Origin of the sequence: Bradyrhizobium sp. LHD-71 (assembly GCF_031157255.1) — a bacterium.
Lineage (GTDB): Bacteria > Pseudomonadota > Alphaproteobacteria > Rhizobiales > Xanthobacteraceae > P52-10.
The window spans coordinates 1-115,343 of sequence record NZ_JAVIFX010000025.1 but is presented as its reverse complement, the minus strand read 5'-3'; the positions used below and the strand labels follow the sequence as shown (position 1 = coordinate 115,343).

At 62.8% G+C, this 115,343-nt stretch carries 91 protein-coding genes and 1 pseudogene (1 of these 92 running past the window's edge); 56 read left to right on the top strand and 36 right to left on the bottom strand.

Going from position 1 to position 115,343, the window contains the following annotated elements; all coding sequences use genetic code 11:
• A protein-coding gene (locus RCO31_RS25120; RefSeq protein ID WP_308971314.1) for an ABC transporter permease crosses the window boundary here: on the top strand, positions 1–252 show its final stretch. 588 nt of this gene lie to the left of the window's left edge; the window shows 252 of its 840 coding nt (coding positions 589–840); its start codon lies off the left edge, out of view; it ends in the stop codon at positions 250–252.
• 36 nt (positions 253–288) lie between these two features.
• On the opposite strand, the gene RCO31_RS25115 is transcribed toward RCO31_RS25120, so the two are convergent.
• Positions 289–633, bottom strand: a complete 345-nt coding sequence (locus RCO31_RS25115; protein WP_308971313.1) for a DUF6665 family protein — start codon at positions 631–633, stop codon at positions 289–291.
• A gap of 217 nt (positions 634–850) precedes the next feature.
• On the opposite strand from RCO31_RS25115, the gene RCO31_RS25110 reads away from it, so the two are divergent.
• From RCO31_RS25110 to RCO31_RS25100, 3 genes are all read left to right on the top strand, one after another.
• Positions 851–1,612, top strand: coding sequence for a hypothetical protein (locus RCO31_RS25110; RefSeq protein WP_308971312.1), 762 nt, complete (start codon positions 851–853; stop codon positions 1,610–1,612).
• A gap of 105 nt (positions 1,613–1,717) precedes the next feature.
• On the top strand, positions 1,718–2,518 hold the full coding sequence (locus RCO31_RS25105; protein WP_308971311.1) for a hypothetical protein: 801 nt from the start codon (positions 1,718–1,720) through the stop codon (positions 2,516–2,518).
• A 364-nt stretch (positions 2,519–2,882) separates the two neighbouring features.
• A complete protein-coding gene (locus tag RCO31_RS25100; protein ID WP_308971310.1) occupies positions 2,883–4,601 on the top strand; it encodes an AIPR family protein in 1,719 nt (572 codons plus the stop codon).
• A gap of 161 nt (positions 4,602–4,762) precedes the next feature.
• Here RCO31_RS25100 and RCO31_RS25095 read toward each other — a convergent pair whose 3' ends face one another.
• The 10 genes from RCO31_RS25095 to RCO31_RS25050 all read right to left on the bottom strand — a co-directional run bounded on the left by RCO31_RS25095 (position 4,763) and on the right by RCO31_RS25050 (position 16,485).
• A complete protein-coding gene (locus RCO31_RS25095) occupies positions 4,763–5,935 on the bottom strand; it encodes an acetyl-CoA C-acyltransferase (protein WP_308971309.1) in 1,173 nt (390 codons plus the stop codon).
• 408 nt (positions 5,936–6,343) lie between these two features.
• Positions 6,344–7,609 (bottom strand): acyl-CoA dehydrogenase family protein, encoded by a 1,266-nt coding sequence (locus RCO31_RS25090; protein WP_308971308.1) that lies wholly within the window; start codon positions 7,607–7,609, stop codon positions 6,344–6,346.
• A gap of 195 nt (positions 7,610–7,804) precedes the next feature.
• Positions 7,805–8,926 (bottom strand): acyl-CoA dehydrogenase family protein, encoded by a 1,122-nt coding sequence (locus RCO31_RS25085; RefSeq protein WP_308971307.1) that lies wholly within the window; start codon positions 8,924–8,926, stop codon positions 7,805–7,807.
• A 236-nt stretch (positions 8,927–9,162) separates the two neighbouring features.
• Positions 9,163–10,473 carry an alkyl sulfatase dimerization domain-containing protein gene (locus RCO31_RS25080; protein ID WP_308971306.1) on the bottom strand — a complete coding sequence of 437 codons (1,311 nt, stop codon included), beginning with the start codon at positions 10,471–10,473 and terminating at the stop codon, positions 9,163–9,165.
• Positions 10,474–10,532: 59 nt separating this feature from the next.
• Complete coding sequence (locus tag RCO31_RS25075) at positions 10,533–11,147, bottom strand: hypothetical protein (RefSeq protein WP_308971305.1); 615 nt, start codon at positions 11,145–11,147, stop codon at positions 10,533–10,535.
• Between the two features lie 30 nt (positions 11,148–11,177).
• Positions 11,178–12,164 carry an ABC transporter ATP-binding protein gene (locus RCO31_RS25070; protein ID WP_308971304.1) on the bottom strand — a complete coding sequence of 329 codons (987 nt, stop codon included), beginning with the start codon at positions 12,162–12,164 and terminating at the stop codon, positions 11,178–11,180.
• Complete coding sequence (locus RCO31_RS25065; RefSeq protein ID WP_308971303.1) at positions 12,161–13,138, bottom strand: ABC transporter ATP-binding protein; 978 nt, start codon at positions 13,136–13,138, stop codon at positions 12,161–12,163. Before RCO31_RS25065 ends, RCO31_RS25070 begins: the two co-directional genes overlap by 4 nt.
• Positions 13,135–13,992 (bottom strand): ABC transporter permease, encoded by an 858-nt coding sequence (locus tag RCO31_RS25060; protein ID WP_308971302.1) that lies wholly within the window; start codon positions 13,990–13,992, stop codon positions 13,135–13,137. The genes RCO31_RS25065 and RCO31_RS25060 overlap by 4 nt, the downstream gene beginning before the upstream one ends.
• Entirely contained in the window at positions 13,976–14,944 is a 969-nt protein-coding gene (locus RCO31_RS25055; RefSeq protein WP_308971301.1) for an ABC transporter permease, read from the bottom strand. Before RCO31_RS25055 ends, RCO31_RS25060 begins: the two co-directional genes overlap by 17 nt.
• Positions 14,941–16,485, bottom strand: a complete 1,545-nt coding sequence (locus RCO31_RS25050; RefSeq protein ID WP_308971300.1) for an ABC transporter substrate-binding protein — start codon at positions 16,483–16,485, stop codon at positions 14,941–14,943. Before RCO31_RS25050 ends, RCO31_RS25055 begins: the two co-directional genes overlap by 4 nt.
• Before the next feature lie 241 nt (positions 16,486–16,726).
• Between RCO31_RS25050 and RCO31_RS25045 the strand changes: the two genes are divergently transcribed.
• The gene (locus RCO31_RS25045) at positions 16,727–16,945 is read left to right on the top strand and encodes a hypothetical protein (RefSeq protein ID WP_308971299.1); all 219 of its coding nucleotides are present in this window, start codon (positions 16,727–16,729) and stop codon (positions 16,943–16,945) included.
• 20 nt (positions 16,946–16,965) lie between these two features.
• Here RCO31_RS25045 and RCO31_RS25040 read toward each other — a convergent pair whose 3' ends face one another.
• The 3 genes from RCO31_RS25040 to RCO31_RS25030 all read right to left on the bottom strand — a co-directional run bounded on the left by RCO31_RS25040 (position 16,966) and on the right by RCO31_RS25030 (position 20,287).
• Positions 16,966–18,057: a hypothetical protein gene (locus RCO31_RS25040; RefSeq protein ID WP_308971298.1), complete on the bottom strand. Its 1,092-nt coding sequence runs from the start codon at positions 18,055–18,057 to the stop codon at positions 16,966–16,968.
• A 320-nt stretch (positions 18,058–18,377) separates the two neighbouring features.
• On the bottom strand, positions 18,378–19,409 hold the full coding sequence (locus RCO31_RS25035; RefSeq protein ID WP_308971297.1) for a hypothetical protein: 1,032 nt from the start codon (positions 19,407–19,409) through the stop codon (positions 18,378–18,380).
• A 236-nt stretch (positions 19,410–19,645) separates the two neighbouring features.
• A complete protein-coding gene (locus RCO31_RS25030) occupies positions 19,646–20,287 on the bottom strand; it encodes a TetR/AcrR family transcriptional regulator (RefSeq protein WP_308971296.1) in 642 nt (213 codons plus the stop codon).
• Positions 20,288–20,406: 119 nt separating this feature from the next.
• Between RCO31_RS25030 and RCO31_RS25025 the strand changes: the two genes are divergently transcribed.
• The 12 genes from RCO31_RS25025 (at position 20,407) to RCO31_RS24970 (ending at position 34,899) form a co-directional block, all read left to right on the top strand.
• Positions 20,407–21,468, top strand: coding sequence for a glutathione S-transferase family protein (locus tag RCO31_RS25025; RefSeq protein ID WP_308971295.1), 1,062 nt, complete (start codon positions 20,407–20,409; stop codon positions 21,466–21,468).
• Positions 21,469–21,582: 114 nt separating this feature from the next.
• Positions 21,583–22,827, top strand: coding sequence for an acyl-CoA dehydrogenase family protein (locus RCO31_RS25020; RefSeq protein WP_308971294.1), 1,245 nt, complete (start codon positions 21,583–21,585; stop codon positions 22,825–22,827).
• 9 nt (positions 22,828–22,836) lie between these two features.
• Positions 22,837–24,921 carry an acetate--CoA ligase family protein gene (locus tag RCO31_RS25015; protein WP_308971293.1) on the top strand — a complete coding sequence of 695 codons (2,085 nt, stop codon included), beginning with the start codon at positions 22,837–22,839 and terminating at the stop codon, positions 24,919–24,921.
• A gap of 38 nt (positions 24,922–24,959) precedes the next feature.
• Complete coding sequence (locus tag RCO31_RS25010) at positions 24,960–27,224, top strand: arylsulfatase (protein ID WP_308971292.1); 2,265 nt, start codon at positions 24,960–24,962, stop codon at positions 27,222–27,224.
• On the top strand, positions 27,221–28,192 hold the full coding sequence (locus tag RCO31_RS25005; protein ID WP_308971291.1) for a formylglycine-generating enzyme family protein: 972 nt from the start codon (positions 27,221–27,223) through the stop codon (positions 28,190–28,192). Before RCO31_RS25010 ends, RCO31_RS25005 begins: the two co-directional genes overlap by 4 nt.
• A gap of 184 nt (positions 28,193–28,376) precedes the next feature.
• Positions 28,377–29,543: a thiolase domain-containing protein gene (locus tag RCO31_RS25000; RefSeq protein WP_308971290.1), complete on the top strand. Its 1,167-nt coding sequence runs from the start codon at positions 28,377–28,379 to the stop codon at positions 29,541–29,543.
• 4 nt (positions 29,544–29,547) lie between these two features.
• Complete coding sequence (locus RCO31_RS24995) at positions 29,548–29,931, top strand: OB-fold domain-containing protein (protein ID WP_308971289.1); 384 nt, start codon at positions 29,548–29,550, stop codon at positions 29,929–29,931.
• A 218-nt stretch (positions 29,932–30,149) separates the two neighbouring features.
• Positions 30,150–31,358 carry an ABC transporter substrate-binding protein gene (locus tag RCO31_RS24990; protein WP_308971288.1) on the top strand — a complete coding sequence of 403 codons (1,209 nt, stop codon included), beginning with the start codon at positions 30,150–30,152 and terminating at the stop codon, positions 31,356–31,358.
• Between the two features lie 182 nt (positions 31,359–31,540).
• Positions 31,541–32,413 (top strand): branched-chain amino acid ABC transporter permease, encoded by an 873-nt coding sequence (locus tag RCO31_RS24985; protein ID WP_308971287.1) that lies wholly within the window; start codon positions 31,541–31,543, stop codon positions 32,411–32,413.
• Between the two features lie 2 nt (positions 32,414–32,415).
• Positions 32,416–33,411, top strand: coding sequence for a branched-chain amino acid ABC transporter permease (locus tag RCO31_RS24980; RefSeq protein WP_308971286.1), 996 nt, complete (start codon positions 32,416–32,418; stop codon positions 33,409–33,411).
• Positions 33,404–34,192 (top strand): ABC transporter ATP-binding protein, encoded by a 789-nt coding sequence (locus RCO31_RS24975; RefSeq protein ID WP_308971285.1) that lies wholly within the window; start codon positions 33,404–33,406, stop codon positions 34,190–34,192. The genes RCO31_RS24980 and RCO31_RS24975 overlap by 8 nt, the downstream gene beginning before the upstream one ends.
• Positions 34,189–34,899 carry an ABC transporter ATP-binding protein gene (locus RCO31_RS24970; RefSeq protein WP_308971284.1) on the top strand — a complete coding sequence of 237 codons (711 nt, stop codon included), beginning with the start codon at positions 34,189–34,191 and terminating at the stop codon, positions 34,897–34,899. The genes RCO31_RS24975 and RCO31_RS24970 overlap by 4 nt, the downstream gene beginning before the upstream one ends.
• Before the next feature lie 138 nt (positions 34,900–35,037).
• On the opposite strand, the gene RCO31_RS24965 is transcribed toward RCO31_RS24970, so the two are convergent.
• On the bottom strand, positions 35,038–35,940 hold the full coding sequence (locus tag RCO31_RS24965) for a helix-turn-helix transcriptional regulator (RefSeq protein WP_308971283.1): 903 nt from the start codon (positions 35,938–35,940) through the stop codon (positions 35,038–35,040).
• Between the two features lie 121 nt (positions 35,941–36,061).
• Here RCO31_RS24965 and RCO31_RS24960 point away from each other — a divergent pair, with 121 nt between their 5' ends.
• The 5 genes from RCO31_RS24960 to RCO31_RS24940 all read left to right on the top strand — a co-directional run bounded on the left by RCO31_RS24960 (position 36,062) and on the right by RCO31_RS24940 (position 43,599).
• Complete coding sequence (locus tag RCO31_RS24960; RefSeq protein WP_308971282.1) at positions 36,062–37,609, top strand: benzoate-CoA ligase family protein; 1,548 nt, start codon at positions 36,062–36,064, stop codon at positions 37,607–37,609.
• A 16-nt stretch (positions 37,610–37,625) separates the two neighbouring features.
• Complete coding sequence (locus RCO31_RS24955; RefSeq protein WP_308971281.1) at positions 37,626–38,447, top strand: alpha/beta hydrolase; 822 nt, start codon at positions 37,626–37,628, stop codon at positions 38,445–38,447.
• A gap of 100 nt (positions 38,448–38,547) precedes the next feature.
• Complete coding sequence (boxC, locus tag RCO31_RS24950) at positions 38,548–40,236, top strand: 2,3-epoxybenzoyl-CoA dihydrolase (protein ID WP_308971280.1); 1,689 nt, start codon at positions 38,548–38,550, stop codon at positions 40,234–40,236.
• Between the two features lie 7 nt (positions 40,237–40,243).
• Positions 40,244–41,689, top strand: a complete 1,446-nt coding sequence (boxB, locus tag RCO31_RS24945; protein ID WP_308971279.1) for a benzoyl-CoA 2,3-epoxidase subunit BoxB — start codon at positions 40,244–40,246, stop codon at positions 41,687–41,689.
• Between the two features lie 44 nt (positions 41,690–41,733).
• Positions 41,734–43,599, top strand: a complete 1,866-nt coding sequence (locus RCO31_RS24940) for a feruloyl-CoA synthase (RefSeq protein ID WP_308971278.1) — start codon at positions 41,734–41,736, stop codon at positions 43,597–43,599.
• A 95-nt stretch (positions 43,600–43,694) separates the two neighbouring features.
• Here the strand turns inward: RCO31_RS24940 and RCO31_RS24935 are convergent, their stop codons facing one another.
• On the bottom strand, positions 43,695–44,177 hold the full coding sequence (locus RCO31_RS24935) for a flavin reductase family protein (RefSeq protein WP_308971277.1): 483 nt from the start codon (positions 44,175–44,177) through the stop codon (positions 43,695–43,697).
• A 177-nt stretch (positions 44,178–44,354) separates the two neighbouring features.
• Here RCO31_RS24935 and RCO31_RS24930 point away from each other — a divergent pair, with 177 nt between their 5' ends.
• Both RCO31_RS24930 and RCO31_RS24925 read left to right on the top strand, forming a co-directional pair.
• Entirely contained in the window at positions 44,355–46,865 is a 2,511-nt protein-coding gene (locus RCO31_RS24930; RefSeq protein WP_308971276.1) for a circularly permuted type 2 ATP-grasp protein, read from the top strand.
• Positions 46,862–47,749, top strand: coding sequence for a transglutaminase family protein (locus RCO31_RS24925; protein ID WP_308971275.1), 888 nt, complete (start codon positions 46,862–46,864; stop codon positions 47,747–47,749). Before RCO31_RS24930 ends, RCO31_RS24925 begins: the two co-directional genes overlap by 4 nt.
• A gap of 9 nt (positions 47,750–47,758) precedes the next feature.
• Here RCO31_RS24925 and RCO31_RS24920 read toward each other — a convergent pair whose 3' ends face one another.
• Complete coding sequence (locus RCO31_RS24920; RefSeq protein ID WP_308971274.1) at positions 47,759–48,904, bottom strand: mandelate racemase/muconate lactonizing enzyme family protein; 1,146 nt, start codon at positions 48,902–48,904, stop codon at positions 47,759–47,761.
• 326 nt (positions 48,905–49,230) lie between these two features.
• On the opposite strand from RCO31_RS24920, the gene alr reads away from it, so the two are divergent.
• Entirely contained in the window at positions 49,231–50,583 is a 1,353-nt protein-coding gene (gene alr / locus RCO31_RS24915) for an alanine racemase (protein WP_308971273.1), read from the top strand.
• Between the two features lie 47 nt (positions 50,584–50,630).
• Positions 50,631–51,191, top strand: coding sequence for a polymer-forming cytoskeletal protein (locus RCO31_RS24910; protein ID WP_308971272.1), 561 nt, complete (start codon positions 50,631–50,633; stop codon positions 51,189–51,191).
• A gap of 183 nt (positions 51,192–51,374) precedes the next feature.
• Here the strand turns inward: RCO31_RS24910 and RCO31_RS24905 are convergent, their stop codons facing one another.
• Positions 51,375–52,355, bottom strand: coding sequence for a tripartite tricarboxylate transporter substrate binding protein (locus RCO31_RS24905; protein WP_308971271.1), 981 nt, complete (start codon positions 52,353–52,355; stop codon positions 51,375–51,377).
• A gap of 218 nt (positions 52,356–52,573) precedes the next feature.
• Here RCO31_RS24905 and RCO31_RS24900 point away from each other — a divergent pair, with 218 nt between their 5' ends.
• The 8 genes from RCO31_RS24900 to RCO31_RS24865 all read left to right on the top strand — a co-directional run bounded on the left by RCO31_RS24900 (position 52,574) and on the right by RCO31_RS24865 (position 64,763).
• Positions 52,574–54,280, top strand: a complete 1,707-nt coding sequence (locus RCO31_RS24900) for an NADH-ubiquinone oxidoreductase-F iron-sulfur binding region domain-containing protein (RefSeq protein WP_308971270.1) — start codon at positions 52,574–52,576, stop codon at positions 54,278–54,280.
• Positions 54,277–57,024, top strand: a complete 2,748-nt coding sequence (fdhF, locus tag RCO31_RS24895; protein WP_308971269.1) for a formate dehydrogenase subunit alpha — start codon at positions 54,277–54,279, stop codon at positions 57,022–57,024. Before RCO31_RS24900 ends, fdhF begins: the two co-directional genes overlap by 4 nt.
• Positions 57,025–57,178: 154 nt before the next feature.
• Positions 57,179–58,774 carry an ABC transporter substrate-binding protein gene (locus RCO31_RS24890; RefSeq protein ID WP_308971268.1) on the top strand — a complete coding sequence of 532 codons (1,596 nt, stop codon included), beginning with the start codon at positions 57,179–57,181 and terminating at the stop codon, positions 58,772–58,774.
• Positions 58,775–58,825: 51 nt separating this feature from the next.
• Positions 58,826–59,788 carry an ABC transporter permease gene (locus tag RCO31_RS24885; protein WP_308971267.1) on the top strand — a complete coding sequence of 321 codons (963 nt, stop codon included), beginning with the start codon at positions 58,826–58,828 and terminating at the stop codon, positions 59,786–59,788.
• Positions 59,789–59,800: 12 nt separating this feature from the next.
• Positions 59,801–60,754 carry an ABC transporter permease gene (locus RCO31_RS24880; RefSeq protein ID WP_308971266.1) on the top strand — a complete coding sequence of 318 codons (954 nt, stop codon included), beginning with the start codon at positions 59,801–59,803 and terminating at the stop codon, positions 60,752–60,754.
• Complete coding sequence (locus RCO31_RS24875) at positions 60,751–61,734, top strand: ABC transporter ATP-binding protein (RefSeq protein ID WP_308971265.1); 984 nt, start codon at positions 60,751–60,753, stop codon at positions 61,732–61,734. Before RCO31_RS24880 ends, RCO31_RS24875 begins: the two co-directional genes overlap by 4 nt.
• Complete coding sequence (locus tag RCO31_RS24870) at positions 61,731–62,771, top strand: oligopeptide/dipeptide ABC transporter ATP-binding protein (RefSeq protein WP_308971264.1); 1,041 nt, start codon at positions 61,731–61,733, stop codon at positions 62,769–62,771. Before RCO31_RS24875 ends, RCO31_RS24870 begins: the two co-directional genes overlap by 4 nt.
• Before the next feature lie 435 nt (positions 62,772–63,206).
• On the top strand, positions 63,207–64,763 hold the full coding sequence (locus RCO31_RS24865) for a sensor domain-containing diguanylate cyclase (protein ID WP_308971263.1): 1,557 nt from the start codon (positions 63,207–63,209) through the stop codon (positions 64,761–64,763).
• 56 nt (positions 64,764–64,819) lie between these two features.
• On the opposite strand, the gene RCO31_RS24860 is transcribed toward RCO31_RS24865, so the two are convergent.
• Positions 64,820–66,052 carry an acyl-CoA dehydrogenase family protein gene (locus RCO31_RS24860; RefSeq protein WP_308971262.1) on the bottom strand — a complete coding sequence of 411 codons (1,233 nt, stop codon included), beginning with the start codon at positions 66,050–66,052 and terminating at the stop codon, positions 64,820–64,822.
• Between the two features lie 217 nt (positions 66,053–66,269).
• On the opposite strand from RCO31_RS24860, the gene RCO31_RS24855 reads away from it, so the two are divergent.
• The 4 genes from RCO31_RS24855 to RCO31_RS24840 all read left to right on the top strand — a co-directional run bounded on the left by RCO31_RS24855 (position 66,270) and on the right by RCO31_RS24840 (position 69,850).
• Positions 66,270–67,037 (top strand): SDR family oxidoreductase, encoded by a 768-nt coding sequence (locus RCO31_RS24855; protein ID WP_308971261.1) that lies wholly within the window; start codon positions 66,270–66,272, stop codon positions 67,035–67,037.
• 41 nt (positions 67,038–67,078) lie between these two features.
• Positions 67,079–67,543 carry a MaoC family dehydratase N-terminal domain-containing protein gene (locus tag RCO31_RS24850; RefSeq protein ID WP_308971260.1) on the top strand — a complete coding sequence of 155 codons (465 nt, stop codon included), beginning with the start codon at positions 67,079–67,081 and terminating at the stop codon, positions 67,541–67,543.
• A 46-nt stretch (positions 67,544–67,589) separates the two neighbouring features.
• Positions 67,590–68,372, top strand: coding sequence for an enoyl-CoA hydratase/isomerase family protein (locus tag RCO31_RS24845; RefSeq protein ID WP_308971259.1), 783 nt, complete (start codon positions 67,590–67,592; stop codon positions 68,370–68,372).
• A 236-nt stretch (positions 68,373–68,608) separates the two neighbouring features.
• A complete protein-coding gene (locus tag RCO31_RS24840) occupies positions 68,609–69,850 on the top strand; it encodes a CaiB/BaiF CoA-transferase family protein (protein WP_308971258.1) in 1,242 nt (413 codons plus the stop codon).
• Positions 69,851–69,897: 47 nt separating this feature from the next.
• Here RCO31_RS24840 and RCO31_RS24835 read toward each other — a convergent pair whose 3' ends face one another.
• From RCO31_RS24835 to RCO31_RS24825, 3 genes are read right to left on the bottom strand one after another with little or no spacing between them, the layout of a single operon-like run.
• Entirely contained in the window at positions 69,898–70,707 is an 810-nt protein-coding gene (locus RCO31_RS24835; protein WP_308971257.1) for an enoyl-CoA hydratase/isomerase family protein, read from the bottom strand.
• A gap of 14 nt (positions 70,708–70,721) precedes the next feature.
• Positions 70,722–71,762, bottom strand: coding sequence for an amino acid ABC transporter substrate-binding protein (locus RCO31_RS24830; RefSeq protein ID WP_308971256.1), 1,041 nt, complete (start codon positions 71,760–71,762; stop codon positions 70,722–70,724).
• A gap of 53 nt (positions 71,763–71,815) precedes the next feature.
• Positions 71,816–72,421: a L,D-transpeptidase gene (locus RCO31_RS24825; protein ID WP_308971255.1), complete on the bottom strand. Its 606-nt coding sequence runs from the start codon at positions 72,419–72,421 to the stop codon at positions 71,816–71,818.
• A gap of 365 nt (positions 72,422–72,786) precedes the next feature.
• Here RCO31_RS24825 and RCO31_RS24820 point away from each other — a divergent pair, with 365 nt between their 5' ends.
• Entirely contained in the window at positions 72,787–74,370 is a 1,584-nt protein-coding gene (locus RCO31_RS24820; protein ID WP_308971254.1) for a porin, read from the top strand.
• A 66-nt stretch (positions 74,371–74,436) separates the two neighbouring features.
• Here RCO31_RS24820 and RCO31_RS24815 read toward each other — a convergent pair whose 3' ends face one another.
• From RCO31_RS24815 to RCO31_RS24805, 3 genes are all read right to left on the bottom strand, one after another.
• The gene (locus tag RCO31_RS24815; protein ID WP_308971253.1) at positions 74,437–75,207 is read right to left on the bottom strand and encodes a Crp/Fnr family transcriptional regulator; all 771 of its coding nucleotides are present in this window, start codon (positions 75,205–75,207) and stop codon (positions 74,437–74,439) included.
• 410 nt (positions 75,208–75,617) lie between these two features.
• Positions 75,618–76,580, bottom strand: a complete 963-nt coding sequence (locus tag RCO31_RS24810) for a tripartite tricarboxylate transporter substrate-binding protein (protein WP_308971252.1) — start codon at positions 76,578–76,580, stop codon at positions 75,618–75,620.
• 3 nt (positions 76,581–76,583) lie between these two features.
• Positions 76,584–77,153: a carboxymuconolactone decarboxylase family protein gene (locus tag RCO31_RS24805; protein WP_308971251.1), complete on the bottom strand. Its 570-nt coding sequence runs from the start codon at positions 77,151–77,153 to the stop codon at positions 76,584–76,586.
• 297 nt (positions 77,154–77,450) lie between these two features.
• On the opposite strand from RCO31_RS24805, the gene RCO31_RS24800 reads away from it, so the two are divergent.
• From RCO31_RS24800 to RCO31_RS24780, 5 genes and pseudogenes are all read left to right on the top strand, one after another.
• Positions 77,451–78,500, top strand: coding sequence for an amidohydrolase family protein (locus RCO31_RS24800; RefSeq protein ID WP_308971250.1), 1,050 nt, complete (start codon positions 77,451–77,453; stop codon positions 78,498–78,500).
• Positions 78,501–78,539: 39 nt separating this feature from the next.
• Complete coding sequence (locus RCO31_RS24795; RefSeq protein ID WP_308971249.1) at positions 78,540–78,941, top strand: ankyrin repeat domain-containing protein; 402 nt, start codon at positions 78,540–78,542, stop codon at positions 78,939–78,941.
• Between the two features lie 15 nt (positions 78,942–78,956).
• Positions 78,957–81,266 carry a xanthine dehydrogenase family protein molybdopterin-binding subunit gene (locus RCO31_RS24790; RefSeq protein ID WP_308971248.1) on the top strand — a complete coding sequence of 770 codons (2,310 nt, stop codon included), beginning with the start codon at positions 78,957–78,959 and terminating at the stop codon, positions 81,264–81,266.
• 170 nt (positions 81,267–81,436) lie between these two features.
• A pseudogene (locus RCO31_RS24785) lies at positions 81,437–83,233 on the top strand (PAS domain S-box protein); the annotation flags it as partial.
• A 298-nt stretch (positions 83,234–83,531) separates the two neighbouring features.
• Positions 83,532–84,305, top strand: coding sequence for a ferredoxin--NADP reductase (locus RCO31_RS24780; RefSeq protein WP_308971247.1), 774 nt, complete (start codon positions 83,532–83,534; stop codon positions 84,303–84,305).
• A 185-nt stretch (positions 84,306–84,490) separates the two neighbouring features.
• Here RCO31_RS24780 and RCO31_RS24775 read toward each other — a convergent pair whose 3' ends face one another.
• Positions 84,491–85,636: an ABC transporter substrate-binding protein gene (locus RCO31_RS24775; RefSeq protein ID WP_308971246.1), complete on the bottom strand. Its 1,146-nt coding sequence runs from the start codon at positions 85,634–85,636 to the stop codon at positions 84,491–84,493.
• A 375-nt stretch (positions 85,637–86,011) separates the two neighbouring features.
• A complete protein-coding gene (locus RCO31_RS24770) occupies positions 86,012–87,499 on the bottom strand; it encodes an amidase (protein WP_308971245.1) in 1,488 nt (495 codons plus the stop codon).
• Between the two features lie 152 nt (positions 87,500–87,651).
• Here RCO31_RS24770 and RCO31_RS24765 point away from each other — a divergent pair, with 152 nt between their 5' ends.
• Positions 87,652–88,410 carry a VOC family protein gene (locus RCO31_RS24765; protein ID WP_308971244.1) on the top strand — a complete coding sequence of 253 codons (759 nt, stop codon included), beginning with the start codon at positions 87,652–87,654 and terminating at the stop codon, positions 88,408–88,410.
• 223 nt (positions 88,411–88,633) lie between these two features.
• On the top strand, positions 88,634–90,205 hold the full coding sequence (locus RCO31_RS24760) for a radical SAM protein (RefSeq protein WP_308971243.1): 1,572 nt from the start codon (positions 88,634–88,636) through the stop codon (positions 90,203–90,205).
• Positions 90,206–90,223: 18 nt separating this feature from the next.
• On the opposite strand, the gene RCO31_RS24755 is transcribed toward RCO31_RS24760, so the two are convergent.
• From RCO31_RS24755 to RCO31_RS24740, 4 genes are all read right to left on the bottom strand, one after another.
• Positions 90,224–91,216, bottom strand: coding sequence for a right-handed parallel beta-helix repeat-containing protein (locus RCO31_RS24755; protein WP_308971242.1), 993 nt, complete (start codon positions 91,214–91,216; stop codon positions 90,224–90,226).
• A gap of 191 nt (positions 91,217–91,407) precedes the next feature.
• Positions 91,408–92,595: an iron-containing alcohol dehydrogenase gene (locus RCO31_RS24750; protein ID WP_308971241.1), complete on the bottom strand. Its 1,188-nt coding sequence runs from the start codon at positions 92,593–92,595 to the stop codon at positions 91,408–91,410.
• Between the two features lie 191 nt (positions 92,596–92,786).
• Entirely contained in the window at positions 92,787–94,499 is a 1,713-nt protein-coding gene (locus tag RCO31_RS24745; protein WP_308971240.1) for an ABC transporter substrate-binding protein, read from the bottom strand.
• A 109-nt stretch (positions 94,500–94,608) separates the two neighbouring features.
• Entirely contained in the window at positions 94,609–96,318 is a 1,710-nt protein-coding gene (locus RCO31_RS24740; RefSeq protein ID WP_308971239.1) for an ABC transporter substrate-binding protein, read from the bottom strand.
• Positions 96,319–96,556: 238 nt separating this feature from the next.
• Here RCO31_RS24740 and RCO31_RS24735 point away from each other — a divergent pair, with 238 nt between their 5' ends.
• Both RCO31_RS24735 and RCO31_RS24730 read left to right on the top strand, forming a co-directional pair.
• Entirely contained in the window at positions 96,557–97,909 is a 1,353-nt protein-coding gene (locus RCO31_RS24735; RefSeq protein WP_308971238.1) for an aminotransferase class III-fold pyridoxal phosphate-dependent enzyme, read from the top strand.
• A 51-nt stretch (positions 97,910–97,960) separates the two neighbouring features.
• Complete coding sequence (locus RCO31_RS24730) at positions 97,961–98,968, top strand: tripartite tricarboxylate transporter substrate binding protein (protein WP_308971237.1); 1,008 nt, start codon at positions 97,961–97,963, stop codon at positions 98,966–98,968.
• 106 nt (positions 98,969–99,074) lie between these two features.
• On the opposite strand, the gene RCO31_RS24725 is transcribed toward RCO31_RS24730, so the two are convergent.
• Complete coding sequence (locus RCO31_RS24725) at positions 99,075–100,547, bottom strand: M81 family metallopeptidase (protein WP_308971236.1); 1,473 nt, start codon at positions 100,545–100,547, stop codon at positions 99,075–99,077.
• Positions 100,548–100,679: 132 nt separating this feature from the next.
• On the opposite strand from RCO31_RS24725, the gene RCO31_RS24720 reads away from it, so the two are divergent.
• From RCO31_RS24720 to RCO31_RS24700, 5 genes are all read left to right on the top strand, one after another.
• Positions 100,680–102,026, top strand: coding sequence for an aspartate aminotransferase family protein (locus RCO31_RS24720; RefSeq protein WP_308971235.1), 1,347 nt, complete (start codon positions 100,680–100,682; stop codon positions 102,024–102,026).
• A 105-nt stretch (positions 102,027–102,131) separates the two neighbouring features.
• Positions 102,132–103,115 (top strand): TAXI family TRAP transporter solute-binding subunit, encoded by a 984-nt coding sequence (locus tag RCO31_RS24715; protein WP_308971234.1) that lies wholly within the window; start codon positions 102,132–102,134, stop codon positions 103,113–103,115.
• 217 nt (positions 103,116–103,332) lie between these two features.
• Positions 103,333–105,924 carry a TRAP transporter permease gene (locus RCO31_RS24710; RefSeq protein WP_308971233.1) on the top strand — a complete coding sequence of 864 codons (2,592 nt, stop codon included), beginning with the start codon at positions 103,333–103,335 and terminating at the stop codon, positions 105,922–105,924.
• 105 nt (positions 105,925–106,029) lie between these two features.
• Positions 106,030–108,111, top strand: coding sequence for a 3-hydroxyacyl-CoA dehydrogenase NAD-binding domain-containing protein (locus RCO31_RS24705; protein WP_374991532.1), 2,082 nt, complete (start codon positions 106,030–106,032; stop codon positions 108,109–108,111).
• Positions 108,112–108,157: 46 nt separating this feature from the next.
• On the top strand, positions 108,158–108,490 hold the full coding sequence (locus tag RCO31_RS24700; protein ID WP_308971231.1) for a hypothetical protein: 333 nt from the start codon (positions 108,158–108,160) through the stop codon (positions 108,488–108,490).
• Between the two features lie 7 nt (positions 108,491–108,497).
• On the opposite strand, the gene RCO31_RS24695 is transcribed toward RCO31_RS24700, so the two are convergent.
• From RCO31_RS24695 to RCO31_RS24680, 4 genes are all read right to left on the bottom strand, one after another.
• A complete protein-coding gene (locus RCO31_RS24695) occupies positions 108,498–109,289 on the bottom strand; it encodes a heme ABC transporter ATP-binding protein (protein WP_308971230.1) in 792 nt (263 codons plus the stop codon).
• Positions 109,286–110,383, bottom strand: a complete 1,098-nt coding sequence (locus tag RCO31_RS24690; protein WP_308971229.1) for an iron chelate uptake ABC transporter family permease subunit — start codon at positions 110,381–110,383, stop codon at positions 109,286–109,288. Before RCO31_RS24690 ends, RCO31_RS24695 begins: the two co-directional genes overlap by 4 nt.
• Complete coding sequence (locus RCO31_RS24685; RefSeq protein ID WP_308971324.1) at positions 110,380–111,258, bottom strand: ABC transporter substrate-binding protein; 879 nt, start codon at positions 111,256–111,258, stop codon at positions 110,380–110,382. The genes RCO31_RS24690 and RCO31_RS24685 overlap by 4 nt, the downstream gene beginning before the upstream one ends.
• Positions 111,259–111,320: 62 nt before the next feature.
• On the bottom strand, positions 111,321–111,539 hold the full coding sequence (locus RCO31_RS24680) for a hemin uptake protein HemP (protein WP_308971228.1): 219 nt from the start codon (positions 111,537–111,539) through the stop codon (positions 111,321–111,323).
• 252 nt (positions 111,540–111,791) lie between these two features.
• On the opposite strand from RCO31_RS24680, the gene RCO31_RS24675 reads away from it, so the two are divergent.
• The 3 genes from RCO31_RS24675 (at position 111,792) to hutX (ending at position 115,150) form a co-directional block, all read left to right on the top strand.
• Positions 111,792–114,155, top strand: a complete 2,364-nt coding sequence (locus RCO31_RS24675) for a TonB-dependent hemoglobin/transferrin/lactoferrin family receptor (protein WP_308971227.1) — start codon at positions 111,792–111,794, stop codon at positions 114,153–114,155.
• 130 nt (positions 114,156–114,285) lie between these two features.
• A complete protein-coding gene (locus tag RCO31_RS24670; RefSeq protein WP_308971226.1) occupies positions 114,286–114,621 on the top strand; it encodes an antibiotic biosynthesis monooxygenase in 336 nt (111 codons plus the stop codon).
• 28 nt (positions 114,622–114,649) lie between these two features.
• Positions 114,650–115,150, top strand: coding sequence for a heme utilization cystosolic carrier protein HutX (hutX, locus tag RCO31_RS24665; RefSeq protein ID WP_308971225.1), 501 nt, complete (start codon positions 114,650–114,652; stop codon positions 115,148–115,150).
• Positions 115,151–115,343: the final 193 nt, after the last annotated feature.

Below are 115,343 nucleotides of genomic sequence, written 5' to 3'. Positions count from 1 at the left end.
GTGCTGAGCCACATCCTGACGGGATTGCGGCTTGCCATCGGCGTCATCTGGATCGTTCTGGTGCCTTGCGAGATGCTCGGCGTTTCGGCGGGCCTCGGCTACTTCATCCTGGATACCCGCGACCGGCTGGCCTATTCCGAATTGATGGCAGTCGTGCTGCTGATCGGATTTCTCGGCTTCCTGCTCGATATGTCTGCGCGTGCGCTGTACCAGCTTGCCGCACCCGGCTCACGCCAACCGCGCGTGTCGTAGGGGGATCGGAGCAGTATCGGTCAGCAGGGCTAGATTCTATGCGCCATCCGTTGCGGCCTCTGCCGGCCGGGCGCCCGCCAAGACCGGTGGATTCATGCAGGCATAGACTTCGCGTGGCACCTTGTAGACCTGCAGGACATGGCCGATGTTGTTGAGACCGCAAGCCTCGCGTTGCACGGCGAAGTGCCAGAGCGCATGTCCCGCCTGCTCGACGAGATGCCTGCGGGTCTTCTGATCGGAATCGGCAGTTCGCGGATGCGCAGCAAGCGCGGTCAGCGCGCTCTCCAATTGCTGGCCCAGCCGCGCGAGCGCCGACGCCTTCTCCTGGGCGATCTCGTATTCGAGCGTTGCGTATCCGGACTGCAGTAGACTCGACGCCATAGGGAGCTGCTCCTGCCAGGCTCCCTTATTCTATTGGCGGGCAGGAGGTTCTTCAACGGCAACGGCTGTCGTGGGGAGGAGCCCGGGCCGGATCAGGTCCCGAGATGGCATCGGTTTTTGGAAAATCTGCGCCCGCACCGCAAGGCTCGTTCTTTCGACGGCTTGCGTTCCCGCCCTGATTGCGGAATCATCCTTGCGGGCTAGGGGAGTTTACGTCGTGTTTAAATGGGGGATGGTGGCTATCGCCGCCTTGCCGCTTGTCGGCTGCGTCACACAAGAAACAGTTTCATTCCGGGCGTCGAACGCCAATCAACAAGCGATCATTCGGGACGGTCGAAACGCCCTTGTTTCGCGCCAGAAGAACTCGCTGGTTCTCGTCAGTCCGGCTTCGCGCCAGGTTCAAACGGGTGGGCGGCCGGTCTTCGTTGTCGGCATCAACAACATGTCGCCGAAGCCGGTGAATTTCCTGACGTCGCAAGTCGAAGCCAACCAGATGGTCGGCGAGCAAGCCTATCCGATGCAGGTCATCACCTATGATGCGCTTGTGCAGGAAGAGCGCAATCGCCAGGTTGGCCGCGCCATATTGGCCGGCCTCGTCGTCGGCGCGAATGCGTACAACGCGTCGCGCGCCGGTTATGGATCATACGAGTCCACAACAATCGGCCCGCGCGGCCGCACGTACACCACCAGCGGCACGTTCTACAGCCCAACCGCCGCCGCGATAGCTCAGAACACAGCCGCCGCGCAGAACGAAGCCGTGATCTCCGCGACCATCGAACGCGGCCAAGCGAACATGGCGATGCTCGAACAGTCGGTCATCAAGGACAACACACTGATGCCCGGCGAGTGGTATGGCGGCCAGTTGCACTTGGCTCCGCCCGTTGATGGGGCTGGTGATGCGTCGAAGAACTATGTTCTGACGCTTCAGGTTGGCAACGACCGGCATGTGATTGACGTTTCGCAGGGGCCGGCGAGGTAGCCATGATTTGGTTGCGATTGCGTCAATCAAAGTTTGATCTCCAAGGGGTGAGGGGGCAAGTGCACTGTGCCTGATAGCGTCGACAAGCCTACTTGTGGTCTGATAATGCCGATCTCGGCGCTCGACGGGTTGAGTGAGGCTCATTGGGCCGAGGTGCTCGCAATCCTTTCGGACGCGATCGAAGCCGCAGGCTTTACACCAAATCTCGTCAGCAACGCCGACGATGTTGGGATAATTCAGAAGAGGATCATTCAGAATATCTACGACAATCCCATTGTTGTCTGTGACGTTAGCGGCAAGAATCCGAATGTTATGTTCGAACTAGGCATGCGTCTCGCGTTCGATAAGCCAACGCTCATCGTCAAGGACGATAAGACGACCTACTCGTTCGATACTTCTCCGATTGAGCATATCCCCTATCCGCGCGACTTGCGATTTGCTCAGATCGCGGATTTCAAGCTGAAACTTATCGAGAAAATCAAGGGAACTCACAAAGCCGCTGCGGATCCGAGATACACGACGTTCTTGAAGCACTTTGGCGAATTTACAGTCGCGAAGCTCGAGCAGAAGGAAGTCTCCGGCGAAACATATCTTCTCGAAGAGATGCGAGCTCTAAGAGCAGAAGTGAAGCAAATTGCAATTCAACAGCGGAAGCAAGTAGTGCATCCGGGGCCGGCCGCTAGGGCGTCCACATTCACATTTCCTCTTACCTCTCCAGCAACGGCAGACCAGCAAAAGCGAATACTCGAACAAGTAAGACGGTTACCGGGAGTCGCAAACACAGATTTTACCGATGATGCGATTCTAGAGGCTGCGTTCCGTAGCGGACTCAGCGACGAACAGAGAGATTTACTGGCTCATCAGATTGGAAGGCTCGTTTCTCAAGTCGAGCGATCCTCTGCTTAGTTCGGTATTGATCAAGGAGATCGGAGGTCGGTCCCACTGAAGGGAGATATCGATGGATAAGCTGACGGCAGAGCGTCCGTGCTTCGACACCATCCTCAGAGCGTATGGAACGGTAGGGCGATGCGCGAACGTATGCGGGCACTTGGTGCGGAGGACACACGTTCCGTCAAGTACCCGTCTCGCTACTTCCATTCCGAGTCAAAGCTTATCCGCCGGCCGCCACGATGATTAGCACGTCGCGAGCGGCTTTTTCGTCCGACAACTCAAGGCAATGATGAGGCCGGTGATCGGGTTTTCACTCAGGCCAACTTTGACCGAATGAACGAATTGGCGCATTTTCCCTAACAATCGAGTGGAGACTCGCATGGACCGAGTTACTGAGTCCTTCTTGGCAGATTTCGCATCCGAGCATGAACTGACGGGGTTATCTCCGGATAAGAAGTTTGAACACTTTGCGTCTTTTGTGACGGTGCGTCGCCACTACAACGGGGAGGCCTTCGTGACCGACGAAGTTCACACCGGCGGTTCAGGCGATACCGGTATCGACGCTATTGCAATTCTCGTAAACGGCTCCCTGATAGTCGATGTGGAAAGCCTCGCGGAACATGCGGACCTAAGCGGTCATTTTGACGTCTCATTTATTTTTGTGCAGGCAGATCGGGGGGCCAGCTTTGATGGCAAGAAGCTGAGTGATTTTGGTTTCGGTGTTAAGGATTTTTTTGAACCGACACCAAAGCTCACGCGCAACGAGGCCATCAAGAATGCAGCTGAAATCATGGACGCTTTGTATCGAAGCGGAACGAAGTTTCGGCCAGGCAACCCGATCTGCAGGCTTTATTATGTTACGACTGGAACTTGGCAAAACGATGCTGATCTAGAAGCGCGCCGTGCAGCGATAGAAACTGATCTGCGGTCGCTAAAGATATTTAGGGATGTTTCAATCAGTTGCATTGGCGCCGAGGGCGTTCAGCAACTCTACCGCCAAACCAAGAATGCGGTTAGCGCAGAATTCACTTTCTCAAACCGCACACTCCTGCCTGAAATTACGGGCGTGTCTGAGGCCTACATTGGCTTCATTACACTCAGCGAGTTCATTTCTGTCGTTAGCGATGACGAGGGCGAACTTCTGGGCAGTATCTTCTATGAGAACGTTCGCGACTGGCAAGATTACACGGCCCCCGTCAATGAGGAGATTCGGAGCACCGTCTTGTCCGGTAATAGGGATCGCTTCGTAATCATGAACAATGGAATCACGATGATCGCTCGCTCGCTCCGAGCGCTGCGGCGAGATCGTTTTCAGATCGAGGACTTCCAGATTGTGAATGGATGTCAGACAACACATGTTCTATTTGATAGTCGTGATAAAGCGGATGACTCGCTTCTTATTCCGCTGCGAATTGTCGCGACCCAAGACGAAGACGTCATAAAATCCATAATCCGAGGCACCAATAGACAGACAAAGGTGGAGGACGACCAGTTTTTTGCACTTACGGATTTCGCCGAGCAACTCGAAGATTACTTCCTGACGCAACCGGAGTCGCATAGGCTCTATTATGAGAGACGCTCAGGACAATACTCGCGCCTTCAAAATGTTCATGCGACTCGCATCGTAGCTCATCGCAACTTGGTCCGAGCTGTCGGCGCAATGTTCATGAGCGTCCCTCATCAAACAACTCGCAGCTATCAATCACTTCGCGAAAGTATTGGTAAAGAGATATTCGCCAAAGGACAGCGGCTAGAACCATATTATGTGGCTGCCTATGGGCTCTACAAGCTCGACGTTAACTTCCGAACTCAGCGATTAGATTCAAAACTAAAGGCCGCCCGCTTCCATATTCTGCTTGCGATGCGGCTGCTAGCAAACCCAAGCCAATTGCCGCGGATGAATGCCCACGAGATGCAGAGGTATTGTGACATCGTTCAAAGGGCGCTGTGGGACAACACCAAGGCGGACCATCTCTGCGCCAAGGCAGCTAAAATCGTTGAGAGAGCTGCTGGAGGGGACTTTAATCGCGACAATATACGAACACAGCCATTTACAGAGAAGGTAATTGCTCTATGCGACAGGGCGACGGCGCGCTAACGCGCCTTCCCTTCCACCCCACCGGCCATGCATTGCGCCAGGAAGGCTCTAAATTCACGCTGGTTCGCCCCGACAAGCCGGTCATGAGAAGACTTCGCTAAAAGAAAGCGGGCCCGGCTTTCGCCGGGCCCGCACACCTTATCTCAACTCTCTCACCAACCTCAGCTGTAAATCTCGAACAGCCCCGCGCCGCCCTGGCCGCCGCCGATGCACATGGTCACGACGCCCCACTTGGCCTTGCGGCGGGCGCCTTCCTGGAGGAGGTGGCCGGTACAGCGGGCGCCGGTCATGCCGAAGGGATGGCCGATGGCGATCGAGCCGCCGTTGACGTTGTACTTGGCCGGGTCGATGCCGAGCTGGTCGCGCGAGTAGAGGCACTGGCTGGCGAAAGCCTCGTTCAGCTCCCAGATGTCGATGTCATCGACCTTCAGGCCGTGGCGCTTCAACAGCTTCGGCACGGCGAACACCGGGCCGATGCCCATTTCATCGGGCTCGCAGCCGGCGGTTGCCCAGGCGACGAAACGGCCCAACGGCTTCAGGCCGCGCTTCTCGGCGTCCTTGGCCTCCATCAGCACCACGGCGGCGGCGCCGTCGGAGAGCTGGCTGGCGTTGCCGGCGGTGATGAACTTGCCCGGGCCCTTGACCGGCTCGAGCTTGGCAAGACCTTCCATCGTCGTGTCCGGACGGTTGCACTCGTCACGCGTGACTTCGTAGTCGACGATGCTCTCTTCCTTCGTCTCCTTGTTGACGACCTTCATCTTGGTCTTCATCGGGACGATCTCGTCCTTGAACTTGTTGGCCTGCTGCGCGGCGGCCATGCGGCGCTGCGATTCCAGCGAGTACTCGTCCTGGTATTCGCGGCTGACGTTGTAGCGCTCGGCAACGATGTCGGCGGTGTCGATCATCGCCATGTAGATGTCGGGCGCATACTTCAGGATCTCGGGATCCTGCGCATCCTTCGGGATGCCGCCGCCCGGAAGCGAGATGCTCTCGACGCCGCCGGCGACGATGCAGTCGGCGCCGTCCGAACGGATGTGGTTTGCGGCCATCGCGATGGTCTGCAGGCCCGACGAGCAGAAGCGGTTCACCGAGACGCCGGCGGTCGTCTTCGGCATGCCGGCGAGGAGAGCGGCCTCACGGCCGATGTTGCGGGCGCCATGCGCGCAGTTGCCGAGATAGCAGTCCTCGACATAGTCCTTGTCCACGCCGGCACGCTCGACCGCATGCTTGATCGCATGGGCCGCCATCGTCATGGGCGGCGTGATGTTGAAACCACCGCGGACAGATTTCGCGAGGCCCGTGCGGGCATAGGATACAATGACGGCTTCACGCATTTTTTTGATCTCCTTGGGGAGGGGGCACTATGACCCGCCGGGCTGCGGCTGACAATTCGCTTTTTCCAACCGCACTCGGCGAGTGATTTTCGCTGTGCGGTACGAGGACCGCATAGCGACAACTTTGTGTCTGACTAGCCGATCACGGCTGTCGAGTATGCGGCAATCAGTGTCGCCGCGAACCGAGTCTGCTCCCTCTCCCCGGCGGGGAGAGGGATGGGGTGAGGGGCTACCGAGTTCATTTCGATCTCTGAGTCATGCGGGGTGATCTCGCACGCAGGCACATCGTGAAGAGTCTTCGCACGACCGGCGCCGTGTCCCCCTCACCCTAGCCCTCTCCCCACCGGGGAGAGGGGACGCTGCCGTGCATCTGGCAGGCTTTTCGCGTCACCGCTAGCGATGGCTCTGCTAGCCGACTTTCGACACCGTGTTCCGCGGCACGTCGCGGAACGGCTTGTTGGCGAACGGGTCTGCCTCCTTCGGCATCTGCAGGATGCGCTCGGCGATGATGTTGCGCTGGATCTCGTCGGTGCCGCCGGCGATCGAGGTGGCGGGAACCGAGACGAGGACCTCGGCGATCACGCCGTCCAGCGTGCCGTCGCTGCCGGTGAGCATCGCATTGGCGCCGTCGATCATCGTGTGCACGCGCGCTGCCGCACGTGCGACGTGACTGCCGAGCAGCTTGCCGAGCGAGCCTTCCGGACCCTGCGGCCGGCCGAGTGCCTGGGCCGCGCGCGCACGCATCGCCGTCCATTCGGCGGACTTCGACAGCACCAGAACCTTGGCGAGTTCCTGCCGGACGACCGGATCGTTGATCTTGCCCGTGGCCTTCGCCCGATCGAGCAGCAGGTCGACGCGGCCCGCGCGCTGCGGATACCACTTGTAGGGCTCCATCGTCGTCGCGATCTCGGCGTTCTCTTCCCGGTAGATGCGGCCCGTGCGGGTCGACGGCATCGCCCAGGTGCGCAGCGCGCCGGCGCCGCGGCGCTCATGCATCAGCGTCGTGGTCGCGATCTTCCAGCCTTCGCCGTTCTTGCCCATCTGCAGCTCGGGCTCGATTTCGGCGTCGGTGATGAACACCTGGTTGAACGAGGCGTGGCCGTTCATCTGCTTCAGCGGCTGCGCGTTCACCCCGGGCTGGCGCATGTTGAGCAGGAAGTAGGAGAGGCCCTTGTGCTTCGGCTGATCCCAGTCCGTGCGCGCCAGCAGCAACGCCCAGTCGGCCTTGTGGGCGCTGGTGGTCCACACCTTCTGGCCGTTGACGATCCACTTGTTGCCCTTGAGTTCGGCGCGCGTCGTCGCCGCCGCCATGTCCGAGCCCGAGCCCGGCTCGCTGAACAGCTGGCACCAGGTGTCCTCGCCGGTGAGGATGCGGCGCAGGAATTTCTCTTTATGCAGGTCGGTGCCGTGATCGATGATGGTGGCGGCAGCGAGCGTGCGGATGCCGGCGCGGCAGACGGTGACGGCGCCGATCTTGGCGAACTCCTCGTCGACCACCGCATTGAACTTCACCGGCAGGCCGCGGCCATACCATTCCTTCGGGTAGTGCGGGGCGCCCCAGCCGGACTCGACCAGCTTCAGCCGCCACTCGACCAGGCCGTAATCGGGATTGAAGTTCGCTTTCAGCCAGGCTGAGACCTCGGCGCGGACGTCTGCTTCGGTTGGCTCACTCATCGTGCAATCCTTGAAACGTTGTTTTGTTGGCGCATGCTATTATCCGAAAGCCGTTGCCCGCTTCTCAGCGTGCCAGCCAGCTCCCGTCATTGCGAGCGTAGCGAAGCAATCCAGTCCTAGTTTGCCGCAACCGCAGCGCTGGATTGCTTCGTCGCTCCGCTCCTCGCAATGACGGTGTGCTGCGCAGGATCGTTTTCATGCGGCGGCCCAATGCTGCATCATCAGCTCGCGGTGATAGTTCGCGTCACCGAGAAAGACCTCCGAGCTCTTCGCCCGCTTGAACCAGAGATGAGTGTCTTCGTCCCAGGTGAAGCCGATGCCGCCGCGCACCTGGATCGCGTGGACCGCCGTCTGCAGATAAGCCTCCGCCACGCATGCCTTGGCGAGGGAGGCGACCGCGGTGAGGTCGGCCGCGTTGTCGTCAAACGCTGCGGCTGCGTAATAGGCGGCGGACTTTGCGGTCTCGACATCGACCAGCATGTCGGCCTGCTTGTGCTTCATCGACTGGAACGCGGCGATCGGCCGGCCGAACTGCATGCGCATCTGCGCGTATTCGAGCGAGGTCTCGCGCAAGTGGTCGGCGCCGCCGGCCATCTCGTTGGCAAGGCACACGACCGCCTGGGTCATGGTCTTTGCAAACGGCGCGGCGGCCTGACCGGCCTCGCCCAGCAGCTCCGCCTCGACGTCCTTGAACTCGAGCCGCGCCAGCTTGCGGGTGGCGTCCATCGTCTTCAATGGCGTGCGCTTCAGGCCCGGCGCATCGCCGCGCACGGTGAACAGCGACAGACCCTTGTCGCCGCTCGTGCCCGGCTGCCGTGCCAGCACGACGATCAGGTCCGCGGTGTGGCCGTCGACGACGAAGCTCTTGGTGCCGTTCAGCTTGGTCCCGGTCGCGGTCATCGCCACGCCGGATGCGTCCCACAGGCCGTTGTCTTCGGTGAAGGCGAGGGTCGCGGTCGTGTCGCCGGCGGCGATCGCCGGCAGCAGCTTGCGTTTCTGCTCTTCCGTTCCAGCATTCAGAATGGCGGTCGCCGCCAGCACAACGGAGGAGAAGTAGGGCGCACACAAAAGCACGCGGCCCATCTCTTCCAGCACGATCCCGAGCTCGACGCAGCCGAAACCCTGGCCGCCATAGGCTTCCGGGATGTGGACGGCGGTCAGGCCGAGTTCCTGGTTGAGCTTCTTCCAGGTTTCGCGGTCAAAACCCGCTTCCGTCTCCATCAGCTTGCGGACTTCGGAGGACGGCGACCGGGCGCTGAAAAAGCGCCGGAGGATGCCGCGAAAATCCTCCTGCTCGTTCGTGAAGCTGAATTGCATGCGAGAAAACCCTCCCGGACGAATTGAATTGGGCCGTATGGCCGCGCCGATGTGGGCCCCGATTTAGCACGCCGGGCCCGCCCGTCCACTTCGCCGCACGCATATCTGGAAGAAACGGACGGGGGCACGTGCTTGTAGCCCGGATGAGCGCAGCGACATCCGGGGTGATACTTGGGGAGCGTCAGCCCCGGGTGTCGCTGCGCGCACCCGGGCTACGGCGCACGGGCCGTGCTCTATCACCCAATCCCAACGTTCCTTCGCGGCCGGGCCTCGAGCTGTGCCGGGTCGACCACCGCCAGCGACTCGCGCACGGCGCCGTTGAACACGCCTTTGGCCATCACCGTCGTCTCGGCGGCGGCGCGCTGCTTGTTGACTTCGATGCGGGTGCGATGCGCGTCCGCATTCGCGGGTTCGGCGCGCACGGCGAACTCGGCGAGGTGGCCGGCGAGGCGGAGGTCACCGCTTGCGGCGAGCTCGGCCGCGCGCTGCGCAAGCTTCGCGGCGCCGCCCGCGAGGTGTGCCAGCTCGGTCGCAAGCGCAGACGCTGACGCGGGCTTCAGGTGTGCCGGATCGCCGTCCCACCAGCCGCCATAGAGACGCCAGATGTTGCGGACGAGAAATTCCGGGTCGTCGTAGGTCGGCTGCAGGTAGGGGCGCGTCAGCAGGTCGGTCGGAATCTTCACCGCCTGCACGATCTCATCCAGCGTCTTGCCGGCGTTCATCAGCGTCAGCACCTGGTCGTGCACCGTGTCGAGGAATTTTGCGCCGTCCGCCAGAAGCGTCGCGACGCGGTCGGCGCCGAAGATCGCGGGCCCATGACCGGGCACCAGGATGTCCGCGTTCTTTGCAGCCATGGCGCGAAAAGCCTCGGCCCATGGTTTGGTGTAGCGCTGCACCTTCTGCGGATTGCCGCTGTTGGGCGCGGCCCAGATCACGAAATCACCCGACACGATCACCTTTCGGTCGGCGATCCAGGTCCAGGTGTGATCGTCGGTCTCGCCGAGGCCATGGTTGAGCTCGAAGGTGACGCCGCCGACGCTGAACTCGAGCGTGTCGTCGTAGGTCAGGTCGGGATGGCGGAACTGCTTCGGCCACTGGAAATCCGGCACGCCGAACTGGCGGCCGTTGATGTTGGTGTTGAAGCCTGCGGTCGCAACATAGCGGCGGAAGCGCGCCGGCATGTTGCGCTGGCCGATGAAGCGGATCTTGGGGTGGCCGCGTCTCTTCGCTTCCTCCTCGAACAGCGACGCGCCCATGACGTGATCCACATGGCCATGGGTGAAGATCACCGTGTGGATCGGGCCCGCATCCCAGCCGCGCAGCGTGTCGTAGATCTGCTGCGCGGTGGAGGCGCTGCCGGTGTCGAACACGACGAGGCCGTCCCTGGTGCGAACAGCGGTGATGTTGCCGACCACGCCGCGCGTGGCGATGTAGACCATGTCGTCGGCGACCTGTGTCGCCTTCGAGCTGCCGATGGCGCGCTGCCAGTCGGGAAAGCGGAACGAGCTCCAGCAGGCATCGCCGATGGCACGCAGATCGTCACTCATGATGTCCTCCCTAACCATTATTGCTCGCTGTCTGCTCCGCTCCGAAGCTTGTATTCGCCTCACTTCGCGAGCCGGTGCACCGTGACCCATGAATCCATCAGGATCTCGCGGCGCTGCGCGAACTTGCCGCCCCAGACGTCGCGGTTCGGCTGCGCGTGGTCCTTCGGCTTGGGCTTCCAGTAGCGGGTCGCATCCCAGATCGCGAGGCTTGGATAATAGACGATCATGAGCACGACGGCTTCGCCCTTGGCGTTACGCTCGCGATCGAGCCAGAACCCGGCGATGCGCGCATCGCTGTCGGCCTCCATCGTGTTCCAGGCCTCGACGCTGAGGTCGGTCAATGCCTTGACGTTGTCGGGCGTGACGATGAACCAGCGGTGGGTGTAGATGCCGTCGGCGGTGCACGGCTGCTGGCCGCGCGCCAGCGTATCGAACAGCCGCGTGCGGACGCTGACGATCTGCCCAGAGCCGTAGTTCGCCGCGGGCGGCTCGGCGGTCCAGTTGCTGATGTCGGTCACCACGTTGGCGCTGACACCGATCATCGGCAGGAAGACGCCGAGCGTCTGCGATCCGGCGACGCCGCTCGTCCTGATCTCCTTTGCGACGGCCTCGCCGCAATTGCGTTGAACGGTGAGCTCGTCGAAGCGCAGGACGCGATAGTTCAGGTCTGACAACAGCTATTCCTTTTCAGTGCTTGGGGAATGTCACATGGACTGACGGAGCTCGGCCTGCGGAAAACCGAGCGGATGGTGGCAGGCGACCCGGTGATCGGGCGCGGCCTGGTCGAGCACCGGAGCCTCGATCGCGCAGCGCTCGCTCGCCCGCGTGCAGCGCGTGCGGAAGCGGCAGCCGCTCGGCGGATCGATCAGCGAGGGCAGGTCGCCGCTCAAGACTTCTTCGTCAGGCAGCTTCTGCCCCGGCGCCAGCACCGAGCCGAGCAGGGCGCGCGTATAGGGATGCTGCGGATTGCGATAGACGTCCTCGGTCCGGCCGATCTCGACGATGCGGCCGAGATACATCACCGCGACGCGGTCGCAGATGTTGCGGATCACGGCGAGGTCGTGGCTGATGAAAATCATGCTGAACGAGCGGCGGCTCTTGATGTCGAGCAGCAGGTTCAGGATCTGCGCCTGCACCGAGACGTCGAGCGCCGACACCGGCTCGTCCAGCACCAGCACCGTCGGCTCCAGCATCAGCGCGCGCGCAATCGCGACACGTTGGCATTGGCCGCCGGACATCTCGTGCGGCCGGCGCGACCAGACGGTGTCCGCATCGAATCCGACCTCGTTCAACGCATCGACGATCCGCTGACGGTTTCGCTCCGCGCCGCCGGCACCCCAGATCTCCAGCGGCTCCGCCACCACGTCGGCGATCCGCCGCCGCGGATTGAGCGAGGAGATCGGGTCCTGGAACACCATCTGCAGCCTGCGCCGCGCCTCGCGCCGGGCGCGCGCGGACTGCTGCGACAGCTCTTCGCCGGAAATTCTCACCGAGCCTGAGGTCGGCGGCGGCAGTTGCATCAACGCGCGCGCCAGCGTCGACTTTCCGCAGCCTGACTCGCCGACGAGGCCCAGCGTCTCGTCTTGCGCCAGGGTGAAGCTGACGTCGTCCACCGGCGTCACTAGGCGACCATCAGGACGGTGGAAGCTGCGCTTCAGGTGGGCGACCTCAAGGGCGGGCGAACTGGTCATGCGACGCTCAGGAGCGGGTGGAAACAGGCATAGCGGCGGCCGCTTTCGGCGCGTAGCGGCGGGACGGCCTGCAGGCAGTCCGGCTGCTTGCGCGAGCAGCGCGCGGCGAACGAGCAGCCGGGCGGAAGCGCGGTGAGGTCGGGCGGCCGGCCGCCGATCGCTTCGAGGCGGGCGCCGCGCGGGGCGAACGGGTCGGGCCGCGCCTTCAACAGTGCCTCGCTGTAGGGCATCAGCCGCCGATGGAAGAAGGCATCGGTCGGCGCCTGCTCGACGAAGCGGCCGCCATACATCACCGCGACCTCATCGGCGATGCCGCCGACGGCGGCGAGATCGTGGCTGATGAAGATCATCGCCATGCCGGTCTCGCGCTGCTGGCGCTTCAACAGCACCAGGATCTGCATCTGGATGGTGACGTCGAGCGCGGTGGTCGGCTCGTCGGCGATCAGGAGGCGCGGCCGGCAGGCGAGCGCCATCGCGATCATCACCCGCTGGCGCAACCCGCCGGACAGTTGATGCGGATACTCCTTGAGCCGCTGCTCGGCCGCGGCAATGCCGACCGAGCGCAGCAGCGCGATGGTGCGCTGGCGCCGCTCGGCGGGGCGGAGGCCAAGATGCAGCTCCAGCACTTCGCCGATCTGCTGCTCGATCGTCAGCACCGGATTGAGCGAGGACATCGGATCCTGGAAGATCATGGCGATGTCCTTGCCGCGCACCTTGCGGAGGTCCGGTTCGCGCAGGCTTGCGAGGTCGGTGCCGTCGAACAGGACCTGCCCCGAGCGGCGGGTGGTGGCTTCCGGCAAAAGACGCAGGATCGCGCGCGAGAGCACGCTTTTGCCGGAGCCGGATTCGCCGACGATCGCCAGCGTGCGGCTTGGCATCAGGTCGAAGCTGACATTGTTCACCGCATGTACGAGGCCGCGCGGCGTGTCGAAGCGGATCGAGAGATCACGGACCTTGAGCAGCGGTTCGGTCATAGCGATTGCGCCCTGATGTCGAACAGGCGGCGGGTGGCCTCGCCGAGCCAGTTGATCGCCAGCACGGTGAGGAACATCACCGCGGCCGGAATGAACACCGCGTGTGGCGCTTCGGCGAGGTTGCCGCGCTCGGCGGCGATCATGCCGCCCCAGCTCGGTTGCGGCGGCCGCACCGAGAGGCCGAGAAAGCCGAGAGCGGCTTCGGCGAGGATGGCGACGCCGAGCATGACGACGGCGTAGGAGAGCAGCGCCGGCATCAGGTTGGGCAGGATCTCGCGGATCAGGATGCGCGGCAGCTTCGCGCCGAGGGACTGCGCCGCCAGCACGAACTCGCGGCTGCGCAGGCTCAAGGTGTTGGCACGGGCGATGCGGGCGAACGCCGGAACGAAGATCACGCCGATCGCGAAGGTAACGTTGCCGACGCTCGGGCCGAGGCTGGAGACGAGCGCGATGGCCAGGATGATGCCGGGGAAGCAGAGCAGCACCGTCATCGCCCCCATGATCAGCCGGTCTGGCCAGCGGCCGAAATAGCCGCCGATGAGCCCGAGCGTGCCGCCGAGCGCGAGGCCGATGCCGACGCTGCCGAGCGCCACGGTGAGTGAGACCTGTGCGCCATAGACCGCACGGGCAAAGGTGTCGCGGCCGAGGGAGTCGGTGCCGAGCCAGTGCGCCGCCGTCGGCAGCGACAGGATGTCGAGGAGATCGCCATCATCCGGATTCTGGATGCCGATGATGGGACCGAGCGCGGCCAGCACGACCAGCAGGACGAGCCACGCCAGCGCCAGGACGATGCCGAGTTCGAGGCGGCGGCGGCGCGGTCGCGCAATGGCGGTGGTGTCAGCTATCGACGCCATGACGCACCCGTGGGTCGAGCAGGGCATAGGCCATGTCGACGGCGAGATTGATGAGCACAAAGCCGGTGGCGACCACGAGCACCACGCCCTGAATGGCGAAGTGGTCGTGCTGGTACACGGCGTTGACCAGCATCTGGCCGATGCCGGGAATGGCGAACAGCGTCTCGATGATCACCGCGCCGCCGACCAGGCGGCCGAGGTTGATGCCGATCACCGTGACCAGCGACAGTGAAGAGGGCCGGAGCGCGTGCCCGACCAGGATGTCGCGGACACCGAGGCCCTTTGCGCGCGCGACCAGGATGAAGTCCTGCTGCAGGGTGGCGATCATGTCGGCGCGCAGCAGCCGCATGTAGACGGGAAACTCCGCCAGCGCCAATGTCAGCGCAGGCAGGAACATGCTTTGCAGGTTGCCGAGCACACCGTCGCTCGGTCGCACGTAGCCGGATGCGGGAAACCAGCCCAGCGCGACCGACAGGGTGTAGATCAAGCCGATGCCGATGACGAAGGCGGGCGTCGACAACAGCCCGATCGAAACGCCGCCAAGCGCATGATCGACACCTGAGCGGTTGCGATAGGCGGCGATGATGCCGGCCGGCACCGCAAGGCCGAGCGCAATGATCTGCGTGATGATGATCAGCTCGATCGTGACCGGCAGCCGCTGCGCGATCATCGTCGAGATGTGCTCGCGCGTGCGGTAGGAGCGGCCGAGATCGCCGGTCAGCGCGTTCGAAAGCCAGTCGGCGTAGCGCACGATCAGCGGCCGGTCGAGGCCGAGCTCGGTGCGCAGCGACTTGATCTCCGCTTCCGTCGCCGTGTCGCCGAGGATCGCCACAGCCGCATCGCCGGGCAGGATCTCGGTGACGGCGAAAGTCAGCGCCGTCGCCGCGAAGACGATTGCGACGAGCGTCAAGAGCTGATTGCGGAGGCGGCGCGCGGCCTGCGAGCCGATCATTTGTCCTTCCAGACCGCATGCATGCGCAGCAGGCCGTCGGGCACCGGCGTCAGTCCCTTGACCGCCGGATTGGCGAGCGCAACGTTATCGAAATACCAGAGGAACAGGTACGGCAGTTCCTTCGCCAGGAGATTGTTGACGCTCCGGTAGATCTTCAGCCGCTCCTCCTTGTTGGTGGTGGCGCGGGCGGCATCCAGCAGCTTGTCCATCTCCGGATTGTTGAAGTTGACCCGGTTGACCGTGCCCTTCGAGTGGAAGAACTGGTGCACGTTCTTGTCGGGATCGGCGCCACCGGCCCAGCGGTACAGCATCACCTGGTAGTCGCGCGACGCGGCGGTGCGCACGAGCTGCACCTGCTCGAGCGGGATGATCTCGGTCTCGATGCCGACCTTCTTCCACATCTGCTGCAGGGCCTGGCCCGCAAGCGCGTTGACCGGCGAGGCATTGATCGAGAGCTTGATCTTGATCGGCTTGCCGTACTCTTCAACCAGCTTCTTCGCCTTGGCCGGATCGTAAGCGGGATAGCCGTCGACTGCCTCGTGCGGAAACAGCCCGGTCCCGAACGGCGTGTTGGCGATCTTGTAGAGGCCGCGATTGAGCGCGCGGTTCAGCGCGACGCGGTCGAGCGCGTAGGCGAGGGCCTGGCGGACGCGAATGTCGGAGACATCGGGCGCGCCCATGTTCACCTGGATGAAGCTGGTGGCGAGGCTGCCGGGATTGAGGATCTGGAACCTCTTTTCCTGCGCGGCATCGACCCGGTCGCGCGCGGCGGCGTTGGTGACGATGTCGAGATTGCCGGCCTTGAGGCTGGCGTAGCGCGTCTGCTCGTCGGGCATCGGCCGCAGCACGACCTCGTCGAGATACGGAGGCTTGCGCCAGTAATCCGGGTTGCGTTCGAAGATGACCTGCGCGCCGCGCCGCCATTCCTTCAATTTGAAGGGACCGGCGCCAACGCCATGGTTGCCGAAGTCGGCGCCGTACTTTTCTACCGCTGCGGGTGAGACGACCATGCCGGCGACGTCGGCCAGTGCCGCCGGGAAGTGCGCCGATGGCGACTTCATCTTGATGACGACCTCGAGCGGTCCGGTCGCTTCCAGCGAAGCGATGGTGGACAGGTCCGAGACGCAGCGGCAGCGGTTCTTCGGATCCATTATCCGCTGGAAGTTCTTCACCACGGCGGCGGCGTCATAGGCCGTGCCGTCGGAGAACTTCACCCCGCTGCGCAGCGTCAATTTGAACGACGTCACGTCTTCGGATGCGTCGATCCGCTCGGCGATGTTGGGGATGACGTTACCCTTGGCATCGATGTCGAGCAGGGTGTCGTAGAGGAGGAGGCCGGCATTGCGGTCGTTGAACGAGGCGAAGCCCAGCGGGTCGAGCGTCGGCAGGTCGGATTCCATCGAGATGCTGACGGACCCGCCTTTTTTCGGCTCTTGCGCGCGCGGCGCTCCGGCCGAGACCAGCAGGGCAACAGCGGTTGCGACGAAAGTCGCAAGGCCGATCCTGCCCGCGTTAACGAAGACCGGATGGGATTCTCCCATGACTTCCTCCCCTGACTTCTGGTGCGCTTGTCGCTTATTGTTTGGCGGGCGCCGAGGCGTCGCTTCCTGCCTGTGGCGAAGAAATATTAAATCTCATAACGAAATGCAAATAGTTTGACTTTGGTCTTGCAGCGCACCGAGATTCGGTAGTATCAGCAGGCTGTCACCAGACCGGGGTATGTCAGTTTACGAACGGCGCGAATCGCGCCGCGATGGACTTGCTATTGCGGACGTTGCGACAATGCTCATTGCTCAGGCAAAACTGCTTCTCAGCCGCGCGACGGCCGCGCTTTTGAAAATTTTCGAGCGCAGCTACGAGCCGTCAAAATACTACATGCGCGGGCCGGGCCCGAAGGCGCGAGAGGCCGAGCAGCGGGCCGGGCAGTCCAGCCTAGGAGCATTTTCCGGAAAAGTGGACACCGGTTTTCCGCAGAAAATGCGACCAAACAAACGAATCTAGAGCGCTTTCCGGAAAGCGCTCTAGCGGAATGATCGACCGAACCGGTTTCCCATGATTTCGATCATGGTCAGATCCTTTTCGTTCGGAAGAAGCCTTTCGCGCGCCCAGCCGACGCGTTCGATCGCCGCGAGACCAAGCCCGTAGACCATGCCATGAGCGAAGAGCGCATTCGGAATGAAGACCGTGTGGGCAAGGTTCGTCCGCTTTTCTGATATCGCGAGTGGATGCCAGCGCCCGAGCTGAGGAAAATCGGTCCAGAGGATCGATTCATAGTAGTTCAGCCATGCTGCCGCGTAGCAAACCGTCTGATAGCTGTCGCATCCCGAAATCTGGGTTTCGACTGTAAGGCCGTTGCCCAGCTGACAGTCGCTTTGATCCGTATTGAACCTGACGAGAGCGGTCCCCGCACCAAACGGCGTCTCGAACGACATGCCTTGTTCGGTGCTGAATCCAAGACAGAATTCACTCCTGCCGCACTCCTCGACGTACGCTTCAAACTCGTCTGAGCCACTCCATCTGCTCGGCCCCTTTCCTTGAGGGATGATGCCGTCGTGGTGGACGTTGAGAGCTTCGTCGACGCTCGCGCTCAGCGAGCCCGTCGCCAACGCTGGCGTTCCCCAGGGGTCAAACTGTACTTCTCTTGAATGCAGTTCGGCATTGATCGGCTGCATGATCGACATCCGAGCCAAAAAGCCCGGCATCCATTCGACGTTGTCCTCGTCAACGTATGCCGACGCAAACATGTCCATATCGGCTGGTCGCCCGTCGAAGTATTTCCTGACGACCTCGCTCGGCGGATAGACTTGGGAATAGGTGGGCGAAAATGTTTGGGCCAGGAGCCCCGCCTTGAGGATAAACGGCGTGTCGTGGACCGGCACGGACCGCAGAAATTCCGTCCTGACGGCAACGCGCAATAACGGCGGGCCGACCGCCTCGCGCTCGTCTTCATGAATGCGGACGTGCACGAGATGGCTGCCCGGCAGCCAATCGAAACCCGATTCCGTCGGCGTCACATCATCGGCGTCGACGCTCCAGATCCGCAAGATTTCGCCGAGAGCCCGTTGTCGCACGGCCTCGGTTTCAGCGCACTGCTTCGGCTCGCGCTCGGACATGCGGACTGCCCTCAATCACAGAAAGGAATTCAGTCAGCCAAGAGAAAACAAATAATGGATATAGAACGTGTTGCCGATCAAGCGACGAGAGTGGTCGCAACCCAGATGGGGCAAGCGATTCCTGGGGATACCTGTGGTAGACTTTAGCGGCCCGGATTTCCTGCATACTCCGAAGGGCAGGCATCACCGGTAGAGGAAGACCATCCGGGCTCGCGCTCATTTTCATGGGTGCCGTGGTGCGCGAGATGGCTGATTGGCCGGTTGCGCTTTGCTTCCGTTCTTGGCCGAACTCGTTGATTGCTTCCACGATTGCGCAAATCTCAACCCCGCCCACGCGCGTCGAGGATTTCGCGCATGGTCAGGTTCTTGGCGTCGGGCAGGAGGATGTTCTTCGCCCATTGTGCGCGCGCGAGTGCCCACAGGCCGAAGTTGGTCACAAGGCCCTCGGCATAGAACATATTCGGCACAAAGGAGCTGTGCGCCAGAAACGCCTGGTCCTCGGAGACGGGACGAGAGTACCAGCGGCCCAATTGAGGAAAGTCCGTCCACTCAGTGGATTCAAGATAGTTGAGCCACGCCGCTCTTTTGCAGATTTCGCGGTGAGCGAGGATGGGCCTCATCTGGGTCTCGACCGCGAGACCGCTGCCAAGCGGTGGGAACGCTTCGTTATCCGTCCTGAAGCGGATCAGCGCGGAATCGGAGCCGAACGGTGTTTCCAGCGTCATGCCGGTCTCGTCGGCCGTGCCGAAACAGAAATCGTTCCTGGCGTGATCTTCGATGAAAAACTCGAACTCATCGGAGTCGATCCAATGACTCGGTGCCATCCCTTCCGACTGGATCACAGACGCGACGCCGAGCACCAACTTGTTCGGCTTGTCTCGTTTCGAACCCGTGACGTAAGCCGGCGCGCCGCCTCCAAGCTGATCGCTGATATCATCCGCAAGCCTTTCCGCGCTGAACGGCTGCAGGATGGACATCCGCGCGAGGAAACCAGACAGCCACGGCGCGGTTGTCTCGTCGACATAGGCGGAAGCAAAGAACATCAGGTCGTTCGGCTGGCCCTGTACCCGTCCGTCGGGTGGATAGACCGGCGCGTAGGTCGGGCAAAAGGTGTCGGCGATCAGGGAAGCGGTTTCGACGAATGCCTGCTCGTGCAGAGGCACTGCGCGAAGGACGTCGGTGGAGACGGTGATCCGGTAGCGGGGCAGGCTGCCTGTTTCGGGATTCTTCCCGATCTGAACCCGAACGCGATGGCTGCCCGGCAGCCAATCCAAGCCGGTCTCCGTCAACGTGACTTCCGCGTCCTCTGCGCTCCAGGCTCGCAAAATTTCACGACGCGCGATATCCGGCACGCCATCGGCGCGTGCCTTTTTCTTTCGCCAGAACATGTGGATTGCCCCCAACCCAGAAAAGGAATTCAGTCAACTAAAGAACAAATAATGAACATAAAGCGCGCCGCAAATCAAGCGACAAAAGCGGCTCGTAGCCCAGATGAGCGGAGCGACATCTGGGAGATATGCCGCTGAGGCTTGCCGCGAGTGTGGCCCCGGATTTCGCTTCGCTCATCCGGGCTACTGTTCTTCGCGCTTCAGCGCCTCGACCGGCTCTTGGCCTCGTCTTCCATCTGTTTCAACGCGGCTTCGAGCAGCAGGGCCAGCAGGTCGCGAGCTTCCGAGATGCTGCGGTTGGGGTAGGTGCGCAGTGACTGCCACATCTCCCAGTCGACAAGGGTCGAGATCGCGATCAGCCATTTCTTGCGGCTGGCATCCGACAGTGCGTCGAGCTCGGCCGCGAACCATGTCTCGACGACATTGCGGTAGCGCTGGCGCACCTTGATCCGGTGCTCCTGCAAAAGCTTCGACGTCGCGATCATCGAGTTTGCCGCGCGCCGGTGCGGGGTGAGACCCTCGAGCTGTCGGCAGCGGATTTCCAGAAACGTCTTCATCCGCGCATCCAGCGCGCTATGGGTGGCGAGCTCGGCCGGGGGCGGATCGACCCGGTTCAGACGCGTCAGCTCGTCGAGCACCGCGTGAGTGAGCTGATGTTTTTCCGGGAAATGCTGGAATGCGGTGCGCAGCGAGACGCCGGCACGCTCGGCGATCTGTTGCATCGACGGCCGCATGTTGCCTTCGTTCTGCAGGGCGATGGCGGCATTGACGATGTTGGCGCGCGTGACCTGGGTCCGCTGCCTGCGGCCGTCAATGCGTTCTTCGGGAGCGGTTTCAGACATGCGGGGAGTGACTTTCGTGAACTTTCCAATTCTTAGGCGACTTTGCACCGACTTTACAACCGTGTGGGCGGCGGATTATATCGCATAAAAGAATGCGATAATATCCAGGGAAGCGCTCGATGAGTGGAACGCAGCGGTACCGCATCATCGGCGGGCCGGGTTCACCCTACAGTTTCAAGATGCGGGCCGTCCTGCGCTATCGCCGGATCGCGCACGACTGGGTCGTTCCGCCGAAATTTCGCGATCCTGAAGGCGAACTTGCAAAGGCGGGCAAAGGCATCATTCCAGTGATGCAGCTGCCGGACGGTCGTTACTGGGCCGATTCGACGCCAATGATCCTCGCGCTGGAGCAGATGCATCCCGGTAGCCGCAGCGTTCTGCCGGACGATCCGGCGGATCGGTTCCTTGCGCTGCTGCTCGAAGATATCGCCGACGAGTGGCTCGTATTCGCGATGTTCGATTTTCGCTGGGCGAAGCAAATCGACCAGGAGTTCTGCGCGCGACGGCAGATGGCCGGGTGGTTCGGCGCGATGCCGGCGGACGAGTTCGACAAGATCGTCGCGTTCTTTCGTGACCGGCAGGTCGGCATGCTGGCACGCGCGGGCGACCTCGGGACCAACCGTCCACTTTGGTATGAGGGCTATCGCCGCGTGCTCGAGGCGATCGAATTGCAGGTCCAGCACAGCCGCTTCTTTTTCGGCGGCCGGCCGTCGATCGGCGACTTCGGTCTCTACGGGCAGCTCTCGCAGCTTGCCGTCGATCCGACGCCGTCGGAGATCATGCGGCGCGACGCGGTACGCACCTATCAGTGGCAGCACGATCTCGACGATGCGTCCGGCATCGAGGGAGAGTGGCGCGATCCGCAAGCTCCGCCCGGTGCGGGCCTCGCAGCCCTGCTCGAGCTTGCGGGCGATACCTATCTGCCGTTCCTCGTCGCCAACGCCGCGGCAATCGCTGCCGGCACCAAGCTCTACGGCCTCAAGCTTCGTGGTCGGAGCTATCCGAACCCCACACGCGCCTACAAGAGGCGATGCCTGCTCTGGCTGAAGGCCGCGCTCGCATCCGTCGAGGGCGAACCGCGCGCACGGCTGGAAAAAACCCTCAAACATTATGGATGCTGGGAACCACTGCAGTTCTCGCCGGGCGAGGAGCAGATGGTCCCGCCGCTTGTGCCGCTCTAGATTCGTTTATTCGGTCGCATTTTCTGCGGAAAACCGGGTGTCCATTTTTCCGGAAAATGCTTTAGGCGGCGCGACAATGTTGAATCTTCACTGCAGCAGAGATGGATAAAGGCGATGGACTTCCGGTTCTCCGACAGGAGCATGGTGCTGCAGCAAAGTCTCGAGGACTTTTTCCGCGCTGAAGTGCTGCCGCGCAATCGCGAATGGCACGCGCATGTCGCAAAGGATGGCAATGCGCCTGCATTCCTCGAAACGCTGAAGGCAGAAGCGCGTCGGCGCGGCCTGTGGAATCTCGGACTGCCCGATCTCGCTGCCGATCAGCCGGGCACGCGGCTGACCAACCTCGAATTCGCGCCGCTGGCGGCGATCATGGGCCGGCTGCCGTGGGCGCCGATCGTGTTCAACTGCAACGCGCCGAACGTCCCGAACATGGAAATCCTGCAGAAGTTCGGCTCCGTCGAGCAGAAACGGCAGTGGCTGGCGCCGCTTCTGGACGGCAGGATCTGGACTGCGTTCGGCATGACGGAGCCGGACGTCGCCTCGTCCGACGCGCGCAACATCCGTACGCGTATCCGCAAGGATGGCGGCGACTACGTGATCGATGGCCGCAAGTGGTTCATCTCCGGGGCAGCTCATCCCGGCTGCAAGATGGTGCTGGTCGTTGGCGTCACTGATCCGGACGGGTCGAGCGCTGCGAAGCACTCCATCGTCATCGTGCCGATCGGCACGCCCGGCCTCGAAATCGTCCGGGCGCTGCCGATCTTCGGACGCGGCGAGGAACTCGGCGCGCCGGTGGAACTGGTGCTGCGCAATGTGCGCGTGCCGCAGTCCAACCGGCTCGGCGAAGAGGGGGCAGGTTTTGCCATGGGGCAGGCGCGGCTCGGCGTCGCGCGCATCCACCATTGCATGCGCAGCCTCGGCAGTTGCGACGTGTTGATCCAGCTGATGCGCGAGCGCTCGGCGTCGCGGCGTGCCTTCGGCCGGCCGATCGGCGATTTCGCCAATGTGCAGGATGCGATCGCCCTGTCGCGCATCGAGGTCGAACAGGCCAAACTGCTGGTCTACAAAACCGCATGGCTGCTCGACGAAGGCGGGCCGGAAGCGGCGCGGCGCGAGATCTCCATGATCAAGGTCGCAGTGGCGCGGACCTACAGCGCGATTGCCGATCGCGCGGTGCAGATCTTCGGCGCGATGGGCGTTTCGGACGACACGCCGGCGTCTGCGGCGTACACTGCCGCGCGCACCATGCGCATCTATGACGGCCCCGATGAGGTTCACCTGCGGACGCTCTTCCGCCTCGAACCGCACGAGGTGGTCGGCGAAAGCGCGCATTACCTCCTCGGCGAACGAGGGCTGTGAGGCCAGGAAATGACAACAAGACATTCGCTCGACTCGCTGTTCCGTCCGAAATCGATCGCCGTGATCGGCGCCTCCGGCACTGCCACGAAGATCGGCGGCGTACCGATCGCGCATCTGAAGCGCTATGGCTATCGCGGGGAAATCTACCCGATCAATCCGCAATACGAGTCGATCCAGGACCTCCGCGCCTACAAGAGCGTGAAGGACGTCGGCAAGGAGATCGACCTGGCGATCGTCGCGGTGCCGGCGGCTGTTGCGCTTCAGGCACTGACCGAGGCTGCGGACGCCAAGGTGAAATCCGTGGTGCTGTTCACGTCGGGCTTTGCGGAGGTAGGCGAGGCCGGCGCGAAAGCGCAGCAGAAAATCGCCGAGCTGTCGCGCAACAGCGGCATGCGTATCCTCGGCCCGAATTGCCTCGGCGTGATGAGCGGCGAGAGTGCGGTCTATGCGACCTTCAGTCCGGTCGCGGCCACCGGCATCGCCAAGATCGGCGGCATCGGTCTGGTCAGCCAGTCCGGCGCGTTTGGCGGCTTTGCCTATTCGCTGGCGCGCGAGCGCGGTCTCGGCCTCAGCCATTGGGTGACCACCGGTAACGAGGCCGATGTCGAGCTCGCCGACTGTCTCGACTGGTTGGTGGACGACGCGGCGACGAAGGTCATCCTCGCCTACATGGAGGGCTGCCGGGATGGCGCCAAGCTGACCCGCGTTCTGGAGAAAGCGCGCGCGGCGAAAAAGCCGGTTGTGATCGTCAAGGTCGGCCGTACCGAACTCGGTGCTGCGGCCGCGGCCTCGCACACGGCAGCGCTCGCCGGCGCGGATGCGATCTACGACGCCGTGTTCAGGCAGTATGGGGTCTGGCGTGCCGCGACCATCGAGGAGGCGTTCGACGTTGCCTATGCGGTGTCGGTCGCAGGTGTTGCGCGCGGTAAGTCGATCGGCATGCTGACCGCCTCGGGCGGAGCGGGTGTCCTGATGGCGGATGCAGCCGCAAGCCTCGGACTTGACGCCAAGCCGATGCCGGATGCGGCACAGAGGCAAATTCTGGCGCGCGTTGCGTTCGCCTCGGCGCGAAATCCGGTCGATGTCACGGGCCAGATCACCAGCGACCATGAGCTGATGCCGCTCGCCTATCGGTTGATGCTGGAGGATGGTGACTACGACAGCCTCGTCGTTTTCCAGTCCGCGGCCGGTCTTTCGGCGCGAGGACCGGAACTGGTCCAGCAGGCAATCGACATGCGTGCGAAGCATCCGGATCGGGTGATCGCTCTGTCCAGCCTGTTTACGCCGGAGTTGCATCACAAGCTCGACGAGGGACGGGTGCTGGCTTTCGCCGATCCGAGCCGCGCAGTGCGGGCGATCGCGGCGCTTGCGAGCTACGCCACCAGCAATGCAGCCGCGAAGGCGCAAGCCTTGCCGAAGGTCGATCTGCCGCGCGGCACGGTGAGCGAGGCGGGTGCGCTGGCGAGCCTGAAGGCCGCCGGGATCCCGGTGATGCCGCATCGCCTCGCGCGTAATGCAGCCGAGGCGACTGCTGCTGCGGAGTCGTTCGGTTATCCGGTCGTAGCCAAGATCGTTTCGCCCGACATCCTGCACAAGACCGAGATCGGCGGCGTCATTCTCAACCTGAAAAGCAAGGATGAGGTCGCCAATGCGTTCGATGAGCTGATGTCGCGGGCGAAGACCTCGAAGCCGCAGGCACGAATCGAGGGGGTGCTGATCGCGCCGATGGTCAAGGGTGGCGTCGAATGCATCCTCGGCGTGCAGCGCGACCCCGTGTTCGGCCCGGTCGTGATGTTCGGCCTGGGTGGCGTCCTGGTCGAGGCGCTGCGCGATGTCAGCTTCCGTCTTGCGCCGTTCGACGAGACCGAGGCGCATCGTATGATCGACAGCATCAAAGCGCGCGCGGTGCTGGACGGCTGGCGCGGCGCTCCCGCAGCCGACGTCGACGCGCTCGCCGACACACTGGTTGCGCTGTCGCGCTTTGCGGCCACCGCAGGCGACAGGCTCGAAAGCGTCGATATCAATCCATTCGTCGTCAGGGCCAAGGGCGAGGGCGCTATTGCGCTCGATGCCGTGCTGGTGACGAAGGAATGATGGGACAGAAGAGAATACGAACAAGAAAGGGGGGCGGTATGACCATCCAATATAAAGGCACGATCGGGCGGACGATTCCGGAATCGAAGCCCTGGTGGCCGGATTATCCGCGACCGCGGGAGGGCGCGCCGAACGTGCTCGTCATCCTGTTCGATGATCTCGGCTTCTCGCATCTTGGCTGCTACGGCTCGTCGATCGAGACGCCGAACATCGACAGGCTTGCCGCGGGTGGCCTGCGCTACACGAATTTCCATACGACGGCGCTGTGCTCGCCGACGCGCGCAGCACTGCTGACGGGGCGCAACCACCATTCGGTCGGCATGCGCGGGCTCGCGAACTGGAACACGGGTTTTCCGAACTGCACCGGCACGGTGGCCAAAAGCGCCGGCACCATCGCCGAAATGCTGCGCCCTCATGGCTATTCGACCTTCGCGGTCGGCAAGTGGCACCTGACGCCGATGGAGGAGACCTCGGTCGCTGGACCATTCGACCAGTGGCCGCTGGCGCGCGGCTTCGACCGCTACTACGGCTTCCTGCAGGGCGAAACCGATCAGTTCACGCCGGAGCTCTACGCCGACAACCACCCCGTGGATGCGCCGCGCACGCCCGAACAGGGCTATCATCTGAGCGAGGACCTGATCGATCAGGCGATCGGCATGGTGCGCAGCCAGAAGTCGGCAATCCCGGAGAAGCCATTCTTTCTTTATCTCGCATTCGGTGCGACCCACGCGCCGCACCAGGCGCCGCAAGCCTATATCGACAAATATAAGGGGCGCTTCAACGCAGGCTGGGATGCGATCCGCCAGCAATGGTACGAACGGCAGAAGCAGCTCGGCATCATCCCGCAGGACACCGAACTTGCGCCGCGCAATCCCGGCGTCGAGCCCTGGGACTCGCTGCCCGAGACGCAGAAGGAGCTCGCGCTGAAGCTTCAGGAGGCCTTTGCGGCCTTCCTCGATCATACCGACGCGCAGATCGGCCGGCTGGCCAGGTTCCTCGCCGAGATCGGCGAGCTCGACAACACGCTGATCCTGCTGATGTCCGACAACGGCGCAAGCCAGGAGGGCGGTCCGCTTGGCGTCATCGACACCTTCAAGTACTTCAACGGCATCCCGGAGACACTTGAAGAGATCTCTTCGCGTATGGGCGACATCGGCGGGCCGAAGTCGCAGACAAACTATCCTTGGGGCTGGGCGCAGGCCGGCAACACGCCGAACAAGCGGTACAAGCAGAACACCCATGGCGGCGGCATCCGCGATCCCCTGATCGCGCACTGGCCGAAAGGCATCGCCGATCGCGGCGCCATCCGTCACCAGTTTCATCACGTCACTGACATCACCCCGACCGTGCTCGATGTGCTCGGCATTCAGCCGCCGGAGCAGGTCAATGGCATCGCGCAGATGCCGATGCATGGCGTGAGCCTGGCCTACACGTTTCCGGCGGGGGCAAAGGCCGAGCCGTCGCGCAAAAGCGTGCAATATTTCGAAATGTACGGCCATCGCGGCATCTGGGCCGGCGGATGGAAAGCAGTGGCCTATCATCCACCCGGCAAGCCGTTCGATGAGGATCAATGGGAGCTCTATCATCTGGACAGCGACTTCTCCGAATGCCGGAACCTCGCGAAGGAGAAGCCGGAGAAGCTGAAGGAAATGATCGAGCTCTGGTGGGCTGAGGCCGATCGCTATGGCGCGCTGCCGCTTGACGACCGCCGTGCCGAGCTCTGGCGTCCAACCCCGCGCGCGTTGACGCCGCGCAACCGCCGCCGCTATGTGCTGTATCCGCCGGTCGCGCACATGACCGGCGAGGTGTCGCCCGCACTCGGCAATCGCAGCTTCGTCGCCACCGCCGAAGTCGATCGGCCGACGGCGAAATCGGAGGGCGCGATCTTCGCGCTTGGCACCGGCAACAACGGCATGGCGTTCTACGTGCTCGGCGATCGGCTCGTGTTCGACTACAACCTGTTCACGCGTCACTGCAAAGCGATCTCCGACAGGCCTGTTCCAGCAGGGAAATCCACATTGTCGGTTTCGCTTGAGAAGATCGGCGACAGGGGCAGGGCGACGGTGTCGATCGACGGCGTCGCCTGCGGCAGCGTCGAGATCCCGCGGATCCTGCGCATGATCTCGTCCAACGGCATGGATGCCGGTTGCGATGCAGGTTCGGCCGTGAGCGACGACTACGCCGCCCCGTTCCAGTTCCAGGGCAAGATCACGCGCTTGGTTTTCGATATGGCGAGCCGTTCTGCAAAGGATGAGGCCGAAGCGATGGCGGTGAAGGCGAAGGTGGAGATGGCGCGGCAATGACCGAAGCGCGCGCGTCGTGTTGCGGGCCACAGGCCGCTGCGGCCAGGGCGGTGCGCGCGCGTACCGAAGCGATCGCCGCCGGTGGCGCGCCGGGCGAGGGCGATAGCGACATGGCGATCGTGCCTGCCGGCACGTTCGCCTATGGCTGCGACCGGCGCGAGGGGCACCCGTCCGACGGTGAGGGCCCGTCACGCCGCGTTCACCTGGATGGCTTCCGGATCGACCGGTGCGCGGTGACCAATGCAAGGTTCGCCCGCTTCGTCGAAGCGACGTCCTATGTCACTGACGCCAAGCGCATCGGCTGGTCGTTCGTGTTTGCCGGGCTATTGCCCGACGATTTCGAGGAAACGCGTGGCGTTGCCGCAGCTCCCTGGTGGCGGCAGGTCTTCGGCGCGAGTTGGCGCCGGCCGGAAGGTCCGCGCTCCGATCTTTCGGGACGGGAACAGCTGCCGGTGGTGCACGTGTCGCACGCCGATGCGCTGGCCTTCTGCGCGTGGGCCGGAAAGCGGTTGCCGACGGAAGCCGAATGGGAAAAGGCCGCGCGCGGCGGTCTCGACGCGAGGCGCTTTCCTTGGGGCGATGACGAGACGCCGAATGGCGAACATCGCTGCAATGTCTGGCAGGGGACTTTTCCGAGTCAGAACACGACGGACGATGGCTTTTACGGCCTCGCACCCGCTGGTGCCTTCGCACCGAACGGCTTCGGCTTGCACAACATGGCCGGGAATGTGTGGGAATGGTGCAGCGACTGGTTTTCCAGCCGCCGTTTGGCGGGCAACACCGCGTCGGTGATCATCAATCCGTGCGGCCCTGAGGATGGGACGCACCGGGTGATGCGCGGCGGCAGCTTCCTCTGCCATCCGTCGTATTGCTGGCGTTATCGCAATGCCGCCCGCTCAGCATCGACAGTCGACACGACGACGGGACACGTCGGCTTTCGCTGCGTCCGCGATCTCGGGCAGCCATAGGCAGTCGATGCGCGACCGCTGCAAGCTGCTCGAACGCTCACACGGTGGTCTCTCGGGTTTCGACGGTCCGCATGTTGGAACGGCGGCCTCCTCGCGCAGCTTGCTCCCGGGTTGACGGACGTGCCCTGCTTGCCTTTGATGCCGCCGCGGCGGATCAGCCGCCCAAGTGGAACGAGAGCAAGAAATGACAATCAAAAATCGCGCGTTCATCGTCGGTGCGTATGAGCATCCGACGCGGCATGCGCCCGACAAGTCGCTGGTGCAGTTGCATGCTGAAGTTGCAATTGGTGCGCTCGCCGATGCCGGGCTCAACAAGAACGACATCGATGCCTACTACTTCGCGGGCGACGCGTCCGGTCTCAGCAGCATGTCGATGGTCGACTACCTGAATCTGAAGGTGCGTCATATCGACTCGACCGAGGCCGGCGGAACCTCCTACCTGATGCATGTTGGACATGCGGCGCAGGCGATCGCAGCGGGCAAGTGCAACGCAGCGCTGATCACGCTCGCAGGCCGGCCGCGTTCGGAAGGGTCGAGCGGCGCGGTGCCGCGCGCGACCGGCGACGCCTCGCCTGAGGCCCAGTGGGAAGTGCCGTTCAGCGCCACAACCGTCAATCTCTATGCGATGTGCGCGCAGCGGCACATGTACGAATACGGCACCACGCCCGAACAGCTGGCCTGGGTGAAGGTCGCGGCTTCCCATCACGCGAAGTACAACCCGCATGCGATGCTGAAGAATGTCGTGACGGTGGACGAGGTGCTGGGATCGCCGATGGTGTCCTCGCCGTTGCACCGGCTCGACTGCTGCGTCGTCTCCGACGGCGGCGGCGCGCTGATCGTGGCAAAGCCGGAGATTGCCGCCGCGCTGAAGCGCCCGAAGGTGGCCGTGCTCGGCGCAGGCGAAGCGATCAAGGGACAGAGCGGCGGCGAGATCGACCTGATGACGTCAGGCGCTGCGGTCGCGGGCCCTGCGGCCTTCGCCGAGGCTGGCGTGAAGCCGGCCGACATCAAATATGCGTCGATCTATGACAGCTTCACCATCACGGTTGTCATGCAGCTCGAGGATCTCGGCTTCTGCAAGAAGGGCGAGGGCGGCAAGTTCGTCGCCGACGGCAATCTGATTTCCGGGACCGGCAAGCTGCCGTTCAACACTGACGGTGGCGGCCTGTGCAGCAATCATCCGTCGAACCGTGGCGGCATGACGAAAATCATCGAGGCCGTGCGGCAGTTGCGCGGCGAGGCGCATCCGGCGGTGCAGGTGAAGAATTGTAACCTGGCGCTCGCGCAAGGCACTGGCGGACGGCTCGGCAGCCGGCACGGCAGCGCGACATTGATCATGGAAAGGCAGTAAAGCGATGAGCAAGATTGCATCGCCGGCGGTGACCGCAGAGACCGCACAGTTCTGGAGCCGCGTCAACGACGGCCAGCTCACGGTGCCGCAGTGCAAGTCGTGCGGCAAATTTCACTGGTATCCGCGCGCCAACTGTCCGTTCTGCACCAGCGATAGCATCGAGCTGAAGCCGGCCAAGGGTACGGGCACCATCTACACCTATAGTGTCTCGCGGCGTGGCAAGAACGACTCCTACGTCATCGCCTACGTCACCCTCGACGAGGGCGTGACGGTGATGACCAACATCGTCAACGCGGACGCCGCCAAGCTCGCGATCGGCCAGAAGGTCCGCGTCGCGCTGGTGGAATCGGAGAACGGCCAGCGCGTGCCGATGTTCGAGCCGGCCTGAGCGGGGCAAAGTTTGCAGACCGGATGCAGCCGGCGGTCCATGATCGCCGGCTGCATTATATTTCTTGTCCCCGCTTTGGGCGCGAATTATGCTGCAGGGCATGATCCCGAAGAGCGGGTACCGGTTTTCGGATCAGATCATGCCCAATAAGAAACTTCCTTGCGCAAGACAATTGCCGCTGACACACCAATAATAAAGTACCGAGTGGGGAGACGTTCATGACACATCGCATTCTTTTGCCCGGCTTGACGCGGCGCGGGCTTTTGACCGGCGCGGCCGGTGCTGCGACCCTGGCCGTCGCGCCACAACTTCGTTCGCCCGCGGTCGCGCAAAAGGCGCCGCTCAAGGTCGGCCTGATGCTGCCCTACACCGGCACATACGCGAAGCTCGGCCAGTTCATCGACAACGGGTTTCGTCTTTATGTCGAGCAGAAGGGCGGCAAGCTCGGCGGGCGCGAGATCACCTTCGTGCAGGTCGACGACGAGTCCAAGCCGGAGGCCGCGACCGATAACATGAACCGCCTCGTCGGCCGCGAAAAGGTCGACGTCGTGGTCGGCACCGTGCATTCCGGCGTCGCGATGGCGATGGTGAAGGTTGCGCGCGACAACAACACGCTTCTGATCATACCGAACGCCGGCGCCAATGACGCCACCGGGCCGCAATGCGCGGCGAACATTTTCCGAACCTCGTTCTCCAACTGGCAGCCGTCCTACCCGATGGGCAAGGTGGTGTTTGACGCCGGACTGAAGAACGTCGCGACGATCACCTGGCGCTACGCGGCAGGCGCGGAGTCGACTGGCGCGTTCAAGGAGAACTTCACCAAGCAGGGCGGCAAGATCGTCGAGGAAATGACCTTGCCGTTTCCGGAGGTGGAGTTTCAGGCCCTGCTGACGCGGATTGCGACGCTGAAGCCGGACGCAGTGTTCAGCTTTTTCGCCGGCGGTGGCGCGGTGAAATTCGTCAAGGATTATGCGGCGGCGGGCCTGAACAAGACCATCCCGCTCTATGGTTCGGGCTTCCTGACCGACGGTGTGCTCGAGGCGCAGGGCGAAGCGGCGAACGGTATGAAGACCACGCTGCATTACGCCGACAATCTCGACAATCCGGCGAACAAGGCGTTTCTCGCCGCCTTCAAGGCGAAGACCAAGATGGACGGCGACATCTACGCGGTGCAGGGCTTTGATTCCGCGGCGCTCCTCGATGTCGGGCTGAATGCCGTTGGTGGTGACGACAAGGCGCGCGACAAGATGATCGACGCCATGGCGAAGGCGAAGATCGACTCGCCGCGCGGACCGCTCAGCTTCAACAAGGCACACAACCCGATCCAGCACATCTACCTGCGAGAGGTGCGCAACGGCCGCAACGAGTTCGTCTCGATCGCGCACGAGAGTTTGGACGATCCCGCGCGCGGCTGCCGGATGGCCTAGCGGCCGGCGGGTTCGATGGGGGCAGCGCTTTACCGGAGTGGGCCCGACGGCCCATTCCGCGTTGCCCAAGTGAGCGATGGGCGTGGCCGCTCATTCAGCGGGCTTGACCGGCAGGTTCATATGCTGAAAGGAAATCCGCGCGCAGGGTGGGTTGTGGTTGCGCCTCCAGGACGGATCGTTTGATGGACCTTGCAACGTTCGGCGTTCAGCTCCTGAACGCCATTCAGTATGGAATGGTCCTGTTTCTTGTCGCCAGCGGCCTGACGCTCGTGTTCGGCATCCTCGGCGTGATCAATCTCGCGCACGGCACGTTCTACATGCTCGGCGCCTACATGGCGTACGGCATCGCCGCAGCGACCGGGAGTTTCTGGCTGGCGCTGATTGGCGGCATGGCGATCGCGTTCGTCGCCGGGCTTGCCCTCGAGAACGTCTTCATCCGTCGCCTTTACGGGCGCGATCATCTCGCGCAGGTGCTGCTGTCGTTCGGCCTGATCCTCGTGCTTGACGACATTCGCCAGGTCGTGTTCGGCAAGGACGTGCATTCGGTGGCGCCGCCGGCGTTTCTGTCCGGATCGATCCAGCTCACCGACAACATGTCGTACCCGGTCTATCGGCTGGCGCTCTGTGGGTTCTGTCTCGCCATTGCGGCGGCGATCTTCCTTGTCGTCCAGCGCACGAAGGTCGGCATGGTCATCCGCGCCGGCGCTGAAAATCGCGAGATGACGCGGGCGCTGGGCATCGGCTTTGATCAGATCAACCGTTACGTGTTCGCCACGGGAATTGCGCTCGCCGCGCTGGGCGGCATCCTCGTATCGCCAATCTCGACCGTGTTTCCCGGCATGGGCGACGGCATGCTGATCCTGTCGTTCGTGGTGATCGTGGTCGGCGGCATCGGTTCGATCGCGGGCGCGGCGATCGGTGCGCTGCTGATCGGCCTCACCGACACGTTCGGCAAGGTGTTCTTCCCGAACATTTCGAGCGTTCTCATCTACGTGCTGATGGCGGGCGTGCTGCTGTGGCGGCCGAATGGCATCCTCGGCCGGCGTGAGGCGTAGCGATGGCGGCTTACCGGACCATTATTGCCGTGGCGGTTCTTCTTGCCGTTGCTCTGGCGCTGCCGTTCACGGTGCCGACATACTACGTGCAGTTCGCCAGCAAGGTGCTGATCATGGGCATCCTGGCGATGGCGCTCAATCTCGTGGTCGGCTTCGGCGGTCTCGTCAGCCTGTGCCACGCCGCCTTCTTCGGTCTTGGCGGTTACGCGCTGGCGCTCGCGACGCCGAAATACGATCCGGCGTCGTTCTTCGTGTCGTTTCCGTTTGCCGTCGGCAGCGCCGCGCTCGCGGCGCTGATCATCGGTGCGCTGGCGCTGCGCACCCGCGGCGTCTACTTCATCATGGTGACGCTTGCCTTCGGCGAGATGCTGTTTTTCCTGTTTCACGACACCGCCATCGCCGGCGGCTCCGATGGCACCTTCATCAATTACAAGCCGGAGGTGGCGATTGCCGGCACCATGCTGCTCGATCTCGACAGGCCGCTGGTCTTCTATTTCGCCGTGCTGACGTGTCTGCTGGCGACGATCGCGCTCCTGACGATGCTGGTGCGGTCGCCGTTCGGACACGCGCTGGCGGCGGCGCGCGACAATGAACGCCGTGCCCGCTCGCTCGGCTTTCCGATCTTTCGCCTTCGGCTGACAGCGTTCGTCATCTCCGGCGCGATTGCCGGCGTCGCGGGCTATCTTGCGGCAGCGCAGTTCGGCTACGTCGCGCCGCAGATGCTCGGCTGGCATCTCTCGGCCACCGTGCTGGTGATGGTGCTGATCGGCGGTCTGCGCTCGGTCGCGGGTCCGCTTATCGGCGCATTCGTGCTGCTCGGGCTGGAGGAGGTCCTGAAGACCGCGACCGAGTACTGGAAGCTGATCGAGGGACTTGTCGTCATCGCCATCGTGCTGGCGCTGCCTGATGGCATGCGGCATTTGCTGATCGCGGCGTTCGGCCCGGCGAATGACGATACGCCGACTGTAACGTCTGTCGCCGAGGCGAAGCATGTCTGAGGCCGGGCACTCGCAGACGGTCTCGCTTCAGGCGATCTCCCTGTCGAAGCATTTCGGCGGGCTCAGCGCCGTCGCCGACGTCTCGCTCGATGTGCATTCGGACGAGATTCACGCCGTGATCGGTCCGAACGGCGCCGGCAAGTCGACGCTGATCAACCTCTTGTCGGGCGACATGCAGGCAAGTGCGGGCGCAATCATGCTCGACGGACGCAACGTCACCCGCCTGGCCGCGGAGCGGCGCGCGGGCGCAGGCATGGGCCGATCGTATCAGAAGACGACGATCTTCCAGCAATCCTCAGTGTATCAGAATGTCAGGCTTGCCGCACAGGCGCATTCGAAAGCGCCGTTGCGCATGTTCGGCAGTGCGATGTCGGACGTGGCAGTGAACGACGCCGCGCATGCTGCGCTTGTGCGGACGGGCCTCGCTTCGCGGGCGGCGATGCCCGCTAATAAGCTGAGCCACGGCGAACAGCGCCAGCTCGAGATCGCCATGGTGCTCGCGACCGGTCCGCGCATCATCCTGCTCGATGAGCCGCTCGCCGGCATGGGACTGCAGGAGGCGCGACGCATCGTCGATCTGATCGCATCGCTGCGCGAGGGCCACGCGGTGCTGCTGGTCGAGCACGACATGGACGCGGTGTTCGAACTGGCCGATCGCCTGACGGTGATGCAGGACGGGCGGGTGATCGCGTCCGGGTTGCCGGGCGAAGTGCGGACCGATCCGGCAGTGCGCGCGGCTTATCTCGGCGCTCATGGCGGCGCCGATGGGGGCGCGGCGTGACGACGCTGTTGAAAGCGGAGGGGCTTGAAGCATTTTATGGCGTAAGCCAGGTGCTGCATGGCATCGACCTGGAATTGAAGGGCGGCGAGCAGGTAGCGCTGCTCGGCCGCAACGGCATGGGCAAGACCACCTTGCTGCGATCACTGATGGGCCTCGTCGCCGACTGCCGCGGCAGCGTGACGTTCGCCGGGCGCGACATCGCGCGCGCCGCGCCTGAGGCAGTTGCCCGCGCCGGCGTCGCATTCGTGCCGGAGGGCCGCGGCGTGTTCGGTTCGCTGAGCGTCGTCGAGAACCTTGTGATGGCGGCGCGTGCCGGGACGGACGGCCGCAGAGCCTGGACATTGGAAAAGATCTTCGAACTGTTTCCACGGTTGCGCGAACGTAAGGACAATGGTGGGCTGCAGCTGTCCGGTGGCGAGCAGCAGATGCTCACCATCGGCCGGGCGCTGATGACCAACCCCGACCTGATCCTGATCGATGAGGCGACCGAAGGCCTCGCGCCGATGGTTGCCCTGGACATCTGGCGGACACTCGAGACGATCAAGGCGGAGGGCGTGGCTGCGATCGTCGTCGATCGGGACTTCCGCAACCTCTCGCGCATCGCCGACCGCACGATCTTGCTGTCGAAGGGCGTCGTGGTGTTTTCCGGAACGCCGACAGAGCTCGCCGCGAAGCCCGAGCTGCTGGACAGGTATTTGGGCGTGTGAGTTTCTGTCGTCCCGGCCAAGCGAAGCGCGAGCCGGGACCCATGGCCACCGTCGCAGCGATATCGCAATGACCGCGTACCTGCTTTCGAATTCGGTGGTTATGGGTCCCCGCGTTCGCGGGGACGACTCGGAGAGGGGTCAACGCACCGCACTGACGCGCGGTGGTTCCGCCTTCGCCACCACCGGTGCGACAGCGTCGGCCAAGCGCGCGGCGGCTTCGTCGATGCTCAGGCCGGCGGTGTCGACCTGGGCTGCAGCACGGGCATAGAGTGGCTCGCGGCTCAGAAGGATCGTGCGCAACTCCTGCATCGCCGAGCGATCATCGGCCATCGGCCGGAGGTCGCCCTGGCCGCGCACGCGCGCCATATGCTCTTCAGGCCTGGCCTTCAGCCAGACCGTGTAGAACGACGACAGGATCAGGTCGAAGGTCAGCGGTTCGGAGACGATGCCGCCGCCGGTCGCGAGCACGACCGGGTCTTTGCGCGCAAGTGTTTGCACGAGCGCGATCTGCTCCATGCGGCGGAAGCCTTCCTGGCCGTAGAGGGCGAGGATTTCGGCGACCGACAGACCGTTCTGCCGCTCGATTTCCTTGTTCAGCTCGACGAAGCTCCAACCGACCTCTTCGGAAAGGCGCTTGCCGAGCGTGCTCTTACCGGCGCCGCGCAGGCCGATCAGCGCAATGCCACTGAACGCAAATTTGCGCTGCGTCGCGGATGGCTGGCCCGACAGCGCGTCCTTCGCCTGGGCAACCTGCTGCGGCGTCGCCTTGCGCACCAGCGCGCGGATCACCGGCCAGTCTCCTGAGCCGTCACCGTCGGAAATGAGATCTTCCAACGGCGCGCCGATCGCGTGCGCGAGCCGCCGCAGCAACACGATCGAGACGTTGCCTTTGCCGCTTTCCAGTTGCGCGATGTAGCGTTCGGAAATTCCCGACACTTTCGCCAGCACCTTGCGTGACATGCCGTGCAGGGCGCGCATCGTGCGCACGCGTTGGCCGAGCTCCTGCAGGAAGGTGTCGTCGGAAGACGTCTGCTCAGTCATGACAGGCTTTATCTTGGGGTGTTTCCCACGAACCTGCACCATAGTGCTCAGGCTGATTGACAGCAAGCAGGCCTGATGGCTTTATATGAATTATAATTCAAAGTACCTGGAGGAGCGCCGCATGAGCGAAGCCGATCGCTACAACGCGGTGACGTATCTGCTCGATCGCAACATCGATGCAGGTCGCGGCAACAAGCTCGCATTCACTGATACGGTTGCGGAACTGAGCTATGGCGCACTGCAGACGCAGAGCCGCAAGCTCGCCAACCTCCTGAAGCGGCTTGGTGTCCGGCGCGAGGAACGCGCGGCGATGCTGATGCTCGACACGGTCGAGTTTCCAATCGTGTTTCTCGGCGCGATGCGGGCGGGCGTGGTGCCGGTGCCGCTGAATACGCTTTTGACCGCCGATCAATATGCCTATGTGCTCGCCGACAGCCGCGCGCGCGTGCTGTTCGTTTCCGAGGCGCTGCTTCCCGTGGTGCAGGATCTGCTCGGCCGCATGGCCGACCTCGCGCAGGTCATCGTCGTCGGCAAGAACGCGCACGGCCATCTCCGGTTCGCCGATGAGATTGCACGCGAGAGCGATGCGTTCGACACCGTGGCGACGCATCGCGACGAACCGGCATTCTGGCTCTATTCGTCCGGATCGACCGGCATGCCGAAGGGCGTGCGACATCTGCATTCCAACCTGCAGGCGACCGCGGAGACGTATGCGCACCAGGTGCTCGGCATTCGCGAGAACGACGTCGGCCTGTCGGCGGCAAAACTGTTCTTCGCTTATGGCCTCGGCAACGCGCTGACATTTCCGATGTCGGTCGGCGCGACCACGGTGCTGTATCCGGAGCGGCCGACGCCGGCGGCGATGTTCGGTCTGATGCGCCAGTACGGCGCGACGATCTTCTATGGCGTGCCGACGCTGTTTGCGGCGATGCTGAACGACGAGGCTTGCAGGAACGAGACGCGCTTTGCGCACTTGCGCATCTGCACCTCAGCAGGTGAGGCGTTGCCGGAAGCGGTCGGCAAGGCGTGGAAGCAGCGTTTCGGCGTAGATATTCTCGATGGCGTCGGCTCGACCGAGTTGCTGCACATCTTTCTGTCGAATGCGCCGGACGACATCAAATACGGTTCGTCGGGGCGGCCGGTGCCGGGCTATCGCGTGCGTCTCGTGAACGAGACCGGCGCAGATGTCGCTGACGGCGAGGTCGGCGAACTGCTGGTGGATGCGCCGTCCGCGGCGGAAGGCTACTGGAACCAGCGCAGCAAGAGCCGGCAGACCTTCGAGGGAGGCTGGACGCGCACGGGCGACAAGTACACGCGCGATGCGGACGGCCGCTATACTTTCTGCGGCCGCGCTGACGACATGTTCAAGGTTTCCGGCATCTGGGTCTCGCCGTTCGAGGTTGAAAGCGCGCTGATCACCCATCCGTCCGTCGCCGAGGCTGCAGTGATCGCGGCGCCGGACAAGGAGGGACTCTTGAAGCCCAAGGCGTACGTCGTGCCGAAGGCCGGTGCGTCGCTGGACGGGCTGCACGATACGCTGAAGGAGCACGTCAAGACCAGCATCGGACCTTGGAAATACCCGCGCTGGATCGAAGTGGTCGAGAGCCTGCCGAAGACCGCCACCGGAAAGATCCAGCGCTTCAAGCTGCGAAGCGGCGATTCCGCGTGAGAATGGAGTGTGCGCAATGACAATCTGGAAGGAGGCGGGTCGGCTGACGATCGGCGCGAGTGAACTGGAGTACCGCACGATCGGACCTGCGCCGGATCAGGCGGCGACCATCGTCATGCTGCATGAGGGGCTCGGCAGCGTCGGGCTCTGGGCCGATTTTCCGGATCGGCTGGCGGCCGCTACCGGCTGCGGGGTGTTCGTCTATTCGCGCGCAAGCTACGGCGCATCGAGCCCTGTCACGCTGCCGCGTCCGCTCGACTACATGCACATCGAGGCGCTCGAGGTGTTGCCGAAGGTGCTGGAGCAAATGGGCTTTCGCCGCGGCCTGCTGGTCGGTCACTCGGACGGAGCGTCGATCGCCGCGATCTATGCCGGTGGGATTCAGGATCATCGCATCCGCGGACTGTCGCTGATCGCACCACACTTCATCGTCGAGGACGTGTCGGTCTCCTCGATCGCCGCGATCAAGGCAAACTATGAAGGAGGCGAACTGCGCGCGAAGCTGTCGCGCTGGCACAGCGACGTGGACAACGCGTTCTATGGCTGGAACGGCGCGTGGCTCGATCCGAAATTCCGCGAATGGGATATTTCCGAATATCTCACCTACATCCGCGTGCCGGTGCAGGTCGTGCAGGGGGCCGATGACCAGTACGGCACGGTGCGTCAGATCGAGGTCGCGGAGGCCGAATGCTATTGTCCCGTCGATGTGGCGATGATCTCCAATGCGGCGCATTCGCCGCACCGGGAAGAGCCTGAGGCGACGCTCAAGGCAGTGTCAGACTTTGCCAACCGCATCTTGCAGGGCCACGGCGAGGGGTTGCTCGGCCGCGCGGCATAAAACTGCATCAAAATGCCGAATCTTAAGCCAAAGGCTGGATCATTTCTCGATAATATGCATTATTATGCACCTTTCCGCTTGAAACTCTCAGGATGGTGCGATGGCTGCTGAGGACAAGAAACTCGCCAATGGCGCCACGCACATCGATTTCCAGACCGACCCGTCCCGGTACCGGCACTGGAAGCTCGCGGTCGACGGCGAGATCGCGACGCTGACCATGGACGTCGACGAGAATGGCGGTCTGTTCGATGGTTACCAGCTCAAGCTGAACTCCTACGATCTCGGTGTCGACATCGAGCTAGCAGACGCGCTGCAGCGCTTGCGGTTCGAGCATCCGCAGGTGAAGGCAGTGCTTCTGCGCTCGGGCAAGAACCGTGTGTTCTGCGCCGGAGCCAACATCCGCATGCTTGCGGGCGCAACTCACGCGCATAAGGTCAACTTCTGCAAGTTCACCAACGAAACGCGCAACGGCATCGAGGACTCAAGCGCGAATTCCGGCCAGCACTTCATCTGCGTCGTCAATGGCACCGCAGCCGGCGGCGGCTATGAGCTGGCGCTTGCAGCCGATCACATCGTCCTGGTCGACGATGGTTCGGCGGCGGTATCATTGCCCGAAGTGCCACTGCTGGCAGTGCTGCCAGGCACAGGTGGGCTGACGCGCGTCACCGACAAACGAAAAGTGCGCCGAGACCATGCGGATTATTTCTGCACGTTTGAAGAGGGCGTGAAGGGCAAGCGCGCGGTGCAGTGGCGGCTGGTGGACGAGGTCGTGCCGAACTCGAAACTGGAGGCGCGTGTCGCCGACCGCGCCCGCGCGTTCGCCGCCGCCTCGAAGCGCGACGCGCAAGGCGAGGGCATCAAGCTCACGCCATTGATGCGCACAATCGAGGGCGACAGCATTCGCTATCGCTTTGTCGGCGCCGATATCGATCGCGCTGCACGCACCGCAACGATCTCGATCAAGGCGCCAGAGGTACCGCCACCTGCGGATCCTGAGGCGGTCGTCGTGCAAGGAGCGGCGTTCTGGCCATTGCAGGTGGCGCGCGAACTGGATGACGCGATCCTGCACTTGCGCCTCAACGAACTCGAGATTGCCGTGCTGGTGTTCAAATCCGAAGGCGATCCCGCGCAGGTGCTCGCCTATGACGCGGTGCTCGACGCCTGCAAGGACAACTGGTTCGTCAACGAGGTGCGACATTTCTGGAAGCGCGTGCTGAAGCGCGTCGACGTAACCTCGCGCACGCTGGTGGCGCTGATCGAGCCGGGCTCCTGCTTTGCCGGCTCGCTCGCCGAGCTCGTGTTCGCCGCCGACCGGGCCTATATGTTGATCGGCTCGCGTCAGGGCGACAACCGCGCGCCGCCCAAGCTCATGCTCAGCGCAATGAATTTCGGTCCATATCCGATGAGCCACGGGTTGACGCGGCTTCAATCGCGCTTCCAGGCCGATCCTTCGGAGCTCGATCGCGTCAAAGCTCGTCTGGGCCAGCCGCTGGACGCGGAGACAGCCGAAGAGCTGGGCCTCGTCACGTTCGCGCTCGACGATATCGACTGGGACGACGAGGTTCGGGTGTTCTTCGAAGCACGCACGAGCTTTTCGCCTGACAGCCTCACCGGGCTTGAGGCGAACTTGCGGTTCGTCGGGCCCGAGACGATGGAGTCGAAGATTTTTGCCCGGCTGACCGCCTGGCAAAACTGGATCTTCCAGCGGCCGAACGCAGTGGGGGAAGCGGGCGCCTTGCAGCGCTATGGCACCGGCGAGCGGCCGCAATTCGATATGACCCGGGTGTGAGGCACACATGAACATCATGAACGTCGACTACACGACGAAGATTCCGAACAACGTCAATCTCACCGAGGACCGCCAGGTGCTGAAGGCACTGGAGGGCTGGCATCCGGGCTATCTCGACTGGTGGAACGATATGGGCCCGGAAGGCTTCCAGGAAAGCCTGGTCTATTTGCGCACGGCGGTGAGCGTCGATCCGAAAGGCTGGGCGAAGTTCGACTACGTGCGCATGCCGGAATATCGCTGGGGCGTGCTGCTCGCGCCGCAGGAGGAGGGCCGGCTGGTCAACTTCGGTCAACACATGGGCGAGAAGGCCTGGCAGGAGGTGCCTGGCGAATACCGCGCCATGCTGCGCCGCCTGGTCGTGATCCAGGGCGACACTGAGCCCGCATCAGTCGAACAGCAGCGCCATCTCGGCAAGACCGCGCCATCGCTCTACGACATGCGCAACCTGTTCCAGGTCAATGTCGAAGAGGGCCGCCACCTCTGGGCGATGGTCTACCTCTTGCAGAAATATTTCGGCCGTGACGGCCGCGAGGAGGCGGACGATCTGCTGCGCCGCCGCTCAGGCGATGCGGACTCGCCGCGGATGCTCGGTGCGTTCAACGAGGCGACGCCGGACTGGCTGTCGTTCTTCATGTTCACCTTTTTCACCGACCGCGACGGCAAGATGCAGCTCGAGAGCCTGGCGCAATCTGGTTTCGATCCGCTGTCGCGCACCTGCCGCTTCATGCTGACGGAAGAGGCGCACCATATGTTCGTCGGCGAGACAGGCGTCGGCCGCATCCTGCGCCGCACCTGCGAGGCGATGCGAGAGGCGGGAATCGACGATCCGCACGAAGTCGAGCGCGTGCGCGCGCTCGGCGTGATCGACCTGCCGACCATGCAGAAGAAGGTCAATCTGCATTATTCGCTGTCGCTCGACCTGTTCGGCTCGGAAGTTTCGACCAACGCCGCGAACTTCTACAATGCCGGCCTGAAGGGCCGCTTCCAGGAGACGCGGCTGCGCGACGACCATCGCCTGACCGGCGACACCTATCCGGTGTTGAAATGGGTCGATGGCGCGATCAAGCTCGTCGATGAGCCGGCACTGACCGCGCTCAACATGCGACTGCGCGACGACTACACCAACGACTGCAACAAGGGCATCGAACGCTGGAACAAGATCGTGAAAGCGCTCGGCGTCGATTTCGAGTTCGCGCTGCCGCACACCGCCTTCCATCGCCAGATCGGCGAATTCAAGAACATGCATGCGACGGCCGGCGGCGAGATCGTCAGCGACGCCCAGTGGAAGAAGGTGCGCGACGATTTCCTGCCGTCGACCGAGGACGGCGATTTCATCGCTTCACTGATGACCCCGGTGAGCGAGCCGGGCGAGTTCGCAAGCTGGATCGCGCCGCCGAAGGTTGGCATCGACAACAAGCCCGGCGACTTCGAGTATGTGAAGATCTCGGAATAGGGGCCGGCCGGCAGAGACCGGCCGTGAAGCAGGGGAGGAGATCGATGCAGCTCGCGGACGTGCGCGACCGTGATGTTGCCGAGCTGTTCGCGAAGCCATCGGTGGTCGCGGAGCACCGCACGGACGGCTCGATTGTCGTCCGATCGACCGTTCCGCTTGGACCGGTGGAGCGCGCGGTCGGCGTATGGCTCGAACGGTGGGCGAGCGAGATGCCGGACAAGATGTTCCTTGCCGAACGGACCGATGCGAAAGCGGCGTGGTCAACCATCAGCTACGGTGACACGCGAAGGCGTGTTCGCGCGGCGGCGAGCTGGATGCTCGCCGAGGGCCTCAGCGTAGAGCGTCCGCTTGCGATCCTCTCCGACAACGCCATCGAGCACGCGATCTTCGCTTTGGGTGCGATGCACGCCGGCATTCCGGTGGCGACGATCTCGTCGGCATATTCGCTCGTCTCGAAGGATTACGAGAAGCTGCGCGCGGCCGCGGTGCTGCTCGACCCTGGCGCGATCTACGTTGCCGACGCGGCGTCGTTTGCGCCGGCGCTTGCTGCGATCAAGAGCAGCCATCGCGCTGTCGTCATCGCAGGTGCGAACGCGGACAAGTCGGAGGGGATTCCGGCGTCCGAAGTTCTTGCAACGACGGAGAGCGAAACAGTGGCGCGGGCGTTTGCGGCGATCACGCCCGACACGATCGCGAAGTTCCTGTTTACGTCCGGTTCGACCGGTACGCCGAAGGCGGTCGTCAACACTCACCGCATGCTGACGGCGAGCCAGACGGCGCGGGCCCAGGTCTGGCCGTTCCTCGAGCGAAGCGACCTGGTCGTGCTCGACTGGTTGCCCTGGAGCCACACGTTTGGGGCCAATCACAACTTCAACATGGTCCTGCGCAACGGCGGCACGCTCTATATCGATCAGGGCAAGCCTGCGCCGGGCCTGTTTACGACTTCGCTGGACAACCTGCGCAGCGTGATTCCGACCGTTTATTTCAACGTGCCACGCGGCTTCGACATGCTGCTCGGCGCTCTGCGCGACGACAAGGCGTTGCGCGAGAGGTTTTTCGCCAACGTCCGCTTCGCGTTCTATGCCGCGGCCGCGCTGCCGCAAAACCTGTGGGATGCGATGGAGGACCTTTCGATCAAAACCACCGGGCATGCCATCCCGATGGTGTCCGCCTGGGGATCGACCGAAACCGCGCCACTTGCCACCGATTGTCATTTCCTTGCCGGCCGCCCGGGCAATATCGGTGTGCCCGTGCCGGGCACCGAGTTGAAGCTGGTGCCGTCGGGCCAAAAGCTTGAGGTGCGCGTGCGCGGTGCGAACGTCACACCAGGCTATTGGAAGGCATCGGAGCTCACGGCCGCGGCGTTCGACGCGGAAGGGTATTATCGCATCGGCGATGCCGTCAGGTTCGCCGACGGCGAGCGGCCGGAGGGCGGCCTGTTCTTCGACGGCCGCATCAGCGAGGATTTCAAGCTCTCGTCCGGGACGTGGGTGACGGTCGGCATGCTGCGCGTGGCCGCGGTCGCAGCGCTGGCGCCGCTGGCGCAGGACATCGTGATTGCGGGACACGACGAGGACGAAGTTCGGTTCCTGATTTTTCCGAATGTCGCGGCCAGCCGCGCTGTGTCCGGCCTGCCGGACACAGCGGCGGTCAGCGACGTGCTCGCACACGTGAATGTCCGCGAGGCGATCGCGCGTGGTCTTGCCGGACTGAAGGCGCAAAACAGTGGCTCCGCCGGGCACGCCACACGCGCATTGCTGCTGGTTGAGCCACCATCGATCGACGGAGGCGAAATCACCGATAAGGGGTATATCAACCAGCGCGCAGTGTTGACACGGCGGGCCGACGCGCTCGCCAAGCTGCGCAATGACGCCTCGACGGAATGGATCGGCTGCGGCAGCATCACCTAGTCCGCCATTGCGTGCCCATAGCCGTTCGAAGAACGGCGTCGCTTCACCCGCCTACGGACGTTCGAAGAACGGCGTCGCTTCGCTCCTTGATAACGTCAAATATACTTGCCGGCGAAGCTGATCAGAGGTTGCACATCCGGCGCCTGCGTGAAGGCCACGATGCGGCCGATGGCGATTGTGGTGCCATGCCGTTCGATCGCTTCCTCGAGCTCGCAATCCAGCACTCCGACCGCACCGATCAGCGCCGGTGCGCCAGTCTTCAAGGTGTTCCATTCACCGGGCAGGAACCGGTCCGCGCCCTTGCGGGTGCCCTGGCCGCCAAACTCCTTGGCGAGGTCCTCGCGACTTTTCCCAATATAGTTGATCGCGAAGTGCTTGCTTTCGAGGATCGGTGCCAGCGCCGAGGTGCTTTGGCCGATCGACACCAGCATGGTCGGCGGATTAGCCGTGAGATGCGTCGCTGAAAGCGCGAGGAAACCGGCAGGTCCGCTCGAGCCGCTGGCGGTCACGACCGCAACGCCGATCGCGCGGGATCCAAGCGCGCGCCAGAAGGTTTTTGCATCGGTGATTTGGTCCACGGTGAACTCCTCAACGTTTCGAAATGGTGACGGCTTCACTGGACATTATATGCAATTTTGCTGCCATGATGCACGGGCTGGCGTGGTTCCAGGATCACGGCCATACTCCGGGCGCATCGATTCCTCTCGCGGAGGAGATTGCGCTCGGCGTGAGCAGGGGCATGAACGGTTGAGGCAATGACATTCGCGGCGAATGGCATGAAGAAGCGGGTGACAGTTGCCGACGATTGGTCCGCTGCGTTCGCGGACTACGTGCCGTTGCCGGGCGTACCGGACGAATTCATCGGTGTAGACGGTGCGCCGAAGGCGCAATGGCTGCAATGGATGGAGCGCGTGCCTGCGCGCAACATCGATCGGTCGCTGGCTTTGGCCGAACGTCATATCCGCGATCTCGGCATTTCCTACCGCGTGCGTGGCGAGGCGCAGGAACGCACCTGGCCGCTGAGCGGTCTGCCGCTCCTGATCGACGAAGGCGAATGGGCGGAGATTTCCAAAAGTATCGTCCAGCGCGCGTCATTGTTCGAGGCCTTGCTCAAGGACGTTTATGGGGATGCCTCGCTCGTTTCCAAAGGCATCCTCCCTGCCGCGGTCGTCGCCGGGGCCGGGGAGTTCCTGCGACCGATGGTCGGCGTCAAGCCGCCCGGCGGGCGCTGGATGCATCTCTATGCCGCCGATATCGGCCGCGGACCGGACGGGCGCTGGTGGGTGCTGAACGACCGCGCGCAGGCGCCGTCCGGCGCGGGCTACGCGCTGGAAAATCGGCTCGTCATGTCGCATGCCTATCCCTCGACCTACGCACAGATGAATGTGCAGCGGTTGGCGCCGTTCTTCCGCGCGTTCCGTAATGGCTTGACTGCAATGGCGGCGCGCGCGCAGCCGCGCATCTGCCTCATGACGCCGGGTGCCCATAGCGCGACCTACTTCGAGCAGTCGTATCTGGCTAAATACCTCGGTTTTCTCCTCGTCGAAGGCGACGACCTCATTGTCCACGACGGACAGGTCCATGTGCGCACCATCGCAGGGCTGAAACGCGCGGACGTGTTGTGGCGGCGGGTGGATGCGGACTTCGTCGATCCGATCGAGTTGAACGGCGCTTCGCGCCTTGGCGTACCGCGTCTGCTCTCGGCGATCCGCGACGGCAACACGATCGTTGCCAACATGCCGGGCGCCGGCTTCGTCGAACAGCGGGCGCTGCTTGCGTTCATGCCGACGATCTGCAGGCATCTACTGGGCGAAGACCTTTCAATGCCCAACATCGCCACCTGGTGGTGCGGCCAACCCGACGCGCGAGCGAACGTGTTGAACGACCTGCCGCAGATGTCGATCGCGGCGGCATTCGGCGAGCAGGTTCCGGGCTTCGGCGCGGAACAGCATATCCTGCCCGAAGCGCTGCCGCCGGCGGAGGCCGCCCGGCTGCGCGCCGCGATCGATGCGCGCGGCGTCGATTATGTCGGTCAGGAGATCGTGCGGCTTTCGACCACGCCGGTGTGGGAGGATGGACGGCTGCAGCCGCGCCCCTTCGTGCTGCGTGTCTACGCGGCCGCGACACCCGATGGGTGGCAGGTGATGCCCGGTGGCTTCTGCCTCGTCTCCGACAAGGCCGACGCACGTGCGGTCAGCATGGGCGAAGGCGTGAAGTCCGCCGACGTATGGGTGCTGTCCGAGAAGCCGGCGGTGCTCGAAACGCTTCTGCCGTCACAGGACGAAGTCTCTATCCGCCGCGTTCTCGGCAACCTGCCGAGCCGTGCGGCTGACAACCTGTTCTGGTACGGCCGTTATCTCGAGCGCGCCGAGGCGGTCTTGCGCATCGTTCGCTGCCTGTGCAGCCGCAGCGTCGAACTCGACCTGATGGGCGCCGACGGGCTCGAGGCGCTGAAGCGGCTGAGCCGGCAGCTGATGGCGTGGGGAGCGGCAGCCGCCGGCAAAGGCGAGGGCGATTTCCTCGGCGTCGCAACCGACGCGCTCGGCTCGGAAGAGCACTACGGCTCTGCACTGTCGAACGTGCGCACGGCCTACGGCTCAGCCTCGGTGATCCGCGAACGCCTGTCAGTGGACAGTTTCAAGCTGATCGTCAGCCTCGAGCGGCAATTGAACTTGCGCACGGGCGATCTCGCAACGACCACGGAGGCATTCGAGATCGCCGACCGAGCGCTGGTCTCACTCGCCGCGATCTCCGGTCTCGCCCAGGAGAACGTCAATCGCGTCGCTGGCTGGCGCTTTCTCGACATGGGTCGCCGTGTCGAGCGCGCCATCAATGCCTGCCGCTTCGCGCGCAATTTTGCTGGTGAAACGGCGAGTGCCGACGACCTGGACGTGCTCCTCGACCTGATCGATTCCCAGATCACCTATCGCTCGCGTTATCTGGGCGGAGTCGCGCTCGCGCCGGTTCGCGACATGGCGCTGCTCGACCACTTCAATCCGCGCTCGGCGAGCTTCCAGATCGAACAGATCCGGCGGCACCTCGAGACGTTGCCGACCCTGAACGAAGACGGGCTTCCCGAAGAGCCGAAGCGGATCATCGAACTGATCGCCGGTGAGATCGGCAGCATTGCGGCGCGCGACACCGATGTGTCGGCAATCCTTGCCTTCGAGCAAAAACTGATGAGGTTTGCCGATGCGCTGGCGGCCCGTTACTTCCTGCAACGTCCCGACGAGTTGCAGACCAAGAGCGTGAGTGGCCTTGCGTGATCTACGACATTCGTCATGTGACGAAGTATCTTTATGAGTTTCCGGTCTCTTCGGCGGCGCTGTCGCTGCGCCTGACGCCGCGCTCCGGAGGCGGCCAGCGTTGCCTCGACCATTCGCTGCTGATCGAGCCGCGGCCGAAGGCGCTGCGCTCGGAGCAGGATTTTTTCGGCAACGTCGTCACCACTGCGACGATCGAGACTGGACTGACTGCGCTGAAGATCGAGGCGCGTGCGCGCGTCGACGTCTCGCGTTCCGTCGTCGTGCCGCCCGGCGCGAGCCTCGCCTGGAAAGAAATCGCAGCGGCGGCGCTTGAGCAGACGTCGCTCGGAGCCGACGCGCCGGTGCATTTTCTCTTCGCGAGCCCGCATATCACATTGCCGGCGCCGGTTACGGCCTATGCGGCGGAGAGCTTTCCACCGGGCTTGCCGGTCGTCGACGGCGCGCGTGACCTGGCAAGGCGGATTTGCGCCGACTTCATCTATTCTCCGCAGGTGACGGATGTGTCGACGCCGCTCGATGACGCGTTCGCGCAGCGACGCGGCGTGTGTCAGGATTTCGCGCATATCATGATCGCGGGCTTGCGCGGCCTCGGCCTGCCGGCGGCCTACGTCTCGGGCTATATCCGCACCATTTCGCCGGAAGGACAACCGCGCCTCGAAGGCGCGGACGCGACCCATGCCTGGGTCTCGATCTGGTGCGGCGAGGGAACAGGCTGGCTCGGCATCGATCCGACGAATGCTATGGACGCCGGAGACGATCATATCGTGCTGGCGATCGGCCGCGACTTTTCCGATGTATCGCCGGTCCACGGCGTATTCGTCGGCTCCGGCGCGCACCAGCTCGAGGTCGCCGTGGACGTCACGCCGGCCGGCGCGACTGCTTGACCAGTCAACTCACAGCTTCTCCGTCCAGTGGCCGACCGTCCACGGCGCCAGTCGCTCAGGGGCGAGGTCGAGTCCCGTGCCCGGTCCTTCCGGCACTGCGAGCAATCCGTTTGAGTCGAGTGCCGGAGGCGGACAGAGATCGAGCAGCGGATTGGCCATCGCGTCATACTCCATAAACGGGTAGGGCGCAGGGCCGCCGCCGCGCCGCGGTTCGATCACGGCTGCCATCTGCATCGAGGCATGGAAATTGACGGTTGTGCCGAAGACATGCGGCATCACCGGCAGATCATAGGCGCGCGCCAGCGCGGCAATCTCGCGAAACCCGCTGTAGCCACCACAGACGGCGAGATCAGGTTGCAGGACGGAGAAGGTTCCGGCGGCAAGGAAATCACGAAATGCGCGGGCGTTGCCGAGCGCCTCGCCGCCCGCGATCGCGACGGGAACGGCGCGGGCGACCGTCTGATAGCCTGGAATGTCCTCAGGCTGCACCGGCTCCTCGATCCAGAGCAACTCGGCGTCTTCCATGTGCTGGGCTGACTGGATCGCCGCGCGTGCGGTGTAACCCTGATTGATGTCGACCATCAGCGCCACCTCCGGTCCGGCGAGACGGCGCAACTGCCGGGCCATGACGCCATCGGCGCGCGGCGAGAATCCGCCCCGTGGCTTGATCGCGCGAAAGTTTCTCTTCAGGTAGCCGTCCGCCTCACGCTCGAACTCGCGATAGGGGTCGGTGCGCTCCCGGAAGAAGGGGCCGCTTGCATAGGCGAACAGCCTGTCGCGGACGGCGCCGCCGAGCAGCGAGGCGACGCTGATCCCGTACATCCGCGCTGCAAGATCATGCAGCGCCATGTCGAGCGCTGAGATCGCCATCATGCCTGCACCGCGTCGATCGTAGCCGAGCACGGACGTCATCGCCTGATAATGGCGGCCGAAATCCGCCGGCGATTTGCCGAGCACAAGCCCGGCGAGCCGCGTGCGGATGAAAGTGCCGGCGGCATGCGGAGAGTTGCCTGCTTCACCCCAGCCGCTGACGCCGGCATCGGTGACGACCTGCACCAGCAGCGCTTCGCGCTTGCGGAAGAACGTCAGCGCATTGCCGAGCGGCTCTTTCAGCAGAAAACTAAGGTCGAAGCCGCGGATTTCGATGATCTTCATGGTGATGCAATTTCTGATGGGTGGTCCTTGCGAGAGTCCGTTCGAATCGTATCACGGCGCCGCACCGCGGAAAGGCCTTTCAACCGATCGGCACGATAATTTGCTTCAAATGGTCGGGCGAGCGCGCAAACTGCAGGCGCGTCGGCGTGACGCTCCGCCATCGTCGGCTGGTGAGTGATCGCACGGAAATTTGTGCACCTGGATGGAAACTTGGCTTTCGGATGCGCGTTCTCGCCGCGGTCGGTTGGCTTGAGACGAGACGACCTTAACGATACGGGGTGCTGATCCAAGCTCGACGTGGCCGCAGATGGGTGTCGGCTCGTATCATGCTTGTGAGAACAACAGCTGTCCGGGAGCCGCTGAAGGTCAGTGGACGCTGGGACTTAAACGAGTCGGTGATCGCCGACACGATCGTTCAACGCGACGCTGTCCTGTTCGTCTGGGGAGATTTCCAAGGAAGCCTGACCATCGAGCGCGGCGCTCAGGTCTTCATAGAAGGCTTCATCGACGGAAAAGTCACCAATAAAGGCGGACGCCTTGTCGTTCACGACAAGCGAGTTACGGATCTCACCATAGCTGGTCCGCCGGAAGCGGAAGCTGGTGGCACGCTGAAGATCAACTTGTCCGCGATTGCCGCCAATTGGCGCGCCTTGGCAAAATGCACATTGGCTGAGTGCGCTGCCGTGGTCAAAGCTGACGCTTACGGCTGTGGCATCGATCCGGTCGTCGCCGCATTGGCTAATTGCGGCTGCCGGACCTTTTTTGTCTCGAGCCTGGCAGAGGCCAAACGCGTTCGAGCGGTGGCGGCCCACTCAACCATTTATGTGCTTAACGGATTCTATCCCGACACCGGGCCGGTTTTTGCAGAGATCGACGCAAGACCGGTTATCAGCACGTTGATCGAATTGGCTGAATGGGATGCATTTGTATCATCGAGCGGATGGGCGGGGCGCTTTGCGCTCTACGCCGACACGGGTACCGGACGTGGTGTCTCGATCGACGAAGCGATTGCTCTTGCGAGCAGGACTCATGCGAAGACCCACGGAATAGCCCTGCTGATAAGTGGTCTCGACGACGGCAAGGCACCCCATCACCCGCAGCATGACCGCCAGGTGGCGGTCTTCAGAGACCTGTCGCGGCATTATGTGGGCGTGCCAGCATCACTTGCTAACTCATTCGGAATCTTTTGCGGTTCGAAGACGCATTTTGATCTCGTGCGAGCCGGCGCGGCTCTCTACGGGATCAACCCGATGCTCGATGCGCGCAATCCGATGTTGCCTGTGATCGAACTCCAGGGCCGGATCGCGCAAGTGCGCAACATAGAGCGGGGCGAAACGATCGCCGGCATCGGATGGACCGCGAAGCGGCGGTCTTGCATAGCGCTGGTCGCGGTTGGTTATGCCGATGGCTATCCGGCTATTGTGAGCGGATCCGTTAAGACTCCGCAGGCGGTTATCGAGCACAAAATGTGCCCGATCCTGGGACGCGTTTCGATGGACCTTATAGCCGTCGACATAACCGATCTTCCGAATCCGGCGACGGCGCGTCGCGGCGGGATGGTCACGCTCATTGGCGAGCAGATCAGCATCGATGATCTCGCGGCAGTCGCCAAGTCGACCGGATACGAAGTGCTCAGTCGTTTAGGGCACCGCTTTCATCGCATCTATCGTGCAAGCTGATGAGGTCAACACGTCCGTACCACAAGTGGAAGAAGAGGAAGACAAACATGCTCGAGAGACTGAGAGGCGACATGCCAAAAGACCAGATCAAGGATCCGGCGCCATTTGCGACCAAGGTGGCCGGGACGGTACAACAGCTCCAATCGTCCGCGACCGCACAGCCGGCGGAAACTCCCGCGCCGGCGAATGCTTACTCAGCAATTCACTCCGACACGACGATAACCGGCAAGGTTCGCACGAGCGGCGTCATCAAGATCTCCGGCCGTATCGAAGGTGAGCTCAACGCTGAATCGGCGGAGATTTGCGAAGGCGCGCAAATCGACGGCACGATCATCGCGCGCGAGCTGACCATCCGTGGTCGCGTCAAGGGCACGATCCATGCCATGCGCGTCCGCCTGCTCAGCACAGCGGTGGTCGAAGGCGATATCTTCCATCGAACGTTGTCGATTGAAGAGGAAGCTCTGTTCGAGGGAACGTCGAAGCGGCAGGAGAACCCAACGGAGGTTTCCTCGAACCTGCAGGCGGAACGCAAGCTTCCCCATCACGACTCGCAATCGATTGCGCCGATGGATGCGATCGGGACGCCCGAAACGATGTCAAAGAACTAGTCGGCGGTTGCCATCGCGCTCGCGGAAGAACGTCAGCGCACGGTCGGACGGCTCGACGACGCTCGCGTCGAAGCCGCGGATCTCTGCGATTTTGTCATGACGCATCTATACGGATAACGCGTCGTCCCTGCGAAAGCAGGGACCCGTGCGCCGTGACGGCGTGGTTCGCCAGGATCTCACATCTCAATCCAGCCGGATGTTTGCCTTGTCGATCACGCCTTTCAGCTTGGCCATGTCCTTGACGATGAAATCGCGAAAGGCATCCTTCTTGATGCCGACCATCAGGTTGGCGCCGTTGTCATCGGCGTACTTCTGGATGCTCGGCTCCTTCAGCATCTCCTCGAACGCATTGGCGAGCTTGTCGATCGCTTCCGGCGGCGTGCCGGTGGGTGCGAGCGCCGATGACCACGCCGTCAGCCATACGCCCGGGTAGCCTTGCTCCTCGACGGTCGCTACATCGGGCAGGTGCTTCAGACGCTTGCGCCCGGTGATACCGATCGGAATGAGCTTGCCATCCTTGATCAGCGGCGTGACAACGACCGAGTAATCGAGCACAAGATCGATCTGACTGCCCATCAGGTCGGTGATCTGCTGGGCCGACCCCTTATAGGGTACGACGGTCACCTTCATGCCTGCCGCCTGCTGCAGCATTTCCATGAACAGGTGCGAGCCGGACCCCATGCCGGTCGTGCTGTAATTCAGCTTCTCAGGATTAGCTTTCGCATAGTCCACCAACTCCTTGATCGATTTGAATTTCGAATCCGGTCTGACCACCATGATCATCGGCGATTCCGATAGGCCATGGACCGGGATGAAATCCTTCAGCGGATCGAAGGAGAGCTTCTTGTAGAGCGAGGGGTAGGAGCCAAACGGCCCGCTGGTGCCGTTGAGGAGGGTGTAGCCGTCAGGCTTGGCCCGCGCCACGTTCTCGGTGCCGATAATGCCGCCGGCACCGGGCTTGTTGTCGATCACGAGTTGCTGGCCGAGCTTCTCGCTCAGAACCTTCGCGTAGGTGCGCGAGCCAATGTCGGTGACGCTGCCCGGCGTTCCGGTGACGACCCACGTGATCGGCCGGTTCGGATAATCTTGCGCTGCAGCATTACCGGACGATAATGCAATCAGAAACGCAGCGGCAACGCTCAGACACGCGGTGCGGCCTCCCATGATCTACCTCCCATCTGCACTTGTCTCGTTTCTTGTTTGTGACCAGTTCCTTAAGAGGGACGGTCCGACTCGGATGGTAGTTCAGAGCCGCTAATGGCAACAGATGAATGCGTGCGTCATTTGCGTATTGGCCCTGTGCGGCGATTGCGTAACATGCCGCGGCCCGGAACGACGGTTATGACGGCGTTCGGACTTGCAGAAAGATACGAGACGTTTCAATGAGCCACGACGTGCTGCCAGTTCGCCCGTTCGAGCACCCCGGTGCGGGACGCAGGCGAGCCAAGTCCACGCCCAAGGGGCGTCAGATCGATCCGGCGGCCACTCAAGAGATCGAGCGCCTGCTCGGCGATCGGCCACGCCGCCGCGATCTCCTGATCGAGCATCTGCACCTGATCCAGGACAAGTATCATCAGATTTCAGCCGTACACCTCGCAGCTCTCGCCGACGAGATGAAGCTGTCGTTTGCTGAAGTCTTCGAGACGGCGACCTTCTACGCGCACTTTGACGTGGTGAAGGAAGGGGAGGCCGACATCGCGCCTCTGACCATTCGCATCTGCGATTCGCTGACTTGCGCGATGCTGGGAGCGAACGAACTGCTGCGTCAGCTCGAGGGCAGCGCCGGCCCCGGAATTCGCGTGGTGCGGGCGCCTTGCGTCGGTCGCTGCGACACCGCGCCGGTGGCCGAAATTGGACATCGCTTTGTTGACCAGGCGACTGAAGCGAGTGTGCTTGCGGCGGCGAGGGGCGGTGGCAACCTCGATCTGCCTGACTATGTCGACTACGACGCCTATGTCGCAGGTGGCGGCTATGCGCTGCTCGGGCGTGTGCGTTCGGGCGATCTGCCCAAGGCAGAACTCCTGAAGGAGCTGGATGATGCATCGTTGCGCGGGCTGGGCGGCGCAGGCTTTCCGACGGGACGAAAGTGGCGTGCGGTGCTCGGCGAGCCCGGACCGCGACTGATGGCGGTCAATGCCGATGAAGGAGAGCCTGGAACGTTCAAGGACCGCTGGTACCTCGACCGCGATCCGCATCGCTTTCTCGAAGGGATGCTGATCGGCGCCCATGTGGTGGAGGCATCGGACGTTTACATCTACCTCCGCGATGAATATCCGGCCTCGCGCGAAATTCTCGAACGTGAGATTGCGAAGCTTCCGGCTGGCGGTCCGGCGTTGCACATGCGCCGCGGCGCCGGCGCCTACATCTGTGGTGAGGAGTCCGCGCTGCTGGAAAGCATCGAAGGCAAACGCGGCTTGCCGCGGCGCAAGCCGCCTTATCCGTTCCAGGCCGGATTGTTTGGGCTACCGACACTGATCAACAACGTCGAGACCCTGTGGTGGGTGCGCGACATCGTTGAAAAAGGCGCGGACTGGTGGAAGGCCCATGGCCGCCATGGTCGCCAAGGCCTCCGCAGCTATTCGGTGTCAGGCCGGGTCAAGCATCCCGGTGTGAAGCTGGCGCCGGCCGGGATCACCGTGCGCGAACTGATCGACGACTTTTGCGGCGGCATGGCCGACGGCCATACCTTTTACGCCTACCTGCCGGGAGGCGCGTCCGGTGGCATCCTTCCAGCATCGATGGACGACATTCCGCTCGATTTCGGCACGCTGGAGAAATACGGCTGCTTCATCGGCTCGGCCGCCGTCATCATCATGTCCGAGCAGGACAGCGTGAAGGACGCCGCGCTCAATCTGATGCGCTTCTTCGAGGACGAGAGCTGCGGCCAGTGCACGCCTTGCCGGGTCGGCACGCAGAAAGCGGTCCTGCTGATGGAAAAGCGTGTCTGGAACCGGGAGTTGCTTGTTGAGCTGAGCCAGGTGATGCGGGATGCGTCGATCTGTGGCCTCGGCCAGGCGGCCGCCAATCCTGTGACAGCCGTCATGACGTATTTTCCGGAGCAGTTCATGCCCCACGAGGCCGCGGAATGACGAAGATCCGCTTCGAGCTCGACGGCAAAACGGTCGAGGCCGACGTCGCCGAGACCATCTGGCAGGTCGCCAAACGCCTGGGCACCGACATTCCGCATCTGTGTTTTTCGCCGGAGCCGGACTATCGACCCGACGGCAATTGCCGCGCCTGCATGGTCGAGATCGAAGGCGAGCGTGTGCTGGCGGCCTCCTGCAAGCGGACGCCGACGGTCGGCATGAAAGTGAGGTCGGCGAGCGCGCGGGCCGTCGCCGCGCAGAAAATGGTGTTCGAACTGTTGGTGGCCGATCAGCCGGCGCGCGAAACCTCGCATGACCCGTGCTCGAAGTTCTGGACCTGGGCGGAGAAGGTCGACGTCACCGAAAGCCGTTTCCCGGCCGCCGAGCGTTGGCCAGGCGACACCAGCCATCCGGCCATGAGTGTCAATCTCGACGCGTGCATTCAGTGCGGCCTCTGCGTGCGCGCCTGCCGCGAGGTCCAGGTCAACGACGTAATCGGCATGGCCTATCGCAATCATGCGTCCAAGGTGGTGTTCGATTTCGACGATCCCATGGGTGAATCGACCTGCGTTGCTTGCGGTGAATGCGTGCAGGCTTGCCCAACCGGCGCGCTGATGCCGGCGGTGATGCTCGATGAGAGGCAGCAGCGCGTCACCTATGCCGACAGGACGACGGACTCGCTGTGCCCGTTCTGCGGCGTGGGCTGTCAGGTCACCTATCAGGTGAAGGACGAGAAGATCATTTACGCCGAGGGCCGTGACGGTCCCGCCAATCACAATCGGCTTTGCGTCAAGGGACGCTTTGGCTTCGACTATATCCATCACCCGCATCGTCTCACGAAGCCGCTGATCAGGCTTCCGAATGCGAAGAAGGATGCCAACGATCAGGTAGATCCGGCCAACCCCTTCACGCATTTCCGCGAGGCCTCGTGGGAGGAGGCGCTGGACGTCGCGGCCAAAGGCCTCGCCAGGATTCGCGACGAGATGGGCGCGAAAGCACTTGCCGGCTTCGGCTCGGCCAAGGGATCCAACGAGGAAGCCTACCTGTTCCAGAAGCTGGTGCGCACGGGCTTCGGCTCCAACAACGTCGATCACTGCACGCGGCTGTGCCATGCGTCGTCAGTCGCGGCCCTGATGGAGGGGCTCAATTCCGGCGCGGTCTCCGCGCCGTTCGCCGCTGCCATGGACGCGGAAGTCATCATCGTCATCGGTGCCAATCCGGCCCTGAACCACCCGGTCGCCGCGACATTCATCAAGAATGCGGTCAAGCACGGCGCCAGGCTGGTCGTCATGGATCCGCGCCGGCAGCCGTTGTCGCGGCATGCCGTCAGGCATCTTGCATTCAAGCCCGGCAGCGACGTCGCGATGCTCAATGCGATGCTTCACACGATCATCACCGAGGGCCTGACGGATCAGCAATACATCGCCGGCTACACCGAGGGCTTCGACGACCTCACGGAGCGCATCAAGGAGTTCCCGCCAGAGAAGATGGCGCCGATCTGCGGTATTCCGGCCGATACGCTGCGTGAGGTCGCGCGGATGTATGCGCTCTCGCGCGCCTCGATCATCTTCTGGGGCATGGGCATCAGTCAGCATGTCCATGGCACCGACAACGCCCGCTGCCTGATCGCGCTGGCGCTCGTTACCGGGCAGATCGGCCGGCCTGGGACCGGGCTGCATCCGCTGCGGGGCCAGAACAACGTGCAGGGCGCGTCCGATGCGGGCCTTATCCCGATGTTCCTGCCTGACTACCAGCCGGTCGGCCGCACGGATCTGCGCGAGCCGTTCGAGAAGCTCTGGCATCATGACCTCGACGCCGTCCGCGGCCTCACCGTGGTCGAGATCATGAACGCGATCTATGCGGGTGAAATCAGCGGCATGTACATCGAGGGCGAAAACCCCGCGATGTCGGATCCGGACCTGCAGCATGCCCGGCAGGCCCTGGCGAAGCTCGATCACCTTGTGGTGCAGGATCTGTTCGTCACTGAAACGGCATTCCATGCCGACGTGATCCTGCCGGCGTCCGCGTTCGCCGAAAAATCCGGCAGCTTCACCAACACCGATCGCCGCGTGCAGCTCGCGCGCGAGGTGATCAAACCGCCCGGCGATGCGCGGCAGGATCTGTGGATCATCCAGGAAATCGCCAGGCGCATGGGACTGGACTGGAGCTATGCCGGTCCGGCCGACGTGTTCGCCGAGATGACGCAGGTGATGCCGTCGTTGAAGAACATCACCTGGGAGCGGCTGGAGCGCGAAGGAGCAGTGACCTATCCGGCCGACGATCCGCATCGACCCGGCAACGAAATCATCTTCACCAAGGGCTTCCCGACCGCGAACGGCCGCGGCAAGATCGTGCCGGCGCATGTCCTTCCGCCGGACGAGCTGCCCGACGAGGACTATCCGATGGTGCTGTCCACCGGCCGTGTGCTGGAACACTGGCACACCGGTTCGATGACGCGCCGCTCCCAGGTGCTCGACCAGATCGAGCCGGAAGCGGTGGCCTTCATGTCGCCGAAGGACATGCGGCGATTGAACCTGTGGCCCGGCGACTTCATTCGGCTGGCGACGCGTCGCGGCGCGATCGAGGTGAAGGTTCGTTCCGATCGTGATGTTCCCGAGAACATGGTGTTCATGCCGTTTTGCTATGCGGAAGCCGCCGCGAATCTGCTCACTAATCCGGCACTCGATCCATTCGGCAAGATTCCGGAGTTCAAGTTCTGCGCCGTGCGCGCGGAGTCGCCGTCCTGAACGGTGAACGGCTGCGATCTTTTGCCCTGCGCCGCGCCTCTCGCGGCGCGCAAATCCTCCCAATGGCCCGGGTGACAGGTAAGGAGCGCGGCATATAATCAGCCTCCAATGGCCGCCGGACGGCCGGATCAGACATCACTCGGGAGGGTCTTCCATGACCAATCGCGGCAAATTCGTCATCGCGCTGCTCGCGGCGACGGCTCTTGCAACGGCTGCAGCCGATGCGCGCCAGCTGAAATGGGCGCGCTCGGGCGACTCGCTGACCCTCGATCCGCACGCGCAGAACGAAGGTCCGACCCATGCGCTTGCACATCATATTTACGAGCCGCTGCTGCACCGCGACACGCAAGGCAAGGAGGTGCCGGCGCTCGCCACCTCGTGGAAAATCACTGACGATCCAAACGTATGGGAGTTCAAGCTTCGCCCGAACGTGAAGTACCACAACGGCAATGCCTTCAATGCCGACGACGTGGTGTTTTCGCTGGATCGCGCACGTCAACCGACCTCCGACATGAAGGGATTGCTGACCTCGATCGATACGGTGAGCAAGGTCGACGATCTCACCGTTCACATCAAAACCAAAGGTCCGAACCCGCTGCTGCCGAACAATCTCGGCGACCTGTTCATCATGGACAAGGAGTGGTCGGAGCAGAACAACGTCCAGAAGCCGCAGGATTTCAAGAACAAGGAAGAAAACTTCGCTGTCCGCAATGCGAACGGAACCGGGCCGTTCCAGCTCGTTTCGCGCGAGCCGGACGTCAGAACCGTGATGAAACGCAACGACAGCTACTGGGGCATCGGTCAGGTGCCGCTGCAAGTCACCGAGCTGCTCTATATCCCGATCAAGGCGGATGCGACGCGCCTCGCGGCGCTGCTCTCGGGCGAGGTGGATTTCGTGCAGGACGTGCCGGTGCAGGACATCGAGCGCCTGAAGGCTCAAAAGAACCTGCAGGTTAATGTGGGACCTGAGAACCGCACGATCTTCTTCGGCATGGACGTCGCGTCGGCCGACCTGAAGGGTGATAGCGTCGAGGGCAAGAACCCGTTCGCCGACAAGAAAGTGCGCCAGGCGATGAACATAACGCTGAACCGGCAGGCAATTCAGCGCATCGCCATGCGCGGGCAGTCGGTGCCGACCGGCATCATCATGCCGCCGTTCGTGAACGGCTGGACCAAGGAGTTGGACGCGGCGCCGTCAGGCGACGTCAATGCGGCCAAGAAGCTGCTGGCCGATGCCGGCTATCCGAACGGTTTCAACGTCACGCTGCATTGCCCGAACGACCGCTACGTCAATGACGAAGCGATCTGCCAGGCTGCAGTCGGCATGTGGGGCCAGATCGGTGTGAAGGTGAGCCTCGTTTCGCAGTCGAAGGCGATCCACTTCCCGCTGATCCAGAAGAATCCGCCGGAGACCGAGTTCTATATGGTCGGATGGGGCGTGCCGACGTTCGATTCCGAGTACATCTTCTCGTTCATGTACCATACCCGTGCCGACAAGTACGGCAGCTGGAACGCCACGCGCTACTCCAACCCGGAGGCGGACAAGATGATCGAGCAGCTATCGAGCGAGATCGACAAGGGCAAGCGCGACGCCACGATCGCGAAGCTCTGGGCGCTGTTCAAGGATGAGACGCTCTACCTGCCGGTCCACCACCAGACACTGGCTTACGCCATGAAGGCCGGTCTCGACATTCCCGTGGACGTCTCGAACCAGCCGAAGCTGAAATACGTGTCGTTCAAGACCAACTGATCGCATCGACGGACTGCGGGAGGGCATCAGCTCTCCCGCAGGCGCTTCGTGATGATCGCACACCTCCTTCGCAGCTTGTTGCAAGGCATCCTCGTCATCCTGGCGGTGGGCCTCATCGCCTTTTCCATGTTTCGTTTTGTTGGCGATCCGATCGCCAGCCTGGCCGGCCAGGAATCGACCGACGCAGATCGGGCCGAACTCACCGAGCGGCTCGGATTGAACGATCCGTTCCCGGTCCAGTTCGGACGCTTTCTTGCGCATGCGGCGTCCGGCGACTTCGGCATTTCCTACCGGCAGGCGCGGCCGGTGGCCGACCTCCTGGCCGAACGGTTGCCGGCGACGCTCGAGCTCGCAGTGCTGTCGGCGCTGTTCGCCTTTGTCGTCGGCATCGCCCTCGGCGTCTATGCGGCGATCAACCGGCGCGGGGTGATAGCAAACGGCGTGATGGTTCTCTCCCTGATCGGTGTGTCGCTGCCCACGTTCCTGATCGGCATCGGCCTGATCTACCTGTTCGCGGTCGAGTTGCGGTGGCTGCCCTCGTTCGGCCGTGGCGACGTCGTCCACATCGGCTGGTGGACCACGGGTCTCCTGACGGATACCGGGCGCAAATCACTGGTGCTTCCGGTGCTCACGCTCGGCTTCTTTCAGCTTACGTTGATCATGCGGCTGGTTCGCGCGGAGATGCTCGAGACCATGCGAACGGACTATGTCCGCTTTGCCCGGGCGCGCGGTATTCCTGAGCGGCGCATCCAGTTCCGCCACGCGCTGCGCAACACCATGGTTCCGGTCGTGACGATCGTCGGCCTGCAACTCGGCTCGGTGATCGCTTTTGCCATCGTCACAGAAACCGTATTCCAGTGGCCGGGGCTCGGCGCATTGTTCGTGAACGCGGTCCAGTTCGTCGATATCCCGGTGATGGCGGCGTACCTGATGTTCGTCGCGTTTGTATTCGCGGCGGTGAACTTCCTGACCGACTTCGTCTACCTGCTGATCGATCCGCGGCTGCGGCACTAACTGAGGAAGCGTATGAGCGTCCTGGCCCAACCTCCTGCCGCACAAGCCCATCGGGGACTTCTTGCGCGCGCATGGGATTCCGACATCGGCTACTCTTTCCGTACCTCACCCGTGGCGATCGGCGCCGCCGCGATCACGCTTGTCATTGTGCTGGCGACCGTTTTCGCCGAGTTCATCACGCCGCAGAACCCGTTCGACGCTGCCGCACTTAACCTGATGGACGGCTTTACGCCGCCGGGCGAGGCGGGTGCGGGTTCCGGCATGTATTTCGGCCTCGGCGCCGACAGCCAGGGGCGCGACATGTATTCGGCGATCCTCTATGGCTCGCGCGTTTCGCTTCTGATCGGCACCGCCTCGGTGATCTTCTCGCTGGTGCTTGGCGTTTCGCTCGGGCTGATCGCCGGCTATATCGGCGGGCGGATCGAGGCGCTGATCATGCGCATCGCGGACATCCAGCTGTCATTTCCGGCCATTCTGGTGGCGCTGTTGGTGTTCGGCATAGCCCGCGGCCTGATCCACCCGTCGCTGCATGAGCAGATGACGTTTGCTGTCATGACGATCGCCATCGGCCTGTCCAACTGGGCGCAGTATGCGCGCACGGTGCGCGCGTCGACCCTGGTGGAAAAGCGCAAGGAGTATGTCGATGCAGCTCGCGTCATCGGGCTTCGGGCATTCCCTGTGATGATCAAGCACGTGCTGCCGAACGTCGCCGGGCCGATTCTGGTCATTGCAACCATCAACCTTGCACTTGCCGTGCTCGAGGAGGCGACGCTGTCGTTTCTCGGCGTTGGCATGCCGCCGACCCAACCGTCACTCGGTACGCTGATCAGGATTGGACAGCAGTTCCTGTTCTCAGGAGAGTGGTGGATCCTGTTGTTTCCGTCGCTTGCGCTGGTGACCATCGCGCTGTCGATCAACCTGTTCGGTGACTGGTTGCGCGACGCGCTCAATCCGAAACTCAGATGACCGAACCGCTCCTGTCCATTCGCGAACTGCGGGTCGAATTTCCGACCCGGCGCGGCATTCTGACGGCGGTCGACGGCGTGTCGTTCGACATTGCGCCAGGCGAGGTTCTGGGCGTGGTCGGCGAATCCGGAGCTGGAAAGTCGCTGACTGGCGCGGCCATCATCGGCCTGCTGGATCCACCGGGCCGCATTGCCGGCGGTGAAGTCCTGCTGAAGGGGCAGCGGATCGACAACCTGCCGCCCGAAGGGCTGCGCCGGATCCGCGGCAAGCGCATCGGCATGGTGTTCCAGGATCCACTCACCTCGCTCAATCCGCTGTTTCGCATCGGTGAACAGTTGATCGAAACGATTCAGCTTCACACCGGAATGAACGCGGCGCAGGCGCGCGATCGCGCCATTGCACTCCTGGTCGACGTCGGCATTCCGGCGGCCGAGCGCAGGATCGACGCCTATCCCTATCAATTCTCCGGCGGCATGCGGCAGCGCGTCGTGCTGGCGCTGGCATTGGCGGCCGATCCGGAATTGATCATCGCCGACGAGCCGACCACGGCGCTCGATGTCTCGGTGCAGGCGCAGATCATCGCTTTGATGAAACGGCTCTGCCGCGAACACAACGTGGCGATCATGCTGATCACCCATGACATGGGCGTGATCGCCGAAACCGCCGATCGCGTTGCGGTGATGTATGCCGGCCGTATTGCCGAGATCGGTCCGGTGCGCGATGTGATCGGCCGGGCGCACCATCCCTACACCCAGGGCCTGATGGGCTCCATTCCGACGCTGACGGCGACTGCCGAAAGGCTGACGCAGATCCCGGGATCAATGCCGCGGCTGACCGACATCCCGACCGGCTGTGCCTTCAATCCGCGCTGTCCGCACGTCTTCGATCGCTGCCGCGTCGAGCGGCCGGAGCTGTTGCCCGCCGAACGCACGCTCGCTGCATGCTGGCTCTACGCGGCTGACCGGCGGGCGACCGCATGAGCACCGCGATCGTAGAACAGCCGAACGAGGTTTTCGCGGGCACGGCCGGCCCGCTGGTAAAGGTGGATCATCTGACCTGTGTCTTTGACGTGTCGCGGCCATGGCTGGAGCGCACGCTGGCCGGCGCACCCAAGCAGATGCTCACCGCGGTCGCCGACCTCTCGTTCGAGATTGCTCGGCGCGAAACCTTCGCGCTGGTCGGCGAGTCGGGCTCTGGAAAATCGACGGTGGCGCGCATGGTGGTCGGGTTGTTGTCGCCGACGGCGGGGCAGGTGACCATCGACGGCGTTTCAATGTCTGACCCGCGTCTGGCTGCCGCGCGGGAAAAGCTGCGCCGGCGCATTCAGATGATTTTTCAGGATCCGTTCGCGAGCCTGAACCCGCGCTGGCGGGTGGATCGCATCGTCGCCGAGCCGATCCGTGCTTTCGGCATCACCAGGAATGACGCGGAGGTCGAGGCGCGGGTCAGCGAGCTCCTGAAGCTGGTCCGGCTCGATCCTGCCGACGGCCGCAAGTATCCGCACGAATTTTCCGGTGGTCAGCGTCAACGCATCGCCATTGCCCGCGCTCTGTCAGCCAACCCGGAGTTCATCGTCTGCGACGAGCCCACCTCGGCGCTCGACGTTTCGGTGCAGGCGCAGATCCTGAACCTGATGCGCGACCTGCAGGATCGGCTCGGGCTGACTTATCTGTTTATCTCGCACAACCTTGCCGTCGTCCGCCATATGGCGACGCGGATCGGCGTCATGTATCTCGGCAGGCTGGTCGAGGTCGCGCCTGCGCGCGATATCTTCGCTCATCCACGCCATCCCTACACGCGCATGCTGCTGGATGCCGTGCCGGACCTCGCGATGGCGGGCCGGCAGCGCAAGCCGGTCGACGGCGAAACGCCGAACCCGATCGCGCCTCCGCCCGGTTGTCCTTTCCACCCGCGATGCCCGTTCGCCGCCGAGCGCTGCCGGACGGAGCGGCCACACGCTATTGTCACGGGCTCGGTGAGTGTCGCGTGCCATGCGGTTGAGGAGGGACGAATCTAGCGCGGAGCCCGGCACCATCGCGGATCAGTTGCTGTTACTGATCGATGGGGCGTTCATCAATACGTTACTGTTCGCCAAGGCCGGCGCAGCCAGGCAACTGGTCAAGGCCGGCGCTTGCCTGATCGGGGCGTCAGCCTAGCTCTTGGGTGGCCTCACCGCCGGAGCTCGCGCGACATTTTTTGAGGTTCTCAGTGCCAGAACGGGACGCGTCTGCTCGAGACTTGCCTGCGGGTCAGGCGTGGGATGCCGGTTTCCAGTCAGATCATGCCTGGCAAATGAGGCCCGACGCTGCGCGGTTGGCGAAGATTTCACTGTTGCCTTTAACCGCCGATGAAGGATCCGTGCGATTCAATTCGCGAATTGCCGTTGCCATCCGCGATTTTGACGTTGCCAGGGTCACGTCTTGCGTGCCCTCGCGGGTGGGGAGAGAGACCCATGTTCCGCCTGAGGGACGAGGAAGTGCCGGCATTGCTCCGGCCAATGGGTGCGTGGCGCCCGGCCGTGGGCTGGGGCCGGGCCCCCTTTGCGATCCTGCTGATCTGCCTTTGCTTCTGCGGCATCTGTGGCTGGATCATCCTTGACGCCCGGCAAGCGGCTTGGAAGCACGCCGGCATCGTCGGGTCGACGGTGGTGGCCGCTTTGGCAGCCGACCTGGCGCGCAACATCGAGACGCTCGACCTGTCGATCCTGGGAGCGATGGAGAACCTCAAGTTGCGAGGGATCGAAACTCTCCCGCCGCAGTATCGGCAACGGCTCTTGTTCGACCGTTCGGTTGCGGCCCGACATGTGAGCGCAATTCTTGTCATCAAGGAGGATGGCCAGATCCGCTACGATTCAAGGATGGCGGATCCGCTCAAGGCCGACCTTTCGGATCGCGATTACTTCAAGATCCACAAAAACAACGACGCGGTCGGCTTGTTCATTGCCAAGCCCATCATCTCGCGGATTACCGGCGTTGCATTGATCCCGTTCAGCCGCCGCCTGGCCAAGCCCGACGGCTCATTCGGTGGTGTCGTTGTCGGCTCGATGCGACTGGACTACTTCGAAAAAACCTTCGGCGCCATTGCGCTCGGGCCCGGAGCGACGGTAACGCTGGCGCGGCGCGACGGCATCGTTCTCGTGCGTTCGCCGCCCGATTCCGAATTCATCGAGCGTGACAAGAATCCGGACCAGCTCATCGATATGTTCTCGGAGTCGCCGGTTGGGCAGTTCGAAACGACCTCGGTTACCGACGGCACGCGCAAGCTGTTCAACTACAGCCAGGTCGGCCAGCTGCCCCTGGTGGTGGCGACCGGGCAGTCGTTCAAGGATATCTTCGCGCAGTGGTGGCGCCAGGCCTCGGCGATCGGCGCGTTGATTGCAGCATTGGTCGCATCCACCATCGCGTTGGTAGCGTCGCTGAACCGCAATCTCAGGCTGCGGGAGCGGGCGGAGGCGGAACTTGCGGCGCTGGCGACGACCGATGCTCTGACGGGCCTTGCCAACCGGCGTTCATTCAACGATGCATTGGACTTGCATTGGCGTGCCGCTGCACGAAACGCATCGCCAGTGTCACTGTTGATGATCGATTCGGATTATTTCAAGATCTACAACGACACCTTCGGCCACCAGGCGGGCGATAAGTTGCTGATGCAGATGGGCCTGGCAATCTCAGCTTCGCTGAAGCGTCCGGGAGATCTCGGTGCTCGCTATGGCGGTGATGAATTCGCGGTCCTGCTGCCGGGGTCGTTTGTCGAAGGGGCGGCCGCGGTGGCACAGAAGATCCGCCAGACTTATGTGAGCGCGTGCCATGTCGACGGCATCTCCGCCAGATACTCGCGGCTCAGCATCGGTGTGGCGAGCCTGGTGCCTGGCGAGGGCACGCAGATGCGCGACCTTATCGCGGCTGCCGACGAAGCGCTCTACCGCGCGAAGGAGCTCGGCCGCAACCGCACCGAACTGCAGGCGAAAACGGTGACGCCCGAGACATCGCTGGCTCGGGCGAAGACATAGCACTCAGCGGCTCGCGAGCCTCTGCCGTCCGAAAGGACGGCACCGATTATGCGTCCTCAGAGCAGATCGCCGCCGGCGGCCGATGCCGTCGTGCCGTGCTTCCGGTAGGCCTTGATGACATTGCGGCCGATGGTCCACTTGTGGACTTCGTCGGGCCCGTCGACGAGACGCTGGGAGCGGATCTGCGTGTACCAGCGAGCCAGCGGCATGTCCTGCGAGTAGCCGAGCGCGCCGTGCAATTGGATCGCAGTGTCGACCACCTTGTGCACCATGTGTGCAAGGAAGATCTTGGCGATCGAATTCTCCTGCCGAAGGTCCATGCCTTTCTCGGCTTTGTAGGCGATGTGCAGCAGCATCAGCCGCGCTATGTAGAGTTCGCTGGCGCAATCGGCGAGCATGAACTGAACGGCCTGGCGGTCGGCGAGCAGGGTGCCGAATGTCGAGCGCTGGGTGACACGGGCTGTCGCCATGTCGAGTGCGCGCTGTGCCTTGGCGATGTTGTGCATGCCGTGCCGCAGACGTCCGTAGGCGAGGCGATGTTGGCCCATGTCGAAGCCGTTGCCTTCGCCGCCGAGCAGGTTGTCGGCGGGCACCTTCAGATCCTTGATGATGATCTCCGAATGGCCGCCGGACAGCTTGTCGTAGTGCGGCCCCTCGATCGCCATGTTCTTCACGTTGCGCTTGATCTGATAGCCGGGGTTGGGCAGCTCGACGATGAAGGTCGAAAATTGCTTGCGACGGGGTGCGTCCGGGTCGGTCTTCGCCATCACGATGGCGATGTCGGCGACGCTCGCCGAAGACGAAAACCACTTCTCGCCATTCAGGATGTAGTTTTCGTTGCCGTCCTTCGCCGCGGTGGTTTGCATTCCGGTGGCGTCCGCGCCGGAGGCCTTCTCGGTCATCGAGAAGCAGACGCGCTTTTCGCCGTTCAGGAGCGGCTTCAAGAACTTCTCCTTCTGATGCTCGGTTCCGTGCGCGAGCAGCGTCAGCATTGAGGCATCATCGGGGCCTTGCGTGTTCATCGACAAGGCGCCTAGCGAGCTTTCGCCGAGCTCCATCTGCACCAGCGCGTTGGCAAGCGGGCCGAGGCCCATGCCGCCATACTCCTTCGGGATGAAGGGGCACCACAGGCCCTGCGCACGCGCCTTCTTGCGCAGGCGGCCAAGCACCTCGTCGAGGGGTTTCGTATCCAGTTCCTTTTCCGCGGGAATGCACTCCTCCTGCACCCACTTGCGAACCTTCTCGCGGATGGCTTTGGCCTCGGCCGGAATTTCGAAATCGATCGACATCGCGTTCCCTCGTTCTTGTCATTCTTGCTGAATGGGCGGGGTCTTAGCCGAATTTCCGAGGCGCGACAAAATGTTTGCCGCCGGACAAAGCTGATCTGAAATTTTGCAACCTGCGGCGGCGCGCCGCCAGAGTGGCGGTGGAGCACCTTTGACTGTAGCGTCCGGCCATGAAACCTTGCCGCCCAAGAAGATGAGTGAAGCGCGTCGGGAGTATGACATGCGGGGACTTGCAGGACGGCGGGCGATTCTGACTGGCGGCGCCAGTGGAATTGGTCGTGCGACGGCCATCCGTCTTGTCGAAGAGGGCTGTCATGTCGGCATTTTCGACCTGGATTTTGCCGGCGCCGAGCAGACGGCGCGGTTGTGCGCGGGCAAACCGGGTCGAGTTTTGATCTATAAGGTCGACATCACCGACCGGGATGCGGTCGTGACCGCGACCGATGTGTTCGAGAACGATGCCGGTCCGGTGGAGTTGCTCGCTAACGTCGCCGGTTGGGATATCCCGGTCCCGTTCCTCGACACCGATCGCGCGTTCTGGGACAAGGTCATCGGCATCAACCTCTACGGACCGCTGAACCTGCATCATGTGGTTGTGAAGCGCATGGTCGATCGCGGCTTCGGTCGGGTCGTCACCGTTTCGTCCGATGCCGGCCGTGTCGGCTCGTCCGGCGAGGCGGTCTACTCCGCCTGCAAGGGCGGCGTGATCGCTTTCACCAAGACGATGGCGCGGGAACTTGCGCGCAAGAACGTCATTCTCAACGTCGTCTGTCCCGGCCCGACCGACACGCCGTTGTTCGACAACTTCAAGAGCAGCTCGCCATCGGGGGGCAAGCTCGCCGAAAGCCTGGCGCGCGCCATCCCCTTGCGTCGTTTGGGCACGCCCGACGATTATCCTGGAATGATCGCGTTCCTGCTCAGCGACGATGCCGGTTTCATCACCGGGCAGACCATCAGCGTCTCCGGCGGCTTGACGATGCACGGCTGAAGCCGGCGACAAAGACCTCTCAAAACGCAAGGAAACAAGACATGGATATTGTCGGGCTCGGCCTGTTCTACGAGGATTTGCCGCTCGGGCGGAAATTCAAGACCGTCGGCCGCACCATCACCGAGACGGACATTGTCAACTTCGTCAACTGCACAGGCATGACGGAAGTGCTGTTCACCGATATCGAGTTCCTCAAGACCGAATCCGATATCAAGGGGCGGCCGGCGCCGGGAGCGCTGGTCTACTGCTTCGCCGAAGGCCTGTTGATGCAGGCGACGATGCAGCACACGGGCTTCGCCTTTCTCAACATGCAGCTCGACATCAAGGGACCGATCGTCGCCGGCGACACGATCCATGTCGAGTGCGAGGTGATCGAGGCCCGCCGCAGCAAGAACCGCGGTAATCGCGGGCTCGTGCGCACGCGCAACATCGTCGTCAAACAGGACGGGTCGCAGGTGATGGAGTACACGCCGCTGCGCCTGGTTGCCGCGCGCACGCCAGCGTGAGTTTCTACGTCCGCAAAGATCAACAAGAACACGGAGCAAGAACGCCATGAGCGCCTACGACCTGAAACTGATCGACATCCAGATCGCCGACCACGTCGCGGTGGCGACGATGAACAACCCGCCCGTCAATGCCTTGAGCCGGCAAATGCAGGATGAGATGGCGCTGGCATTTGACCTCATGTCCGACGACGACAACGTGCGAGTGATCGTGTTGACCGGGGCGGGCAAGCTCTTTTGCGCGGGCGCGGATATCAAGGCGCGCTCGAGCGGCGAGCCGCCACCAGGCGGTCCGCGCGGCCATCTGCGCAGTGCGCGTGAGTGCTTCCACGCGATCGTCGAATGCCGCAAGCCGGTGATCGCTGCGATCAACGGTGCGGCGCTGGGGGCAGGGCTTGCCATCGCCGCGTCCTGCGACATCCTCCTCGCCTCCGAGCAGGCTTCGCTCGGTATGCCGGAAATCGACGTCGGCTTGATGGGCGGCGGCCGCCACGCGATGCGCCTGTTCGGTCATTCGCGTTTGCGACGGATGGCCGTGACCGGATATCGCGTTCCGGGACCAGAGCTTTATCGGCTCGGCATCGTCGAAGCCTGCCTTCCATCTGCCGAACTGATGCCGGCGGCGATGGCGTTTGCCAAGGATATCGCCTCCAAGGCGCCGCTTGCGGTGCAACTGTTCAAGCAGTCGCTCAACGCGATCGAGGAGATGAGCCTGCGCGATGGGTATCGCTATGAGCAGGACATGACGGTGCAGATCGGCAAGACCGAGGATTCGAAGGAGGCGATGCGAGCTTTCGTCGAGAAGCGCAAACCGGTCTTTCACGGCCGCTAGCGGCGGGCGCTCGTGCGCCGGACCTGAAGCCGCGTTCGCATGACCCGGTCGCCGAAACGGTAATGCGAACGCGAAGCGCGGGGCACTAGCGCATCTGCTGGTCGGACGTGCGGCCAAAGCAGAGCCAAACCCTTGAAATCAATGTGTTTGACGGGCTAATGACGGGTCGATGATGGGCGCTTGCCCGGGTCCGAAAAAGCAACAAACGCCTGATTCAAATCCAGGGGAAAACAAGAATGTCTTCGCTTCCGCTCACCGGCATCAAGGTGCTCGACCTGACGCGCGTGCTCGCTGGCCCGTTGTCTGCTCAGATGCTTGCCGACCTCGGCGCCGAGGTGATTAAGATCGAGCGCCCGGGCGGCGGTGACGACGCCCGCATCTTCGGACCTCCCTATCTGGTCGATCCGGCAGGCAAGGCCAACAATAACAACTCGTTCTACCTTTGCGCGAACCGCAACAAGCACTCGGTCGCGGTCGACATCGCCAAGCCGCAGGGGCAGGAGATTGTCCGTGAACTGGCGAAATCCGCCGACATCATGATGGAGAATTTCAAGGTCGGTGACTTGAAACGCTACGGCCTTGACTATGAAACGATCCGCAAGATCAATCCCGGCATCATCTATTGCTCGGTGACTGGCTACGGCCAGACCGGCCCCTACAAGGCGCGTCCCGGCTACGACGCGATCTTCCAGGCCGCGGGCGGGTTGATGAGCGTCACCGGCCACCCGGACGGCGAGCCCGGTGCCGGGCCGATGAAGGTCGGCCCAAGCATCGCCGACGTGATGACCGGCATGAATGCCTCGATCGGCATCCTCGCCGCGCTGTTCCATCGCAAGGCCAATGGCGGCGCCGGTCAGCATATCGACGTCTGCCTGATGGATACGGTGATCGCCTCGCTGACGCATTATGCGCAGATCTATCTGGTCAACGGCGAGACTCCGCCGCGGCGCGGCACCTCCGGCAATGGCGGCGTGCCCGCGCGCGTGTTCACCTGCGCCGACCAGGACATCATGCTGGTGGTCGGCAACGACTCGCAGTTCGAGAAGTGCTGCGGCGTGCTCGGCCATCCCGAGCTCGCGAAGGATCCGCGCTTCGTCAAGAACAACGATCGCGTCGCGCACCGCACCGAGCTGATGAAAATTCTCGAAGACCTGTTCATTACCAAGCCGGCGAAATACTGGCTCGATGAACTGGAGCGGGTGGGCGTTCCGGCAGGCCCGATCAACGACTTCAAGCAGGTGTTCAACGACGAGCAGGTGAAGCATCGCGGCATGGAGGTGAAGGTGAACCACCCGCTGCGGGAGGATCTGTCGTTGATCCGCAACGCGCTGACCTTCTCCGAGACGCCGATCAAGGAGTATCGCGCGCCGCCGCTGCTTGGCCAGAACACCGAGGACGTCCTCAAGGGCAAACTCGGCTATTCGGATGCGAAGCTCACCGAACTGCGCTCGGCCGGTATCATCCAGCAGGCGGGCTGACCCAGCGTCATTGCGAACGGCTACTGGCGGGCGAAGCGCGTCGCCCGTCAGACCGGCGAGTCCTTCGGAAAATCCGGCTTGCGCTTGCCCTTGAACGCGGCGACGCCTTCGCGCGCTTCCGGGCCCGTGAAGCCCAGGAACTCCAGGGCGAGCGAAGCGTCGAACGAAGGACCCATCTGCCTGAGCCAGTTGTTGAGTGTGTACTTCGTCCAGCGGATCGCGCTTGGTGGGCCGTCGGCGAGTCGCGTCGCGATCTCCAGCGCCTTCGCGTCGAGCTCCGCGTCCTCGACCGCGAGCGACACCAGGCCGATCCGTTCGGCTTCCTCGCCGCTCAGCGCATCGCAGAGCAGGAGATAGTACTTCGCCTTGGCAAGGCCGCAAAGCAGCGGCCAGACGATCGCTGCATGATCGCCCGCGGCGACGCCGAGCTTGGTGTGGCCGTCGATGATGCGGGCCTTCTTCGCCGCGATCGAGATATCGGCGAGCAGGCCGCACACGAGGCCCGCGCCGACCGCCGGGCCCCGGATGGCACTGACGACCGGCTTTGAGCAGTTGATGATGTTGTAGACGATATCCTTCGCTTCCTTCCAGTTGCGGGCGCGCGCCTGGAAGTCGTTCATGATCGTATCGATCATCGCCATGTCGCCGCCGGCGGAGAATGCGTCGCCGGCACCGGTCAGGAGCGCTGCCGACACGTTCGGGTCCTCGTCCACGTCACGCCAGATCGCGGCGAGCTCGCCGTGCATGATCTGGTCCGCGGCATTCAGCTTGCCGGGATTGTTCATGCGGATGCGCAACACCCGCTCTGCCGGCCAGTCGAACTGCAGGCGCTGATAGCGGGCGTAACGGTCCGACACGGCAGTCCTCCCCGTCAAAGGATCGGCGGCGCGTATTGGATGCCGCCGGCATTCCACAGCTGGTTAAGGCCGCGCGGAATGCCGAGCGGCGACTCCGCGCCGAGATTGCGCTCATAGACCTCGGCATAATTGCCGACATGACGGATGATGCGCGCCGCCCAGTCCTTCGTCAATCGCATGTCCTCGCCGTAGGTTCCCTCGGTGCCGACGAAGCGCATCACTTCGGGCTTGGTCGATTTCATCGCCTCATCGATGTTCGACGACGTGATGCCGAGCTCTTCCGCGTTCAGCATCGCAAAGAACGTCCATTTCACGAGCAGCAGCCAGTCGTCATCCTTGTGGCGGACGACCGGCGCCAGCGGGTCCTTCGAGATCACGTCGGCGAGGATCACATGGTCGCGCGGGTTCGCCAGTCGCAGGCGCTGGGCGTAAAGCTGCGACACGTCGCTGGTCACGACGTCGCACTGGCCGGAGTCGTAGGCTTTCACCACGTCCTCGAGCCTGTCGAAGCTTGTCTCCTGATACTTCATATTGTTGCTGCGGAAGTAGTCGGCGAGATTGCGCTGCGTGGTCGTGCCCGTCTGGAAACAGACCTTGCTGCCGTCCAGCTCGAGTGCGCTCTCGGCGTTTTTCGACCGGCGGACCATGAAGCCCTGGCCGTCATAGTACGACACCGCTGCGAAATGCAGGCCGAAGCCGAGTTCGCGCGATAGATTCCAGGTGGAGTTGCGCGACAGCACATCCACCTTGCGATCGCGCAATTCCTTGAACCGTTCGCTCGCGTCGAGCGGCACGAACTTCACCTTGGTCGGATCATCGAAGATGGCAGCGGCGATGGCGCGGCAGAAGTCGACGTCAAATCCGGTCCAGTTCCCCTGCGCGTCGGGATTGGAGAAACCGGGCAGGCCGGTGTTGACGCCGCACAGGAGCTCGCCGCGTGCGCGCACCTTGCGCAGCGTATTGGCATCGTAGCGGATGTAGGTCCAGGCGGCGGCGATCACCGCCACGGCGACGGCGAGCCCGATTGCAAGGCCCGATCGAAATGTCTTCTGCATGGAAGTGTCTCGCTTTGCGTTGTCCGGTTGTCTGTCTGGTGCGCGGTTACCGATTACAACTCGGGCCGCTGACGGACGACGACCTTGGTGCCGACCGGTACGCGCTCGAACAGGTCGATCACGTCATTATTGACCAGGCGGAAGCATCCAGACGACACGGCGCTGCCGATGGTATGCGGCTGGTTTGTGCCGTGAATGCGGTAGACGGTGGTGCCGAGATAGAGGGCGCGCGCGCCCATCGGATTGCCGGGACCACCGGCCATGAAGCGCGGCAGATAAGGCTGACGCGCGATCATCTCCGAAGGCGGGGTCCAGTCCGGCCACTCCTGCTTGCGGGTGATCTTTAACAGGCCCTGCCATTGAAAGCCTTCCCGGCCGACGCCGATGCCATAGCGCATGGCGCGGCCGTTGCCCTGTACGAGGTAGAGAAAGCGCTCGGAGGTGTGGACGATGATCGTGCCCGGCGGCTCGGTGGTTCGGTAAAGCACCATCTGGCGCTGAAATTGCGGGGGCAACTGCTCGTCGACCTCGCTGGGGACGAAGCCGGGCTGGTCTTCAAGTTCGGTGAAGTCGCGCTCGGCCGAGGCAGGGGCGTGCGTCAGGGTCAGGATGGCGATACAGGCCGCCAGAGCAAGCAGGCCGCGTCCAGACTTAATCATTTCGGTATCTCGCGTTGATGTCGCCTTGACGGCACTCCGGATCGTTCCCCTGCCTAGCCCTAGGGTGACCAAATCGCATCGCCGGCGCACTGGCAAGCCTATATCGCCATTGACAAAATCCGCGTTCGCGTGCGCCCGACCAGGCGTGTTGTTCGTACAACACTTGTTCCCGAAACGCCTTTCTGTGCGCGTTAGCGTACCGACATCGAAAGTGCGCGCCGAGAAGGCATGCGCGATGTTTTTCTCGCGACAGAGGGGGGCATCCCGAGTCGTCCCGTCAAGGTTTCGCTCAAAGTCGCTCGCGCCGAAGCGGGGGTTCGAGAGGCGCGAAGCGGATGGGGAAACGCAAACTTTGGAGGTTTGAGATGACGATGATTAGGAGCCTACTCCTCGGCTCTGCGGCGGGAGTGGTCGCATTGACGGGGGCGCAGGCGGCCGACCTACCGGTGAAGGCCAAGCCGGTCGAATACGTAAAGATCTGTTCTCTGTATGGCGCAGGATTCTATTACATCCCCGGCACTGACACCTGTATCCGGATCGGCGGTCACATCCGCGCCGAACTCAATTTCAATGCGCGTGGTACGCTTCTGCAGCAGTGGACGACGGACGGCACCGGCAACAACACGCGCACGCGCGATCGGGACCACTTCTTCGCTCGTAGCCGCGTGTTCACTAACGTCGATACACGCACGCAGACAGCGTTCGGCACGTTGCGCACGTTCTCGGTGGTGCGCGCCGAGGTCAACACGCCGAATGGCCTTCTGACGTCTGGCCCCGGCTCGAGCGCCGGGGTCATCGCGATCGACTCGGGCATCATCCAGTGGGGCGGCTTCACCATCGGCCGCGCCGGCACGTCGTACTTCGACAACCCGTGGGCCTATGCCTACAAGTGGGGCACCAACGGCTGGCTCGGCAATCCGGACACCGCCGGCGGCCGCTTCGTTGCCGCTTACACGTATCAGTTCGGCAATGGCGTCTCCGGCACCCTGTCGGTGGAAGATGGCAAGGAGCGCAAGCGGGGCAACTATAACGGCGCCAACCCGCTGACGATTCTCGGCCTCACCTCAGGACTTGACACCCGCGGCGGCAACACCTGGCCGGAGATCGTCGGTCAGCTCCGCATCGACCAGGCCTGGGGTGGCTTCCACCTGTCCGGCATGGTCGTCAACAACCACGTCGCCTACAATTGCGGCGGTGTCTCCGGCACCACCACGGTTCTCCTCGGCGGCTGCTCCGAGCTTGCCGGCGCCCCGTCCGACAAGGTCGGCTATGGCGTGAACGCGGCCTTCAAGTTCAACGTCCCAACCGGTATCAACGACGCTCTGTATATCGGCGGCACGTATTCGAAGGGTGCGACCACCGACGTATTCGCCAACATCGGCCAGGGCTCGGCGTTCGGCATCTACGGCGGCTCGAACGGCCTCCTCACCTACGGTAGTATCGCCGGTACGTACCTCTTCGACTCCGTGTACACCTCGGGGCCGCGTACCGGCGCAGGCATCGCAGTTGGCCCGACCGGCCAGGAGCTGACGACCGCCTATGGCGGATCGATCGCCTTCGAGCACGGCTGGACCCCTGAGTGGCGGACCTCGGTGTTCGGCGGCGCTCAGGTGCTGGACTACAGCGACACGGCCAATGCGATCCTGTGCTCGCGGTTCGGGATCGGCAGCACCACCGGCACGCTCACCGTGGGTGGTGTCAATATCTCCAACACCGGCGCCTGCAACTTCGACTACCGCATCTACGGTGCCGGTACCCGGACGTACTGGACGCCTGTTCGCGACCTGACGATCGGCGTGGAGTTCATGTGGACCAACCACCACGTGAGCCATGGCGACAACGTCGTCTACAACCAGCCGGTGATCTCGGGCTTCAAGCCGAACGCTGCCTACGAGATCAGAGACCAGAACGTATTCTCGGGCATTTTCTCGGTTCGACGCTTCTTCTGATCGGTCTTGTCTGAGACGGCATAAGAAAATCCCCGGCAGGGCAACCTGCCGGGGATTTTTTCTGGATCAGGAGTCCGGCTGGAGACGATGCTCATAATGCGTCATCGCGCGCTGCCAGGAAAATCGGTCGTCGATGATCTTGTAGCACTCGCAGGCCTGCGCCTTGAGCGCCTCGCGGCTGACGATCCTGAGCGCCCCCCTGGCTTTGGAGATTACGCCCTTGTCCTCGAGCTCGGCGAGCGCTTCGGAGATGCCGGCGCGCCGGACGCCAAGCATCATCGCCAACAGATCGTGCGTGACCGGAAGCTGATTGCCTGCGACGCGATCATGGGCCAGCAGCAGCCAACGGGCCACACGCTTGTCGATTTCATGCTTGGCATTGCAGAGCGCGACTTGCGCCTTCTGGTTCATGAGCAGTTGCACGTAGCGAAGCAGGTGGTCTCTGATCGTCGGGTTTTTCGCCATGATCGCTTGCAGATCGGCCGCCGGGATGCGCAGCGCCGATCCCGGAATCTGCACCACAGTCCGATGCAGGGCGATGTTGGTGCCGAGGATGACGGACAGGCCCACCAGGCCGGAGCGGCCGACGACGGCGACCTCGACCGCGCCGTCGGCCTGCGTTCGCGCAACGCGCGACACGATGCCGCTCTCCACGAAATAGACCGCATCGACTGGCTTGTTCGCTTCGTGAATGATTGCGTGCCGCTTCAGCTCGACCGGCTGGAGGAAGGGTCGCAGGTGTTCGAAGTCCGCGGGACAGAGGGTCGCCAGAAAATCGTTCTGAACAACCCCGCCCCGGTGCGGGGCGTCAGTCGTACGGTCTCTGAATCTCAGCATCCATGCACTCCCCCCAAAATTGTGTCGGCTTTCGGCGATTATGCGGAACGTACAGCACGTAAGCACTGCACGAAGGACGCGCGCTTCTTCTTGTTGTGACCAGAAAGCGTTTCTACGCTCTTTAGCAGGCACCGCTGTTGTCGCGGTTTCGTCAAGTCAACACGCACCGCTTCTGTTTGGCAAGCGATGTTGCGCGATGGAGTCTATGACTTGTTGCGTTGCGCCGCAGCGACGAGTGGCTTCGCAGGCCAAATGCCGACGAGCAAGGTTGCTGCAGAATGTCTGCACAACGACCCGATTGCGCACGGCTGTGCTGCCGGAAAGGAAGCAATAGACGCGGCCGAAAATGTCGTGCGCTATTGCTGTGCGAAATCAGATCATCGCAAAGGTGCGCTTGTTCAGGTCCGAGATCAGCGCGGCTCAATCTTGCCGAGTGTTACGGCCGTGCGCCAGACCTCGATCTGCTGCTTGTTGAACGCCGCAAGCTCAGCCGGCGTGGATGGGACTAGGTCGTAGCCAGCTGTCTTGAGCGCCTTTACGACGTCCGCCTCGGAATAGGCGGCGAGCACCGCCTTGTTCAGCTTGTCGATGATTGCGGCTGGCAGCTTTGCCGGGCCGTACAGCGCCGCCCACGAATTCAGCACGAGTTCGCTTACGCCGGCCTCACGCATCGTCGGCAGTGCAGGCACGAGATCGGATCGGCTGACGCCTGTTACGGCGAGTCCGGTAAGCCTTCCGTCCTGCACCAGCGGTGCGACATTGGCCTGATCGCCGAAGGTGAGCTGCACATGATTTGCGAGCAGGTCGGCAACGGCGCGTGGTGCCGAGGCATAGTTGACCCGGACGATTTCGAGATCCTTCAATGCGGCCAGCCATGCCATCGCCACCGTCGAAGTCGCGTTGGCGGTCGCATAGCTGTACTTGCCCGGGTTGGCCTTGATGTGTCCGATGAGTTCGTCGACGCTCTTGGCCGGCACCGTGGGATTGACGGCGAGAATGAACTGTCCGGAGGTCAGGCGGCTGATCGGGCTGAAATCCCTGAGCGGATCGTAGGGCAGCGATTTGAACAGGCTGACATTTGCTGCCTGCGAGGTGTGGGTGGTCACGAACAGCGTGTTGCCGTCCGGCTCGGCCGCGATCACGGCCTGAGCTGCGATCACGCCGTCGGCGCCGGCCTTGTTCTCGACGATGAATGGCTGTCCGAGCTGTCGCTGCAGATCCTTGGCCAGAACCCGTGCCAGCACGTCGGTCGATGACCCGGCGGCGAACGGAACGATGATCTTCACCGGCCTCGACGGATAGTCCTGAGCGGCCGCCACCTGCCAACCGGTGAGGAGCGCGACCAGCACGACGAACGTCCGAAGGATGCGCATGCTCTAGAAACCTTTCAACTCGGGGTCGAGCGTTTGCCCCTTGTCGAGCTGCACGCCGAACGTGTTCAGGATCATCGACACCTGCGTGTACTGCCCGGCGGTGAACACCACATCCATGCATTGCTTCTCGGTGAAATTGTTCCGCAGCGCGGACCAAGTTGCGTCGCTAATGAATTGATCGTGGTGCAGTTCGTCGCTGGCATTGAGCAGCGCTGCGTCGGCGGCGCTCCAGCCTGGCGCATTGGCGCCGACCTTGATGCGCGCGATCTCGTCCTCGCTCAGGCCCGCCTTGATCGCGATGCGCGTATGCTGCGTCCATTCGTAACCGGATTTGCAAAGAAAGCCGATGCGCAGGATGACGATTTCGCGCTCGCGCGCGGGCAAATCATTGCGGCGCGACAGCACGTAGTTCGCCCACGCGAAGAAGCCCTTCGCGGCCTTTGGTGCGGTCACGAGCGTGCGAAAAATGTTCAGCACACGCCCGCTCTCGAGCATGGGCGCCAGCAGTTCGGCCTGATCCGCGCTCAACTTGTCGTCCGGCACCGGCTCGATGCGGGGCTTTGCCAGTCTCATGCGCTCATTCCACCCTGTTATTGTCTTGTCGCGCGTCTTGAACTTGACGTTCCTTGCTCGTGCACTTGGTTCTCGCATTTTCGCAGACGAGATCGCCGCAAAGCGACGCGAACGCGAGCCGGCACACTGGCGCAGGCATTCTGCACACCGGCGAAGCCAAGGAAAGGGTGCAATGCGATTGAGCGTGGCGCGGCATGCGCGGTCGGAGGCTCCCCATGTCGCGTCGCTCTTGCTAGCCTCGGTCGTTACAAGAGCCCGGCGCGGTAGTACGGGCCGCAGCATCAAGGGAGTGATCGGATGGTGTCCTCGAGCGTCGTCGTGCCGAAGAGCGGTCTCTATGCCGAGCCGCGCGCAGACTGGCTGGCCCAGTACAGCGAGGAGATCATCGATCCGGCCCGGCGCATCATCGATCCGCATCATCATTTGTGGGATCGTCAAGGCGGCCGCTACCTGCTCGAGGAGCTCACCGACGACGTGGCCTCGGGCCACAACGTCGTTGCCACTGTTTATGTCGATTGCCGTTCGATGTATCGCGCAAACGGACCGGACGCCTTCAAACCGGTTGGCGAAGTCGAGTTCGCCAATGGCGTCGCCGCGCAGAGTGCGAGCGGCGGCTACGGCGAATGTCAAGTGAATGCCGCGATCGTCAGCCACGTCGATCTCCTGCTGGGTGACGACGCGAAACCGGTGCTCGAGGCGCAGATCAAGGCCGGCAACGGTCGCTATCGTGGCATCCGCCATTCGTCTGCCTGGGACGCCGACCCGGTCGTTGCCGGCACTTACGCGATGCGGCCAAAGGAGCTGCTGGCCGATCCGCGGTTTCGCAAAGGCTTTGCCCAACTCGGTCCGCTCGGGCTGACCTTCGATGCGTGGCTTTTCCACCCGCAGATTCCAGAGCTTGCCGCTCTGGCCCGCGCGTTTCCGGATCAGCGCATCATCATGGACCATTGCGGTGGCCCGGTTGGGCTCGGTGTCTACGCAAACCGGCGTGATGAAATCTTCAAGACCTGGAAGGCGTCTATCCAGGACATCGCAAGGTGCGAAAACGTCGTCGTCAAGCTCGGCGGGTTGGCGATGATGCTGCTCGGCCACGATTTCCACACGCGTCCCAAGCCCGCGTCGTCCGAAGAGCTCGCGAGCGCGTGGCGGCCCTATATGGAAACGTGCATCGAGGCATTCGGCCCGAACCGCTGCATGTTCGAAAGCAATTTCCCGCCCGACAAGGGCCAGTGCAGCTATCAGGTGATCTGGAATGCGCTGAAGCGCATCGGAGCGCCATACAGCGAGGCTGAGAAAAACCGCATGTTCGAAGGCACCGCGGCCGACGTTTACAAGATAAGCCTATAGCAGTGCAGGATCACTCTCGGTCCCAGCGGAGGACTAAAGATGCCAGACAAGGATCGTCTCGCCCCGGATCTTGTGAACGAGTTTGTGAGCAAGGCGCATGGCGATCTCGACCGGGTCCGAAGGCTGCTGGCGGAGTATCCGATGCTCGTCAATGCGGCCTGGGACTGGGGTGGCGGCGACTGGGAGACGGGGCTCGGAGCGGCGGCCCATGTGGGGCGGCGGGATATCGCGCTCTGCCTCATCGAACATGGGGCGCGGATGGATATCTTTGCCGCGGCTATGCTGGGATATCTGCCGATTGTTCGCGCCATGCTTGAAGCAATCCCGCACGCGCGGACATGGAAAGGTCCGCATGGCATCGCGCTGCTGACCCACGCCGAGGCGGGCGGACCCATGGCTGCGCCGGTTGCCGATTTCTTGCGCACGCCCGCGCACGGTTGATCAACGGATAGTGGAATGCAGGACATCAAGTATGGCCGCGTCGTGCACAGGCGCGAGGATTTTCGTCTGACCCAGGGCAGGGGACTGTATGCCGGCGATGTCGCTCTGAAGAACGTGAACCACGTCGTGTTCGTGCGGTCGCCGCATGCTCACGCCCGGATCGACGCGATCGATACGGTCGCGGCCAGGCAGGCCACAGACGTCGTCGCGGTGTTCACTGCCGCGGACCTCGATGCTGACGGCGTGCGCGATTACAACCTGCCCACCAAATTGCAGCGGCCGGGCGGCGTGGAAGTGACAGAGACACCGCGCCCGCCACTGGTGCGGGATCGTGTGCGATTCCTTGGCGAACCCGTGGCGATGGTGATTGCGAAATCGCTCGATGCCGCGCGCGACGCGGCGGAACTCGTGGACGTCACGTACCAGGCATTTCCCGCGGCCGCGACAGTGGCTGAGGCGACAGCCGACCGGGCGCCGGCAGTGTGGGAGATGATGCCGGATAATGTAGCCTACCACTGGAGCAAGGGCGACGCGGCAGACGTCGAACGAGCCTTGAAGGATTCGCATCACGTCGCCCGGTTGGTGTCGATCTCCACACGCGTGTCGGCGAACCCGATGGAGCCGCGCAGCGCGGTGGGATACGTCGACAAGGACGGTCGACCAACGCTGCACGTCAGCTACCAGAGCCCGCACAATCTGCGTGATGCGCTTGCCGCCATGTTTGGCATGGAGAAGACGGCATTGCGTGTGGTTGCGACCGATGTCGGCGGGTCCTTCGGCATGAAGTCGGGCCTGGTGCGCGAGGAGTCGATCGTCTTCTGGGCTGCGAAGAAACTGCGGCTGCCCGTGAAATGGGTGGCCGACCGATCGGAAGCCTTTCTTGCCGACGAGCATGCGCGCGATATCGAAATCGACGCTGCGCTCGGCCTGGATAAGCGCGGACATTTCACGGCGCTCAGCGTCAGCTATCGCGTCAACATCGGCGCTTATCTATCGGCACGGTCGATCTCGCCGATTGGCAATTTCGGCGGGATCGCCGGTGTCTATCGCACACCGAAGATTCTTGGCCAGGCGACTGGCATCTTCACCCACACGACGCCGACCGCACCCTATCGCGGCGCCGGCCGGCCTGACGCGACTTATGCGATCGAGCGTTTGATCGACGTCGCGGCGCAGGAGATGAACATCGATCCGTTCGACTTGCGCAGGCGCAACCTCATTCCACCTGAGGCGATGCCCTACAAGACACCGTTCGTCTTCACCTATGATTGCGGCGACTTCATCAAGGGCATGGAGCGCGCAGCCGAGCTCGCCGGCTACAAGGATTTCGCCGCGCGACGCAAGGAGGCGAAAAAGCGCGGCAAGCTGCGCGGAATCGGCATCGCCAATCCGATCGAGGTGGCGGCAGGCCCATTCGCGCGGCCCGCAACCGACTTCGCGTGGATCGAAGCGAAGGCCGACGGCAGTGTGCGGCTGCGCGCAGGCGCCATGTCCGTCGGGCAGGGGTTGGAGACCTCGTTCTCAGACATCGTCGCGCAACGTCTCGGCGTTCCGATCGAGACGATCGACTACGTCTATGGTGACACCGATCAGGTCCAGCGCGGCAAAGGTAACGGCGGATCGGCAGCGCTGACCCTTGGTGGCTCGGCAGTCTCAATCAGCATCGACAAGCTTCTCGAGCAGGGCAAGCAACTCGCGGCCAACCGTCTCGAAGCGGCAGTGGCGGACATCGAATTCGCAGACGGACGCTTTCGCATCGCCGGCACCGATCGCTCGCTGTCGCTGGCCGAGGTCGCTGCATTGACAGGCAATGACGAGGGCCTGACCGGCGCGGGAGACTTCAAGCTTGCTCAGCCAACCTATCCGAACGGCTGCCATATCTGCGAGGTCGAGATCGATCCGGATACCGGGCGGGTCGAGGTCATCGGCTATGTCGGCGTCGAGGACGTTGGGCGCGTGTTGCATCCGCAGTTCGTCGAAGGCCAGATTCACGGGGGCGTTGCCCAGGGGATGGGCCAGGTGTTGCAGGAGGTCATCGCCCATGAGCCGGGCACGGGCCAGCTCCTGACAGGCTCGTTCATGGACTATGCGATGCCGCGCGCCAACGATCTGCCGAGCTTCACCTGCGACAATGTCGAGGTGCCGACGGCGCTCAATCCTCTTGGGGTCAAGGGGGTTGGCGAGGCGGGGACGGTCGGCGCGCTGGCTGCGACCATGAACGCGATCTGCAACGCGTTGGCGGGCGTCGGCGTCCGTCATCTCGATATGCCGGCGACGCCGGAACGGGTGTGGCGGGCGATCCATTCGGGCGCGCGGTCGACCTAACCGATTGAATTAATGCAATAAATTGATCCGGGCGGACGAAGTGACGCCGCCTTTCGAACGGCTATGCCTCTTGCGGTTTTCGGCCGCGGCGGGAACAGTGCGGTTCCGACGGTTTAGGTTCTAGGCTGGCAGCGTCGCCGCCTAGCGCGGTCGTGCGTAGTTGTGGCTGAGGCGAACGGTCAATGCAGTGCCCGCGGTGTCAGGCAGACAATCCTGAGCGCAAGAAATTCTGTGGCGAGTGCGGTGCCCCGTTAGGCGGGGCGGACGGATCGGCCCAGCCGCTGGAGATCCCGTCCGACATCGCCGCCGCACGCGATGTCGTATTGCGCGCCCTGGCCGAGCAGCGTCAGGCCGAGGAAGAGTATCGGAAAATCTTCGAAGGCTCGGTCGACGGAATCTACGTGACGACGCCGGATGGGCGCGTCCTCAACGCCAATCCGGCGCTCGCGCGCATGATGGGCTACGACTCGCCACAGCATCTGATCGACGCCGTCCCCGACATCTCGAAATCGATCTACGTCGATCCCGCCGCGCGCGAGGAGTATCTGCTGCGCATGCGTCGCGACGGCACGGTGCGCGAGTACGAGTATCAAGTGCGCCGGCGCAATGGCGATATCCTCTGGCTGTCGGACAGCGCCACCGCCGTGCGCGACGAGGGCGGGCGGGTGATCCGCCACGAAGGGACAGTACGCGACATCACAGACCAGCGCCGCGCCGAGCAGGCGCTTGCGGAAAGCCGCCGCCAGCTTCAGACCGTGATCGATACAGTGCCGGCGGTCATCAACGTCAAGGATACTGATTTTCGCTACCTGCTGATGAACCGCTACATGGCCCGAATTTTCGACGTCGAGCCGGAGGAAGCGCTCGGGCGTACCACCAATGAGATCATGGCCCGCTACGGTGCATCGAAGGCGACGTCGGGCGATCAAAGGGTGCTGGCCAGTGGCGAAGAGCTCGGATTTTATGAAGAGGCCTATGTCGATGCCGCGCGTCGGCTGCGGCACTGGATGGCCAACAAGGTGCCGGTCAAGAACGCTGCGGGCAAGATCGAATACATCGTCACGGTTGCGCTCGATATCACCGATCGCAAGCGCAGCGAGCAGGAGACCCACCGGGCGCGGGAGGCCGCCGAGAACGCGCTCGACAATTTGCGCGCGACGCAAAATTCGCTGATCGAGTCGGAAAAGCTTGCCGCGCTCGGCCGTCTGGTCGCAGGCGTCGCGCACGAAGTCAACAATCCGGTCGGCATCGGTGTGACGGTGGCGACGGCCCTGCAACGGCGCTGTCGGCTGTTTGCTGAGGAAATTGCGCGCGGCGAGCTGAAGCGGTCGAGCCTCAATGCGTTCGTGCACGCGAATCTCGACGCGGCCGAGCAGCTTGTCTCGAATCTTAATCGCGCCGCCGAACTGATCCAGTCGTTCAAGCAGGTCGCGGTCGATCGCAACGTGCCTGACCGGCGGCACTTCAATCTTGCGGATCTGACCGAGCAGATCCTCACCAGCCTGCGTCCCGGCTTGAGGGCGCGAAATCTGACGATCACCTCCGACTGCGCGCCGAACATCGACATGAACAGTTATCCAGGCCCTTATGGCCAGGTCATCACCAACCTGTTCCTGAATTCAGTGGCGCACGCATTTCCGAACAACGCGGCGGGCGAGCTCAGTATCACGGCGCGAGAGGCCGGAGACGACTATGTCGAGATCATCTACATCGACAACGGCATCGGCATGACCGACGAGGTGCGGCGTCATGCGTTCGATCCGTTCTTCACCACGCGACGTGACAAGGGCGGAACCGGGCTCGGACTGAACATCGTCCACAATATCGTCATCAACCGCCTAGGCGGGCGTATCGAACTGACGTCCGAGGTCGGTAAGGGAACGCGCTTTCAGATCCTGCTGCCGCGCGTCGCGCCGCCGGAGCGCGCGGAACTGTCGTTGCGAGCGAAGCGAAACAACCCAGACTGAATCTGCCGCAGCTGTTCGATGGCTCCGCAATACGAAAATCATCGTTAACGGCGTTGGTCGCGATGATGCCATAAATAGAAATGTTCTAGACGCGGGCGCGGCGAGCGACTTTGTGATACAAATCACGGTGTTTACATTTACGGCCGATGCATTATCTACCCCCGTGAATTCGTCGAGCGATTGAACCTTTCACTGTCCGCGGACGACAAATGCGAGCATGAATCCGAATTGAAAAATGCGCGTCCGAGCGGGCCAAGATTAATCTTCTCTCTCCAGCCATCCTGAAAAAACGAAACGCATGAGCGCCTTCAACAAAGAGCAAGTTCTTTCCGTGCGCCACTGGACGGACTCGCTGTTCTCCTTCACCACGACCCGCGATCCAGGCTTCCGGTTCCTGAACGGCCAGTTCACCATGATGGGGCTGGAGGTTGACGGCCGTCCGCTGCTGCGCGCCTATTCGATGGCGAGCGCCAATCACGAAGAATCCCTGGAATTCTTTTCCATTAAAGTCGCTGATGGTCCGCTGACCTCGCGTCTGCAGAAGATCCGCGAAGGGGACACCATCCTGGTCGGCCGCAAGGCCACTGGCACGCTGATCGCCGACAACCTGCTGGCCGGTTCCCGGCTGCTGCTGCTGTCGACCGGCACGGGCCTTGCGCCGTTTGCGAGCCTGATCAAGGACCCTGAGGTGTACGACCGGTTCGAGAAGATCGTCCTCGTGCACGGCTGCCGGCAGGTTTCCGAACTTGCCTATGGTGAACAGCTCGTCGCCGGCCTTTCAGAGGACGAATTCTTCGGTCCGGTGCTGACCGAAAAGCTGGTCTACTACCCGACCGTGACGCGTGAGCCGTTCCGCAATCGCGGCCGCATCACCGACCTGATCACCACCGACCGGCTGTTCGCCGACACCGATCTGCCGTCGCTGAATCTCGAAACGGATCGCATCATGTTGTGCGGCAGCCCGAGCATGCTGGAAGACCTGCGTGTCATTCTCGAAGAGCGCGGTTTCGCCGAAGGAAACCACAGCGAACCGGGCCACTTCGTGATCGAGAAGGCCTTCGTCGAGCGTTGACGTAGCAACTTGTAGCCCGGGTGAGCGAAGCGACACCCGGGGCTGAGTCTGTCGCGAGGATTCCCGCATATCGCTCATGCGGGCTACCGCCACTCCGTCATTGCGAGCGTAGCGAAGCAATCCAGTACAGAGGTTGCCGCAACCTCAGACTGGATTGCTTCGTCGCTTTGCTCCTCGCAATGGCTTCACTTCACCACGACGTACTTGCCATCCTTCACCGTCAGCAGGATGCGTGCGCGATCGTCGACGCCGAAGCGGTCCTTTTCGGTGAAGTTGTAGACGCCCTGGCTGGCCGGGATCTCCTTCTCTGAAATCAGCACCGTGCGCAGCGCCTCACGGAATTCGGGCGTGCCGGGCTTGGCCGACTTCAGCGCGATCGGAACGACGCGCTTCATCACCTCGAACGCGTCGTACATGTGCGCACCGAACTGGTTGCGGGAGTTCTCGCCATACTTTTTCTCGTAGACGGCGTTCAGTGCGAGGCCCGGCTTCTTCGTTAATGCCTGGTCGTGCTGTCCCTCCGGCGCCATCACCGGCCCTGACGCCATGATCACACCCTCTGCCGCCTTGCCGGCGATGCGGATGAAGTCGTGGGTCGCAGCGCCGTGCGTCTGGTAGATTGTCCCGGCATAGCCGCGTTCGCGCAGCGCCGCCTGCGGCAGCGCCGCGCCTGTGCCCGATGCGCCGATCAGGATCACGTCCGGCTTGGCGGCGACGAGCTTCAGCACCTGTCCGGCGACAGAGGTGTCGGGACGTGCGTAACGTTCCTCGGCGACGATGGTCATGCCCATCGGCCCGGTCTGGGTCTTGAGGTCGTTCAACCAGAGATCGCCGTAGCTGTCGGAGAAGCCGATGTAGCCGATCGTCTTCACGTTGTTCTTCTTCATGTGCTCGTAGAGCACCTTGCCCATGATCGGCACCGGCTGTGGCATCACCACCGTCCACTTCTCGCGTGCCGGCGTGAACGGCATCGGCGCGAGCGCGAAGTGCGGCACGCCCTGCTCATTGGCGACGGTCGAAACCGCGATAGTGGGAGGCGTGGTTGATGAGCCGACCAGAATGTCGGCCTTCGATTCCGTGAGCAGACGGCGGGCGTTGGTGGTCGCGGCGGTCGGATCGCCGGCATCGTCGAGCACGACGGTCTTGATCTTCACGCCGCCGATCTCTGCCGGGGCGAACTCCACAACATTGCGCTCCGGAATACCGAGTGCCGCGGCCGGCCCGGTAGCGGAGACGGTGATACCGACGACGAGCTCCTGCGCGGCGGCGGGGACGGACAGCGAAGTCAGGCCGAGCAGGGCGGCAGTAACTGTGCCCAACAACTTGGTCATGGATCGTTTCCTCTGATTTCGGCGCGGACGCGCCCTGGGGTCTGTCCTAGCCGGGGCCGTCACGCTCGATCAAGAGGCAGCGGTATGAGGCAAGCTCCACGCCCGGCAGGCTATCGCATATCGTTCCCGCGGAGGTCGCAACGAACTCGGCGCGCTCGCTCTCCCCGGTGAGAGAGGGTTGGGGTGAGGGGCGTAGCACCGTTGGTGTCGCTCAGCTGCTCTTGGGAGGTATTTCGGTGTTTTGTCTCGAAGCTCGACCTTTACAGCGACCGCGCGTGCTACGGCCCCTCACCCTAACCCTCTCCTAGCGAAGAGAGGGACTTAGGCCACGCGCGCGCTCGCATCCTACTCAAAACCTCATGGCTCTGCGGTCGTTCAGTCGAAGCCCTTCGGTGGCGCGAAGCCGCCAAATTCGCGCTCGATCAGCTCGGCAAGCCTCAGCGGCGTGCGGTCCTCGAGCCACGGCCCGACGATCTGCACACCGATCGGCAATCCGTCGGCTGACAATCCGATCGGGATCGATGTTGCCGGCAGTCCGGGCATGGTGGCGACGCCGGGCCAGATCAGCTGGTCCGAGTAGGGATGCGGCGTGTCGTCGATCATGATGAGACGTGTGCCCTGGTCCGGTGAGTGATCGTGCGGATAGGCTGGCGTCGGCATGATTGGACAGATCAGAGCATCGAAGCTCTTGAAGAACGCCCGCCACTGAGCGCGGTGCTGGGTGCGTGCGCCATTGGCGAAAAGCCAGTCGCGATGGCTCATCACGATGCCTTGCTGGCGCTCCGCAGCGAGGCTGAGATCCTTCGGACCGAGCGTCGGCGATGTTTCGCGCTCCCGCACCTCCTTCTGCGCCCGCGCGATCACCTCGGGTGGAAAGCTCATCGCCAGGAACGAGAGCAACAGGCGCATATAGAGGCGTGCAGCGCTGGCGAGATCGGGCAGCAGGTCGCTTTGCCGCTCGACCTTCGCGCCCTGCCTGGCGAGGCCGTCCGCGAGCGCGCCGATCGCGGTGCGCACGCTGGACGCAGTCGGCAGCAGTGGATGCGTGTCGAGCACGAGGATACGGTATCCCTTGAGATCGGCGTGGCGCGCAGCCGGCAAGGTGAGCCTGTAGGCGATACCGTTGTCGACTTCGTCGGGGCCGGCGATGACGTCGAGCAGCAGCGAGAGGTCTCCGGCCGAGCGCGCCATCGGCCCGATCACGGCGAGATCCTGGTCCGCAGGCAGCGGCGGAAGGGGCGGTGGCGTGTGTCCACGCGAGGGCACGATCTGCAGCGTCGGCTTGTGCGCATAGACGCCGCAATAATGGGCGGGCGAGCGCAACGAACCGCCGATATCCGAGCCGAGCGATAGCGGGCCGTAACCTGCCGCCAGCGCCGCGGCCGAACCGCCGGACGAGCCGCCGGGCGTACGGGTGACATCGTAGGGATTGTTGGTGACGCCGTAGATGGCGTTGTAGCTTTGCCAGTCGCCCAGCCCGAGCGGGACGTTGGTCTTGCCGACGATCACTGCGCCTGCCGCCTTGACGCGCTGAACCGCGAGTGCGTCATCCCGCGGGATGAAGTCCTTCTGCGGGACGAAGCCCCACGTCGTCGGCGTGCCTGCGAGGTTGTAGGATTCCTTGATCGTCATCGGAAGGCCGGTGAGCGGCCCTTGCTCGCCGCGTGCGATCGCTGCATCGGCCGCGCGGGCCGCCTCAAGCGCGCGGGAAAAATCACGCACGCAAATCGCGTTGACATGACCGTCGTACTTCTCGATGCGATCGATAGTCGCTTGCGTCAGCTCGACAGCCGAGACGTCTTTCGCAGCCAGCGCTGCTGCGGTTTCAGATGCGGTCTTGAAGGCCCATTGCGATCCAGCCACGGCTTTGCTCCCCGATCCAGCATCTTGTCTGCGGACGCTTTTGATTGGATGATCTGCCGATCATGCGCAGTTATCGTGTCACTCGCAAGACTGCGGGCAACGATCTGCGCTTCTCTCTCGGCAGGACTTGGATCTTCGGCAGGAATTGGAGCATGGCATTCTCTCTCGATCACGTGGTCATCGCCGTAGCGGACCTCGAAGCGGCGGTCGCCGGTTATCGTGCGTTGGGTTTCACAGTCTATCCGGGCGGGGTGCATCACGGCGGCGTTTCGCACAACGCGCTGGTGATTTTCGCCGACGGATCCTATTTCGAATTGATCGCCTACCGGGAACCGGCGCCTGAGGTGCGCTGGTGGCACGTGTTGTCCAGGGCTGGCGAGGGACTGGTCGACTTTGCATTGTTGCCGGAAAGCATCGAGCGTGACCTTGCAGCCGCGCGCGGCCGCGGGCTCGACCTCAACGGTCCGACCGCCGGCGGCCGGCTACGCCCCGACGGTGCACGGCTCGACTGGCAGGTCGTGCGCCCGAAAACGACGGACCTGCCGTTCTGGTGTGGCGACGTCACGCCGCGGACGTTGCGCGTCCCGGAAGGCGACATGCGCACGCACGCCAACGGCGTAACCGGCATTGCCTCGGTGAAGGTTGCCGTGAGCGACGTCGCGAAGAGCGCCGCGCGTTACGCAGCGCTGGCCGGTCCTGAGGCGGTCCGAGAGGTCAATGGCGGTGCTAGCGTGGCCATCGGGACGACGCCATTCGAACTCGCGGACGACGCCGCGGCGCGTACCCATGTCACGCGGCGCGGAGAGGGCCCGATGTCGCTGGTCCTGCGCGGACCAACCGCCAAGGCGCTCGATCTGAAGCAGACACACGGCGCGGACCTTTCGATTGCGGTCCACCACGTGCGCGATTAGGGCGAGGAAGCGGTCCACACTGCATCCAATGCAATGGATGCCCGGTCAGTTGGCATCTGATTCGGTTCGAAATCTTGGATCAATTGATTGCGCCGCGCTCGAAGTTTTGTGCCGGCGGATCCGTAGCGAAAACGATTGTAGTCTGACTAAACGCGAATTGTATGATACATATAGCACACGCGAGAGTATTCGAGTCGGCGGCTGCTAGCAACACGGTGCCCTCATGTCCCTTGTCTGCAATGCTCCCTGGAATGGGCTTTTTGTCTGGAACGACGGTACGGTTAGTTATTGCGGGCGGACCAAGGCCAAGGGCAATCTGCGCCAGCAAGATTTTCGATCATTCTGGAATTCCAAACCCGTTGAGGAAGCGCGTTCGCTGATTCTTGGCGGTCACTATTTTTCCTCTGGTTGTCCGCCGACCTGTTGCTTGCTGACGAGCAAGAAGCCGGATGAATACGTCAAATACTTCGATAGCCCCCCGGAAGCGGTATCTTGCATCTCGCGGCGTCATGCTTCGACCCAGCCCCCAGGTCGGCCTCCGCGTTCGTATGCCGAAAATCTCTTGTTGATCGAACGCGATATCGAAGCACATCGGTCCGTTGTCTCGACCTTTCCCTCGACGTTGTCACTGCAACTTTTCAACTATTGTTCGTTGCGATGCCCGATGTGCTGCTTCGGTGTTATCCCAGCTAATCAAAAGAAACCTACTATCAATATTATAGATTCCCTTGTGCTGGATCGAGTGAAGGAGGTTTATCCGTTCGTCGCGCGGGTCGATCTGGTCGGCGGAGAATTGTTCGACATCCCGTTTGACGAAAATCCGCTAGTTCGCGTTCTCGCCGACATGGCGGAGGTTGCGGCCGACACGATCAAAGTCACTATCACGACGAATGGTCAGCACCTCTCGCGACAATGGGCAGACCACCTTCTCCAATATCCCTTCATCGACATCATCGCCTTCTCGATCGACAGCTTTGATCCTGAGGTCTACGCGCGCACGCGCGTCAGCGGGTCGCTTGATCGTGTTCGACGCAGCCTCGAGAACGTTCAAACTGCGAAAGCTAGGCGCAACGCGACGTATCCGATTATCAAGATGAACACCATTCTGGGCGTGCACACTCACGATGGTGTGGCAAGCTTTCTCGAGAACGCACGATTGCTGGGGGCAGACGAGGTTGAATTCCAGAAGTTGGTCGTTATGGGCCAGCCAGAGTTCTTCGCCGAGAATAATCTATTCAGTCCTAAGCATGTGGAGAAGCTTATTCGGGTTTGGCGGGATCTCGCGGCAAGCGATTTCCGCTCTAACCGGAACGAAATTATGGGAATGATCTCAGCGTATCTTGCGCATCTTGGCTGCTGGAATCGACTTCTGGAGGAGGAAGTATCGATTCCGTTCGCGATGCAGTTGCGGCAGGACAACTACATTGGACCCGTATCTCGCAAGCGGCATGCCGCTCAAACTTTTGTCGCAAGGCGTGCCTCGATTTCACGGATTAGATTTGTCGCTGGAACGTATCAAAGGCATAACTCTTGCGACCTGCATGTCAGCATCGAAGGGCCGAAAGGTCCTATCGTTCGCTCCACGATCAATGCGGCGGCGCTTGAAGACAATGCGTGGGTGACGGTCGACGTTCCGAAGACGACCTTAGAAATCGGACGCGAATATGCCTTGACTGTTCGATCATCCGCATCAGACGTTGCGAACGCGATTGCCATTCGCTGCGCCCCAGAAGGAACTGGATTATCTTTCGGAGGCGTAAGGCAACAAGGGGAAATGGCCTACATGCTATTTTGAGCCGCATCCGTCGATAGGTTACGGAGTGACGGCATTTCCGTTACTTTGCGGTTCATCGAGCCAAAGGCTGCCGAGGCGTCCTTGACTATCTCGGACTTCCAGATTTCTCACCCGATTGCCGGATGCACTTTGCGAGTCTGGTTGTTTTGAGAAGTGAATGCCGGGTAGGCCCTTTTGCAGAAGGCCGCAATCCTGTGCGAGACCACCAAGAATGACATTGTTGTCTGCGCGACCGCCTTCGGCCTCGGCCTGAATCAGAACGCACTGATAGCCGATGTTCGCAACGCGGAGATGCCCAATGACGACGTTACTTGAGTCTTTAATGAACAAGCCGCGCGGAAATCCGATCATGTGAATTGATCCAATTACCGTACCGTCAGACGCGTTGCTGACCTTCATGCCTCCATAGCCGCTGTCGTTGGGTGCGGTATTTTGTCCAACAATTTGTCCCAGGGTGGAGTTTGGACTGGCTGCCAGATTGATGACTGCGGATGCAATCTCGCGTCCGCTAAGGTAGCCAATCCGCGTCTGAGGCGACTCGGATATAGAGAGCAAATGGTATCCGATATTCAGCCCCTCCACATTTTCGAAGGATCCATTTGACGATCCTCTTTGTGCGGTAACGCCGTTGCCGTGAATGTTGACGAGATTCACGTTGCGCACCTGGAAATTAGCGCAGTTATCAAAAACGATGCCGCTGCCTGCGCCTTGGACCGATCGATTGCCGTCGAGGGACAGGCTATCGATCGCTACATGCTGCGCCTTGTGACATGTGATCGCGTTGGTGTCACTTGCCGGCAACTGCACTAACCACGTATTTTCCTTGCCGCTGCCGCGTATCACGACGTTATCACGATCAACCGTGATGCTGCGGAAGTAGTAACGGCCGGGTGGGATCACCCCGTTGGCCTCTACGATATGCTGCAGATAGGTAGTGTCGTCCGTCTGGGCCGCAGCACCGAGTGGGGCGATCGCGACTAGAACTAAACCAAGAGCAGCTCTGATCGTCATGTAAGCTCGCGCGCTTGCCCGATGCTTGGTGAAAGAAGCGAGAATCCAGCGGATGCGCCGAGATTACTTTGCTTACTGATTCGCGACGGAGGCGACTACTTACGAACAGGACGATAGGGTGTCCCAATCCCATTGGTCAAGTCGATCTGTCTAAAACGGTGTGACAATGCAAGTGCCCGCGCTGACCGACTTCACCAAGCCAGTTCAAGGATCTCCATCACCTGTCCCGTCGTGGTCACCGGCTTCGGATTGGTCTTCATCGGAGGATCGCGCAGCGACTTTGCGGCGATGTCGTCGAGCTGATCGCGCTTGATGCCGACGTCGCGCAGCCGCGTCGGCACGCCAAGCTTTGTGGCAAAGGCGAGAATCGCGTCGGCGAGCTTGTCGCCTGCGACGCCGATGACGGCGCCCGCATGCGCCTGGCGTGCGGCATTCACATCGTAGTTCCAGCGCAGCACCGACGGCAGGCAGACGCCGGTGGTGTGGCCGTGCGGCACGCCGTAGCCGCCGATCACGTGGCCGATGGCGTGACTGGCTCCCACGGGCACGCCGCTGGTGCCGCCGAAAATCGACAGCCACATGCCGAACTGGCAGTCCATTCGCAGTTTCAGGTTGTCCCCGGCGCCGCCGAGCTGCGGCAGCGACGTGTGGAGCAGCTTCAGTGCGGAAACCGATGCGGCGTCGGCCAGCGGCGGCGCCTCCAGCGCGCAGAGGCGTTCGACGGCGTGATCGACGGCCTTCATGCCGGTCGCGAACAGGTTCGGGATCGGCGAGGCGAGGGTGGCGGCCGGATCCAGCACCACCACCTGTGGCACGAACAGCGGGTTGGCGAAGGATTCCTTCACCAGTCGCGCCGGGTCGGTGACGCCTGCATACCAGGTAAACTCGGCTGCCGAGAACATGGTCGGGACCGCCAGCATGCGAATCCGGCTCGCCGCATCCGCGGGCCAGTGACTCGGATCGCCTTGCCGTCCGCCGCGGTAGGCGTCCATTTCCTTCTGATCCTTCAGCCCGTGCCACAGGCACAGGAGCATCGCCTTGGTCGCGTCCACGACCGAACCGCCGCCGACGGCAACGAGGAGATCGGCGTTTGCCGCGCGTGCAGCCACCGCGCCCTCGATCACGCAACTGCGCGGCGTATGCGCAGTGACACCGGAATAGAGACCTGCGAACTTGTCGCCGAGCGCACGGCCGATCTCATGGGGCAGGGCGTTGTCGCCCGAGAGCGAGCCGCTGGTGGTGATGAAGACGCGCGACTTGCCGAGCTTCTGCGCCTCCTCGACGATCACGTCGGCCACGGGCCGGCCGTGAACGACGCGCTCCTGCAGGAAGTTGCGCTGGATGCCGGGCGTCAGCGATTCGGATGGTTTGTCGGGCATGGTGCGCTCCCGGTTTGTTGGTTTTGGCCCGCGATGATGCAGCAAAGAACGTTAACTGCGTCATTGCGAGCGAAGCGAAGCAATCCAGTCTGAGTTGCGTCAAATGCCGCGCTGGATTGCTTCGTTGCCACAGGCGAGCGAAGCGACGCCGTTCTTCGAACGGCTATGCCTCGCAATGACGGGAGCTTCTCTCAGTACCCCATCTTCTTCTTCAGGTCCTGGTCGATCCAGACACGCGAGTAGATCGGCCACGGCCGCACCGCGCCGGCGGTCAATTCGCCGTTGTAGTTCTTCACCCATGGCCACCAGGCGGTCGAGGACTTGGGCGTCGGCATCCAGATGTGCGGCGCCTTGTCGAGGATCTCGCGGGTCAACGCACGAACCATCGCCTTGCGCTTCTCCTCGTCGCGTTCCTCGTCAGCCGCCTCCATTTTCTTGTCGAACTCCGGATCGGCCCACATCGACGGATTCCAGCGCTGGCCGGTGACGAAGTTCTTGCGCAGCGCCAGCAGCGGCGTGGTGTGGCCGATCTGCATGAGGTAGCCGGCTGCGTGCGACTTCGTCGTCATCACCGACAGGAATGACGTGTATTCCATCGGCTGAATTTCAATCTTGACGCCGATCTGCTCGAGATAGGCCGACATTAGCGGCAGCAGGTCCATCAGCACGGTGCTGCTCGACGAAACCTGCACCTTGAAACTGAACCCGTTCGGATACCCAGCCTCTGCGAGCAGCTTCTTGGCCTTGTCCGGATTGTAAGTGAACAGCTCTTTCACCGACTCCGGCATCGCGCTCAGCGGTTCATAGTAGCCGGCGAAGTCCGGATGCATCGGGTAGGCGAACAGCTCGGCATTGTCGTTGTAGAAGCTCTTGACGATCTCCTGCTTGTTGACCGCCATGTTCAGTGCGCGGCGGACGCGGACGTCATTGAACGGCTTCTGGTCGGTGCGCAGCACCAGCATGGTGCCGTAGGAAGAGACCCAGTCCGAGAACTTGATGGCGGGGTTCGCCTTCTTGAGCGTTTCCTTGTCCTCCCAGCGCACCACTTCCATGATGTCGAGCTTGCCGGTGCGGAAAGCGGTCACGCGTGTCGAGTCGTCCCTGATGATGCGGAAAACGACCTTGTCGACGAACGGCAGTTTGAGCTCAGCCTCGCCGACCTTCTCATTGTCCCAGTAGTCCGGCCGCCTGACGTAGCTGTGCGAGTTGCCCGAGACGTAGTTCTCCAGCACGAACGGGCCGGTTCCGGTGGCGTTCTTCCAATCCGCCGCGCCGGCATCTGCGACCTCCTTCGGCATGATCGAGGAGTTGTGGCCGTAGCCGATGCGATATGGCCAGTCGGCCATATACTTGCTGAGATGGAAGGCGACGGTGTGCTTGTCGATCGCCTCGACCTTGGTGATCTCGTCGAGAACCCCGTCGATCCGGCGCGGGCTGTTGAAGCGATAGTAGTAGCTGAACACGACGTCGTCTGCGGTCAGCTCCCGGGCCTCCATCACGCCGGCCTTTGCCGGAAACATGATGCCCTTCTTCAGCTTGAAGACGATCGCCAGCGGATTGTCCTGGATCGTCCAGCTTTCAGCCAGTTCACCCTTGATCGCGTCAGTCGGCAGCCACGAGTCGGCGGTGAACGCGTGCGGACCGCCGTTTCTCTTTGCCTTTGTGAGGTCGGCCGTCAGAAGCTGCTCGTACATGCCTCCGGCATCGTGGTTGATCTTCCATGGCCAATCCTTGTGATCCCAGCTCAGCGCCGAGAGCGCCGCGAAGATGGTCGAGACTTCCAGCGTGCCGCCATATTGCGGTTTCTCGGCCGTCTGGGCGAGCGTGTTGGACGATAGCAGGTTGGAAGACACCAGCAGGGCGGCGCCAAGCGCACCGGCCTTGAACCAGCGATCGAGCGGCATTCAGAACTCCTCCGTAAGGGCCGCCGGCCCTCTTGGCGGCGGCTTATTGGCCGGTCGGAACCGGCCCGCGGCTGCGGTCACGCAGCGAGCGGACGCCAGGTCCGCTGCACTAGTATCCCATTTTTTTCTTCAGGTCCTGATCGATCCAGATACGCGAGTAGATCGGCCAGGGCCGCACCGCGCCTGCGGTGTGCTCGCCGCCATAGTTCTTCACCCACGGCCACCAGACCGTGTGGCTTTTCGCCGTCGGCAACCAGATATGCGGCGCCTTGTCGAGGATCTCGCGAGTCATCTCTCGGATCATGGCCTTGCGCTTGTCTTCATCCGGCTCCTGATCGACCGTGTCCATCTTCTTGTCGAATGCGGGATCCGACCACATCGACGGATTCCAGCGCTGGCCGGTGATGAAGTTCTTGCGGATTGCGGTCAGCGGGTTGCTGTGGCCGATGTTCATGAAATAGCCCGCCGCGTGCGTCTTATTGCTCATCACGGACAGGAAGGAGGCGTACTCCATCGGCTGGATCTCGAGCTTGACGCCGACCTGCTCGAGATATGCGGCAATCAGCGGCAGCAAGTCCATGTGCGTCGTGTTGTTCGACGTCACCTGGACCTTGAAGGAGAAGCCGTTCGGATAGCCGGCTTCCGTGAGCAGCTTCTTGGCCTTCGCGGGATCGTAGGTGAATAGCTCCTTCACCGATGCGGGCATGGCGCTGAGCGGCTCGTAGTAGCCCTTGTAGTCGGGATGCATCGGATAGGCGAACAGTTCCGCGTTGCCGTTGTAAAACGACTTGACGATCTCGTCCTTGTTGATCGCCATGTTGAGCGCGCGGCGGACCCGAATGTCGTCGAAAGGCTTCTGGTCGGTGCGCAGCACCATCATGGTGCCGTAGGAGCTCACCCATTCCTTGTATTTGATGTCGGGCGTGGCCTTCTTGAGCGCTTCCATGTTCTCCCAGCTGACGGTTTCCATGATGTCGAGCTTGCCGGTGCGGAACGCTGTCACGCGCGTGGAGTCGTCCTTGATGACGCGATAGACGAGCTTGTCGACGAATGGCAGCTTGTACTCCGCCTCGCTGATCTTCTCCTTGTCCCAGTAGTCCGGCCGCCTGGCATAGGTGTGCGAGTTGCCAGGTACGTAGTCGGTGATCATGAAAGGGCCGGTGCCGTTGAGGTTCTTCCAGTCGCCTGCGCCAGTATCGGCGTCGACGACCTCCTTCGGCATGATCGACGAATTGTAGCCATAGCCCAGACGATACGGCCAGTCGGCCATGTACTGGCTCATATAGAAGGCGACCGTATAGCGATCGAGCGCAGCGACCTTGCTGAACTCATCGTTAAGTCCCGCCTGCCGTCGCGGGCTGTTGTAGCGATAGTACCAGCTGAAGATGACATCGTCGGCGGTCAGCTCTCGGGATTCCATCACGCCGGGCTTGGCCGGAAACATGATGCCCTTCTTCAGTTTGAAGATCGCAGCGAGCGGTTCCTTCTGCACCTCCCAGCTTTCGGCCAGTTCGCCCTTGATGGCATCGGTCGGAATCCACGCGTCCGCCGTGAAATTATGCCTGCCGCCCGCGCGCCTGCCCTTGGAGAGATCCGCAACGAGCAGTTGTTCGTAAATCCCGCCCGCGTCGTGATTGATCTTCCACGGCCAGTCCTTGTGGTCCCAACTGAGAGCGGAGAGCGTCGGGAAAATCGTTGCGATTTCCAGAGTGCCGCCATATTGCGGTTTTTCGGCCGTTTGCGCGAAGGTGGCGCCGGACAGCGCCATAGAGGCGCTGAGCACACCAACCCTGAACCAGCGAAGCCGCGTGGCAGTCATCGATCCCTCCCGTATGTGAGCTTTGCTCGGCCGCTCGTTGATGAGCGGCATTTTTTGGAACACTACGGCCTCGCGCTATCACGAGGAAGAGCCTGCGGGTGGCGGTGACCGGCAAGATGTCGCAGTCGAAATGTCAGGCAGTCAACGTGTTTCGCACCGCGGAAGAGGGCGGCCGCGATTGCGTTGCGCGCGCGTTCATTGCATCCTTCGGCCAAGCCGCAAGGGTCAAGGAACAGCGATGAGCGTTGCCGAAAATCTGATCGCTGATGCCGCGCTTGACGATGCCGTCAGCGACGCACGCGCTGCCTACGTTGCGCGCAACCCGAACAGCGCGAAACAGCATGCTCAGGCGGCCGAGGTCATGCCCGGCGGCAACACCCGCACCGTGCTGTTCTATGAGCCTTTCCCGCTGACGGTCGTCCGCGGCGCGGGCTGCGAAGTGTTCGACGCCGACGGGCACCGCTATTTCGATTTCATGGGCGAATACACCGCGGGCCTCGCCGGGCATTCGAACCCCATCATCGTCGAGGCGATCAAGTCGGCTATAGACAGCGGCCTGAGTCTGTCGGGTCACACGCGCGTCGAGGCGGAGTTTGCGAAGCTTGTCGCTGAGCGGTTTCCGGCGATGGAGCTGCTGCGCTTCACCAACTCCGGCACCGAGGCGACGCTCTTGGCGCTGACGCTTGCGCGGATTGCCACCGATCGCAAGAAGGTGATGGCGTTCGACGGCGGCTATCACGGCTCGGTCTTCGTCTTCAAGGATGCGGTCAATCAGGTCAACGCACCGTTCGACTGGGTGTTTGCGCCCTACAACGATGCAGCCGCGGCGGCGCGGTTGATCGCTCAGCATGGCGCCGATCTTGCTGCCGTGATCGTCGAGCCGATGCAAGGGTCCGGCGGCTGCATTCCGGCCGAGCAGGAGTTTCTGTCGACGCTGCGCAGGGAGACCGAGAAAGTCGGAGCGCTGCTCGTGTTTGATGAGGTCATGACCTCGCGGCTTGCGCCGGGCGGGCTGCAGACGCGCTACGGCATCCGACCCGATCTGATGACGCTCGGCAAGTATGTCGCGGGCGGCATGTCGTTCGGCGCATTTGGCGGCCGCGCTGATTTGATGCGGCGGTTCGATCCGCGAACGCCCGGTGCCCTTGGTCATGCCGGCACGTTCAACAACAACGTGCTGACCATGTCGGCCGGGATTGCGGCGATGAGCCGAGTGGTCACGCAGGAGGCGCTCGACGCCGCCAATGCGCGTGGCGATGCCTTGCGGGCCCGGCTGCAGGCGCTCTGCAAAGAGCATCGCGCCCCCCTGTGCGTGACCGGAATCGGCTCGCTCTTCACCATTCATGGGGTCGAAGGTCCGGTCCGCTCCAACGCGGATATTACCGGGCAGGACCAGCGAATTAAGGAACTGCTGTTCTTTGACCTGCTGGAGCAGGGCATCTACCTGGCCCGGCGGGGCATGGCGGCGCTGTCCTTCGAGATCGGGGACACGGCCTGCGACGCTTTTGCGTCAGCATTCGACCAATTTCTCAAGCGGCGGTCGGCGTTGTTTGCTACAGACGCCACGAGTTTACGCCGCAACCGCGGCTGACCGACCGCTATAACAATCCGCTATAACAATCAGAAATTGCAGGAGACTTTAATGCGCTTCGATCGCAAACCCGTGTCCAATCCGAGCCGCCGTGCCGTGCTCGCGGGGGGCGCCGCCGCGCTCTCGCTGCCCTTCATCGGCAGGGCCTCGGCGCAGGGCCAGTGGCCGAATAAGTTTGTCAGGGTCATCGTTCCGTTTGCAGCAGGTGGCACCACCGACATCCTTGGCCGGCTGATGGCGCAGAAGCTGTCCGAGGAATACGGCCAGCAGTTCATCGTCGAGAACAAGGCGGGCGCCGGCGGCAATATCGGCGCCGATGCGGCGGCGAAGTCCGATCCGGACGGTTACACCTTCGTCATCGGCACGCCGGGGCCGCATGTCATCAACCAGTACATCTACAAGAACCAGCCGTTCGACGGCGTGAAGGATCTCGCTCCGGTGATCGTGATCGCGCGGGTGCCGAACCTGATTTCGATCAATCCGGACATCAAGGCGAAGACGCTCGCCGAGTTCATCGCGCTGGCCAAGGCCAATCCGGGCAAGCTTTCTTATGCGTCGCCGGGCAACGGCAGCACCGGCCACGTTTCGACGGAGCTTCTGAAATCGATGGCCGGTATCGACCTTACGCATGTGCCGTATCGAGGCAGCGCGCTGGCGATCACCGACGTGATCGCCGGCCGCGTTGAGATGTCGCTCGACAATCTGCCCGCGGTGCAGCCGCATGTCGAGGCGGGCAAGCTGCGGGCCCTGGCCGTCACCACAGCGAAGCGCTGGCCGCTGATGCCGGACGTTCCGACCGTCGCCGAAGCCGGCGTTCCGGGCTACGAGGCATCCTCGTGGTTCACGATCGCGGCGCCGGCGAAGACCCCGCCCGAGATCATCGCCAAGGTGAACAAGAGCTGCAACACCTACATGGCCGACGCTGCCATGATCGAACGGATGCGCAAGCTCGGCGCCGATCCGGTCGGCGGCTCGCCGGACGATATGGCGAAGTTGATGGCCGACGAAAACGCCAAGTGGAAGAAGGCGATCGAGTTCGCAAAGATCCAGCCGGAGTAGGGCGCATCGTCCTTCCTGGCGTCACCGGGTCTGCCCTGGTGACGCTGGTCAGGAAGACAATGCGTTCCTGATAGGAGTTGCCGGGTCGAGCCCGGCAACAAACTAGCTACGCCGGAATCCGCGCCTTCAACTCGGGAATGAACGGCAGCATGGTCATGTCGAGGCATGCCGGGCCGGGTGCGTCGATATCGATGATCTCACTGCAGATCGCGTCGAAGGCCGCGCGGAAATGGTTCTTTGCCTTCACGAACAGCAGCTGCTCGTTTTCGATGTCAACGCCGTGCAAGTGAAAGAACGCCGGATCGTTCGCGGGCGCGACGAATTCCGTGACGATGATGCTGATGTTGCCGGACTGGAGCAGCGCCGTGCGCCCGCATCGCAGTTCGATGCCGGTTTCCATCGGCCCGATGTTGCGGAACACGCCGTCGGTCAGCTTGACGACCGTCGCTTCCGCTTTCACCGGCGCGCCATAGTCCTTCATGGCCTTGCCGCCAAATTCGACCACTCCGAGATTTTTGCCGACACCGGCACGCCAAGCCTTGTCGACGATATCGGCGTCGGTGAAGGCGGCGAACACCACCGGTCGATTGGGTTGAGCTGCGACCAGCGCGCGAAACATCTCCGGTGTATCGTTGATGCCGCCTGAGTAGGGATTGTCGCCGGGATCGGTCACGGCGAGCAGGCCGGGCTTGTTCGAGGCCAATGCGCGCGCGACGCCGGCTGCCGCGGTCGGCAGCGAAATCATGAACTCCGGCTGCCGGCGCTTCAGTTCACCGCCGAGCGTCCGTGCAATCCTGTCGGCTTTGTCCGGGTCGCCGTCAGTCACGACCAGTGCGCAACCGCCGGTGCCGGGGGTGTTGGCGAACGGAAATCCCCCGAACACCGTCGCCTCGAGCACGCCCGTCTCTTTCCGACAGGCGGCCGCAAACTCCTGCAGCTCACGCATCGGACCGTCCTTGGTGCGCATGTTGAAGCTCGGCAGCAAAAGACCCCCGTTGAGGATGCGGCAGACCGGCTTGACTTCGCCGGCGACCGTCCGCTCCAGGACGCTCAGCACCCGCCAGGCCGTCTCGCGCATGTCGATGTGCGGATAGGTTCGGTAGACGCTGCCGGTGGTGAGATGGTCTGCCAGTTCGTTCGAGAGGTTGCCGTGCAGGTCGAAGCTGGCGCCGATCGGCACGTTTGGCTGGATCTTCCGGATCGCGCGCAGCAGGTCCACTTCCGGATCTTCGCGCCGGGTTGTCACCCCTGCGCCATGCAGCGAGAGGTAGATCGCGTCGAACGTCCTGCCGGTCAGATCGGCGACGGTTTCCTCAAGGAAGGCAGTGAAAATTTCGTCGTCGATCTGCCCGGCGGGCGAGGCGGACGCGCAACGGAACACCTCGACGTCCCAGTCCGGGTGCCTGTCGGCAAATTCGATGACGGCGCGGAGCTCGCTTTCCTGCGCGGTCCTTTCCAGAGCTTGCTGACCTTTGAGCCACTCCCGCCGCTCGAAGGCGGCGCGGTCGGCGAGAACGGGACTGAAGGAATTGCCCTCATACCAGAAGCGGGCGACGGCGAGACGGCGCTTTTCGACCATTGGCGGGTTTCTTATCTCCTCGATTGAAGGCAGAATGCTTGTCGACAGAATACCTTATTGGCGGTGTTTGATATCGCAATCAAGTCGATTGCAACACCTCCAGAGCTCCCGATCAGAAAGAAGAAACAGGACATGACGCGCATCCTTCCACGGCAGATCGGGCTCGACCTTCCGGTGGCCGTCGGCGGCAGGGGCATCCAACTGTTCGATGCCAACGGCCGCGCCTATATCGACGCATCCGGCGGGGCGGCCGTCTCCTGCCTTGGCCACGGCCACCCGGACGTGAACGCCGCGCTGCACGCGCAGATCGATGCGCTGGCCTACACCCACTCGAGCTTCTTCACGACCGAGGTCGCCGAGCGGCTGGCGGACAAGCTGGTCGAGGATGCCCCGGGCGAGCTGTCGCATGTCTATTTCGTCAGCGGCGGGTCGGAGGCCATCGAAGCGTCCCTGAAGATGGCGCGGCAGTATTTCGTGGAGAAGGGCGAGCCGAAGCGCACGAAGGTGATCGCACGGCGTCAGAGCTATCACGGCAATACGCTGGGCGCGCTTGCGACCGGCGGCAACGAGCTGCGGCGCACCCAGTTCCGCCCGCTGCTGATCGAGACGGCTCATATCGATCCCTGTTTCGCCTATCGCTTCAAGGAAACCGGCGAAAGCGATGAAGATTACGCGGCACGTGCCGCAAAATCGCTCGAGGACAAGATCCTGGAGCTCGGACCCGAGACGGTGATCGCGTTCGTTGCTGAAACCGTGGTCGGCGCGACCGCGGGCGCGGTGCCACCGGTCGCCGACTACTTCAAGCGCATTCGTTCGATCTGCGACCGTTACGGCGTGCTGCTGATCCTCGATGAGGTGATGAGCGGCATGGGCCGCACCGGGACGCTGCATGCCTGCGAGCAGGAAGGGATCGCGCCGGACCTGATGACCGTGGCCAAGGGGCTCGGCGGCGGCTATCAGCCGATCGGCGCGGTGCTGCTGGCGCAGAAGGTGTTCGATGCCTTTGCCCGTGGTTCCGGCGTCTTCCAGCACGGTCACACCTATCTCAATCATCCGGTGGCCTGTGCGGCCGCGCTCGCCGTGCAGACGGTCATCAAGCGCGACGGCCTGCTTGCCAATGTGCGCCAACAGGGCGAGCATCTCGCGAGACGGCTGCGCGAGCGCTTTGGCAATCACCCCTACGTGGGGGATGTTCGCGGGCGCGGGCTGTTTCAGGCGCTGGAATTCGTCACCGACCGCGGCACCAAGGCGCCGTTCGATCCGAAGTCGAAGCTGCATGCACGCGTCAAGAAGGAAGCGATGGCACGCGGCTTGTTGGTCTATCCTTCAGGCGGCACAATCGACGGCGTGCGGGGCGATCATGCGCTGATCGCGCCGCCCTTCATTGTTCGCGGAAACGAGATCGACGACATTGTCGACCGGCTCGGTGAGGCCGTCGACGCGGCGGTCGGAAGCCTTGAGAAGATCAAGGCGGCTTGATTTTGAAACGGGGTGGGGGGCACCCTCGTAGCTAGGTCGCATTTTGCGAATGCAATGATCTGACCGGAAAGGCATCCCAGCCGGTCGTATGTGAGGAGTGGAAAAATGACTTCGAAGCTGTTGTTGCGATCCGCGCTGATGGCGTTCGGCGCGGCGGTCGCCTTCACACCCGCGCCGTCGGCGGCGCAGGCCCAACGGTTCGTTACGGTGGGCACCGGCGGCGTTACCGGCGTGTATTACGCCGTCGGCGGTGCGATCTGTCGTCTCGTCAACAAGGACCGCAAGGCCCACGGCATCCGCTGCTCGGTCGAATCGACCGGCGGCTCGGCCTTCAACATCAATACGATCAAGGGCGGCGAGCTCGATTTCGGGCTCGCGCAGTCGGACACCCAGTACCAGGCGCTGAAGGGCGAGAAGTCGTTCAAGGACGGCGGACCCTACGGAGAGCTGCGGGCGGTGTTCTCGGTGCATCCGGAACCGTTCACGGTGCTGTCGCGCAAGGAAGCGAACATCGCCAAGTTCGAGGATTTCAAGGGCAAGCGCTTCAATGTCGGCAATCCGGGCTCCGGCACACGCGCCTCGCTCGACGAACTGCTGGCCGAGATGAAATGGAAGACCTCGGACTTCTCGCTCGCGGGCGAGCTGAAGGCGGACGAACACGGTCCGGCGCTTTGCGACAACAAGATCGACGGCTTCTTCTACGGCGTCGGCCACCCGAGCGCCAACATCCAGGATCCGACCACGACCTGTGGCGCGAAGCTCGTGCCGCTCACCGGGCCTGCGGTCGACAAGCTGGTCAAGGAGAACAGCTACTACGCCAAGGCGACGATTCCCGGCGGCATGTATGCGAACAATCCGAACCCCACGCAGACCTACGGCGTGCTCGCAACTCTCGTCACATCGGCCAAGGTGCCGGATGACGTGGTCTACAATGTCGTGAAAGCCACCTTCGACAACTTCGAGGAGTTCAAGAAGCTGCACCCAGCCTTCGCCCAACTTGAGCCGGCCAACATGGTCAAGGACGGCTTGTCGGCGCCGCTGCATCCGGGTGCCGTGAAGTATTACAAGGAAAAAGGCTGGATCAAGTAACGCTGCTGAGTCGTCCCGGCCAAGCGAAGCGCCGAGCCGGGACCCATACTCCGTGTAGTTCATGATGCTACGTGCGCTCATTACCTTCTTGAGCAACGCTTGCGATCACAACCGGTCTGCGGATATTGGTCCCTGCTTTCGCAGGGACGACGGTAGAGTGAATCACGGCGCGGGATGCGGATAAGCCCGCGCCGTTCGTTTTGACGGGGGAACAAAGATGGCAGCGAACGCGACAGCGTCCGGCATCGACCTGCAGCAACTTGTCGCCGAAGCCGATACCGGCGCACGCACACCCTCCGGCAATGCCGGACGGCTGATCTACGCGGTCGCGATCGCGTGGTCGCTGTTTCAGATCTGGTACGCCTCGCCGCTGCCCTACATGCTGGGCTTCGGCATCTTCGGCGACACCGAAGCGCGCGCATTCCATTTGAGCTTCGCGCTGTTTCTCGCGTTCGCGGCTTACCCGGCGCTCAAGTCATCGCCACGCGATCGCGTGCCGGTGTTCGATTGGCTGCTCGCCGCGGCCGCAATCTGCGCGGTGCTCTATCTCGTGGTGTTCTACCGCGAGATTGCGATGCGGCCGGGACTGCCGACGCAGGGCGACATCATCGCCGCGGTTGTCGGCATCGTCCTTCTGCTCGAGGCATCGCGGCGCGCCGAAGGGCCGTGGATGCCGATCATCGCCATTATCGCGCTGCTGTATGTGTTCCTCGGACCCTACCTGCCGGGCCTGCTGGCGCATCGCGGCGCGTCGCTGTCGCGCGCGGCGTCACATTTCTGGCTGACCTCGGAGGGCGTGTTCGGCGTCGCGCTCGGCGTTTCGACCAACTTCATCTTCCTGTTCGTGCTGTTCGGCGCGCTGCTGGAGAAGGCGGGAGCCGGCAACTATTTCATCCAGCTCTCGTTCGCGCTGCTCGGCAAGTTCCGCGGTGGACCGGCGAAGGCGGCGGTGGTGTCTTCCGGCCTCACCGGCATGATCTCCGGTTCGTCCGTCGCCAACGTCGTCACCACCGGCACATTCACGATTCCCTTGATGAAACGCGTCGGCTACACGCCCGTGAAGGCGGGCGCGATCGAGTGCGCGGCCGGCGTCAACGGCCAGCTGATGCCGCCGGTGATGGGCGCGGCTGCATTCCTGATGGCTGAGTATGTCGGCATCACCTACGCCGAGGTCTGCAAGCACGCGCTGTTGCCGGCGATCCTCACCTACGGCGCGCTGTTCTACGTGGTCGATCTCGAGGCGGTGAAGGCTGGCATGAGCGGCATTGAGCGCCGGGCCAAGCGCACGCTGAGTCAGGGCATCATCAAGGCGCTGATGACGATCTGCGCGATCATCATTCTCGGCGGGGTGATGCACTATGGCCTCGGCTGGACCAAGACGGCGTTCGGCGAAGCGGCGAGCCTGATCGCGGTCGCAGCCGTCGTTGTTGCCTACGTCGTCCTCGTCCGTGTCCGCGCAAACGTCCCCGATCTTGATGTGGACGACACGTCGAAGGCTTTCACCACCGTGCCGGACTTCTACGAGGTTGCCCGGACCGGTTTGCACTACATGCTTCCCGTGATCGTCCTGGTCTGGTGCCTGATCATCGAGGAGATGTCGCCGGGACTCGCAGCCTTCTGGGGCGTGATGGCGATGGGTGCGGTGGTGCTGACGCAGCGGCCATTGACGGCATTCTTCCGTCACGAACGGAGTTTTGCCGCGCATTGGCGACAGGGGTGGCAGGAATTCGTCGACGGTCTTGCCGCCGGCGCTCGCAATATGACCGCGGTCGGCATCGCCACCGCCACCGCCGGCATCCTGGTCGGCACAGTCACCCTGACCGGCATCGGCCTTGTCATGACCGAGATCGTCGAAACGCTCTCGGGCGGCAACATCATCATCATGTTGCTGCTGGTAGGTGTGATCTGCATCATTCTCGGTTCCGGCCTGCCTACGACCGCGAGCTACGTCGTCGTCGCGACGCTGATGGCGCCTGTGGTCGTCGAGCTCGCTGCCGAGAACGACCTCGCAGTGCCGCTGATCGCCGTGCATATGTTCGTCTTCTACTTCGGCCTGATGGCCGACGTGTCGCCGCCGGTCGGGCTTGCAGCGTATGCTGCGGCCGCCATCGCCAACGCAGATCCGATGAAGGTCGGCTGGCAGGGCACGTGGTACGAACTGCGCACGTTGCTGCTGCCGTTCATCTTCATCTTCAATCCCGAGCTCTTGCTGATCGATATCGAAGGTCCGCTGCACCTTCTGGTGGTCGTCGGCTGCAGTGTTCTGGCGATGACGGCGTTCGTGGCGGCGCTGCAGGGATATTTCTTCGCACCGAACCGCAAATGGGAGACCGTGCTGCTGTTCCTGATCTGCTTCACGCTGTTCCGGCCGCAGTTCTGGATGAACATGATCTATCCGCCGCTCGACACGGTGGCGGCCTCAAGCATTGCCAACGTTGTCAACGCCACGCCGGACGGCGGAGCCTTGAGGCTGCGCATCGAGACGACCGACATCTCCGGCGACGACGTGACCAAGGCAGTGCGCCTGAAGCTTGGTGCGCCGGCGAGTGTGCAGGAGCGCCTCGCTGGTGCCGGCATTGGCGTCAGCGGGCTCACGGCACAGCCGGTGATCACATCGGTGCGGCCGGGCTCGGAGGCGGCGCGGTTGAAACTGAAGCCCGGTGACCGGATCGAATCGCTGAGCGTGCCCAACACGGCGCGGCCGAGCGCGTTCCTGTTCGCAATTCCTGCCATCCTCGTGCTCGCAGGCCTCGCGCTGTGGCAGCGTCGTCGTCGCGGTGGCGGCCAGCCCGTGCTCGCGACGTCGTAGGGGCATGTCGCAAATGCGGTTTCCGTCCGGAGAATGATGGCCTAGATTGCACCTCCATCCTGCGATCCCAGAAGAAACGTGAGTGGAGGACATCCCATGGCAGCGATCAACGACGTGATCGACCTGAAGGCCGACGGCAAGATCGCGGTGATTTCGGTGAACTCCCCGCCGGTCAACGCACTATCGCAAAATGTGCGTGAGGGTCTGCGGGAAGCCATCACCAAGGCGCTGGCCGACCCGAAAGCCGAGGCCATCGTGGTGCGCTGCGACGGCCGCACCTTCATCGCCGGCGCCGACATCCGCGAGATGGGCCGGCCGCGCAAGCCGCCAGGCCTGAAGGATTTTCAGTCGTTGATGGATGGGGCGAAGAAGCCGATCGTCGCGGCCGTGCACGGCACCGCGCTTGGCGGCGGCCTCGAATTCGCAATGATGTGTCACTACCGCATTGCCGTTCCCTCGGCGCGTTGCGGCCTGCCGGAAGTGAACATCGGCATTCTGCCGGGCGGCGGCGGCACGCAGGCGTTGCCGCGCATCGTCGGCGTCGAGCGGGCGCTGGAGATGATGACCACCGGTCGGCATGTTCCGGCGAAGGAAGCGCAGGCACTCGGCATCTTCGACGAACTCGCGGAGGAGGGCAAACTCGACGAGGCGGCGATTGCCTATGCGAACAGGATCATCGCCGAGAAGCGGCCGATCAAGCGCGTGCGCGACCTCACCGACAAGGTGGAGGCGGCGCGCAAGAATCCGGAGCTGATCGCCAATTTCCGCAAAGCCAACGCGCGGAAGCTCCGAAACATGAAGGCACCCGAAAACATCATCAAGTGCGTCGAGGCGGCGATGTCGCTGCCGTTCGACGACGGCTTGAAGCGTGAGACCGAGTTGTCGCAGGAGCTGCATGCGGGGCCGCAGGCGCCGGCCATGCGTCACAGCTTCTTCGCCGAGCGCGAGGCTGCGAAGATCCCGGACGTTCCGGATGCGACGCCGATGATCCCGGTTGAGACCGTCGGTATTATCGGCGCCGGCACCATGGGCGGCGGCATTGCCATGAACTTTGCCAATGTCGGCATTCCGGTGAAGATCGTCGAAACCAGGCAGGAGGCGCTTGATCGCGGCCTGTCGGTGATCCGCAAGAACTACGAGCGTACCGCGCAACGCGGTGGCATCACGCAGGACGACGTCGAGAAGCGGATGAAGCTGATTTCCGGCTCGCTCGACATGGCGGCATTGAAGGACGTCGATCTCGTGATCGAAGCGGTGTTCGAGCGCATGGACGTCAAGAAGGAGGTGTTCGCCAAGCTCGACGCGATCGTCAAGCCCGGCGCCATCCTTGCGACCAACACGTCCGGCTTGAACATCGACGAGATCGCATCCGCAACGAAGCGGCCCGAGGCGGTGATCGGGCTGCACTTCTTCTCGCCGGCGAATGTGATGAAGCTGCTCGAGGTGGTTCGCGCCGATCGCACCTCGAAGGAGGTGATCGCCACCTCGATGAAACTTGCCAAGAAGATCGGCAAGGTCGCCGCGCTGGTCGGGGTCTGCCCCGGCTTCGTCGGCAATCGCATCCTGCGCCAGCGCCAGCTCGAGGCGCAGAAGCTGGTGCTCGAGGGCGCTATGCCGTGGGACGTCGATCGTGTGCTCTACGAGTTCGGTTTTCCGATGGGGCCGTTCGCAATGAGCGATCTCGCCGGTCTCGATATCGGCTGGGTGAAGGAGAACTCGAAAGGCGAGACGCTGCGCGACGTTCTGTGCGAAATGGATCGACGCGGCCAGAAGACCGGCGCAGGCTATTACGACTACGACGAGAACCGCACCGCCAAGCCGTCGCCGGTCACCGAAAAGATCATCAAGGACTTCATGGCGAAGAAAGGCGTCAACGGCCGCAAGATCACCGACGAGGAGATCCTCGAGCGTTGCCTCTTCCCGATGATCAATGAAGGCGTGCAGATTCTGGCCGACAAGAAGGCGATCCGGGCCTCTGATATCGACGTGATCTGGCAGCACGGCTACGGCTTTCCCATCTATCGCGGCGGGTTGATGTATTACGGCGATCAGCTCGGGCCGGAAAAGGTGCTCGCCAAGATGAAGGAATTCCAGGCGACCATGGGCGATCAGTTCAAGCCGTCGCCGCTGCTCGAGAAGATTGTCGCCGAAGGCAAGAAGTTCGCTGACATCCGGCCGGGCGCTTGAGCTCGGCATGGTCCCGAAAAGAGGGAGCCGGTTTTCGGATCAGATCATGCCCGGGAAAAACGTGTCCATGTTCAAGGTTCGGCTGGCAATCGCGATTGTCGCCGTCTCGTCCTGCGTAGCGGCTGTCGCGCAGGACGTGCCGGGTATCGAAATCTGCACGGCCGAGAAAAGCATGGACCGACGCACGAGCTGCCTGCAGAGCAATATCAACTTCCTGCAGCAGTCCCTGACCAAGCAGGGGCTGGCCGCGCAGCAGAAGCTCGACGCTGCCAGGAGCGAGGTCGAAGCGCTGAAGACACAGCTTTCAGCGATGCGCAAGGAAATCGACGATCTGAAGAAAAAGGATCAGAACGGTCAAAAGGAGCCGGCGAAGAAGTAAGGGCCCCTCAGATCGCCTGCATCGCCTGCGGCAGCACGTGGGGAAGGGGGCCTGCGATCAGGTCGACATTGGTGTTGACCTCAAACACGTCGCGAAGCATCGCGTTGGTGATCGTCTCGCGCGGCGTGCCTGTGGCCGCAAGCCGGCCGCGGTGGAGCACGACGATGCGGTCGGCGAAGCGGGCGGCCAGGTTGAGGTCGTGCAGGATGGCAATGACGGCCGTGCCGCTGGCGGCGCGGCGCCTGCCAATTTCGACCAGATTGATCTGATAGCGGAGGTCGAGGCTCGAGGTCGGTTCGTCGAGCAGCAGCACGCCCGGGCCGTGCTTTGCCTCGCCAACGGCAAGTTGCAGGAGCACCCGGGCAAAATGCGCGCGCTGCTGCTCGCCGCCGGACAGTGTCGGCAGTTCGCGGTCGCGGAACGCGTTGAGGCCGATCTCGTCCAGCATCGCATCGACCAGGGGCTGCGCCTTCACTCGGGCCATGTCGCCGGCGCCCATGCGCACGACCTCCTCGACCGTGAAGGGGAAGCTGATGGTGACGTGCTGTGAGAGCACCGCGCGATGTGCTGCCAGCCGGTCCGCAGGGTAGGATGACAGGGCGGTGCCCTTCAGTCGTACCGAACCCCTGGTCGGTGTCATGTCGCCGGAGAGAATACGCAACAGCGTCGATTTGCCGGCGCCGTTCGGGCCGACGATCGCAACGGTCTCCCCCGGCTGCACCTGAAGGTCGATGCCGTCGAGCAGCGTTGCGCTTTTGATGCGCATGCCGATGCCGCTGACCTCGAGCGCCGCGGTCACGAGCCCACCAGTGCGCGCTGCCTCAACAGCACGTAGAGGAAGAACGGTGCGCCGATCGTCGCAGTGAGAATGCCGACCGGAATTTCGGCTGGCGCCGCCAGGACGCGCGCGAAAGTGTCGGCGAAGGCGAGCAATGCTGCGCCGAACAGCGCGGAGGCGGGGAGCAGCATGCGGTGCCCGGGGCCGATGGCGAGCCGCAAGAGATGCGGCACGACGATGCCGATGAAGCCAATCACGCCGCAGATCGCCACTGCCGCGCCGGTCATCGCCGAAACCAGAACGATGCAGATGATCTTCAACCGCTCGACATTGATGCCGCTGTGGAACGCTTCGGACTCGCCGAGCACCAGCACGTCCAGCCCGCGCGCGATGAACGGCATCACAGCCGCCGACGCTGCGAGGAACGGCAACAGCAGGGTCGCCTTGCTCCAAGTCGCGCCGCCGAGTGAACCGAGCAGCCAGAAGGTGATGTCGCGCAGCTGCCGGTCGTCCGCCATGAAGATCAGGAGGCCGATGCCGGCATTGGCAAGGGCGGCAATGGCGAGGCCGGACAGGAGGAAGATGGCGACCGACGTCCGCCCCTCGCGGCTCGAAATGCGATAGAGCAGCAGGGTTGTGACCAGCGAACCAAAAAATGCCGAGAGCGGCAGAAGCTCGAAGGCACGGGCAGCCGCGTTGGGCGCAATCGCATTGTCGAGAATGACGATCGTGAACGCTGCCGCCAGCGCCCCGCCGCTCGAAACGCCGACCAGCGCCGGATCTGCCAGCGGATTGCGGAACAGCCCCTGCATGATGGTGCCGGAGACGGCAAGCAGCGCGCCGATCATGGCCGAGATGGCGATACGCGGGATGCGGATCGACCAGAGCACGAGCTGGTCGCGCGCGAACGTTGCGGGATCGGCGGGCGCGCCCAGCCCAAGCGCGGGCCACAGGCGCGACAGGGGAATGCCGGCCGCACCGATGGTGGCGGCAAGCAGCGCGATGGCGAGCAACAGCACCGTCAGCGTCACGAAGACGACGATTGCGCGTGGCCGGCGTCGGCCTCCGCCGACTGGTCTGGTAGTGACGGGGGCAGGCAACTCGGCGGCGCTCATTGCCGGCAGTTCACGGATAGCACGCGAGGCTTGCCCATCTCATCCTTCGCGGCCAGCGCAGGATAGAGCGAAACGGCAAGATCACGTGCAGCGGCCGCCGTGCGCGGGCCAAAGCCCAGCAGATAGAGGCCATCCATGGCGATGAACGACTTGTCGCGGGCGGCCGGCGTCAGCGCGAAGGCGGCGTTGGCGAAGACCGTTTCCGACGAGATCGAATCCGTGCCGCGCTGCATGACGAGGACGACGTCGGGCTTCGCCGCGACGATCGCTTCCTCGCTGAGCGGCTTGTAGCCATCATGGTTGTCGGCGGCATTGATCCCGCCGGCAAGGGCGATGATTTCGTGCGCGGCGGTCTTCCTGCCAGCGACCATGGCGCGGCCATTGACAAACGAGATCACGAACATGACTCGGCGCTTGTCGGAAACTTGGTCCCGAAGCTTGCGCATTGCGGCGAGATCTTTCGTCACCGCCTCGCTCAGGCACTCGCCGCGTTGTTCTACGCCAAGCTCGCGTGCGACGACGCGGATGCGCTCGAGGATGCCAGCTTCGCTGAACGATTCGGGGACCGTGACGATTGGCACTTTCGCCTCGCCGAGCACGGCAAGCGTTTCCTTCGGTCCGGAGCCTTCGGCGACGATGATGAGCTCGGGATCGAGGCCGAGCACACCTTCGGCCGACAGCTGCCGCATGTAGCCCACATTCGGCTTCTGTCGCAGCGCCTCAGGCGGGTAGAGGCTCGTCGTATCGATGCCGACCAGCCGGTTCTCGAGGCCGAGCGCATAGACGATCTCGGTGAGCGCCCCGCCGACGGTGATGATGCGCTTTGCCTGCGTGTTGCGGATTCCCGCGGCGGAAACGGCGGTCGTGACCAGCATGATCGCGAGCGCAGCAAATGCCCGACCGGTAAACCCGCGTCGCTGGAGAGGCCCTGGCGCGTTCATTTGGTGAGGATCAACTTGTTTTGCGCGGTGAGACGCAGCCGGTAGGTTTCTTCACCATGCGCAATGATGATCTCGCGCACCGACTGGAAGATGTCGCGGCTGTCGAACCGGTTGCCGCGCATCGGGATCGAGCGTGTCGCCTCGCCGGAGGATTGCCCGGTTGAAGGTCCGTCAGTGCCCGATGGCTCGCCGCTGGATGAAGTCGTCTGGCCCAAGCTCATCATCATCCCAGGAGGGGAATATCTGACACTCCTTATAGGTTTCCCTCGCCGCCAACTCCAAGCCTTCCACTTTACAATCGTTTTAATATCGGTCCTAAGCGGTTGATTTCACCGGGGGCGGCCTCTACCACAACAATGATTGGTTATGCGTTCTAGGGGGACGCGTCCGTTAGCCAGCAAGCCGCCACGTTCGTGTGGTCGCCCGCCAGCCGCGGCCAGTTCAAAGACAGGCGTGGGGGTCGAAAGATGGCTAACGGGGCCAGGGGCGCGCATGCGCTCCTTTGGGGCGTATCTGCAATTGCGTTGTGTTTTAGCGGAGTTTCGGAAGCGACGGCCCAGGCCCGAGAGCCTGATGCAGCGCAAGCGGCCCCCTCAACACAAGATACCAAGCAAAAGAACGCCAAGCGCAGCAAGAAGCGACAGCAGATCGTCGCTCAGGCTCCGGATCAAAGTGCGCTGAACGCGAACGCACAGGCGCAAGGCTCCGTCCAGTCGCTCGATACGATCACTGTGGCCGCGACCAAGATGGAGGAGCGCGCGGTCGATGCACTTGCGCCCGTCAGCGTGGTGACGCTCGAGCAGATTCAGCGCTGGCAGCCGAACCGCGTCGGCGATCTGCTCTACAACGTGCCTGGTGTTTGGCTGCAGGATCGCGGCGACGATCCAGCGACCTCGATCAACATCCGCGGCTTGCAGGATTTTGGCCGCGTCGCGGTGGTCGTCGACGGTGCGCGGCAGAACTACCAACGCAGCGGACACAGCGCCAACGGCGCGTTTTTCCTTGATCCGGAGTTGATCTCCAACATCGAGGTGGTGCGCGGCCCGACCGCGAACATTTATGGTTCCGGCGCGATTGGCGGCGTGGTTTCGTTCCGCACGAAAGACATCGATGATGTCGTGCGTCCCGGCGAACGCTGGGGCAGCGATTGGGGAATCATGGGCGGCACCAATGATATGCGCGGCATGGTGTCCGGCTTCGGCGGCGTACGCGTCAATCCGAACGTCGATCTGTTCGCTGGCGGTTCGTGGACCACGCAGTCGAATTACAAGGACGGCATGGGCGTCACAGTGGAGAACAGCGCCAATAAGACCGGCAGTGCGATCGCAAAAGCCACCGTACGCCCGGCCGACGGCCACGAACTCAAGCTCGGCGGCATCTTCCAGGATTTCGATTACGACAATGGGCAACCCCGGCGGGCGCTGGGCCTGCCGTTCTCGCAACCGGGCACTGGCGGCAATGGCACGTCGATCTATGCCACCAACGTCAAGAATTACCAGACCAGCCTCGGCTGGCGATACCAGCGCCCCGAAGACCAGATTTTCGACTGGGACGCGAAGGTCTATTGGAATCGCACCGAGAGCGATCAGGTCAAGATCGCGCACACGGCGACGACTCCGGCGTTCGGGACGGCCTGTGCAAGACGCGGCCTGCCGGGCAACGCGATTTCCGGTTGTATCGGAGATTGGCGTAGCTACCTGATCGACACGATCGGATTCGATGCCCACAACACGTCCCGGTTCGAGCACGGTAGCTGGCGGCACGCGCTGACGTATGGCGGTGACATATTCCAGGACGACGTATCGACAGCCGATTTCAGCGGCAACTCCAATGCCACGACCCCTGGCGGTCGGCGTACGGTATCGGGAGCCTTCGCGCAGTGGAAGGTCGGCTACGCGACCTGGTTCGATCTGATCAGCGCCGTCCGGTACGACAACTACCACCTGAGTTCGGCCAACACCACGACGGAAGGCGATCGTTTCTCTCCAAAGGTCACGTTTGCGCTTCTGCCGACATATGTGGTGACGCCCTATGTCAGCTACGCCGAAGGCTATCGTGCTCCGTCGGTCACCGAAACGCTGGTGGACGGTGCGCACGTCGCATCAGGTCCGGGACAGGGAGATACGTCGGTCTGCGCCGACGGTTCACGCGGATTCTTCTGTTTCCTGCCCAACCCGCATCTGCGGCCGGAGGTCGGCAAGAACAAGGAGATAGGCCTCAACGTGAAGAAGGACGATCTCTTCACGGCGGGCGACACGTTGCGCGCGAAGTTCAACGTCTTCCGCAACGACGTCAGCGACTTCATCGATGGCGTGCAGTTTGCAGGTCCGCCCGGACGGAACCTTTACTTCCAGTACCAGAACATCGCCCACGCCCGCATCGAGGGCTTTGAGGCGGAGGTCTTCTACGACGCCAATCTCTGGTTCGTCGGTGTGTCGGCCACGATCCAGCGCGGCGAGAATGTTCAGACCGGTATTGGTCTTGTGACTGTGCAGCCGCGCAAGATCACGACCACCGCTGGCGTGCGCATGTTTGAGAACCAACTGACCCTAGCGATGCAGTGGACGTCGGTTGAAGCGAACACGGACATTCCGGCTACCTATTTGGCCGGCACCTCGTATGATCTGCTCAACGCTTATTTGACCTACAAGCCGCACCGCGACATCACGGTTAATTTCTCGGTCGACAACATTCTCGACGAGTACTACCGGCCGTACGCCGTGCCACGGGCAGCAGATTTTACCTCGACCCAGAACGACGTCTTGTGGTCGAGTGCCGCGCCGGGCCGGGTATTCAAGCTTGGTGCACGCTTTCACTTCGGCGGAGCATAAATTACCTCCCGCGAGGTCCGAAGCTGATGGCCGTGAAAGAGCTTCGTCGTCCGGGCGGCTCTTTCATTTCTTCATGTTTGGCCGTAGAAGAGCCGCAGTATGGCAGGACGGGAAGCAGCAGGAGAATTCAATGTTCATTGCGATGAACCGCTTCAAGGTCAAAAAGGGTTCTGAAGAAGCTTTCGAGAAGGTCTGGTCCAGCCGCGAGTCCTATCTCGACCGCATGCAGGGTTTCGTCGAATTCCATCTGCTGAAGGGACCGGCGGCGGACGATCACACGCTGTACTCCTCGCACACGGTCTGGAGCTCGAAGGCGAATTTCGAGGCGTGGACCAAGTCGGAGGAATTCCGGAAGGCTCATGCCCGCGCCGGCAACGACTCCTCGACAGGCTCGCTCTATCTTGAGCATCCGAAGTTCGAGGGATTCGAGGTGGTGCAGACCCAGCGCGCCGCCGCGGCGGCCTGATCGTCGCCCAAACAAACGGAGCGCCGACATGCTCAGCACGGATCTCGCCGATCTGAAGGCCCTTATGGCCGAAAATCCCGGTGCGGTGATCGAGGATGTTGCGCGCGAGCGTAAGGTCACCGCCCGCGCGGTGATCGAAGCGTTGCCGGGCGACATGGTCCGTTCGGCCAAGGGCGATCAGTTCGTGCCGGTGATGCAGGACATTGCCGAGTGGGGCGACGTCACGCTGATCGTCCACACGGACGATGCGATCTTCGAGTTTTCCGGCTCCGTGCCCCACGGCGAGATCGGCCGCGGTTACTTCAACCTGATGCAGCCCAAGGGTCTGCACGGTCACCTGCGCCACGAGCGCTGCGGCGGCGTTGCGTTTGTCGAGCGACCGTTCTTCGGCAAGTCGTCGGCGTTCGTCGCTTTCTTCAACGTCGACGGCGGCATCATGTTCAAGGTGTTCGTCGGCCGCGACGACAAGCGCGAACTGAAGACCGACCAGCTCGAGCGCTTCCGAAAGCTCGCTACGACCGTTTGCTGAACGTTGCGGACGCTGTAGTCGCCATTGCGAGCGAAGCGAAGCAATCCAGCGCTGAGTCCGCGGTAATCGCCGCGCTGGATTGCTTCGTCGCCATAGGCGAGCGAAGCGACGCCGTTCTTCGAACGGCTATAGGCGAGCGAAGCGACGCCGTTCTTCGAACGGCTATAGGCGAGCGAAGCGACGCCGTTCTTCG

Excerpts from the sequence above, each read along its gene's own strand:
- RCO31_RS25115 (WP_308971313.1), bottom strand. The coding sequence starts at position 633 with ATGGCGTCGAGTCTACTGCAGTCCGGATACGCAACGCTCGAATACGAG.
- RCO31_RS25105 (WP_308971311.1), top strand. The coding sequence starts at position 1,718 with ATGCCGATCTCGGCGCTCGACGGGTTGAGTGAGGCTCATTGGGCCGAG.
- RCO31_RS25100 (WP_308971310.1), top strand. The coding sequence starts at position 2,883 with ATGGACCGAGTTACTGAGTCCTTCTTGGCAGATTTCGCATCCGAGCAT.
- RCO31_RS25095 (WP_308971309.1), bottom strand. The coding sequence starts at position 5,935 with ATGCGTGAAGCCGTCATTGTATCCTATGCCCGCACGGGCCTCGCGAAA.
- RCO31_RS25090 (WP_308971308.1), bottom strand. The coding sequence starts at position 7,609 with ATGAGTGAGCCAACCGAAGCAGACGTCCGCGCCGAGGTCTCAGCCTGG.
- RCO31_RS25085 (WP_308971307.1), bottom strand. The coding sequence starts at position 8,926 with ATGCAATTCAGCTTCACGAACGAGCAGGAGGATTTTCGCGGCATCCTC.
- RCO31_RS25080 (WP_308971306.1), bottom strand. The coding sequence starts at position 10,473 with ATGAGTGACGATCTGCGTGCCATCGGCGATGCCTGCTGGAGCTCGTTC.
- RCO31_RS25070 (WP_308971304.1), bottom strand. The coding sequence starts at position 12,164 with ATGACCAGTTCGCCCGCCCTTGAGGTCGCCCACCTGAAGCGCAGCTTC.
- RCO31_RS25065 (WP_308971303.1), bottom strand. The coding sequence starts at position 13,138 with ATGACCGAACCGCTGCTCAAGGTCCGTGATCTCTCGATCCGCTTCGAC.
- RCO31_RS25060 (WP_308971302.1), bottom strand. The coding sequence starts at position 13,992 with ATGGCGTCGATAGCTGACACCACCGCCATTGCGCGACCGCGCCGCCGC.
- RCO31_RS25055 (WP_308971301.1), bottom strand. The coding sequence starts at position 14,944 with ATGATCGGCTCGCAGGCCGCGCGCCGCCTCCGCAATCAGCTCTTGACG.
- RCO31_RS25050 (WP_308971300.1), bottom strand. The coding sequence starts at position 16,485 with ATGGGAGAATCCCATCCGGTCTTCGTTAACGCGGGCAGGATCGGCCTT.
- RCO31_RS25045 (WP_308971299.1), top strand. The coding sequence starts at position 16,727 with ATGCTCATTGCTCAGGCAAAACTGCTTCTCAGCCGCGCGACGGCCGCG.
- RCO31_RS25040 (WP_308971298.1), bottom strand. The coding sequence starts at position 18,057 with ATGTCCGAGCGCGAGCCGAAGCAGTGCGCTGAAACCGAGGCCGTGCGA.
- RCO31_RS25030 (WP_308971296.1), bottom strand. The coding sequence starts at position 20,287 with ATGTCTGAAACCGCTCCCGAAGAACGCATTGACGGCCGCAGGCAGCGG.
- RCO31_RS25025 (WP_308971295.1), top strand. The coding sequence starts at position 20,407 with ATGAGTGGAACGCAGCGGTACCGCATCATCGGCGGGCCGGGTTCACCC.
- RCO31_RS25020 (WP_308971294.1), top strand. The coding sequence starts at position 21,583 with ATGGACTTCCGGTTCTCCGACAGGAGCATGGTGCTGCAGCAAAGTCTC.
- RCO31_RS25015 (WP_308971293.1), top strand. The coding sequence starts at position 22,837 with ATGACAACAAGACATTCGCTCGACTCGCTGTTCCGTCCGAAATCGATC.
- RCO31_RS25010 (WP_308971292.1), top strand. The coding sequence starts at position 24,960 with ATGACCATCCAATATAAAGGCACGATCGGGCGGACGATTCCGGAATCG.
- RCO31_RS25005 (WP_308971291.1), top strand. The coding sequence starts at position 27,221 with ATGACCGAAGCGCGCGCGTCGTGTTGCGGGCCACAGGCCGCTGCGGCC.
- RCO31_RS25000 (WP_308971290.1), top strand. The coding sequence starts at position 28,377 with ATGACAATCAAAAATCGCGCGTTCATCGTCGGTGCGTATGAGCATCCG.
- RCO31_RS24995 (WP_308971289.1), top strand. The coding sequence starts at position 29,548 with ATGAGCAAGATTGCATCGCCGGCGGTGACCGCAGAGACCGCACAGTTC.
- RCO31_RS24990 (WP_308971288.1), top strand. The coding sequence starts at position 30,150 with ATGACACATCGCATTCTTTTGCCCGGCTTGACGCGGCGCGGGCTTTTG.
- RCO31_RS24985 (WP_308971287.1), top strand. The coding sequence starts at position 31,541 with ATGGACCTTGCAACGTTCGGCGTTCAGCTCCTGAACGCCATTCAGTAT.
- RCO31_RS24980 (WP_308971286.1), top strand. The coding sequence starts at position 32,416 with ATGGCGGCTTACCGGACCATTATTGCCGTGGCGGTTCTTCTTGCCGTT.
- RCO31_RS24975 (WP_308971285.1), top strand. The coding sequence starts at position 33,404 with ATGTCTGAGGCCGGGCACTCGCAGACGGTCTCGCTTCAGGCGATCTCC.
- RCO31_RS24965 (WP_308971283.1), bottom strand. The coding sequence starts at position 35,940 with ATGACTGAGCAGACGTCTTCCGACGACACCTTCCTGCAGGAGCTCGGC.
- RCO31_RS24960 (WP_308971282.1), top strand. The coding sequence starts at position 36,062 with ATGAGCGAAGCCGATCGCTACAACGCGGTGACGTATCTGCTCGATCGC.
- RCO31_RS24955 (WP_308971281.1), top strand. The coding sequence starts at position 37,626 with ATGACAATCTGGAAGGAGGCGGGTCGGCTGACGATCGGCGCGAGTGAA.
- boxC (WP_308971280.1), top strand. The coding sequence starts at position 38,548 with ATGGCTGCTGAGGACAAGAAACTCGCCAATGGCGCCACGCACATCGAT.
- boxB (WP_308971279.1), top strand. The coding sequence starts at position 40,244 with ATGAACATCATGAACGTCGACTACACGACGAAGATTCCGAACAACGTC.
- RCO31_RS24940 (WP_308971278.1), top strand. The coding sequence starts at position 41,734 with ATGCAGCTCGCGGACGTGCGCGACCGTGATGTTGCCGAGCTGTTCGCG.
- RCO31_RS24930 (WP_308971276.1), top strand. The coding sequence starts at position 44,355 with ATGACATTCGCGGCGAATGGCATGAAGAAGCGGGTGACAGTTGCCGAC.
- RCO31_RS24920 (WP_308971274.1), bottom strand. The coding sequence starts at position 48,904 with ATGAAGATCATCGAAATCCGCGGCTTCGACCTTAGTTTTCTGCTGAAA.
- alr (WP_308971273.1), top strand. The coding sequence starts at position 49,231 with ATGCTTGTGAGAACAACAGCTGTCCGGGAGCCGCTGAAGGTCAGTGGA.
- RCO31_RS24910 (WP_308971272.1), top strand. The coding sequence starts at position 50,631 with ATGCTCGAGAGACTGAGAGGCGACATGCCAAAAGACCAGATCAAGGAT.
- RCO31_RS24905 (WP_308971271.1), bottom strand. The coding sequence starts at position 52,355 with ATGGGAGGCCGCACCGCGTGTCTGAGCGTTGCCGCTGCGTTTCTGATT.
- RCO31_RS24900 (WP_308971270.1), top strand. The coding sequence starts at position 52,574 with ATGAGCCACGACGTGCTGCCAGTTCGCCCGTTCGAGCACCCCGGTGCG.
- fdhF (WP_308971269.1), top strand. The coding sequence starts at position 54,277 with ATGACGAAGATCCGCTTCGAGCTCGACGGCAAAACGGTCGAGGCCGAC.
- RCO31_RS24890 (WP_308971268.1), top strand. The coding sequence starts at position 57,179 with ATGACCAATCGCGGCAAATTCGTCATCGCGCTGCTCGCGGCGACGGCT.
- RCO31_RS24885 (WP_308971267.1), top strand. The coding sequence starts at position 58,826 with ATGATCGCACACCTCCTTCGCAGCTTGTTGCAAGGCATCCTCGTCATC.
- RCO31_RS24880 (WP_308971266.1), top strand. The coding sequence starts at position 59,801 with ATGAGCGTCCTGGCCCAACCTCCTGCCGCACAAGCCCATCGGGGACTT.
- RCO31_RS24875 (WP_308971265.1), top strand. The coding sequence starts at position 60,751 with ATGACCGAACCGCTCCTGTCCATTCGCGAACTGCGGGTCGAATTTCCG.
- RCO31_RS24870 (WP_308971264.1), top strand. The coding sequence starts at position 61,731 with ATGAGCACCGCGATCGTAGAACAGCCGAACGAGGTTTTCGCGGGCACG.
- RCO31_RS24865 (WP_308971263.1), top strand. The coding sequence starts at position 63,207 with ATGTTCCGCCTGAGGGACGAGGAAGTGCCGGCATTGCTCCGGCCAATG.
- RCO31_RS24860 (WP_308971262.1), bottom strand. The coding sequence starts at position 66,052 with ATGTCGATCGATTTCGAAATTCCGGCCGAGGCCAAAGCCATCCGCGAG.
- RCO31_RS24855 (WP_308971261.1), top strand. The coding sequence starts at position 66,270 with ATGCGGGGACTTGCAGGACGGCGGGCGATTCTGACTGGCGGCGCCAGT.
- RCO31_RS24850 (WP_308971260.1), top strand. The coding sequence starts at position 67,079 with ATGGATATTGTCGGGCTCGGCCTGTTCTACGAGGATTTGCCGCTCGGG.
- RCO31_RS24845 (WP_308971259.1), top strand. The coding sequence starts at position 67,590 with ATGAGCGCCTACGACCTGAAACTGATCGACATCCAGATCGCCGACCAC.
- RCO31_RS24840 (WP_308971258.1), top strand. The coding sequence starts at position 68,609 with ATGTCTTCGCTTCCGCTCACCGGCATCAAGGTGCTCGACCTGACGCGC.
- RCO31_RS24830 (WP_308971256.1), bottom strand. The coding sequence starts at position 71,762 with ATGCAGAAGACATTTCGATCGGGCCTTGCAATCGGGCTCGCCGTCGCC.
- RCO31_RS24825 (WP_308971255.1), bottom strand. The coding sequence starts at position 72,421 with ATGATTAAGTCTGGACGCGGCCTGCTTGCTCTGGCGGCCTGTATCGCC.
- RCO31_RS24820 (WP_308971254.1), top strand. The coding sequence starts at position 72,787 with ATGACGATGATTAGGAGCCTACTCCTCGGCTCTGCGGCGGGAGTGGTC.
- RCO31_RS24815 (WP_308971253.1), bottom strand. The coding sequence starts at position 75,207 with ATGCTGAGATTCAGAGACCGTACGACTGACGCCCCGCACCGGGGCGGG.
- RCO31_RS24810 (WP_308971252.1), bottom strand. The coding sequence starts at position 76,580 with ATGCGCATCCTTCGGACGTTCGTCGTGCTGGTCGCGCTCCTCACCGGT.
- RCO31_RS24805 (WP_308971251.1), bottom strand. The coding sequence starts at position 77,153 with ATGAGACTGGCAAAGCCCCGCATCGAGCCGGTGCCGGACGACAAGTTG.
- RCO31_RS24800 (WP_308971250.1), top strand. The coding sequence starts at position 77,451 with ATGGTGTCCTCGAGCGTCGTCGTGCCGAAGAGCGGTCTCTATGCCGAG.
- RCO31_RS24795 (WP_308971249.1), top strand. The coding sequence starts at position 78,540 with ATGCCAGACAAGGATCGTCTCGCCCCGGATCTTGTGAACGAGTTTGTG.
- RCO31_RS24790 (WP_308971248.1), top strand. The coding sequence starts at position 78,957 with ATGCAGGACATCAAGTATGGCCGCGTCGTGCACAGGCGCGAGGATTTT.
- RCO31_RS24780 (WP_308971247.1), top strand. The coding sequence starts at position 83,532 with ATGAGCGCCTTCAACAAAGAGCAAGTTCTTTCCGTGCGCCACTGGACG.
- RCO31_RS24775 (WP_308971246.1), bottom strand. The coding sequence starts at position 85,636 with ATGACCAAGTTGTTGGGCACAGTTACTGCCGCCCTGCTCGGCCTGACT.
- RCO31_RS24765 (WP_308971244.1), top strand. The coding sequence starts at position 87,652 with ATGGCATTCTCTCTCGATCACGTGGTCATCGCCGTAGCGGACCTCGAA.
- RCO31_RS24760 (WP_308971243.1), top strand. The coding sequence starts at position 88,634 with ATGTCCCTTGTCTGCAATGCTCCCTGGAATGGGCTTTTTGTCTGGAAC.
- RCO31_RS24755 (WP_308971242.1), bottom strand. The coding sequence starts at position 91,216 with ATGACGATCAGAGCTGCTCTTGGTTTAGTTCTAGTCGCGATCGCCCCA.
- RCO31_RS24750 (WP_308971241.1), bottom strand. The coding sequence starts at position 92,595 with ATGCCCGACAAACCATCCGAATCGCTGACGCCCGGCATCCAGCGCAAC.
- RCO31_RS24745 (WP_308971240.1), bottom strand. The coding sequence starts at position 94,499 with ATGCCGCTCGATCGCTGGTTCAAGGCCGGTGCGCTTGGCGCCGCCCTG.
- RCO31_RS24740 (WP_308971239.1), bottom strand. The coding sequence starts at position 96,318 with ATGACTGCCACGCGGCTTCGCTGGTTCAGGGTTGGTGTGCTCAGCGCC.
- RCO31_RS24735 (WP_308971238.1), top strand. The coding sequence starts at position 96,557 with ATGAGCGTTGCCGAAAATCTGATCGCTGATGCCGCGCTTGACGATGCC.
- RCO31_RS24730 (WP_308971237.1), top strand. The coding sequence starts at position 97,961 with ATGCGCTTCGATCGCAAACCCGTGTCCAATCCGAGCCGCCGTGCCGTG.
- RCO31_RS24725 (WP_308971236.1), bottom strand. The coding sequence starts at position 100,547 with ATGGTCGAAAAGCGCCGTCTCGCCGTCGCCCGCTTCTGGTATGAGGGC.
- RCO31_RS24720 (WP_308971235.1), top strand. The coding sequence starts at position 100,680 with ATGACGCGCATCCTTCCACGGCAGATCGGGCTCGACCTTCCGGTGGCC.
- RCO31_RS24715 (WP_308971234.1), top strand. The coding sequence starts at position 102,132 with ATGACTTCGAAGCTGTTGTTGCGATCCGCGCTGATGGCGTTCGGCGCG.
- RCO31_RS24710 (WP_308971233.1), top strand. The coding sequence starts at position 103,333 with ATGGCAGCGAACGCGACAGCGTCCGGCATCGACCTGCAGCAACTTGTC.
- RCO31_RS24700 (WP_308971231.1), top strand. The coding sequence starts at position 108,158 with ATGCCCGGGAAAAACGTGTCCATGTTCAAGGTTCGGCTGGCAATCGCG.
- RCO31_RS24690 (WP_308971229.1), bottom strand. The coding sequence starts at position 110,383 with ATGAGCGCCGCCGAGTTGCCTGCCCCCGTCACTACCAGACCAGTCGGC.
- RCO31_RS24685 (WP_308971324.1), bottom strand. The coding sequence starts at position 111,258 with ATGCTGGTCACGACCGCCGTTTCCGCCGCGGGAATCCGCAACACGCAG.
- RCO31_RS24675 (WP_308971227.1), top strand. The coding sequence starts at position 111,792 with ATGGCTAACGGGGCCAGGGGCGCGCATGCGCTCCTTTGGGGCGTATCT.
- RCO31_RS24670 (WP_308971226.1), top strand. The coding sequence starts at position 114,286 with ATGTTCATTGCGATGAACCGCTTCAAGGTCAAAAAGGGTTCTGAAGAA.
- hutX (WP_308971225.1), top strand. The coding sequence starts at position 114,650 with ATGCTCAGCACGGATCTCGCCGATCTGAAGGCCCTTATGGCCGAAAAT.